Origin of the sequence: Mariniflexile fucanivorans (assembly GCF_004341235.1) — a bacterium.
Classification (GTDB): Bacteria; Bacteroidota; Bacteroidia; order Flavobacteriales; family Flavobacteriaceae; genus Mariniflexile; species Mariniflexile fucanivorans.
Genome location: NZ_SLUP01000009.1, coordinates 115,344 through 230,686, shown reverse-complemented (window position 1 = coordinate 230,686; position 115,343 = coordinate 115,344). Strand labels below are relative to the sequence as shown.

The window sequence follows — 115,343 nt, the reverse complement described above, 5'->3', positions numbered from 1 at the left end:
TTTTTTTATGTATGAATTTCCTAAATTATAAATTCCTGCAACCGTTGTGCCTTGTTCTGAAATGGCTTTTCTGTATTCTTTTTCAGCCGAAACAAAATCGTCTTCACTTATTAAATTATTAGCATCATACACATAATTATTAGCTTTTTTTGCAGCCAATAACGCTTCTTTTTCTTTGTCTTGTGAAAAAGAAAAGGTCGTGGTTAATGCTATAATGATCAATAATATATATTTCATTTTATAATGCTTTATTCAACTTATAAATTTACAAAACCTTATAATTGTGTATCGTTAAAGGTTTTATAAAATAATTTCAAATTATTTACGAATTAAGATTTTTGATTTACGCTTACTTGACACTCTTATTTAAAAATCGTAACTCGTAATTCGTACTTTATATTACAGGTTTTCATTAAATAAATTCAACTTTTTCAACCAAGCTGTTTTTCGTTCCAGTAAGAAAATATCTATTAGTAAAAAGAAAATAGCAAATGCTAAAAACCACTGAAATTGGTCTTTAAAATCGGCATATTCCTTGGTTTCAAACTCCTTTTTATCCATACCGTTTAAAATATCGCCTATTTCTTTAACCACATCGTTGGTATTTCTTCCATTCAAATAAACGCCATTAGCTTCGGCTGCAATACTTTTAAGGGTTTCTTCATCTAAACGCGTAATAACGGTTTCTCCTTGGTTATCCTTTTTGTAATTTAAAACAATCCCATTGCGCTTTTCTGGTATGGGACCGCCATTTACATCACCTACTCCAATAGTGAAAATTCGAATGCCTGCTTCATTAGCTTCTTCGGCAACGGCAGCAGCTTCTTCACTGTGGTCTTCGCCATCTGAAATAATGATGAGAATACGGTTGGTTTGTTCTTCATCATCAAAATAGGTGGTTGCTAGCTTAATGGCTTCATTTATGGCAGTTCCTTGTGAGGATAACATATCGGTATTCATACTTTGAAGGAACATTTTTGCCGAACCATAATCGGTTGTAATGGGCAGTTGCGGAAATGCTTTTCCTGCGTACGCAATAATACCCACACGGTCGCTTGCTAAATTATTGATGATTTGTGTTACTAATTGCTTTGCTTTTTCCAATCGGTTGGGAGCAATATCTTCAGCAAGCATACTTTTTGAGACATCGACTGCAAAAACAATATCTACACCTTCACGTTTTATGGTTTCTAACTTCGAGCCTATTTTTGGGTTTACTAAAGCAAGTGCTAAACATGCAAAGGCCAAACTTAACACCACTAATTTTAAAATAGATTTGAATAACGATGCATTCGGACTTAACTTTTTCAATAATGCTTTATCGGCAAATTTGCGTTGAGTGCGGTGTTTCCAAAATTGAAGCAGCAAAAAGAATAGGATTATTACTGGAATAATTCCTAATACCCAAAACCATATTTTTTCGTCTAATTGATACATAAATTTCTAAATTCCAATATTTTAAACTCCAAATTCCAAAGTTTAAATTGTTTGTCGCGGATTTGTTTAGTTGTTTATCCACGAATTCACTGATGTTTTAAATATAAGTCTCGATGGCCTTATACCTAACTAATATTTTCTAAATAAAACTCCTAAAAAGAGTGTTTCTTAATAAAAATTCTATTAAAAGAAACAAACCTGCTAATAGCACTAACGGACGGTATTTTTCTTCGTAATTATAATATTTAAACTCTTCAACATCTGTTTTTTCAAGTTTATTTATTTCATTATAAATTTCTTCAAGCTTTTTGTTATTGGTGGCCCTAAAATATTTTCCTCCTGTAACTGATGCGATTTCTTTTAACAATACTTCATCTATTTCTACTGGTACTCTAGCATATTGAAACCCGCCTGTTCTTGGGTCTAAGGCAACAGGCGAAAGCGCCATTCCATTAGTACCCAAGCCAATGGTATAGGTTTTTATACCGTATTCCATCGCTAATTCACTGGCTATTTTCGGGTCTATGAAACCGGTGTTATTAACGCCATCAGTTAATAAAATAATCACTTTACTTTTGGCTTTACTGTCTTTTAAACGGTTTACCGCCGTTGCTAAACCCATCCCGATGGCTGTCCCACCTTCAATAATGGTGTTGTATTTAATATCATTTAATGAACGTAAAACAATCGACTTATCACTGGTAACCGGTGTTCTTGTATAACTTTCGCCGGCATATTCTACCAAACCTATTCTATCATTTGGCCTACCTTTTATAAATTCTGAGGCTACATTTTTTAATGCTTCAAGTCTGTTTGGCGATAAATCTTTTGCAAGCATACTTGCTGATACATCAATTGCCATAACAATATCAATACCTCTTGTGGTTTTTGTTTTGGAAGACACATCAATAGTTTGTGGTCTTGCCAATGCTGTAATTAAAAACGCAAGTGCCAATAAACGCAAAATAAATAAGCCGTGTTTTAATTTAGGTAACACAGAATTGGTTAGTTTAAAACCTTTTAAACTAGATATTTTAAGTTCTGCTGTTTGTTTTTTATGCTTGAAAATATACCACAGAATTGCTAATGGTAACACTAAAAATGCCCAAAACCACTGCTTATTTAAAAATTCGATGCCTTCAAACATTATTCTTCTGCTTTTTTAAGTTCTACTGAATTTAAAATACGCTCTATTATTTGGTCGGCATACGCATCATCTTTTGCATAAGTCACCATCACTTGTTGCAATACATTTTCCGAAGTAAACAACAGCATCACGTAATTACATTCTTGTACTTTTTTACTTATCGCATTTTCAGCTTTAAATGAACCATAGGTTTTTATGCCTTCGGCTCCATTGGGTGTTACAAACTTTTCTCTAAACACCAAAATATCTTTAGCACCTTGCGCTTCAATGGCTTTTAAACTAATCTCGGATGTCTTCTCTAAATCGATCTTATTATCACCTAAATTTTTATAAGTTGTGGTATTGACTACAACACTAAACACATCTAATAAGGTGCCATATATAAACATGGTTTGAGACATTTGTACTTTTGCCTCTTCGGGAGTTGGTATCTCAACACGTGTTAAAACTATTGGTGTTGAAATGGTAACCGGTGGAAAACCATACTCACTGGTTACCCATTCGCCTTCTAAAAGTTCGATACTATCGTGCCCTATTAAAATGTCTTTCACATAACCAAAACCATATTTTATTGAGAACCCAACAAAGGTTGCCATGAGCAGAAACACACCTATTACAACGGTTATGATGATTTTTTTACGTTTCTTTTTGCGTTCTAACGATTCACGGTATTGTTCGTCTAAAAGCTTTTCTTCTTCTGTTGGTTCAGGAAGTGCTTGTTTAACGTTGTCTATCTCAATATCAATGGTGTTTCTATCTAATTTGGCAAGCTCGACATCTACGGCCGATTTTGCGAATTTTACTAAATCGGCACGTTTTAAAATGCTTTCTAGGTTTCTTATATCTTGTTTACTTAATTCTATTTGGTTGCCCTCTTTAAGTAAATTTAATCTAGAAATAAGTTCATCTGTTGTGCTTTCTAATGCTTTGTCGTATACTTTTTCATCTAAATATTTTCTAATGATGAAGGTTAACTCTGAGTAATATTCTTTAATAGAATCGGTATGTAAATAATGACTTTCATCTAACTTTTTTAAAGCTAATTTGGCACGATCGTAAGGTGGTAGCAAGGCTATTTCTTCCTCTTCTGTCAATGGTTTTTTTCGCCAAATAAACCAATACATTAAAAAACCGATGATGCCAATTATTAAAAGCACAATTAACAAATATTTCCACCAGTCGCTACCTTGTTTTTTAACTTCAATGATTGGCTTTATATCGTAAAGACCTTGTTTTGTGGTGTCTATTACCACATTATTAACCTCAACTTTTAAAGAATCAGTAAAAAAGGTTTTATCCCCAATTATTATTTTTTGTCTTGGAATGGTATATTTTCCAGAATCGAATTGGGTTAAACCATATTTTTTAATCAGATTGTATTTGTCGTTCTTTTTAACCGTATCAATAGCATACGATTCTATCATTTCTAAAGGTGAAAATGTTTGCCCTTCTGGGAAAACCACCAAGCTATTAGCTTTAGCTTCAACTTCTATTTTATAGGTAATTTGTTGCCCTATTTTAATTTTTGTTGAATCGATAGATGTTGAAACTTGTGAATAGGAGAGTAAAGAAAAAAGAAAAAAGAAAACAGGCAGAAGACCGAAGACTGAAGACCGAAGACTTTTCATCATGGTTTTCATATTCATAATTCGTAATTCATAATTCATAATTTGCATTATCCTCTTCTTTTAAAATAGCCTAACATTTTCTTAACGTAGCTTTCATCCACTCTGCAATCTATAGACCCTGCACCAGATTTATTGAAACTTTCTTTATAGTATTCTACTTTTTCATGGTAGAATTTACCATAATTTAAACGTACTTTTTTTGATGATGTATTTACCAACATCAATTCGCCCGTTTCTTCATCTTGCATTTGAACAAGACCTAGATTTGGAATTTCTTCCTCTCGTTTATCGTACACTCGAATACCTGTAACATCGTGTTTTCCTGAAACAATTTTCATGGTTTGATGGTAATCATCTGCAATAAAATCAGATAATACAAACACAATGGCTTTTTTCTTCATAACGTTTTGCATGAATTTTAAAGCTTCGGCTAAATTAGTTTGTTTGCTTTCTGGTTCAAATTCAATCAACTCTCGGATAATACGAAGAACATGCGAACGTCCTTTTTTTGGTGGAATATAAAGTTCAACCTTATCGGAAAACAAAATCAAACCTATTTTATCATTATTTTGTGTTGCTGAAAATGCTAAAGTCGCAGCAATTTCTGTAACTACTTCATTTTTAAATTGTTGTTCGGTACCAAACATTTCAGATCCCGACACATCAACCATAAGCATCATGGTAAGTTCGCGTTCTTCTTCAAAAACTTTTATGTAGGGTTCGTTGTAGCGTGCGGTTACATTCCAATCGATATTTCTAACATCGTCACCAAATTGGTACTGGCGTACTTCACTAAAAGTCATACCACGCCCTTTAAAGGTTGAATGGTATTCGCCCCCAAATATATGATCAGACAAACGGCGTGTCTTGATTTCTATTTTTCGTACTTTTTTTAGTAATTCTTTAGTATCCATTTATTCAGCAAACAGTTTTCAGTCGCAGTATTCAGTTATCAATAAACCGTTGAATTTAGTTTTGGGTATTCAGTTTTTAGTAAGTCACTGCAAACTGTCACTGAATACTGTAAACTTTTTAAGGCACTTCTATTTCGTTTACAATTTTGTTGATGATGTCCACAGACGTTACATTTTCAGCTTCCGCTTCGTAAGTAATTCCAATTCTGTGTCTTAACACATCGTAAACTACGGCGCGTACATCTTCTGGAATAACATATCCACGACGTTTAATAAAGGCGTAACATTTAGCAGCTGTTGCTAAATTGATACTTCCACGAGGTGATGCACCAAAAGAAATTAATGGTTTTAAATCGGCAAGTCTATACTTTTCTGGGTAACGTGTTGCGAAAATAATATCGAGAATGTATTTTTCAATTTTCTCGTCCATATACACTTCACGAACCACTTGTTGTGCTTTTAGTATCTGTGCTACTGAAATTACTGGGTTTACTTTATCCCAAGCACCTTTCATATTGGCACGCATTATTAATTGTTCCTCAGCAATTTTTGGATAATCAATGACTGTTTTCAACATAAAACGATCCACTTGTGCTTCTGGTAAAGGATACGTTCCTTCTTGTTCAACAGGGTTTTGAGTTGCCATTACCAAAAATGGTTTATCCAATTTAAAGGTTTCATCGCCAATAGTTACTTGCTTTTCTTGCATCGCCTCAAGTAATGCCGATTGCACTTTTGCTGGCGCACGGTTAATCTCATCTGCTAGTACAAAATTTGCGAAAATAGGCCCTTTTTTAATGGAAAAATCATTCACCTTCATATTGTAAATTAAGGTTCCTGTTACATCAGCAGGTAATAAATCGGGGGTAAACTGGATTCTACTAAAACTTCCATCAACCGCTTGTGCCAACGTATTAATCGCTAAAGTTTTTGCTAAACCAGGCACTCCTTCCAATAAAATATGTCCTTGTCCCAACAAACCAATAAGCAAACGCTCCACCATGTGTTTTTGCCCCACGATGACTTTGTTCATCTCTAGCATTAGTAAATCAACAAAAGCACTTTCTCTTTCAATTTTCTCGTTAATTGTTTTAATATCAATTGTACCAGTATCTTCCATCATTTTTTTGTTTTTAAAAGCCCGAATATAGTAAGCATATTTGAGGCATGCAAATTGTTAAAATTTTTCTTAGTCCGCTGTTAAAGATTGGTTAAAATAATTGGCCTATAGCGTTAATACTAGGTTAAATAAATAGGTGATTAAAAAGTATAACACTTAGTTTTATTAATTAAACCAAGTTTTAAGTATTTTTATAGATGAAATAAAAATTAATTAACATGATAAAAACGGCCTTAATAACTGGTGCAACTAGCGGTATTGGTTATGCTACCGCATGCGAGTTTGCTAAACACAATATTAATTTGGTGTTATGTGGAAGACGTTTAGAAAGACTTAAAACTACACAAGAAGCCCTTAGTAAACTAACCAATGTGCATATTTTAAATTTTGATGTAAGAGATAAAACTGAAACTTTTAAAGCCATAGATTCGTTACCTGAAGATTTTAAACAGATAGATATTTTAATAAACAACGCAGGAAATGCGCATGGGCTAGACCCAATTGATGCTGGAAATTTAGACGATTGGGATGCCATGATGGACATTAACGTAAAAGGTTTATTGTATGTAAGCAAAGCCATTATCCCACAAATGACGGCACGAAAATCGGGGCATATCATCAATATTGGTTCTTCGGCAGGAAAAGAAGTATATCCAAAAGGCAATGTGTATTGCGGAAGTAAGCATGCTGTTTTAGCTATTACTGAAGGGATGCGTATGGATTTAAATCCGTTTGGAATAAAAGTTGGTGCTGTAAACCCAGGATTGGTTGAAACCGAATTTTCAAAAGTGCGCTTTAAAGGTGCTGAAATAGCTGATACCGTTTACCAAGGTTTTAAGGCATTGCAAGCTGAAGATGTAGCTGAAGTTATTTATTTTGTGGTTTCAAGACCAGCTCACGTAAATATTGCCGATGTTTTGATGTTTTGTACAGCTCAGGCAAATTCAACTTTGGTAAACAAATCTTTTTAAATTTCTTTGCCAAAGTTAAACATTATTTATTTTTATTTTTTATTCAGGTTATATGGCGCATCATAATTCATTCGAAAGCTTAGAAGTTTATAAAGAAGCTACTATTTTTTGTGATGATATTTGGAATATCATCACAAATTCGACTCTTAATAAAGACTATAAATTAAGAGAACAAATAAATGGTTCGTCTGGTTCGGTAATGGATAATATTGCCGAAGGTTTTGGTAGAGGTGGTAACAAGGAATTTATTATGTTTTTAAGTTATTCTCGTGGATCTTGCAGTGAAAGTAAAGCTCAATTATTAAGATGTTTCAGAAGAAATCATATAGATGAAACAACCTTTAATAAACTCAATGATAAGGCGGAAAGTTTAATAAATCAATTGTCAAAATTTATAAACTATCTAAAGTTATCTGAACGCAAGGGGGGCAAAATTTGATTAATCTTGAATAAATAATAAAAAATAGATAATACCCAATGATTAACAAACGCTTACTTATAAAAAACCTATTATCGCACAACGACGAGAACAGCTTTTATGATAAAAAGCGTAAAATTGATATTAGTTTTAAAGAAGGAAAAGCGAAGTTTTTAAAACATATTTGTGCCCTTTCAAATAGCAACCCAAAAAATAATTCCTTTATTGTTATTGGGGTTGAAGATACTGACAACGATATTGTTGGTGTCGATTTTTTTGATGACAGCAAAATTCAAAACCTCATCAATGCCTATTTAACCAATCCACCTATTGTTCAATATGAAAACATCCCTTTTCCGCATTTACCAGACCATAAAGTAGTTGGTTTGGTTACCATTCGTCCCACGGGAAAAATAACCTCTTTGCGAAAAAATATTTGGAAATATTATGGAGGTTCAGTTTTTTTTAGAGATGGGAGTATGAGCATGCCCAAAGTTTTTGATATTGAAATAAAAGATGTAAACTCTAAAATTGTTGAATCTATTGAAAACAATTCGCAAAACAATATAGAGCATACCTTAAATGGCGTTTTCGATTTTATGAAAAACCGAAAAGATTACAATCCAAAATACAAGGTTTTTAAAGAGTATTTTGTGGTGTGTTGGGCGGGACAAAAAAAGGTGGTTAAAGATGAAACGTTTTTTTCTAGAGTTGATATAGAGTTGATTAATGAACAGGTTCGATTGTTTTTTTCAGCTTTAGATGAAGTAGCTATCTATATAAATGAAGATTCTTTTAAAATTATTGAATACGTTAATCTTGGATTTCAAAATTCCAATAAATACTATCAATTGGAAGAAACACTCATCAATTTTGAAAATAACGCCAATTACACCATCGAAACAAAATTATTGTTTGAAGCGCCTCAATACGACAAAAAAGTGCTTCATCATATTTACAATACCACAAATGCCCTTTTAGAAAAACTAAAAAAAGGACAAGCCTTTACAAAAGCGGAAGAATTAGATTTAAAAAACTTGCCTGTAACCTATCTTATCTGTTACCTTAATTTATTTCACGAAGCCATTGATAAATTGGAAGAAGCTAAACCTTATTTAAGAGCTTATAGTGAAGAATTGTATCACTTATATAAAGAATCGATGCGTGTTTTAAGAAAGGTAAAATACAGTTAATCGGATTTAAATTAACTTAACCTAAAATTAACTTTGGCGCTTTTTTTCTCACGAAATAAAACATATATTTGTAGTGCTATTAATCTTTATTAAGATATAACCTTGTTTCTCCCGATACAGTTTCGGCATTGAAGCAAGGTTTTTTTATTCCCTACTTTATTTTAAAAAAATCTGACATTAATACATACCTAAAGATTTTATTAAGAATTTATAATATTTAGTCTTCATTCAAGACGAAATACTTTCTTTTAAATAACTCTATACTTTTTTAAAAAACACCGAAATACAAATCTTCTATAGAGAATAAAAGGTTTGTTTTATTCTAACTTGCAAAATAATGTTACATATCTGATATCTTTTGTTACATATATAATATCAACTTCCTTAATTGCCTTATAATTTGCAACCATGTTAATATCATAATCTTTAAACCTAAAAAAACATGAAAACACTACTAAAAAATTACAAACTAATTATTGTATTACTATTAATGGTTTCATTACCTTCATGTTCAAACGATGATGATCCAGAACTTACAGTTTCCGAACTTTTAAGTAATAAATGGTTTGCAGAAACCATTGAAGATGTTTCTACTACCCCATCAACTATCGAGATATTAGATTCCTGTACTCAAAAATCGTATTATAATTTTTTAATTGATGGCACATTGCTTACTAATATTTATACACTAGATGGGGATAATAACTGTGTTGCAAGCGGGACTGATGCTTACAATTATATATTAAGTGCAGATGGCAAACAAATAGTTGCACAAGATGAAGATTCAATCGCAACCCAAATTTTAGTAATAGACGCGATTAGTACTACAAATCTAACGATTTATAATACGAGTACTCCAAATTCAAAAATTAATTTTAAAAGATAATCTATACTTTTTTAGTATGAAATTAGCCAAAAACTGTATATAGTTACAAACAATAAACGGTGTTTTGCGATGTTAAATAAAATCTAACTGTTTAAAACTTTTATTCAATATTTTTTCATCATTTACTTCCAACCATTTGTTTAAAACGGTGGCGTAAATAGTTCTAAAATCTATCTCGAATTTTAAATCGCCATTAGCATCTAAATCATTTAAACTAGCTAAATTATTGTACACACCTTGTTTCTTCAATTGGTCGCCAATAATAAATACATTATTTGCAGTTCCGTGGTCAGTTCCAACACTCGCATTTTGGTTAACACGACGCCCAAATTCCGAAAAGGTTAAAATTAAAGTGTCTTTAAACGTGTTGTTGTCTTTCAAATCTTGAACAAACGCTTCGATACTTTCAGCATATATATTTAATAAGCGCTTTTGAGTGTTTATTTGATTTGCATGCGTATCAAAACCATTTAAAGAACTATAAAACACCTTGGTTTCCAATCCAGAATTAATAAACTGCGCGGTGGTTTTTAATTGGTTGCCGAACTTATTATTTGGATATTCTTTGGTTGAAGAAACGGTTTTGCTGGTTTCATAAATGTATTTTGCTGAAGATTCTGCTTCAATCATCGATTTGTACAAATACCCTAAATTATGCTCATTCAAATGTTCATATTGATTATGAATATTTTTGAAAAACGGGTCTTTCGATAAATTATAAAAAGCTTTGGCATCTTGTGTTGCAATGGCATTTAAGTTTTCACCTTTCATGGCTAATGATAAACTTTCATCTATCTCAATAGCACTATAAGGTTGTTTTCCGTAGTTATCTAAATAGCGTCCTATCCATCCGCTTTGCGAATATTTATTGGAATCGGTTGCTGTTTGCCAAATATCCATCGACCTAAAATGTGAACGGTTTGGGTTTGGATACCCTACGTTGTTGATGATGGATAAATACCCATTATCGTACAAACGTTTTAAAGGCAACAAACTGGGATTTAACCCGATTTCATCCGTTAATTGAATCACATTATTTTTTTGAATTCCTAATGTTGGGCGTGCTTTATAATACAAATCATTTCTAAAAGGAATCACGGTATTTAATCCATCATTTCCGCCAGAAAGTTGAATAATCACCAAGCGTTTGTAGCCTAAAGTGCTACTAGCAACTTGTTCAAACGCCTTCACGAAACTAGGAACAAAAAATAAGCTACTAGCTAGCGTTGAGTTTTTTATAAAATGTCTTCTGTCCATAATTAACACATTTGATATTCGGGTAACGACATAAGTTGTACACAATATTCTTGCTTAGAAACTTTAGCTAATGAATTTAAGTACTTGCTCGCACTTTCGTTCATATGGCTTACTAACAAGTAATTTTCCATGTCACTAATAGCGACATCTTTAAATTGACTGTTGAAATAACCCCAATTGGCTGAGGTGCTGAAACGTTTACCAAACTTCTTTTTGAAAACGGCTTTTTGTAAATCGGCCGTTTTATCGGTTTCACCTTCTTTAGCTTTAGAAATGTAGGCATTATTAAGCAACAACGAAGGAAGCTTTAAGCGTAAAACAATGGTATTGCTATCTATCCAGCTTCTGCCACCTTTCCAACCGGCTACATTTGGTGGATCTAACAAGGTCTGGCCTAATAATTTTTGAAGATATAAGAGTTGTTTGGGGTTATTAAACTCTAAAGGAACCATCGTTTTAATACCTACTAAAAACTCAATGGGCGATTTTATTTTTGTGCCAATATTTTTTTCATCGTAAAACCAATCGGAAAGGAATACAAAACGCATCAGTTTTTCGATGTTATAATCGGAATGAAACACATCTACCATTTGGTTTACATGAGTTTCATCCAAAGTATCATTAACAAAATAGCGGTATATTTTTTGGCAAATATATTGGGCACATTGCTTATTTTCTAATATAATATCAATGATTTGGTCGCCATTAAAATGGCCCGTTTTACCAAAAAAAGTTTTTAAACCATCATCGTGTTGGCGTTCTCTAAATACAAAATCGCCTTTTAAATCATGACTATAACCTGTAAAAGCTCGGGCACTTTCTTTAATATCTTCCTCGGTATAATTACCAACACCTAGAGTAAATAATTCCATGAGTTCTCTGGCAAAATTCTCGTTGGGTGTTTGTTTTTTATTTTGTTTGGTGTTTAAATATTTAGTCATAGCTGCTTCCTTTGAAATGGCTATAACAAAATCTTTAAAATTACCTAAAGCATGTGTTCGTAAGGTGTTATGAAATTTTTGGGTATAAATAAAATTATTGTCTTCGCAAACAAAGTGATTTGCCCAAAACAAGGTTGTTTTTTCTCTTAATTGTTCTTCAGAATCGGTTAGTCTATCAATCCAAGCGATGTTTAATTCTCTGGTTTTTTCTCTACTTAAACTTTGAAAATCCTTGATGCTTTTTTTCATGCTTTCAGCAGAACCAGTCATTAAAGATTCCAACTCTGCTATATCAACTTGTAATGGTGTTATTTTTTTAGAAGCTTTGAAAATAGTATCAACTACCTGTTTTTTCTCTAGTTTGGAAATAGCATGAAGTTGCTGTGGTGTCATACCAAAACCAACTCGCCAATATAAATGTTGAATGTGTTTCTTGTTCATCATTTTTAATTTATTTAGAAGTTGAATACGAGCCAATATAACTCTGTAATACTTAAGACTATAAACTATTAAAAAGGTTTAAATATTGCTGTAAGAATCATAAATAAAGCATAATTTACTGTTATAATGATAAATAGCTTAGCTCATAATAAACGTTCAATTTAATGATGATAGCCTATTTGTATTCATCGATAAAAATTACACTTGCCTAAAAATTATAATAAATAGTTATTTTGTTTTGTTGTCGCTTTTTTAAAAAATGTAACTTTAAGAAAAATTTCAAATAAACCATCTAAACTTCAAATTTTGAATGTGCTTTTGTCTGCAAGTAAATATCTACAATTTATTTTTGGTAAATTTCATTCATCAAATACCTCCAACCTATGTCATTAAAAAAACTTTTCACTGTTTTAGTCTTAGTTACATTAGCCATCTCTTGTAAAGATAAAGAAGTTGAAACCGATAATTTATTCAAGTTTAGGGAATATATAAGCTATACTACGAGTGGTTTGGTTTCGGTAGCAGAACCCGTTGAAATAAGTTTAGCTAAAGAAGTTTCTGGGTGGGAAATGGGTAAAGAAATATCCGAAGCTATTGTATCCGTTACACCGCATATTGAAGGTAAATTAACCGTTGCAAACAACCATGCACTTCTTTTTATACCCGATGAGTATTTAGAACCATCAACCGAATATACGGTTACAGTAAAATTAGATGAGATTTATAAAAAAGTACCCAAAGACTTTGAAACATACACGTTTCAGTTTAAAACCATTACTCCAAATTTTAGTATTGTTACCAATAATTTACAATCGTATAGTAAAAATTGGCAATATTTAGAAGCGGTACTTCGTTCGGCAGATGTCATTTCGCTTACAGACGCCAAAAAATTAGTGGAAGCGTTTCAAGCTGATAAAAAATTATCCATTGCATTTAACGAAGCAAACGATCATTCCAGAATATTTGAGTTTAAAATTGATAGTATCCACAGAAAAATTGATGATAGTGAAGTCTTAGTAAAATGGGATGGTAGTGCCATTAAAGCAGATAACCAAGGCGAAAACAAAGTGTTTATACCGGGTATTAACAATTTCACCATTGTAAATGTGGAAGTGATCCACGCACCCGAGCAATGTTTATCCATTAACTTTTCCGATCCTTTAAAAAAACAACAAAATTTTGATGGTTTGGTAACGCTTCAAGGTGTGAAAAACCCAAAATATGTGATAGATGGGAATGTGTTAAAAATATATCCAGATAGCAGATTAACAGGTAATATACAGGTTGATATATTTCAAGGAATCGCCAATACCGATGGTTTCAAACTTAAAAAACCGTTTTCTGAGCTTATTGCTTTTGAAGAATTAAAGCCTCAGGTAAAATTACTAACGAATGGTACTATTTTGCCAAATTCACAAGAACTAAAGTTCAATTTTGAAGCGGTTAATTTAAAAGCAGTTGATGTTAGAATCATTAAAATTTTTGAAGATAATGTGCTTCAGTTTTTACAGGATAATGATTTGAATGCTGCTAATTCTTATAATGTTAGACAAGTTGGTCGCCGTATTGCAAAACAAACCATTCAACTACAATCTGAAGTAGAAAACACAGGAAAATGGAAAGCTTATAGCATTGATTTATCTAAATTTTTCAAAGCAGATCCGGGTGCTATTTACCGTGTAGAATTAAGTTTTAACAAAGACTATTCTTTATATAATTGTGATGGAAACACAACTATTTCAAACTCTGAAAACGAAGAAGAGGGTTATTATGAAGATGAATACATTGAAGAAGATTATACCGAAAGCACCACACCAGAAGATGAAGAATTGCGCGAAGAAGCCTATTGGGATAACTTAACCTATCGCTACAAAAATTACAGCTATAACTGGCGTGAAGAAAACAACCCGTGCCATGATGCGTACTACAACGAATCTAAAGTAGTATCTCAAAATTTATTAGCTTCAAATATTGGGGTTGTTGTAAAACAAGGCGCAAATAATTCATATTATTTTGCAGTTACCAACATACTAACTACCGATCCAGAGGCGAGTGCTACTGTTAAACTTTACAATTTTCAACAACAAGAAATAGCTAGCGCCGTAACTGATAATGATGGATTAATCTTGATTGATTTAAATAAAAACGCTGCATTTGCCATTGTTTCTAAAGGCAAAAATAAAACCTACATAAAACTTGCAGATGGTAACTCGCTATCGTTAAGTAAATTCGATGTTTCAGGTAACAAATTACAACGCGGACTTAAAGGCTACATTTATGGTGAACGTGGTGTTTGGCGACCTGGAGACACACTTCATTTAACGTTTATTTTAAACGATTTTGCCAACCCCTTACCAAAAGGACATCCCGTTAAAATGGAAATTACAGATCCTTATGGTAAACTAGTCTATAAAAATGTAACAAGTTACACCGTTAATAATTTCTACAAATTTACGGTTCCAACGGCTTCCGAAGATAAAACAGGAAATTACAAAGCTAAAGTGTCTCTTGGAGGCGCAACATTTTACAAAGATTTAAAAATTGAAACTGTTAAACCCAATCGCTTAAAAATAAAGATTGATTTTGAAAACGAAATTCTTACTAAAAAAGAGCCATTAAAAGGAACTTTAGATGTGAAATGGCTTCATGGTGCGCCCGGTAAAAATTTAAAAGCGGAGATAAAAGCGAAATTTAGTAGCGCTACAACATCCTTTAAAAACTACAAAGGCTACGTTTTTAATGACCCAACAAAACAATTTGAGACTGAAGAAATCACAGTATTTGAAGGCACTGTTGATGCAGATGGTTTAGCAAAAATTGATAAAAAATTAGAAATCAGCAAAAATGCTCCGGGCATGTTGAATGTTCAGTTTTTAGCCCGAGCTTTCGAAAATGGTGGTGATTTCTCTATGGATGCTTTCACTAAACAATATGCACCCTACGAATCGTTTGTTGGATTGCGTGCTCCTAAAGGCAATGATTATGGATCATTCTTTACAGATGAAAATCAAACTTTTGATGTGGTTGTGGTTAATGCCAATGGCAAACCCGTAAAACGCAATAATGTTGAGGTTAAAGTGTATAAAATTGAATGGCGCTGGTGGTGGAATTCATCTTATGATAATCTGTCTAGCTACGTATCAAGCAGCTACCATAAACCATTTTACGACACTAAAGTAAATACCGATGCTAACGGAAAAGCAAGTTTCAAATTAAATATCCCAGAAAACCAACGTGGTCGCTATTTAATACGAGTTACAGATACTGAAAGTGGTCATGCCACAGGGCAAACCGCCTATTTTTATAAAAATTGGTATGTGCCTGCAGGCGATAAAGAAGCCGCAAAAATGTTGGTTTTTTCAGCAGATAAAGAACAGTATAATGTTGGAGAAACAGCTAAAATTAAATTCAAATCGGGTAGTGAAGGTCGTGCCTTGGTAAGTGTTGAAAATGGTACTGAAGTTTTAAGTTTCAAATGGGTAAAAACCCGACAAGGTGAAACGACTGTTGAAATTCCTGTAACTTCAGAAATGGCACCAAACGTATTCATCAATATTTCATTATTACAACCACATGCCATCACAGCAAACGATTTACCCATTCGCCTATATGGCATTATTCCGCTTATGGTTGAAGACCCAAGCACCATATTACAACCTCAAATAAAAATGCCTGAAGTATTACGTCCAGAACAGGCTTTTGATGTGTATGTTTCAGAAAAAAACAAAAAAGCGATGACCTATACCGTTGCTGTGGTTGAAGAAGGTTTATTAGACTTAACACGTTTTAAAACACCAAATGCTTGGGATGAATTTTATGCACGTGAAGCTTTAGGTGTAAAAACTTGGGATGTTTTTGATGATGTTATTGGGGCATATTCTGGTAGCATAGATCAAGTATTTGCTATTGGTGGCGATGGTAGTGCTGCCGCAGGAAAAAACAAAAAAGCAAACCGTTTTAAACCTGTTGTTACTTATTTGGGGCCTTTTACATTAAAAGCAGGTGAAACAAAAAAACACAACATCAAATTACCGAATTATATTGGTGCTGTAAGAACGATGGTGATTGCTGGAAACCCAACCACCAAAGCCTATGGAAGCACCGACAAATCGGTTGAGGTTAAAAAACCATTAATGGTATTGGCAACGCTTCCGCGGAAATTAAGCCCAGGTGAAAAAGTAACACTCCCAGTGACTGTTTTTGCGATGGAAAACAAAGTGAAAAACGTAACCATTAGTCTGAAATTAAGCAATGGAATTTCCATAATTGGGGAGAAAATAAAAAATCTGTCATTTGCCAGACCTGATGAAGAAATAACCTATTTTGAATTGGATGTAAGCAAAGCAAAAGGCATCAATACGGTGGAAGTTATTGCGACTGGGAATGGTGAAAAATCCACTTACAAAGTAGAATTGGATGTGGTGAATCCTAATCCAATAACATCTAAATCGCTTGATGAAACATTAAATGCGAATGCCAACGAAACGCTTGATTTTTCAACCTTTGGAGTAACAGGAACAAATTCGGCAACCATAGAATTTTCAACTTTACCTCCAATGGATTTTACTCGCCGATTGGAATATTTAATTCAATATCCTCATGGGTGTGCAGAACAAACAACGTCTAGCGTGTTTCCGCAGTTATTTTTAAATGATATTTTCGATTTAACGTATGATAAAAAACAAGCGATTGAAAGTAATATTAAAAACGGCATTACACGTTTAGGACATTTTCAACAACCAAACGGTGGTATGAGTTATTGGATGGGTGAAACAACTGCCGATGATTGGTCTACAAGTTACATTGGTCATTTCATGCTGGAGGCCGAAAAGAAAGGCTTTGTTTTACCTTTAACTTTTAAAACGAATTGGTTGCGTTACCAAAAGCAAGCTGCTAGAGATTGGCGTCCAAGTTATAGAAGTTATAATTCCGATTTGGCACAAGCTTACAGATTATACACCTTGGCATTAGCTGGAAATGCCGATTTAGCAGCCATGAACCGATTACGTGAGTTTACCGAAATATCCAATGAAGGCAAATGGCGACTTGCAGCAGCCTATGCTTTAGCAGGACAGAAGGAAGCAAGTACTCAAATTTCGCAAAAGGCAAATATCAATTTTCAACCACAAAAATATAATTATTACTCGTATGGTTCGGTTGACAGAAATAGAGCGATGGCTTTAGAAACGATGGTGCTTACCAAAAGTTCTAAAATGCGCGAACTTGCTGAAACCATTGCAAAAGATTTATCCAGCGATAGATGGATGAGTACTCAAACCACTGCCTATAGTTTATTAGCCATGGCTAAAATGGTAAAAGCAAACGGTGGTAAAGCATTAAGCGTAAGCTATACCTTAAATGGAAAAATAGAAACGATAACGTCTAAAAGTGCTATTGCGCAACGTTCTTTAAAAATTATTGAAGGCAACAATGCGCTAACCTTCACAAATAACAAAGACAATGTGGTGTATGTACGAGTTTTAAACTCTGGCAAATTACCTTTAGGTGAAGAAATAGCCGAACAACGTGGGTTAAGTGTTTCTGTGATTTATAAGGACTTAAAAGGGAATAAGATTGATATTTCAAAATTACAGCAAGGTCAAGATTTTGTTGCTTCAGTAAGTGTAAGCAATCTTAAAGATTATGATATACAAAATGTAGCTTTAACTCAAATTTTCCCTTCAGGATGGGAAATTGTAAATACACGTTTTACAGATTTTGGCGATACTGTTACAAGTCAAGCACGATATACAGACATACGCGACGACCGTGTGAATTTCTATTTCGATTTATCACAAAAAGGAAAATATAATACTAAAACATTTAATGTAATGTTAAATGCATCCTATTTGGGAACCTATTATTTACCTGGGATTCAAGCAGAAGCGATGTATGATAACGACTTTTTAGTAAGAACAAAAGGACAATGGATAACGGTTGAAAAATAAAAATGAAAGAAGCCTTCAAACCCTATTACGCAGTTATTTTCACTTCAACCCAAAAAGAAAACATTGAAGGATATAGCGATATGGCAGAAAAAATGGAAACTTTAGCAAAACAACAAAAGGGCTATTTGGGTATGGATAGTGCCAGAAATGCTGTTGGTATTACCGCTAGTTATTGGGAAAGCTTAGAAGCCATAAAAAATTGGAAGCAACAAACGGACCATTTGGTGGCACAACAAAAAGGGCGACAGGATTGGTACAGTTGGTATAATGTGAGAATTTGTAAAGTTGAACGTGAGTATGAATTTAATAAATAAAAACAAGTAACGTCATTACGAAGGAAGCATGACTGAAGTAATCTTTAAAATTAAATATTTCACAGGTAAATAAACAGATTGCGATATCGTTTCTACTCGCAATGATATTTTAAAGTTTAGACCTCACAGGTTTTAAAACCCAGTGAGGTCTTCCAATACTATGAACAAAATAAAAGCCTACATAAAACGCAACAAAATTAAATCGACAGTAATTCTAGTTGTTTTAATTACCTATTATTTCTGTTTACCGTGGCAGCTTTTTAAAGACCCAACCGCTACCGTAATTACCAGTAAAAACAAGGAACTTTTAGGGGCTCAAATAGCAACAGACGGACAATGGCGCTTTCCGCAAAACGACAAAGTTCCTAAAAAGTTTGAAACCTGTATTATTCAATTTGAAGATGAGTATTTTTACAAACATCCGGGGTTCAATCCTATCTCTATTTTCAAAGCATTACGAGATAATCTTAAATCTGGCAATGTAAAACGTGGTGGCAGCACCTTAACACAGCAAGTAATTCGCTTATCCCGAAAAAACAAAAAACGTACGTATTTTGAAAAAGCCATTGAAATTGTACTATCTACACGATTAGAATTTAGAGCTTCAAAAAAGCGAATTTTAGCTTATTACAGTAGTAATGCCCCTTTCGGGGGAAATGTGGTTGGGTTAGATGCTGCTTCTTGGCGCTATTTTAACAGAAGTGCCAACCAACTTTCGTGGGCAGAAAGCGCCTTACTTGCTGTGTTACCAAATGCTCCTAGTTTAATTTACCCAGGGAAAAACCATGAGCAGTTGCTTAAAAAACGGAACTTACTTCTTAAAAAGCTTTTTCAAAATGGTGTGATTGATAAATTAACTTATCAATTATCAATTGCAGAAGATATTCCAGAAAAACCATATCCGTTACCTCAAATAGCACCGCATTTACTTCAAAAAGTTTCAAAAACATATAACGGAAAACACATTCAAACCACTATAGATGTGCGCTTGCAAGAACGTGTCAACTTGATTGTTCAAAGTCATTACAATCAATTAAGTCAAAATGAAATTTATAACGCCGCCGTTTTGGTTTTAGATATAAAAACCCGAAAAGTGTTAGCTTATGTTGGAAATACACCCACCGATAAAGCACACCAAAAAGATGTAGATGTTATAGATAAACCACGTAGTACGGGCAGTATTTTAAAACCATTTTTATACACAGCCATGCTTGATTCGGGCGATATTTTACAAAACACATTAGTTGCCGATGTGCCTACGCAATTTGGAAGCTACAACCCCGAAAATTATAACCAAACCTATGATGGCGCTGTTCCAGCAAGTAGAGCCTTGTCACGCTCGTTAAACGTGCCTTCGGTACGCATGCTTCAAGAATTTGGATTGGATCGATTTTACCATTATTTAAAAACACTGCGACTTAAAGATTTAAAATACGACGCCAATCATTATGGCTTATCACTTATTTTAGGAGGTGCCGAAAGCAATTTGTGGGATTTGTGCAAAAGTTACGCCGCCTTATCGTCCACCTTAAATCATTTTTCTGAAACTTCTAGTGAATATTATTCCAATGAATTTTGCGAACCTACATTTCTTGCATCGAAAACGCTTGACTTCGGAAAAAAATCGACCGAAAAAACACTTTTTGATGCCGCTTCCATCTATTTAACTTATGAAAGTTTAAAAGAAGTAAACAGACCCGAAGGCGATGAAAATTGGGAATTTTTTGATGGGTCCAAGCAAATAGCATGGAAAACAGGTACTAGTTTTGGCTTTCGAGATGCTTGGGCTATTGGAACCACCAAAGATTATGTGGTAGGTGTTTGGGTTGGAAATGCCGATGGCGAAGGTAGACCTGGTTTGGTTGGTGTGCAAGCTGCTGCCCCTATTTTGTTTGATGTTTTTAATCTATTACCTAAAACCAATTGGTTTTCAAAACCTTTTGATGAGATGCAGGAAGTAGAAATCTGCAAAAAAAGTGGATACAGAGCATCTCAAAATTGTGATGACGTTGAAACAAAATTTATTCAATTAAGTGGGTTAAAAACGAGACCATGTCCGTTTCATGTTCTAATTCATGTAGATAATACAGAAACATTGCAGGTAAATACGTCCTGTGAAAATTTGAGTAACATTCATAATAAATCATGGTTTGTGTTACCTCCGTTAATGGCATACTATTATAAAGCAAAAAATCCGTTTTACAGGCCATTGCCAAAATTTAGAAGTGATTGTTTGGGAGAGAGCATTATTACTATGGAATTTATTTATCCAGAGGAAAATAACCATATATTTTTAGCAAAAGATTTTGATGAAAAAGTAAATGATTTAATCCTTAAAATAGCCCATTCCAAACCAGAAGCTACCTTATTTTGGTATATTGATAATGCCTATATTGGAAGTACAAAAGATATTCATGAATTATCAGTCGTTCCCAGAGAAGGAGATCACCTTATAACAGTTGTTGATGAATTTGGAAATGAAGTAAAAAGAAAGTTTAGTATTTCAAAATAAAATGTAACTTTATGAAGAACAAACTATTACATTATGCCAGCGTTCCCTAAACCAAATTTTGTTTATAATTTTGATGTTAATATCGAAATTGAAAACTTAAAAAAACATAAAACTAAACGCCACATTCCAGAAAAAACAAGCGATAAGCTTTTAATTGCTACTTGGAATATTGCTAACTTAGGCTTGCAAAAACGTTGGAACGAGCATTATAAAATGTTAGCTGAAATAATTAGCTGGTTCGATATTATAGCGATTCAAGAGACAAACGACAATCTGGAAGGATTAAATAATATTGAACTTGAATTGCCAAATCATTACGATTTAATTTTTTCGGATGCAGGAGGCAATAATGAACGGTCTGCTTTTATTTTCGACAATAAAAAAATAGACAGATTACAATTAGTTGCCGAAGTAGCAATTCCTCCTAAAGATTATAAATACATAAAGCTAGATGGTGTAAAAACAAAATTTACGGGTTTTGATAGAACGCCTTATCTATGTTCCTTTCAATGGAAAAACCATAAACTTATTTTTATAAGCGTACATTCCTTTTTTGGAAGTGAAAAAAAAGCCGATGTTGAAAGGCGTTCCTTAGAAGCCTATGCTATTTCACGTTATGCAGATTTACGGAAAAATTCAAAATATGCATTCTCAAAAAACATTATTACTATGGGCGATTTCAATATTCCTAAAATTGAACAAGGCGACCAAACTTATGATGCTTTGATGCAGCGAGGCTTGAAACTTCCAGACCATTCTACACAAGTATATTCAAACATTAATGATGATAAACAATACGACCAAATAGCTTTTTTACCTTCTTTAAAATCTAAAATTACAGCTAATGGCGTTTTTGATTTTGATACCGCTATTTTTCCAGATTTATGGGAAAGTAGCGTGCCCAATTTTAAAAAATATTTGAAATATTATATGTCGGACCACAGGCCTATGTGGATACAATTGAAGTTATAAAATTAATTTCTCACATAGGTTTTCAGCATACTATGATCTGATTTAAACGTATTGATTTTTTGTGTTTTTAAAATTTCCAAATCTTTAGAAACCCATATATGATCTAAGGAAAGTAAGGGTAAATTCCAAAACCATGTTTCTCTAAAACCATTACCTTTTTCATTAAAGGCGTGGTTAAATTCAGTTTTCATTTGGTTCAAATATTTAGATTCAAAAGGCACATTAAAATCACCTAAAACAATAGTTTTTTGGTTAGTAGATATTAAACCATTCACAAAACTTAATTCCCAGTTGCGTGGCACATCGGTACTACCAGAAACATCAACAGCATAAAAGTTAATCCCTTTTGTTTTAAAATTGATAACAGATGAACTGAAATTAGATATCGTCTCATTTACAACATCTACTTCCGTTTTAGAAAAAACATATATTTCCCGTTTCAACCTATAAAAAAAATACTTAGGATATTTTAATTGAAGTTTTTCTAGGTCATTTTTTTGAGATTCCACCAAAACAAATACATCTGGCATACTTTCACTTTCATTAAAAGCTTCCTCAAAACCATTATCCCTAGATGCATTCCAAAAAACAACTTCAAAATCGTTATCTTTAATAGTTTCTGGAAGATGAATTTTAAAACTTCTACCCAACCAAATAATTAATAACGTAGCAGCTAATATTAAATGGTACTTTTTTTTTCTAAGAAAAACAGATAATAATAAAACCACCACTAATATTAACGGAAGCGGAAGCGAATAGTAAAGTAACGATTCTTTATAACCAGCCTCCTTTATTACGAAATGTAAAATTAATAAGGCTGTAATTATAACAACATTTATAATCCAATAAAGAATTTTTAAAACTTTAAGCATTATCTAAGCGGACGTCCCTTTGCTGCCCACCAAGGGCGTATTTCTATAACTAAACGCCCAGCCTTTACCATAGGGTCTGCATTTGCTAAACTATCGGCCATTTTTAGGGTTGGCACATTATAAATAGTGATACCACGAATAGTGCTATTGTCTCCAAAAGCTCCAGAAATATCCGCATATCCCAGCTCGTACATTTTGTTTAAATGTTGTAAATGTTCTTGCTGTAAAATCTCTGCTTCTTCTTCGTTTTGTGATCGAATAGACCCATTTTTTAAAAAAGCCATAAAGTATTGTTGCATTAAAATGGTGTCTTTTGTTTCTTCATCAACATAATCATAGGTTTTAAAACCTTTTGCAGCGAGTTCTTCTTTTATTTGTTTCCTTGACTTTTCAATGGGTTTTTCTATACCTTCAGAAACAATGGTGTCCTTAATTTCTTCATTGGTCACCGAGGTCTCTTTTTCTACTTTTCTACATGAAACAATTGTTAAAATTGTAAAACATATTACTATTGCTTTTTTCATTTGTTCTGTTTTTATAATGTACGTTACCATGTTTTAAATGGTTTTTTACTTAACTGCGAATTGTAATATTTTATATTGCCAGTAACTTCTTCACCTAACCAATTGGGTTTTTCAAAATTTTCATTTTCGAATCCTAATTCAACTTCAGCAATAACCAATCCTTCATTATCACCAAAAAATTCATCTACTTCAAATGTATGCTTTCCTGTTTTAACTTCATAACGGGTTTTACCAATAATTCCTGGTTCACAAAGTTTTAAAAGGGCCTCGGCTTCTTCTATCAAAATGTCTTTTTCCCATTCAAATCGCGATAAACCATCAGTAGTAGACACGCCTTTTACGGTTAAAAAACCTTTGTTTCCTTTCAGCCGAATTCTTACCGTTCGCTCCTTGTGTGTATTTAAAAACCCTTGAATAATTCTAGTACTTTTAAAAGCCTGCTCTTTGTATATGCTTGAATTTACCAAAAATTTACGTTCAATTTCTACCATTTATTATCCTAACTATTTTAACTAAATTACTTGTTGAAAGTACCACTACAAAAATGGCATTTAATGCCTAAATTTACGGTATGTTGAGCGATTTACCAATACGAAAAATTATTCATGTTGATATGGATGCATTTTATGCTTCTGTAGAGATACTGGACAACCCAGAACTTAAAGGTAAACCAGTTGCTGTTGGTGGTGGTGGTAAACGTGGTGTTATAAGTGCTGCAAGTTATGAAGCCAGAAAATTTGGTGTAAGAAGTGCCATGGCCGGAAATTTAGCCATTAAATTATGTCCTGAACTTATTTTTGTAAAACCAAATTTTGAGCGTTATACTGAAATTTCAAAAAAAATTAGAAAAATATTTTTTGATTATACCGATTTAGTGGAGCCATTATCGTTGGATGAAGCTTATTTAGATGTTACCAATAATAAAAAAGGAAACCCAAGCGCCTCATTAATTGCACAAGAAATTAGAGCGCGTATTTTTAATGAATTAGGCTTAACAGCATCAGCAGGCATTTCTATAAACAAATTTGTAGCTAAAGTTGCTAGTGATTACAATAAACCTAACGGACAAAAAACGGTGAACCCCGAAGAAGTTATTGGTTTTTTAGAAGCACTTGATATTCGAAAATTTTATGGGGTTGGTAAAGTAACTGCCGAAAAAATGTATCAATTAGGTATTTTTACTGGAAATGATTTAAAGTTAAAATCCCTTGAATATTTAGATTCACATTTTGGGAAATCTGGTAGTTATTATTATTATGTGGTAAGAGGGATCCATACTAGTGAAGTGAAACCCAACCGTATTAGGAAAAGTTTAGCTGCCGAACGTACCTTTAGCGAAAATTTATCGAGCGAAGTGTTTATGCTTGAAAAACTTGAACAGATAGCTAGTGAAGTCTCCCGTAGGTTAGCAAAAAGCAAGGTTTCTGGAAAAACAGTGACTTTAAAAATAAAATACAGCGATTTTACCTTACAGACCAGAAGCAAAACATTGCACTATTTTATTAGCGATAAAGCATTAATATTAGATACCGCAAAAGATTTGCTTTATCAAGAAAGATTAAATAACTCGGTGCGTTTATTAGGTATTAGCTTATCCAATCTAAATACTGAAACAAAAAAAGTAATTGAACAAAAAAGTGTAAGCGTTCAACTAAAGTTTGGATTTTAATTAACTGAAATTAATTCTTTTTGTCTCATTTTCCTGTTCTTTGAAAGAAATCTTAATTCAAGAAAGTGCCAAGATAAAACAGCAAAAACAAGCGTAACCAGCAATACAAAAACACTTGTTAAAACTGGATTATAAATATTAAAAAATCCATAATAAACAACTAGTTGAATTATTGGAAAATGATAAATATAAATACCATATGTGAAATCTCCATATTTACCAAAATTATTCAACCATTTAAAGCTATAAGCAAAATAAAAGACCATAAAACCATAAGCAATTGGTTTTAAATATTGAGTTTCAAACACATATTGCTCAACTAAAAACAATATTAAACAAGGTAAAATTATATAATGTTTATACTTTAATAAGAATGAGAAATTTCTATAAAACATAATTCCAACTACAAAAAAAGCTAATGCACCTGGCAATTGCTTAGCGATGCGATAATTATCTATAGAAACAAAATAATTAAAATAAGCTACAGAAATTAAATAAACGATGGCACTCAAAAAATATATATTTACTCTTTTACTCTTAACTAACCAGTAAAAAACAGGCACTAACAAATAAAAAGCCTCCTCTATTTTAATAGTCCAGAGCGCTCCATTTACTGCACAAATTAAATTAGTGGTAAAAACCCCAGGAAGACAAGGTTGCAAATAATTTTGAAATGTTAAGTTAGCTAATAGATACTTCCAAAATTCACCACTAAAAAAATACTGATTAATTGAATAAGTGGAAATTAATGAAAAAAATATTGCAGAAAGTATAATCACAAAAAAATAAGCAGGCACAATTCTTTTTATTCTTCTAAATAAATATTCTTTTATACTATTAGTGTTTTCGTAACTTTTTGCAATTAAAAACCCACTAATAACAAAAAACCCGTCTATTGCTAAACGGGTATTAAAATATATTTGGTAAGGTTGAAACAATTCAATTTCAGCTAATCCTATCATGTGGGCAATTGCTACTGTGGTAGCAAAAACAACTCTTAAAAAATCGAAATTATTGGTGTTAATTTTATTCAAAAGCCGGTTAGAGATTATCTGAAGTTAAAAACCTTAATTTGTAATCTCTCTAACACGTAACGTATTAACCATACCTTTTTCTGCAATTGGCATGGAGGCTAAACTAATTACCATATCTCCTTTAGATACATATCCATTGTCTCTTGCTAATCTATTAATATCACCTACAGTTTGATCAGTAGATACGAATTTGTCATAAAAGAATGCTTTAACTCCCCAAAGTAAACTTAATTGAGTTAAGATACGCTTGTTTGATGTAAAGACTAAAATATGACAAGAAGGTCTCCAAGCCGAAATTTGAAATGCAGTATAACCACTATTCGTTAAGGTTGAAATGGCTTTAGCATCGATTTCGTTTGCCATTATAGCCGCATGATAACAAATAGATTTTGTTATAAAACGATTGGTACGAATATGTGGTGCTAATTGAGGTACTTTAATTAATGGTGAATCTTCAACATTTTTTAAAATATTTGCCATTTGTTTTATAACCTGAACTGGATATTCACCCACAGATGTTTCCCCTGAAAGCATTACGGCATCAGCACCATCCATTACAGAGTTTGCAACGTCGTTTACTTCTGCACGGGTTGGTGTTAAACTAGTAATCATAGTTTCCATCATCTGGGTTGCAATAATTACTGGTATTCTAGCTTTTTTAGCTCTTAACACTAATTGCTTTTGGATAAGTGGCACTTCTTCAGCAGGAACTTCTACACCTAGATCGCCACGAGCCACCATTAAACCATCACAATTTGCTACAATAGCATCTATATTCGTAACAGCTTCAGGTTTTTCGATTTTTGCTATAATAGGAATTTTATGATCACTATGCTTTTCTATTAAATCGCGTAGTTGAATTAAGTCTTCTGCATGACGCACAAATGATAAAGCCATCCAATCTACATCTTGACTTATAGCGAAAATAGCATCTTCTATGTCTTTTTCGGTTAAGGCAGGTTGTGAAATGTTTGTGTTTGGTAAGTTTACTCCTTTTTTAGATTTTAATGGGCCTCCTTGAATTACTTTGGCTTTAACCTCAGTTTTTCCGTCGGTTGAAACCACTTCAAAAATTAATTTTCCATCGTCTAAAAGAATACGCTCACCTGGTTTTGCATCTTGAGGAAACCTATCGTAGGTCATGTAAACGCGGTCTTTTGTACCTTCAAATCGTTCACCTGTTGCAAATATTATTTCATCACCTGGGTTTACTTCAACTTCCTCTTTCATTACCCCAACACGAAGTTTAGGTCCTTGTAAATCGGCTAATATAGCAGCAGTAAAACCAAATTCTTCATTTAGTTCTCGTATCATTTTTATACGTTCTGCTACGTCTTTATAATCGGCGTGAGAAAAGTTAATTCTAAATACATTAGCACCTTCTTCTAGCATTCCTTTTAATACTTCTTTTGTGCTTGTAGCGGGACCTAATGTAGCTACTATCTTGGTTTTTTTTCTTAATGGCATTAGTTAAAAATTAAATTGTCTTTTGATTTTAATTGATTAATATCAATACTAAAGGCTGTTGCTACTTGTTGTATTTCTAATATTTTATTTAAAATAAGTTTTTCTTCACTTAAATTGAATTCGTTATCTATTTTTAAAAAATAGTTAACAGCCTTATGTTCTGGTACTAAATATGTTGTTTTTGTTAATTTTTCTTCTGTATTAAATAGAGAATTGAAATTATCTGGTTTATAAGTTTCCGTTTTACAAATATTGGATACTAAACTCCAAGTTGTAAGTTGTTTAGAATCTTCCCATTCAAAAATTGAATATGTGGCATTATTAAAACTAAAATCTAAATTTGATTTTCTTCGAGTAAGATTGATACTCAAATGCTTATTTAGAAGATATGCTAAACGATAATCTTCAATGGTACAATGAATTGCTATTAAAGTGCCTTCTACCTCTTCAAAAAAATCATCTAGAATAAGTTTGTGTACTGCCATAACTTATATTAAACGTTGTAAAGATAGCATTTAAAAACATTCCATTGTATAAGTTACATGAATCTTAGCATGAATAATAACTAAAACGTTATAGTTAAATGGCCCGATTAAATCGTTCTAAAGCATTTTAGACATTTTGTTTTGGAACACAAAAAAAGCACGTTTTGAAGCTTTTTCTTCAGCTTTTTTCTTTGAAGTGGCTCTTGCTTTGGAAACAACTTTATTATCTATAGATAATTTAACCGAAAAATGTCTTACTTCATCATTTCCGGTATCTTCATATACATTATACCCAAATGTTCTTTTCTCTTTTTGGCACCATTCTATCAATAAACTTTTGTAGCTTATTACTTTACCTTCTAGGGTTTCGATATCTACATAAGGTGTAATAACACGTTTGTAAATAAACTTTTCACAGTATTTATACCCTCTATCCAAAAAAATAGCGCCTACTAAAGCCTCAAATAAATTACCGTGTATGTTATCTCCAAACTGTCCGGGAGGTATTTTACTTTCTACTAAACCAATTAGGTTTAACTCCCTTCCAAGTTCATTTAAGTGCTCCCTACTTACTACTTTAGAGCGCATTTTGGTTAAATAGCCTTCATCTCCAGAAGGTACTTCGAGATATAAATGAGAAGCGATAACGGCACTTAGCATAGCATCTCCTAAAAACTCTAATCGTTCATAATTAATAGCATTTCCCTTGCTATCCTTAATGTTCATTGAGCGGTGTGTAAAGGCTTTTTTATAGAAATTAATATCTTTAGGCTTAAACCCCAGAATGTTAATTATTTCCATAAAAAAATTCCCGTTGCGTTTAAAACGGGAATTTAATATGTTACGAATGTTTTTCATTCGGGATTCAGTCTAATTTTTTGAATACTACACAAGCGTTATGTCCGCCAAATCCAAATGTATTACTCATTACTACTTTAACATCGCGCTTTTGAGCTTTGTTTAAAGTTAAATTTAATTCTGGATCAATGTTTTCGTCAACCGTTGTGTGGTTTATAGTTGGCGGAATAATACCATGTTCCATTGCCAATATAGCCGAAATAGCCTCTATAGCTCCTGCTGCACCCAATAAGTGCCCAGTCATTGATTTTGTTGAATTAATGTTTATAGCCTTCGCATGACTGCCAAAAACTTCTGAAATTGCTTTCAACTCGGCGACATCACCTAATGGTGTAGCGGTTCCATGTGTATTAATATGGTCTACATCTTCTGGTTTTAAGCCTGCATTTTCTAAACAATTTTTCATTACGGCAACAACACCTCTTCCTTCCGGATGTGGCGCTGTCATGTGGTAAGCGTCAGAAGATAAACCTCCTCCAACAAACTCAGCATAAATTTTTGCTCCTCTTGCTTTCGCATACTCGTATTCTTCTAAAACAAGTGCACCAGCACCTTCCCCAAGCACAAAACCATCTCTGGTAGCATCAAATGGTCTTGATGCTGTTTCTGGACTTTCGTTTCTAGTTGAAAGCGCATGCATTGCGTTAAAGCCTCCCATTCCAGCAATGGTTACTGCTGCTTCACTACCTCCTGTAACAATTACGTCACAATGCCCTAAACGTATAGAGTTTAGTGCATCAAACATAGCGTTTGCAGAAGACGCACAAGCAGAAACCGTTGTGTAATTTGGCCCCATAAAACCATATTTAATGGATATGTTTCCGGGCGCAATGTCTGCAATCATTTTAGGAATAAAGAACGGATTAAATCTGGGCGTTCCATCACCTTTAGCAAAGTTTAAAACTTCTTCTTGAAAGGTTTCTAAACCTCCAATACCTGCTCCCCATATAACACCTACCCGTAGTTTATTAATGGTATCTAAATCTAACTTAGCATCAGCAATTGCCTCATCGGCAGCCACCATAGCGTATTGTGTAAATTTATCCATTCTACTGGCCAGTTTTCTGTCAATAAAATCGGTAGCATTAAAGTTTTTTAATTCGCAAGCGAACTTCGTTTTAAACTTTTCGGTATCGTAATATGTTATAGGCGCAGCACCACTTTTTCCACTTATTAAGCCTTCCCAATATTCATCTTTGGTATTGCCTATAGGTGTTAAAGCCCCTAAACCCGTGACTACAACTCGCTTTAATTCCATAAATGTTTGGCTTATTTTGCAGCTTCTATATAAGAAATAGCTTGACCAACTGTTGCTATATTCTCAGCTTGATCGTCTGGAATTTGGATATCGAACTCTTTTTCGAATTCCATTATTAATTCTACAGTGTCTAAAGAGTCTGCTCCTAAATCGTTTGTGAAGCTTGCTTCAGTTACAACTTCGTTCTCATCAACTCCTAATTTGTCCACGATAATCGCTTTTACTCTTGATGCAATGTCTGACATAATATTTAATTTTAAGTTTTAATTAAGTCGCAAAAATAAAAAACTTTATTTTATAATTTGCTATTCTGTTAAAAATGTATTGGTAATTTACTAAAATTACTTTTAAGTATTTCAAATTTAACTCTTAATTGTTAATAATTATTCTTTTTTTTGTTAGAATATTTAAACATTCTTGTCTGTAAAATGAAACGTATAGTAATTTTTGCTTCCGGATCTGGAACTAATGCTGAAAATTTAATCAAGTTTTTTCACAACAGAGAAAATGCGTCTGTTATTCAGGTGCTTACTAACAATCCCCATGCCAAAGTTTTAGACCGATGCAAAACTCTTGGAGTTAGCGCATTGTCTTTCAACAAAATAGCGCTCACAAAAACAAATGATGTTCTTAATATTTTAAAAGCCTCAAAGCCCGATTTAATTGTTTTGGCTGGCTTTTTATGGAAATTTCCAGAGTTTATTCTGGATGAATTTCCTAATAAAGTTATTAATGTACACCCCGCATTATTACCAAAATTTGGCGGAAAAGGCATGTATGGCATGTACGTTCATGAAGCCGTTGTAGCCAACAAAGAACCCGAAACTGGCATAACAATACACTATGTAAATGAACATTATGATGAAGGCGCCATCATTTTTCAAGCAAAATGTAATGTAACTTCATCAGATTCTGCGGAAAATGTAGCTGCAAAAATCCACGAATTGGAGATGGAACACTTTCCTAAAGTGGTAGATGATCTGTTAAATTCCAAAAATTAAATTCCAAATTCCAAAAAAAATCCCGTATTAATCAGTAAAATCTGTGTCTAAAAAGAAAAAAAAATATTATACCGTTTGGAAAGGACACAAAACAGGTGTTTTTGAAACTTGGAACGATTGTAAAGCACAAATTACCAATTTTGAAGGTGCTCAATACAAGTCGTTTGAAAGTTTTGATGCCGCCAAAGAAGCTTCAAAAGGTAATTATTTTAATTATATAGGTAAAAAGACTGATTTTAAAAGTGAATTATCTTCCATTCAACTAAAAAAAATTGGGCAACCTAACTATAATTCCATTTCGGTTGATGCAGCTTCAAGCGGTAACCCAGGCATTATGGAATACCGTGGCGTAGATACCAAAACTAAAAAACAACTGTTCATTCAAGGCCCTTTTCCAGAAGGCACTAATAATATAGGTGAGTTTTTAGCATTGGTACATGGGTTGGCATTACTAAAAAAAAACAATAGTGACCGCATTTTATACACCGATAGCAAAACGGCTATGAGTTGGGTGAAAAAGAAAAGCTGCAACACCAAATTAGAACGTAATGAAAAGAACAAAATATTATTTGAACTGGTAGATAGAGCCGTAAATTGGCTAAAATCAAACACCTACAAAACCGTTATTGTAAAGTGGGAAACCAAAGCATGGGGAGAAATTCCTGCCGATTTTGGCAGAAAATAAGTAATTAGGAGCTTTTTATAGTCGCTACTTATTTTTAATTACACCAGGTTAAAAATTATTACATTTGTAAACCATCAACAAAGAACCTTCATAAAAATTGCATAAAAATCAACCGTCCGATATTGGTGCATTACTTTTAGACATTGGCGCTATGCTAATGAGTTCTGGAGCAAATACCAACCGCATACGCCTTACCATACAGCGAATAGGTAAAAGCTATAACTTTAAAACCGACTTTTTAATTACCCATAGAGCCATTATGCTTACGCTAAAAGACTCGAATGGCAATATGTGTTTCAATGAATTGAAACAAACCTATACGCATACACCTAATTTTAAAATAGTTAGTGGGCTAAGCAAATTAAGCTGGCAAATTGTGGAAGAAAAATTACCAGTAGAAAAAGCAAGTAAGGAACTTAAAAGATTAAAAGCACTTCCTCATTATCCGCGGTTTATAGTTTTATCGGTTGTTGCATTTGCTTGTAGTTCCTTTTGCCGTTTAAATGGTGGTAATTTTATTGAAATGCTTCTTGTTTTTATTGCCGCTTTTTCAGGTATATTTTTAAGACAAGAATTAGCTAAGAAAAAAGTAAACCCATACTTTACCATATGTATTGCTTCCTTTTCATCGGCCACCATAGCTGGAACTTTAGGCTTATTTTTGCCCTATCAACATGATAATATCATTTTCATAACTTCTATATTATATCTAATTCCGGGGATTCAATTAATTAATTCTATTACAGATATACTGGATGGAAACACTATTAATGGTTTAGTTAGGGCATCTATTGGTATTGTAGTGTCATTCGCTATTTCAATAGGACTGCTATTAGCAATTTTAATATTTAATACCAATTAAAATGGATGTGACTATCTTTATTGAAAAATGGATTTGGTTCGGCACCGCTGCTGTTGGGTTTGCCATTATATTTAATGTTCCTACCAGAACACTTATCCCCACATTTTTAATGGCTTCTATAGGTGGTGTGGCAAAGTTGCTGTTCTTACCTTATACAGGCATCGTATTTAGCACTTTAATTGGCTGTATGGTCATTGGGCTCCTTAGTATTTTTGCTGCACATTTTAAGCATTCACCTCCTTTTATTTTCGCCATTCCTGCTGTTATTCCCATGGTTCCGGGTTCATTTGCCTATTACACTATGAAAGGTTTTATTAAACTCGCTTACAATACTAATCCAGATGATTTTGTACCCATATTATATGATACCGTTACTAATGGAAGCAAAACCTTATTTGTGCTAATGGCAATCACACTTGGTGTTTATGCACCCATGTTATTAACCAGAAAAGAGTCGGCAAAACAAATTAAAATTCCTTTACTAAAGAAAGCTAAGAAATAAAAGTACTGTATAAATCGAATACTAAATAGCTTCCAATTTTAAAGTTTAATAGTATATTTGCACAAAAATATCACAAAACTTTCATGAGCAAATTAGTAATTGTTGGCACCGTAGCTTTTGATGCTATTGAAACGCCTTTCGGTAAAACCGATAAAATTCTTGGTGGTGCTGCAACATTTATTGGTTTAGCAGCTTCACATTTTAATATTGATGCGGCAGCAGTTTCTGTTGTTGGAGGCGATTTTCCTCAAAAATATTTAGATCTTCTATCTAATAAAAATATAGACATTTCAGGTATTGAAATTGTTAAGGAAGGAAAAACATTCTTTTGGAGTGGTCGTTATCATAACGATATGAATTCAAGAGACACATTGGTTACCGAGTTAAACACACTTGCAGATTTTAAGCCCGTAGTTCCTGAAAATTATCGTGATGCTGAAATAGTTATGTTAGGAAATCTACATCCTATCGTCCAATCTAGTGTATTAGACCAAATGGTTAATAAACCGAAACTGGTTATTTTAGACACTATGAATTTTTGGATGGATAGCGCCCTTGAAGATTTACACAACGTTATGAAACGCGTAGACGTTATTACCATAAACGATGAAGAAGCACGACAACTTACCGGAGAATACTCTTTGGTTGTAGCTGCTAGAAAAATTCATACTATGGGACCTAAATATGTAGTGATTAAAAAAGGAGAACACGGTGCTTTATTATTTCATAATGATAATGTGTTTTACGCACCAGCTCTACCACTAGAAGAAGTGTTCGATCCAACAGGTGCTGGAGATACCTTTGCTGGTGGATTTGCTGGCTACATAGCTAAAACAGGCGACACCTCTTTTGAAAACATGAAAAATGCTGTAGTTTTCGGATCAACATTAGCCTCGTTTTCTGTTGAAAAATTTGGAACTGAACGCATGGAGAATTTAGAAAGTGAAGAAGTACATAATCGATTGTTGCAATTTAAACAATTAACGCAATTTGATATAAAATTATCATAAACCAACGCGCTCAAAATAGAGCGCGTTTTTAATTTAAATACTAATTTTTCATTTCAGCAAAATCAAAAATTCTTGAATTCAACGAAATGAAATATAATTAATGAGTAAAGCGAAAATCTTTAAAAATGAGTGATTCAATAAAACACGAATGTGGCATAGCTGTTTTAAGACTTTTAAAACCGTTAGAATTTTATAAAGAAAAATATGGCACTGCTTTTTATGGGGTAAATAAAATGTACCTTATGATGGAAAAACAGCACAACCGCGGGCAAGACGGTGCTGGTTTTGCAAGCATTAAGCTAGACACAAAACCAGGTGAACGCTATATTAGCCGAGTGCGATCCATCGCGCAACAACCCATTCAAGATATATTTGCTCAAATAAACGACCGTGTTAATAAAGAGTTTTTAGCCCATCCAGAATATACCGATGATGTTGCTTTACAAAAAAAACACATTCCCTATATAGGCGAGGTGTTTTTAGGCCATGTGCGTTATGGTACTTTCGGAAAAAACAGTGTAGAAAGTGTACATCCATTTTTAAGACAAAATAACTGGATGCACCGTAATTTAATAATGGCTGGAAACTTTAACATGACCAATGTTAAAGAATTATTCGCCAACCTTATTAGGCTTGGTCAGCATCCAAAAGAGTATACCGATACCATTACTATTATGGAAAAAATTGGTCACTTTTTAGATGATGCCGTTAGTAAAATATACAAACAGGTAAAAAAAGAAGGTTTTAATAAACATGAAGCGTCTCCATTAATAGCCGAACGATTAAACGTTGCAAAAATTTTAAGAAAAGCAGCTAAAAATTGGGATGGTGGTTATGCGATGGCAGGATTGATTGGACATGGTGATTCGTTTGTGTTAAGAGACCCAGCAGGAATTAGACCAACTTATTATTATATGGATGATGAAGTTGTGGTGATAGCTTCAGAACGACCTGTTATTCAAACCGTATTTAATGTAAAATTTGAAGACGTTAAAGAATTAGAACCAGGACATGCCATTATTACTAAAAAATCTGGGAAGGTTATTATCAAAAAAATATTAGAGCCTTTAGAGCGCAAATCGTGTTCGTTTGAGCGTATTTACTTTTCTCGTGGAAGTGATGCTGAAATTTATCAAGAACGAAAAATGCTTGGTAAATTATTGATGCCAAAGGTTTTGGAGGCAATTGATAACGATACAAAAAATACCGTGTTTTCTTATATTCCAAATACTGCAGAAACATCTTTTTTCGGAATGATTGAAACAGCTGAAGCATCTCTAAACAAAAAGAAAACAGCCGCTATTCTAACAGGACAACGTTCTATTTCAGCAGAAAAAGTAACCGAAGTTTTATCGGAACGTATTAGGGTAGAAAAAATAGCGATTAAAGATGTTAAACTAAGAACTTTTATTACTGAAGATAGTAGTAGAGACGATTTAGTTGCGCACGTTTACGACGTTACATATGGCGTTATAAAACCAACCGATAATTTGGTAATTATTGACGATAGTATTGTAAGAGGTACTACTTTAAAAAAGAGTATTTTAAAAATACTAGACCGTTTAAACCCTAAGAAAATTGTTGTAGTCTCATCGGCACCACAAATACGCTATCCGGATTGTTATGGGATTGATATGGCAAATCTTGAAAGCTTAGTTGCTTTTAAAGCAGCACTAGAGCTATTAAAAGAAGCTGGCAAATACCATATTGTAGAAGATGTTTACAATAAATGTATAGATCAAACGGAATTGGAAGATGTTCATGTACAAAACTTTGTAAAAGAAATTTACGATCCATTTACAGACGAACAAATTTCTGATAAAATAGCTGAAATTTTAAGTCCTGATGATATTAAGTCTGAAGTTAAAATCATTTTTCAGTCGGTTGAAAATTTACATAAAGCATGTCCAGAGCATTTAGGCGACTGGTACTTTACAGGAAACTATCCTACAGATGGCGGTAACCGTGTTGTAAACCGTGCCTTTATTAACTTTTACGAAGGCAACAAAGAACGTGCTTATTAATTTATTATATAATCATTTTATAGCCCTAAGCTATAATAAAAACGCATTTAAACAGATAAAATAGCAGTTTATCTAAAAAATATCAAGGTTGTCTAAAATACATCTAAATTAGAATCACCATAACATAAGTAGGTTAAGTTCATGGTAGATTTGGGGCAAAAAAAGGTGAACATCTGTTCGCCTTTTTTTATGCTTTTTAATTTGTACAAAAACTACAAATAAATTTAATAAAATCGCTTAAGCCAATATATTAGCCGTTTAACTAAAATATTTTTCCATACGCTTAAGCCATGATACATTTGCTTCACCATAACATAAGTAGGTTAAGTTCATGGTAGATTTGGGGCAAAAAGGTGAACTCTCGTTCACCTTTTTCATTTTATAAACTTTCGTAAAAATGACGTCTCGCCTTTACAACTAATAGCTTTTATTTCTTCTGATGGTTACAATTTCAAATTAAGCTAAAAATTCGCTGTTGAGTATCATGGGTATTACTAACCCAACTACAATAGCAGAAATAACCATAATCCAATCGCGTTTGTTAAACCTAAAGATGGTTTGCATAATGTAACCCAATAGTAAAACGGCAAACACAATAATTATTTGAGCAAGTTCTATGCCTAAAGCAAATTCTAGTAATAGCACTATTTTGTTGTCGTTATCACTTAACAACATTTTAAATTCGCGAGCAAATCCCAAACCATGTATTAAACCGAAAAATAGGGTTGATAAAAATAGTACGCCTACCTTTTCCTTTTGGGCACCTTTGCCTGATGTGAATACATTAAATAACGCTACAATTAATATGGTTATTGGAATTAGAAATTCTACCATGGTTGCCTTAACACTAATAATGTTGTAGACAGCTAAAATTAGGGACAACGTGTGTCCTAAAGTGAACATGGTGATTAATAAAAAAACACGTTTCCAGTCTTTAAATAAATATGGAACGGTTAAAACTATAAGAAATAATACGTGATCGTAGGCTTTTACATCAAGTACGTGATTGATGCCATATTGAACGTTGAACCAAAAATTATCGAACATAACATTATTAGTATTTAGGGAAAAATCAAAGATACAATTATTTAGATTTGTTTAATGATGCTTATATTTTTTATTGAGCTGAAAAAGCATTTCTTCAGTAATGTCTTTAAGATTAAATTGATGCTTCCATTTCCAATCTTGTCTGGCATAGGAATCGTTGATGTTTTTTGGCCAACTATTTGCAATGTCCTGTCTATAATCGGGGTTATAGGTAATTGTAAATTCGGGCATTTGTTGTTTTATAGATTCTGCAACTTCTTTAGGTGTAAAACTAATAGCAGCCAAATTGTAAGACGACCTTATTTTTACAGCTTCTTTTTTGGCGGTCATAATATCAACGGTTGCTTTTATGGCATCGTCCATAAACATCATGGGTAATTCGGTATCTTCCTTTAAAAAACAATCGTAAAAACCATCGGTTATGGCTTTATGGTAAATTTCTACAGCATAATCGGTAGTGCCGCCACCAGGTAATGTTTTCCAACTAATAATACCTGGGTAACGTAAACTTCGCACATCTACTCCATATTTATTATGGTAATATTCACACCAGCGCTCGCCAACTTGTTTGGTAATACCATAAACGGTAGAAGGCTCCATAATAGTATATTGTGGCGTGTATTCTTTGGGTGTTGTGCTACCAAATACGGCAATACTTGACGGCCAAAATACTTTTTTTATAAATTTTGCACGGGCTAGATTTAGTATATGAAATAGCGATTCCATATTTAAATCCCAAGCCTTCATAGGATATTTTTCACCGCTGGCACTTAAAATAGCAGCCATTAAATAAACGGTATCAATTTTATATTTTTCAATGCATACTTTAATGCTTGCGTAGTTTTGTGCATCAACAATTTCGAAAATACCCGAATTAACAATATCTAAATTACTGTAACTTATATCGCTTGCTATTACATTTTCGGCACCATATAATTCTCTCAGTTTAATTGTTAACTCAGATCCTATTTGCCCACATGCACCAATTATTAATATTTTAGACTTCATTAAAAGCTGTAATTATAAAGATTTATCAAAAATAATAAGTTTTTATTGATAATATCATATTTTTAAAATGAAATATTACGAATGCGATTGCAAAGTATATGATGGAATAAGAAACGAATCTTATATCTTTGCTTTTTATATGATATCTTTTATTATGAAAATGAAGTTTTTAAGTGTTTTATGTATTTTGATTATTACCATTTCTTGTAAAAAAAATCAAGAGCAAAGTGATGTGGATATTAATATAAGCGCAGACAGTCTAGAGGTTAAACAAAAAGACGTTTCAAAAATTAAATACACCGATTATATTTTAGATAGTAGAGCAGAAAATGCCATTATCCATTGGGAATCCTATAAAAAACTGGAAGACGTTGTTAGTAGTGTAAAAAAAGCCGATTTAAGCTTCTTTTATAAAAACAACAAAGAAGTTAAAGAATTATTGGTGAACTTGAAACAAAATATACCACTTGAGGTAAACAGCCCATCAATTTTATCAAGAATTTCAGCTTTAGAAACCAAACTTTTAAAATTGGAAAGTTTAGCGAATTTATCAACTACCAGTAAAGCAGAACTGCTTGCCAACATACAAGATTTTTTGGTGGCGTTTTCTAATTTAAACTTGCAAATGAATAAGAAAATTGAAAACGATAATATTATTATTGAAAAGCCTTAAAAGATAATGGTTCAATAAAAAAAAAAGAGGCTGTCTGAAAAGTTAAAATTAATCGTCATTACGAACGCAGTGAAGTAATCTGTTTGTTGATTATTAACAACTTACAGATTGCTTCGTTCCTAGCAATGACGGAAAACTACACTTTTCAAACAGCTGTTTTTTTATGTTTAGTTCTAATTATTTTTTTGGCTGCGCTTCTTGAGCTTGCAATACTTGTTTTTGTCTTAATAATTCGGTTTTTGTTAACTGAATTAAATTGAAATTTGGTGATGCTTTTAAAGTGGCATCCAAAATATCTACCGCTTTATCAATATTTGCTTTTGTGTCTTTGTTGTATGTAGATAAAGCACTTAAATACATAAATGCCGATTTTAGCGATACTTCATATGGGTTCTGTGTTTCGTAAAAAGCTTTTTTCATATCGTCTTTTGCATTTGCCAATCCATAAGCAATGTGTTTATCTGCTTCGGTTAACTTTTGTGTTTGTAAACAAAGTTCTGCCAATTCATACGCAATTAACGCATTAGGATTTCTTTTAAACATTTCTTCAAATTGTGCAATGGCCAATTCTGGTTGTTTTACAGCCTTTAATGAAACGGCTTTTACTTCCACGGCAATATCCGAATCATCAACCATACGCTCATATCCAATAGTATTTAAAGCTTGAATATATTTATCTTCACTCATATAAATATAAGCCAACGTATCCATTCTGGCCGGTGAAGGTGATAGCACGTTTAAATGCGTCATAGCATTAATAATGCCTTGTACATCGCCTTGTTGTTTCATTTGCTTATAATAAGCTTCGTAATGTTTCATTAAATCCACATTACTTTGTGCGCTCATAACAAAGCTACTTACCAATAATACCAATACAATTAATCTTTTCATTTGTCAAAAATATTTTAAAGCGATAAAACTATAAAAAATTAGCATTGAAACACTTAAAAGAATACTAATTATTTCTTATTCGTAATTAAAACCTATTTTTATTTAAGCATAAACTAGGTGATTTATGCTGAATGAAATATACATTATTAGGAAAGTTTAAAAATAATAAGTACATTAGGTTTATTAAAAAATTAAAATATGGGAATTAAAAGTTTTTTAGGATCTAGAAAAAATCAGCAAAAAAGCAACGCAGATTTGCCAATTAAGGTTAGTGATTACATGTCTAAAAACCTAATAACATTTAAATCTGAAGACCACATGGATAGCGTTATTGATTCTTTGATAAAGCACAGAATTTCTGGTGGTCCAGTAGTAAATGACAATCACGAATTAATTGGAATTATTTCTGAGGGTGATTGTATCAAGCAAATAAGTGAAAGTAGATACCATAATTTACCCATGGAAAATAATACGGTTGGTAAATGTATGATCACAACTGTAGATACTATTGATGGTAATATGGATATTTTTGATGCTGCCGTCAAGTTTTTAGAATCGAAACACAGGCGTTTTCCTATTGTTGAAAACGGTAAGTTGATAGGGCAAATAAGCCAAAAAGATATTTTAAAAGCTGCCATGAACCTAAAAGGTCATACTTGGTAGGCCGTTTTTAACTTTCTCTTTTTACCAACGCATAATATTCATCTTCTAAAGGCAAATAGCCTTGGTCGTAAACAAAATAATATATAGTGCCTGCCTTAGTCGTGTAAGTACTTGTAAAAAAATTAAAATCGAAACCATGTTGAATAAGTTTTGTTCTCGTGGTTTTTGTTTTTTGTTCAGGGTTTAAGGTTTCTAAAATGCGCCAATTTTTTCTTAGGCGATTATTTATATTTCTAATTAGGTTTTTTGAATCTTTATTTATGGTATTGTTATACGCATTTCGGCAATAATCACTACAAAATTTTTTGTCGCTTCTACCTATTATTTTCTCATTACATTCTAAACAAGTTTTAGCCATAATTGTTTTTTTATAAAGATACATTTTTTTTGTTTTTCAATGTAAAAATACAATCTTATTATTTATAGGTATTTAAAGAGATATAAACGACTACAATTATTTACAAACGAACACAAATGTTTACTAACCGATTATAATTTTTTATCCGTCGCATCTTTGCCATGTCGAAACATAAGAACTCGATAGTATTAACTGTTTAACGATAAAATTTAAAATTATGAACACACTTAGAAACAAAGTACAGTTGATTGGTAACTTAGGAAACGATCCGGAAATCATCAATTTAGAATCTGGTAAAACATTAGCGAAATTTAATATTGCTACTAATGAAAGCTATACCAATACGAAAGGTGAAAAAATCACAGATACACAATGGCATAATGTGGTTGCGTGGGGAAAAACAGCCCAAATAATTGAAAAATATGTAACTAAAGGTAAAGAAGTTGCCATTGAAGGAAAGCTAACATCGCGCAGTTATGATGATAAAGATGGTAATAAGCGCTATATAACCGAAGTGGTTTGCAGTGAATTGCTTATGCTTGGGAAATAATACCTTTTTTTGCCCTTAAAATGGTTGCAAATAGGCTCTTTTTATAAAAGGGCCTATTTATTTTCCACATTATCAATATTATAATAACCGCCTTTATTTTCGGTGCGTTCTAAAGATTGCGTTATGATTAAATGCGATACGTTTACCATATTACGCAACTCGCAAAGTGATGTAGATATTTTAGATTCTTTATAAAGCTCTTCAACTTCGTTATGAATTAATTCTAAATGTTTAATAGCGCGTTTTAAACGTTTATTGCTTCTTACAATACCAACATAATCACGCATTAAAGCTTGCATTTGTTTTAAATTATGCTGTATTAAAATGTGCTCTTTCGGTATGGTGGTGCCTTCATCATTCCAATCTGGTATTTCAACATTAGCAGGCTTATGGTTGTTTTCGCTGTGGTATTTAAAAATATTATGGGCATACACCAAAGCTTCCAATAATGAATTAGAGGCAAGTCTATTGGCACCATGTAATCCAGTGCGTGTACATTCACCACATGAAAACAAATTATCGATACTTGTTTTACCTTTTTTGTTCACTTTTATACCGCCACATAAATAATGAGATGCGGGTACTACAGGTATCCAATCGGTATCTATTTTAATGTGATGTTCCAAACATTTGTTATATATATTCGGGAAATGCTTTTTAAAGGCATCCATATCCAAATGGGTGCAATCTAGATAAACATGAGGTTCGCCTGATTTTTTTAATTCATTATCTATACTTTGCGATACAATATCTCTGGAGGCTAGTTCTGCACGTTCATCATAATCTAACATAAATCGATGGCCCGATTTATTTCTTAAATAAGCTCCAAATCCTCGTACAGCTTCCGATATTAAAAAAGATGATTCTCCCTTAAGATCATATAAGGCGGTAGGATGAAATTGTACAAATTCCATGTCTTTAATTTTTGCCTTGGCTCTGTAAGCCATAGCAATACCATCACCGGTAGCAATTATAGGGTTGGTTGTATGCCCATATACACAACCAATACCACCAGATGCCAAAAGTGTACTATCTGCTTTAATGGTGAAAATTTGGTCTGTTTGTTGGTCGAAAACATACGCACCATAGCAGGTTATTTTTTCTGACTTATCATCAATGATATGATGATTTGTTACTAAATCAATCGCAAAATGATGTGGTAAAATACTAATATTTGGCAGTTGATGTGCACGTTTAAGTAAGGCACGTTCTATTTCATAACCCGTGATGTCTTTATGATGTACAACTCTATATTCTGAATGGCCTCCTTCTTTTCCTAAATCGAACTCACCACTAGCATCCAAATCAAAATTAGCGCCCCAAAGCAGGAGTTCTTGAAGTCGTTTAGGTCCTTCTGTTATAACCATTTTAACCACTTCTTTATCGCATAAACCATCACCAGCAATAAGAGTGTCTTTAATATGTTTTTTAAAAGAATCTTTTTCAGCATCTAAAACAACCGCAACGCCACCTTGTGCATACTTGGTGTTGGATTCGTCTTCACTAGCTTTGGTTACAATAATAACATTTTTGTCAGGAAATTTTTCAGCTATTTTAACCGAGAAGGTTAATCCAGCAATTCCTGAACCAATGACTAAATAATTTGCTTCAATCATTTTTTATTTTGATAATTCTAGCATGCGTTCAATAGGTAATAAAGCACGTTTGCGTATGTGTTCTGGCACTTCTATTTGAGGTGATTCGTTTAATAAACAATCGTATAATTTTTGCAGTGTGTTCATTTTCATAAAATGACATTCACTACAAGCACAGGTATTATCTTCAACTGCTGGAGCTGGAATTAATTCTGTGTTAGGCATTTCCTGCTGCATCTTGTGTAAAATACCTGCTTCAGTTGCTACAATAAATTTTTCTTCAGGATGTGCTTTTACAAAATTTATCATTCCAGAAGTAGAACCAATGTATGTAGCCGTATTTAAAATATGCTCTTCCGATTCCGGATGCGCAATAATTTTATGATCTGGATATTTTTTATGAAGTGCTATTAATTTATCGATAGAAAATGCTTCGTGGACGATACAACTACCATCCCAAAGCAATAAATCCCTACCTGTTTGTTTGCTAACATAATGCCCTAAGTTTTTATCTGGAGCAAAAATAATAGGAGTGTCTTTTGGTACCGATTCTACTATTTTCACAGCGTTTGATGACGTACAAACAATATCGGTTAATGCCTTAATTTCAGCAGAACAATTCACGTAAGTTATTACCACATGGTCTGGATGTGCTTTGGTGAATTTTTCAAAAGCTTCCGGCGGGCAAGAATCGGCTAATGAACAACCTGCTTTTAAATCTGGCAACACTACTTTTTTGGTTGGATTTAAAATTTTAGCAGTTTCTGCCATAAAATGTACACCTGCAAATACAATAATATCAGCATCGGTTTCGGCTGCTTTTTGCGATAATTGTAAACTATCACCAACATAATCGGCAATATCTTGTATTTCTGCAACTTGGTAATAATGCGCTAATATAACCGCATTTTTTTCTTCTTTAAGCCGTTTTATTTCTTTTACTAAATCCATGAATTCTATAAATCTTCAACATTTTACACAAGAAAAGTTTCTTATGCGGTTCAATTGTTTTACAAATATCTTAATTATAATCTTATTGAACTGAGATTAATAGAAAAAATGAACAAGAATTAAACGCGACTTTGTCTTTTTATTAAATTTTTAAATTCTTTTTAATCAAAGGCTTGTTTATTTAATAAAACGAAAAGCAACCTTAATAGAATATTAAACAGCTGTTTGGATTTTTAAATTTTGAGTTGAAATATCTTCAATTTCCAAACCTATTAAGCTTAATGTTTTTTCGCCGTTTTCCAATGCTTTAAGTACTTCTTCTTTAATATCTTGAAAAGGGTTTTTTAATTCGCTAAACAAGGTTTTGTAATAAGAAATGCCTTCTTTTAAATTATTGGTAAAAGTTAATAAGTACTTTTCTTCTTTATTAGTCATGGTAGCTTTTACTTCATCTATTTTATTTCTTAAATAAGTGATGTAAATAGTAAGTTCTTTTACGAATAAATTTGGACGATCGGTTCTTGAAATCATGTTATCCCTACCGTAAATATGGTCGGTCATATTCTTTAAAGTCATTATTTTTGAATAATATGCCATATTTGGACCTGGACAAATTGAAACACCTTCACGTTCCACTTTAGTATCTAAGTTATAAGCCAACAACGCCGAAGTACCTAAACCAACACAAGTACAAGATTTTTCGGTTATTTTATTAAACGCTTTTTGATAGTCTTTCAAAGGTAAACCTGCAGCGTCTAATTCTTTTATTTTTAAATGTTGATATTCTCTTGATGCGGTACAAAGGCCAGATTCTTTAAACTCTTTGTTTAAGGCAACGAATTTTTTAGGACAGGCACTTCCTGGTCTGCCTTTGTTGATTAAGGCTTCTTTTTCTAAATCTTTAGTATTCGATCTTAGGTTATTAAATGGTACGCCTAATGGAGAAATATCGCTTAAATACAAGTCATCTTCTTTGGCAAGCATCAATTTGTTCATGGTATTTTCATCAACCGTTGTTGCTTCTGGCACTAATAAAAAGGGCGTTCCCCAGCCAACAGCATCCAATTGGTATTCATTAAGAAGAAACTCATGTTCATCATAAGTTCCAACACCACCTTGAGCAGAAATTTTTATTTCTAACGGTTTTTTTGAAACGGTACGACCTTGATTTTCCAATTCCTGATTCACCATGGCTTCAATAGAAGCTCGTAATTCTTCTCTTTTTTCTTTAAATTCGGCTAAAACTGGGCCTAGTAAATAACCATCGGTAGCAAACGCATGCCCACCACAATTAAGTCCAGATTCTATACGGTATTCAGATACCCATAAACCTTTTTTTGCCAAAAATTTACCTTGAATCAAAGCCGATCTATAATCACTCACTTTTAAAATGATTTTCTTTTCAAACTCACCAGATTCATTTGGATAAAAATCATCAAACTGGCTCATATAGGCATACAAACGCGGATTCATTCCTGCCGATAATACCATAGAAGATTTCAACTTACTATTGGCAAACCCTCTTAAAGCAGCGTGCGCATCGTTATATTCAACAGGTAATTTTTCGTTTTTAATATAATTGTCTTTGTCAACTTTAGTCATTATGTTAACGTCAATACTCCCTTTTGTTAGGTTTTGTGACGCCCAGTTTTTTAACTCGGCAATATTAAATCCGTTTTCTGTTAGCTTATTAAACTCTTGTTTAATTGCCGAACTTGAAGGAAGCATATTTATGTATGCTTTTAGTTCTTCACCTTTTTCTGAAACACCATTTTTTAAATCTTCAAATTTTTTATCAACCAAATCGCTCATCATATTTAAGTATGAAGTGATGCGTTTTGCTCTAAAATCATCAATTTTATCGGTTATTTCGGTATAAGGAATTTCGAATTTTTCGCTATACATTTTTCTTAATTTCTCAAGTAAGATGTCGTCTACCAAAGAAATTACAGAATCAATACCATATTGTGCCACCTTTAATGGCGAATCTATTGTAAATCCAATACCCATAACTGGGATGTGGAATGAATGTGCTTTTTTCATGTGTTTTTATTTTAGAACAAACGTATATACTGGTTTTTAATATCCTACAACATTAATACGCTTATTTTTGTTGTTATTTTAAACAGATTAAAAGTGGCAAATGTATAGATTGATAACAGTTGAAAATATGACATTTGTCATACTTCAAGCGGTCCACAAGCCGAAAAGAAGTGATTTTAAACTGGTTGCAAATATTTAGCTACAACTTATTATTGTTAAGATTGTTGTTAAGTTGTGAATTTATTTAATTATTCTCAATTTGTATTTGATAAACTAAAAAATTCCATAAAATTTCAGCAAGACACCTTTCTTTAATTAAACCTTCCTTACATTTATGCTTAATTTTCAATAGAACTACCATATGTCTGTAGAACCAAAATTAACACGATTTAAACAAAATGTACTGGCAAAATACCAAATATACAATAGTATATTTATGACGTTGCCTTTTGATTCCATTACAAAAACAGGGGTACTTTTACCGTTGTTTCATGAAACTTGTAAAAAGGGGTTTGCAAACGGCGATGACCCAACAACCATAGTCGATCTTTTTTTTAAAAAATACCAAGCAAGACGCGACGCACAAAGTCAAATTAATTTACTTTTCAGGTTTATTCAATATATAGAACGCCAAGTGGTTTTATTTGATGCTGTTGAAGATGCCGCTTTCCCTATTGTTAACAATATGGAGGGGATAGGTACCTTAAGAAACCTTAAAGAATCGGCTGTTTCAAATAACAGTCTTGAGGAATTGCAAAGTTATCTCGAAGAGTTTAAGGTTCGTATCGTTTTAACGGCGCACCCTACCCAATTTTATCCTGGATCTGTTTTAGGAATTATTACCGATTTAACACAAGCTATAAAAGACAACAACCTTTCAAACATCCACAATTTATTTGGGCAATTAGGAAAAACACCTTTTATTAAACACGAAAAACCAACGCCTTATGATGAGGCAAAAAGTTTAATCTGGTATTTAGAAAACGTATTTTATGAGTCTTTTGGAGAAATTTATAATTACATCCAACAAAATATTTATGACGATTCTAAGAAGCATAACGAAATTATTAATATTGGGTTTTGGCCAGGTGGTGACCGCGATGGAAATCCATTTGTAAAACCAGACACTACCATTCGTGTAGCAAAAAAACTTAGACAAGCTGCTTTAAAAAAATATTATGGCGATTTAAAAAACTTAAGACGTAAACTTACCTTTAGAGGTGTTGAAGAGCGTATAGTTCGTTTAGAAACTATTTTGTACAAAAACAGCATCAATTTAGATTACTCGAAAGCTATTTCTGCAAAAGAACTTCTTACTGAATTATTAAGCATTAGAAATTTAATTGTTAAAGATTTCCAATCACTTTATGTTAATGAAATAAATAGTTTAATAAATAGAATTCATTTATTTGGCTATCATTTTGCAACTTTAGATATAAGACAAGATAGCCGAATTCACCATTCAGTTTTCACAACGGTTATAGACCATATTATTAGTACAGGAAACCCATCGTTCCCGAAAAACTATCACGATTTAACCGAAGCGGAACAAATTAAAATCCTTTCGGAAGTTAAAAATGTGTCTGTAGATGTAAATGTTTTTGAAGATGAAATGGTTTCCAACACTTTAAAAACTATTGAAGCTATAAAAACCATACAAGAAACTAACGGCGAGCGTGCTGCTAATAGATATATTATTAGTAACAACCAAACAGCTTTAAACATGATGCAACTTTTCGCCATGCTTAAAATTGTAGCTTTTAAAGATAGTTTACCTGTTGATGTGGTGCCACTTTTTGAAACTATTCCCGATTTAGAAAATGCACCAGCAGTTATGGAGCAGCTTTATAAAAACCCAGCTTATATGGAGCATTTAAAAAGCCGTGGAAACAAACAAACCATTATGCTAGGTTTCTCTGACGGAACTAAAGATGGTGGTTACTTAATGGCAAACTGGGGTATTTATACCGCTAAAGAAATGCTTACTGAAATGTCTAGAAAATATGGTATTACTGCTATATTTTTTGATGGACGTGGTGGACCACCAGCACGTGGAGGTGGAAAGACACATCAATTTTACGCTTCTTTAGGCCCAAATATTGAAGATAAAGAAGTTCAACTTACTATTCAAGGACAAACGATTAGTTCAAACTTCGGAACTTTAGATTCATCGCAATACAACTTAGAACAATTAATAAGTTCTGGTATGTTTAACCGATTGGGAAGTAATAAACACGACATGTCTGATGATGATAGAGTGGTTATGAACGAATTGGCTACAACCAGTTACCAAGCCTATAAAGATTTTAAAAATCATGCTATGTTCATCCCCTATTTAGAACGCATGAGTACTTTAAAATACTATGCGAAAACTAATATTGGAAGCAGACCGTCAAAAAGAGGTAGTTCAGATAAATTAGTGTTTTCAGATTTAAGAGCCATTCCTTTTGTAGGTTCTTGGAGCCAGTTAAAACAAAATGTACCCGGATTTTTTGGTGTAGGTGCTGCCCTAAAAAAATATGAAGATAGCGGTGAGTTTTATAAAGTAGAACAACTATACAAGAATTCTAAATTCTTTAAGACGTTGTTAGAAAACAGTATGATGGCATTGTCTAAATCCTTTTTCGATTTAACAAAATACATGGCTAAAGATGCCGAGTTTGGCGATTTTTGGACTATTATTTACAATGAATATGTTACAACAAAAACCCTTTTATTAAAACTTACAGGCTACCAAGAATTGATGGAAAATGAACCTTCCGGAAAAGCTTCGATTGAAGTGAGAGAATCTATAGTGTTGCCGTTGCTAACGATACAGCAATACGCCCTTAAAAAGATTCAAGAACTTGAAAAAGACCCTGTTAACAACGAAGAAAAAATAAAGATATTTGAAAAAATAGTAACACGTTCTTTATTTGGAAATATTAACGCCAGTAGAAACTCGGCGTAAGTTTAAAATAGAATTTTTATAAAAAAAAGGCTGTCGTGATTTTTTTCAGACAGCCTTTTTTATGTTTAATTTGAAAGCTAGTTACCTTAAAGTGTTACCGCCTTTTTCTCCAGTTCGTATTCTGTAAGTTTCGTTTATATCTGACACCGTGATTTTTCCATCGCCAACCTCGCCAGTTGCAGCCGATTTTAAAATAGCCTGAATAGTTATTTCTTCAAAATCATCGTTCACGATAATAGATAATTGCCTACGTTGAATATCGCTAGTACTATACGAAATACCTCTGTAAACATGTCCTTGTTTTTCATTTCCAATACCGGTTACATCCCAATAAGTGAAAAAATTTACACCTATTTCATGTAAAGCATCTTTTACTGCACTGTATTTAGATTTTCTAATGATGGCTTCAATTTTCTTCATAATAACTCCATTTAATAGTTTTTATCAAAATTAAATAAAATATTGTCAGTATTTCAAGACTTGTTCAATTTTATAATACAAAAAAAGAGATGCTTTACATGGTAGTAAAACATCTCTTTTTCAATGTTATATAATTAGTTTATATGTTAATGCTCATTCAACCTGAAATCAGGATAAGCATCCATACCATGTTCATGTGCATCTAATCCTTCTAATTCTTCTTTTTCAGGAACACGTATTCCCATTGTTTTCTTAAGCGTAAATATGATAATAAATGATGTCGCTAAACAGAAAACAGCATAACAAGCAACACCTATTAATTGGGTTAAGAAACTATGTTCTGGATTTGTAGAAAATATACCTACGGCTAAAGTCCCCCAAATACCACATACCAAGTGAACTGCAATAGCTCCAACTGGGTCGTCTAATTTTAATTTGTTATCAATAAAACTTACCGCTAATACAATTAAAGTACCCGCCACTGCACCAATAATAATGGCACTTGTTGGACTAACAACATCGGCCCCTGCGGTAATACCAACTAAACCACCTAATATACCATTTAAGAACATGGTTAAATCTAAGTTTTTATACATAACTGTTGAAACTAACATAGCTACTACACCACCAGCTGCGGCGGCTAAACAAGTTGTTACAAGTGTTAAAGATGTTAATCCTGGATCTGCTGAAAGTACAGAACCTCCATTAAAACCGAACCATCCTAACCAAAGGATTAATACGCCGGCTGTTGCCAAAGGAATGTTATGTCCAGGAATAGCTTGTGCTTTTCCGTTTTTAAATTTACCTATACGTGGGCCTAATAAACAAACAGCTACAACGGCTGCCCAACCACCTACAGAATGTACTAGTGTAGAACCTGCAAAGTCATAAAAACCCATTTGGTCTAAAAATCCACCACCCCATTTCCAAGATCCAGCGATTGGATAAACCAACCCTACATATAATACTGTAAAAATCATGAATGGTACAATTTTAACACGCTCTGCAACTGCTCCAGAAACAATAGTGGCAGCAGTAGCTGCGAACATACCCTGGAATAAGAAATCTGTCCAGTACGTGTAGCCTTGATTATAAGTTAAATCTAAAGCACCTTCAGCAGTTAATGGTGAATCTAAACCAAATCCTGCAAATCCTAAAAAGCCGTTAAATTCCCCTGGATACATTAAATTAAAGCCTACGAAGCAGTAAAGAAGCAACCCAATGGTAATGATAAAAATATTTTTAAATAATATGTTTATCGTATTTTTTTGTCTTGTTAACCCTATTTCTAGAAGTGAAAATCCAAGGTGCATAAAAAACACTAGTGCCGTACAGATCATCATCCATACATTATTTGTAGTAAGTAATTCCATAATTTTATTTTATTGTTTTGTTTAGATGGTTATTATTTTAAAGTATCTCCGCCTTTTTCTCCGGTTCTTATTCTATAGCACTCATTTATATCAGATACAAAAATTTTACCATCGCCTACTTCACCAGTACCGGCAGACTTAAGAATGGCTTGTACCGTTACTTCTTCAAAATCATCATTTACAACAATTGCTATATGTCTGCGTTGAATATCACTTGTACTATAAGAAACACCTCTATATACATGTCCTTCTTTCTCGTTTCCAATACCAGTTACATCCCAGTAAGAGAAAAAGTTCACTCCAACTTCATGTAAAGCCTCTTTAACGACACGATATTTAGATTTTCTAATAATTGCTTCAATTTTCTTCATTTGTAATAAAAATTTTAAAATTCAAAAAACCAAAAATATAAAATTTATTCAAAGTCGGCAAAATACTAGGGGTGTACGTTATGAAAAATAACAAAATAACAAAAGTACCCCCAAAATATTAGGGATACTTTTAAAAAAAACATTTTATTTATAAAATATGATATTGTTAATGTTCGTTTAATCTGAAATCTGGATACGCTTCCATACCATGTTCGTGGATATCAAGACCTTCTACTTCTTCTTTTTCAGAAACTCTTAAGCCCATAGTTTTCTTAAGAATGAATAAAACGACGAATGAAGTAGCTATAGCCCAAGCTCCTATTCCAAAAACACCAGCTGCTTGCGCGCCTAATTGCCCAAATCCACCTCCGTAGAATAATCCACCATCAGTTGCAAATAAACCAACACATAATGTACCAACAGCACCACAAACTCCGTGAACCGAAACCGCGCCTACAGGGTCATCCACTTTTAATTTTTTGTCTATAAATTCAATAGAAAGCACAACCAATATTCCACAAATAATACCTATTGCCATGGCTCCAAAATTATCTACAACGGCACAACCAGCGGTTACACCTACCAATCCTGCAAGCACCCCATTTAATGTCATGGATGCATCTGGTTTCCCATATTTTATCCATGTAAAAAACATAGCGGCAAGTCCGCCTGCTGCTGCTGCTAAATTGGTTGTAATGATAACATTTGATACTGCGGTTACATTTTCGCCAGAAATCGCTAACTGAGAACCACCATTAAATCCATACCAACCTAACCACAGGATAAACACACCTAATGCGCCCAGTAATATACTGTGTCCTGGTATGGCATTAGATTTTCCATTGGTGTATTTTCCAATTCTAGGGCCTACCATAATAGCTGCCACCAAGGCTGCCCAACCACCTACGGAATGCACGACGCTCGAACCTGCAAAATCAATAAACCCTAAATCGGTTAACCAACCATCACCTTGCCATACCCAATGTCCTGAGACTGGATATATAAGTACGGTCATAGTCAATGAAAACACTAAATATGTTGTGAATTTGGTTCTTTCTGCAATGGCGCCAGATACTATTGTTGCAGCAGTTGCACAGAAAACGGTTTGAAAAAACAAATTATGCATTTCCCCTGCTTCGTTATAAAATAATGAAGGGGTTCCTATAAAACTACTTATATCATCACCGTACATAAGTGCATACCCTATTAACCAAAACCCAACCGACCCGATGCAGAAGTCCATTAAATTTTTCATGATGATGTTTATAGTATTCTTGGATCTGGTAAATCCAGTTTCTACTAGTGTGAAGCCTGCTTGCATAAAGAAAACCAATGCGCCTGCAATTAGTATCCACATAATGTCAAGTACTCCATTAATTTCGGCTATATTTTTTACTATATCTTCCATAATTAAATTATTTAAATTGATTATTGCAATGGGTTATCTTAAGGTTTCTCCACCTTTTTCCCCAGTTCTAATTCTGTAACATTCTGTAATATCTGATACTGTAATTTTACCATCACCAACTTCACCTGTTGCTGCAGACTTAAGGATGGCTTTTATGGTTATTTCTTCAAAATCATCATTAACAACAATAGCCAAGTGCCTACGCTGAATATCACTGGTGCTATAAGAAACGCCACGGTAAACATGCCCTTCTTTTTCGTTTCCTATACCAGTAACATCCCAGTAAGAGAAAAAATTTACCCCAACTTCATGCAATGCCTCTTTCACCACACGAAACTTGGATTTTCTAATAATCGCTTCGATTTTTTTCATAATAAGTATATATTTATTTAATAGTTATATTCAAATTCAATAACTCTTTAAAAAGCTTTTTTTAAATAATTTTAGTTTTATGAACCCAAAAAAGCCTTATTAAAATTAATAAGGCTTTTTTCGATTTTTATTTAAAATTATGAGCTAGTCTATTTCTCTTTGTCTTTTACCATGATAAGCTAAGGAACCATGCTCAGATATATCAAGACCTGCAATTTCTTCAGCTTCAGACACTCTTAGTCCTATTGCTTTTTTCAAAATAAGCAAGAAAATATATGACAATCCTATGGACCATACTGCATAAGCCAAAACACCTATAGCTTGAGCACCTAATTGAGCGGCACCACCACCATTAAATAAGCCTATACCAGTATCGCCATCTACACCCCAAAGCCCTATAACTAAAGTTCCCCAAGCACCGGCAACACCATGTACAGATATAGCACCTACAGCATCATCAATTTTCAAAGTTCTTTCAACAAAACCAATAGAGAAAACAACGAGCAATCCTCCAATTAATCCAGCTAGTATTGCACCACCTTCGGTCATGTTTCCGCAACCAGCAGTAATACTTACAAGACCAGCTAGCGCACCGTTTAACGTCATTGCTAAATTTGGTTTTCCATTTTTGAACCAAGTGAACAGTAAGGCAGCAATAGCACCAGCAGAAGCCGCCAAATTGGTTACAAGCACTACTTGTGAAGCAGCAGTAGCATCATCGCCACCCCAAGCTAATTGAGAACCACCGTTAAAACCGAACCATCCCAACCAAAGGATGAATACACCTAAAGTTGCATACATTTGATTGTGACCGTGCATTTCAACTGGTTTTCCGTTTAAGAATTTACCAATTCTAGGACCAACCATCCAAGCAGCAACTAAAGCTGCCCATCCACCAACAGAGTGCACAATGGATGATCCAGCAAAATCAATAAATTCAGCAGGCATAATACCATCAGTATTATTTAACCAACCACCATTCCATTCCCATCCACCAGCAATTGGGTAGATAAGAGCCGTCATGATGATACTAAAAATAGCATATGTTGTATATTTAGTTCTTCCTGCAATAGCTCCAGATACTATAGTAGCGGCAGTAGCGGCAAATACAGTTTGGAAAAATAAATCGGCTGCACCTTGAGAGAAGGTAAAACCTCCCCAATGGAAGAAACCTCCTGAAGCATCTGCTCCATACATTAAAGAATACCCAACAAACCAGAAGGCTAATGAGCCCACTGCAATGTCTAGGAAATTTTTCATGGCGATGTTAACAGCGTTTTTTGAATCGGTCATTCCAGATTCAACTAAGAAAAATCCTGCTTGCATAAAGAATACTAAAATACCGGATATAAGCATCCATAGCATTCCCATATCACCTTTAACAGATTCGGCTAGTACTTCAACAGCTGTGGCATCTTGAATTATTAGGGGCATGTTAAATATTGACATAGTAAAAAGTTTTTAAGGGTTAGTTAGAGAGAATAAAGCAAAACAATTTTATTTTGAATTGCTTTATTTTCCATGTTTGTTTGTTGTGTATTTATTCCATTATTAGAAAGTAAGAATTGCAGCTAAAGTAAATGCAGCTAAGCTATCTGTAGGAAGTCCATCATTATCTATTACATTACTACCATCTGGATAAAAAATACCTCCATCGGCATTCGATAAAGCATCTAATCTGATCTCTGGCTTAATTATTAAGTTATCTATAGTATAACTTCCAGTTAAAGTTGTAGCGAAAACACTTGGGTAATCATCTCCATCTCCATGAAGAGAGAAATACTCACCTCTTAATCCAATACTGAAAGCATCAGAGGTCGCTAGCTGTGGATATAAAGCCGCACCGTAAAAACCTTGACCATCATTATCATTATAAGCAGCATTAATACCTAAGAAGAAGCTATCAGTCATATCAAACCCCCCTGTATAGTCGATTTCAAACCCTAAACCATCGTTATTACCACTATCATAATAAAGATTTAAAAACTGTCCTTTATAACCTAATTGAGCTCCTAAAGCATATTCTCCACTTGAAGATGTGTCATTAGTGTCCCACGGGTTAGTTATTGCTAACATTAAGCTAAAATCTTCAGATAAAGCAAAATCAGCTTTTAAACCAACATGAGAGAAAGGTCCGCTTGAAAATAAATAAGAAGTACTATAGTTAAAATTTGCTGCAGGAGAAATAACCTCATATCCTAAGAACGTGTTAAATCTACCAAAAGTTAATTTTGTTCCTTCTGAAACATTCCAGTAAACATAAGCCTGATTAACAATACCATTAACTATATCAGAGTTAAAAGTAGCACCAGCTCCTCTTGCTCCAGTTACTAAATCAAGTACAGCACCTACATTTTCTCCTTCATAACTAGCTATAATGTTTCCCATACCTACAGAAAAACCTGATTGTCCTGCAAAAGCAGTTCCGAATGAAGGGGCTTGATCATCAGGAGCGGTTAAATAAGTTTGATAATAAGCGTCAACTGACCCACTAATGGTGAATTTTTTCGAATCCTCTTCTTGTGCAAATACTACAGCAGCCATAAAAAGCATTGAAAGGGTTATTAATTTTTTCATAATGTTTAAATTTTAAGTTATTAATTTTTTATTGGTTAATGTTCCTTAAGAATGGCTCAAAACTATATTAAAAAAACATAACCCCATCAAAAAATAGGGGTATTTGATATATTTTTGTGAATATTTCAATTTTAACCCTATTTTTTATAGGGTGTCTTGTGTTTTTTTTAAATTTTTGGTTTTTTGGTAAACTGTTCAATTGAAGTATTGTCAGTATTTTCTAATTTTTAATAGCTTTATTAACATAAATATGAGAATTCCTTAACATAATTTCAGTATTTCTTAATTATACTATAATAATAGGTGTTGAATATTTGTTAAAAAATGTCATTATTATTGATATATCATTATTTTAAGTTAAACTTCGCTTCTAAAATCGAAATAATGAATTCCCCTCTATTGTTATTCAAAAACAAGGTCATATCTTAGCGTTTCAACTCAAGTTTTAAACCAATATTTGTTGATTATGCTGAAGAAACAAGGAATGTATTTACCTGAATTCGAACACGAAAATTGTGGTGCAGGTTTTATTTGTAATCTAAAAGGAGAGAAAACAAATCAAATTATTCACGATGCGTTAGAAATTCTAGTGAAGTTAGAGCACCGAGGCGGTGTAAGTGCTGATGGAAAAACCGGTGATGGGGCTGGTTTGTTAATTGATATTCCTCACGATTATTTTAAACGTGTTTGTAATTTTAGTATTCCTGCCCAAAGAGAATATGCGGTGGGCATGGTGTTTTTGCCTAAAGTGCCTAATCAATATCAATTCTGTAAAGATACTTTTGAAAAGGAAATAAAAGAACAAGGACTTGCTATTTTAGGATGGAGACATGTACCTGTAGATTCTTCTCAATTAGGGGAAATCGCCTTGGCATCGGAACCTAAAATAGAGCAAATATTTATTGGAAAAACGGAAGATATAACAGAAGCTGTTTTTAAAGCAAAATTATTTGCTGCTCGTAAAATAACAGAACATGCTATTAGAAAATCTAAAATTTCTGAAAGCGGCTACTTTTACGTGCCAAGTTTGTCAACAACAACCCTTATATACAAAGGTATTATCATGCCTGAAGATATTGGGCCTTATTATACCGATTTACAACAAATTGACTTAGTAACGCGTTTGGCGTTAGTACACCAGCGTTTCTCTACCAACACGATGCCTACTTGGGAACTGGCACAACCGTTCCGCTTTATGTGTCAAAATGGTGAAATCAATACCCTTCGTGGCAACGTAAGTAGAATGCGTGTACGCGAAGAGATCATGAAAAGCGACGTTTTTGGCCCGCAAATTGAAAAATTATTCCCAATTATTTTACCTGGAAAATCAGATTCTGCTTCTATGGATATGGTGGTTGAGTTGTTAACACACACCGACAGATCGTTACCGGAAATCATGATGATGATGATTCCTGAAGCATGGGAAAAGCATAAAACCATGTCTGAAGAGCGTAAAGCATTCTACGAATACAACGCTTGTATTATGGAAGCTTGGGATGGACCTGCATCTGTGCCTTTCACAGATGGTGATTATATTGGTGCTTTATTAGATAGAAACGGACTAAGACCTTCAAGATATACTATTACCAAAAGTGGTAAATTAATTATGGCTTCGGAAATTGGTGTCGTAGATATTGCGCCTGAAGATGTAGAAAGACATGGTAGATTGGAACCAGGAAAAATGTTCTTGGTAGATATGAACAAGGGTCGTATTATTGAAGATGAAGAAATAAAAAGTAAAATTGTTTCTGAAAGACCATATAAAAAATGGTTGGACCAAACACGTTTACATTTAAAAGATGTCCCTTATACCAACGAAACTTGCCCTATAGAAACCATTGATGTTAAAACGAGACAACGTTTATTTAACTATACATTTGAAGATATTCAAGAAGTAATTACGCCTATGGCGGTTTCTGGCAAAGAAGCCTTAGGCTCTATGGGTACTGATACGCCTTTAGCGGTATTATCAGATAGACCACAATTAATTTCTAACTACTTCAAACAATTATTCGCACAGGTTACCAATCCACCTTTAGATGGTATCCGCGAAGAAATTGTAACAGATATTAGTTTAAATCTAGGTAAAGACAGAAATATTTTCAGCATTACTAAAAGACAATGTAGAAAATTAAGAATACAAAACCCTGTAATTTCTAATGCCGATCTAGAAAAAATTAGAACTATTACCATCGAAAGTTTTAAAGCAGAAACTATTCATATTTTATACCCGAAAGCTCAAGGTCTTAACGGTTTAGAAGATGCTTTGGAAGATATCATTATTCAAGTATCTAAAGCAATAGATAATGGTGTAAATATCATTATCTTATCAGATAGAGGTGTAAATAAAGATTTCGCACCTATTCCAGCACTGTTAGCATGTTCTTATGTAAACCATCAAATGAACCGCTTACGTAAACGTTCATACTTCGATATTATTATTGAATCTGCAGAACCACGTGAGCCACATCATTTTGCTACCTTATTTGGTTATGGTGCGAGTGCCATCAACCCTTATATGGTGAACGAAATAATTAGAGCCCAAGTAAAAGAAGGCTTTATTACGGGGATGGACGAGCAAAAGGCCGTTAATAATTTCAATAAAGCTATTGGTTCGGGCATATTAAAAGTGATGAATAAAATTGGAATCTCAACGCTACATTCATACAGAGGTTCTCAAATTTTCGAAATCGTTGGTTTTAATTCTGCTTTTGTTGAAAAATACTTCCCATATACAGCTTCAAGAATTGAAGGTATTGGTTTGTATGAAATTGAAAAAGAAATTACCGAGCGTTACAAATACGCATACCCAGATAATTTAATCGATAAACGTTTAGGATTAAATATTGGAGGCGATTACAGATGGAGACGTAATGGTGAACGCCACATGTTTAACCCAACAACTGTTTCAAAATTACAACAAGCAGTTCGATTAAGTGACCAAGCGAGTTACGATGTGTATGCAAAAGCCATCAACGAACAGTCTGAAAATTTAATGACCATCCGTGGTTTATTTGAATTTGATAAATTAGACCCAATTCCTTTAGAAGAAGTTGAACCTTGGACCGAAATCGTGAAACGTTTCAAAACAGGAGCGATGTCTTATGGATCTATTTCTAGAGAAGCGCATGAAAACTTAGCGATTGCTATGAACCGTATTGGAGGTAAATCTAACTCTGGTGAAGGTGGTGAAGATAGAAAACGTTTCCACCCAGATTTAAATGGCGATAGCAGAAACTCGGCTATTAAGCAAGTAGCTTCTGGTCGTTTTGGTGTTACATCACATTACTTAACCAATGCTAGGGAAATACAAATAAAAATGGCTCAGGGAGCTAAGCCTGGTGAAGGTGGACAATTACCTGGTGAAAAAGTATTACCATGGATTGCTGCGGCACGTAACTCAACCCCATTTGTTGGTTTAATTTCACCGCCGCCGCATCACGATATTTATTCTATTGAAGATTTAGCTCAATTGATTTTCGACTTAAAAAATGCCAATCGCGAAGCAAGAATAAACGTAAAACTTGTATCTGAAGTTGGTGTAGGTACTATTGCTGCGGGTGTAGCAAAAGCCAAAGCCGATGTGGTATTAATAGCAGGATATGATGGTGGAACCGGGGCTTCTCCATTAACATCATTAAAACACGCTGGTTTACCTTGGGAACTTGGTTTAGCCGAAGCACAACAAACCTTGGTTTTAAATAACTTAAGAAGTAGAATTGTTGTAGAGTGTGATGGCCAATTAAAAACGGGTCGCGATGTTGCCATTGCAGCCTTATTAGGTGCAGAAGAATTTGGTTTTGCAACCGCTCCTTTAGTAGCTTCTGGTTGTATCATGATGCGTAAGTGTCACTTAAATACGTGTCCAGTAGGTATCGCAACTCAAGATAAAGAGTTACGTAAAAACTTCAAAGGAACTCCAGAACACGTTATTAATTTCTTCTACTACATTGCTGAGGAATTAAGAGGTATTATGGCACAATTAGGGTTTAGAACTTTGGCAGAAATGGTTGGTCAAACCCATAAAATTAATGCAAACAAAGCTATAAAACATTATAAAGCAAAAGGTTTAGATCTATCGGCTATTTTACACCGTCCAGAAGCCTATAAGCTTATGACTGTTAAAAACACCGAAAAACAAGATCATAATTTAGATGACGTTCTTGATTTTAAAATCTTAAAAGATTCTCACAGAGCTTTATATAGAAAAGAAAAAATGACTTTAGATTACCCAATACACAATACAGATCGTACGGTGGGTGCTATAGTTAGTAACGAAATTTCAAAAATATATGGTCATTTAGGGTTGCCTGAAGATACTTTAAATATAAACTTCACAGGATCTGCTGGTCAAAGTTTTGGAGCTTTTGGAGCCAATGGTTTAACATTCATTTTGGAAGGAAACACGAATGATTATTTAGGTAAAGGATTGTCTGGGGCCAAATTAATCGTCAAAAAACCGGCTAAAGCTACTTTTATTGCAGAGAACAACATTATTGTTGGTAATGTTTGTTTATTCGGTGCTGTTCAAGGTGAAGCCTATATAAACGGAATTGCTGGTGAACGTTTTGCTGTTAGAAACTCTGGTGCCATTGCAGTGGTTGAAGGGCTTGGAGATCATGGTTGTGAATACATGACTGGTGGAAAAGTAGTGGTTCTTGGTAAAACAGGAAGAAATTTTGCAGCAGGTATGAGCGGTGGTATTGCATACGTTTACGATCCCGAAAATAAATTTAAAAACGGATTGTGTAATACAGAATCTATAGAATTTGAAGATATTTTAAATGAAGATGCTCAAGATTTGAAATCATTAATTGAAAAACAGGTTCTATACACCAATAGTAACCGAGGTAAAGAATTATTAGAAAACTGGGAAACTAGTTTAAAAAACTTTGTAAAAGTGATGCCTACCGAATACAAAAAAGCATTAATACGCTTAGAAACTGAAGTACAACAGGTAGAAGAACTAACAATAGCATAATGTCATGGGAAAAGTAACAGGATTTAAAGAATTTGAAAGACAAGATGAAAGTAATGCGCCCGTACCAGAGCGTGTAAAAAATTATAAAGAATTTACTATTCCTTTAAGTGAAGCTGAAATCACTAAACAAGGATCGCGTTGTATGGATTGCGGAATTCCATTTTGCCACAGTGGTTGCCCACTTGGCAACTTAATTCCAGATTTCAACCACATGGTTCATCAAGGCGAATGGCACAAAGCCTCATGGTTATTGCACGCTACCAACAATTTTCCAGAGTTTACAGGTCGTTTATGTCCTGCTCCCTGCGAAAAGTCTTGTGTATTAGGTATTATTGAAGACCCCGTTTCTATTGAAAACATCGAAAAACAAATTGTTGAACGTGCCTTTAAAGAAGGTTGGATAAAACCACAACCACCAAAAGTAAGAACTGGTAAAACAACAGCAGTTGTTGGTTCTGGTCCTGCTGGTTTAGCCGCTGCTCAGCAATTAAATAGAGCTGGCCATACGGTAACTGTTTTTGAGAGAGATGATGAAGTTGGAGGTTTACTGCGTTATGGTATTCCTAATTTCAAAATGGAAAAAGGAATTATAGACCGTAGGGTTGCCATATTAGAAGCTGAAGGCATTACATTTAAAACCAATGTAAACGTTGGCGTAAATTATGATGTTAAAGACCTTAAAAAGTTTGATGCTGTCGTGCTTTGTGGTGGCGCTACTTTAAGAAGAAGTTTACCAACGCCCGGTGCCGATGCCGATGGTGTTGTCCAAGCTATGGATTTTTTAACCCAACAAACTAAAGTGCTATTTGGCAAAGAAGTTAAAGACCAAGTTTTAGCAACCGATAAGCACGTTATTGTTATTGGTGGTGGAGATACCGGATCGGATTGTGTTGGAACATCAAACCGTCAAGGAGCAAAATCTGTAGTGAATTTTGAAATTATGCCGAAACCTCCAGGACACCGTTCACCTACTACCCCTTGGCCTTTTTGGCCATTACAGTTAAAAACATCGTCATCTCATGAAGAGGGCGTGGAACGTAACTGGTTAATTAACACAAAGGAATTTGTTAAGGACGCTAACGGTAAGTTAACAGCTTTAAAAACTATAAATGTTGAATGGAAAATGGTTCCTGGTGAGCGCCCTCAGTTAATTGAGGTTGCAGGTACAGAAAAAACATGGCCATGCGATTTAGCTTTATTGGCTCTTGGTTTTACAGGTCCAGAAAGCACCATTGCAGATAAATTAGGTATTGAAAAAGATGCTCGTTCTAACTATAAAGCTGAATATGGCAAATACCAAACCAATATTCCTAACATATTTGCAGCTGGCGATATGCGCAGAGGGCAATCATTAATTGTTTGGGCAATTTCTGAAGGTCGTGAAGCTGCTCGTCAAGTGGATATTTATTTAATGGGCAAATCAGATTTGCCTACTAAAAGCGAAATTGACGATTTAGTGGCATTATAAAACTAATTCATATTTTTATGAAAATCCCTTTATTAATAGTAGTAAAGGGATTTTTTATGCCATATCCGTAAGTAATAACCTTTGAAATTATTCAAATCTCAAAACCGTTAAGTTTTAAATCATTTTAAAATTTATTTAACATTTTAAAAAGTGTTAAGTATTATATTTGCGTTCAAAATAATTTTTATTTGATGATTAAAAAAACAATAGCAATTTTTTTTATAACATTATTTATGGCTCTTATAGTAGCGCCATCAGTAATTGTTATATTAGATGATGCTATTGATACTTCTGTGTTTTATTCTTTAGCAGAAGAAGAGGAAAACAGCCATGTAAAAAAGTTGGTATCTCCATTTTCATTACAAAACAATGATGTTTTAACTAATTTTAAATTGAAAGATTATCGATTTTTTGGTTATCAATTTAAAAAATACCCTAAACCTCATCTCAATTTAATTTCCCCTCCTCCAGAGCACATCATATTATAATCTCGGTTTTTTAGACTTTTATAAAAGTCAATTAATTACGTTTAATAACTTTTGGTTTTATAATCAAGAGTGAAATAATATTATAATATGTTTAAATCTATTAAAAACGACTTGCCTGCAAGTATCGTTGTATTTTTTGTTGCTTTACCTCTGTGTTTGGGTATTGCTTTAGCTAGTGGCGCGCCTCTGTTTTCAGGTTTAATTGCTGGTATTGTTGGAGGCATTGTAGTTGGAGGCTTAAGTGGCTCTAAAGTGGGAGTAAGTGGTCCAGCCGCAGGTTTAGCAGCTATTGTTTTAACTGCTATCGGCTCTTTAGGCGGTTATGAGAATTTCCTTGTCGCCGTTGTATTAGGTGGAATTATCCAAGTAATTTTTGGAATATTAAAAGCAGGTGTCATTGGGTATTATTTCCCTTCCTCTGTGATAAAAGGGATGTTAACAGGTATTGGAATCATCATCATTTTAAAACAGATTCCAAACTTTTTTGGTTATGATGAAGAATCTGCTTGGGATCTTGAGTTTTTTGAGATTGATGGAGGTAATACTTTTTCAGAATTATTCAGAATGTTAAGTAATATTCAACCAGGTGCTTTATTAATTGGGGTTATAAGTTTATTAATCTTGATATTTTGGGATAAAGTATTAAGTAAAAAAGCTAAGATTTTCGAAATAATTCCAGGACCATTTGTTGTAGTTGTTTTAGGTATTATTTTCTTCTCGGTAACTCAAGGTCATGAACTATTTTCAATAGGAACTCAACATATGGTAAGTGTGCCTATCCCTGAAGATGTAACATCTTTCTTAGGACAATTTAGTTTTCCAAACTTTGCAATTATCTTAAACCACGATGTGTGGATTGTAGCATTTACTATTGCATTAGTAGCCAGTTTAGAAACATTATTATCTGTCGAAGCTTCTGATAAAATTGACCCAGATAAAAATGTAACTCCAACAAATAGAGAGCTATTAGCACAAGGAGCTGGAAATATTGTTTCTGGTTTAATAGGTGGTTTGCCTATAACACAAGTAATTGTTAGAAGTTCAGCCAATGTACAATCTGGCGCAAAAAGTAAATTATCAACCATATTACATGGGTTCTTGTTATTAATTTCGGTTGTTTTAATACCTACCTTACTTAACAAAATTCCATTATCGGTATTAGCCGCTGTATTATTAATTGTTGGATTTAAATTAGCAAAACCATCTTTATTCAAAAAAATGTACAAGTTGGGGTGGAAACAATGGGTGCCATTTATAGCGACTGTTGTAGGTATCGTTTTTACCGATTTACTAGTTGGAATTGGTTTAGGACTTCTGGTTGGAATTGTGGTTATATTATTAAAAAGTTACCAAAATTCACATTTCCTTCATATTGAAGATAAAAGTAATGGAAAACATAAAATAAAAATGACACTTGCCGAGGAGGTAACCTTCTTCAACAAGGGAGCTATTCTTAAAGAACTGGATAGTTTACCAAGAGATACTTATTTAGAACTCGACCTAATTAAAACCAGATATTTAGACCATGATATTATAGAGATTCTTGAAGATTTTCTATTTAAAGCCAAAGAAAGAAACATTGATATTAATCTTGTTTCAAAACGTGGTGTTGTAGAAAACCCATCAAGTTTTATCAAGTTCTTTAATGAAAGACCAAAATCTAATTTAAGCTTAAGTTAATCATCATGAAAAAAAATAAATATAAAATATTGATACTTGCCGATTTAAAAAAATCGACAAGCTCCACGCTGCAAAGTACCGTTAGTCTGGCAAAAATGATTGATGCTGAGGTAGACTTTTTTTATGTAAAAAGTGCTTCAGATGTAGTTGAAAGAGAAAATCAATTATCTGCCATGCGTGCCATTAACCACGACTACACAGCGACTGATAAGAAGATAAAAAAGATAGTAAAAACTATTGCAGATGAACATCAAATAAACATAAACTATTCGTTTGTGTTTGGTAATGTTAAACATGAAATAGCGAGTTACATTGAACAAAAGCAACCAGATATTATTGTTTTAGGAAAGAAAAAAAACAATCTTATAAGTTTGGGTGGCGATAAAATTATTCAGTTTGTATTAAAACAATTTGATGGCACTATTCTAATTGCAGATGCCAACAACACATTAGAACCTAATGAAAAATTATCGTTAGGTGTATTAAATAGCATAGAGCCCCTATTTAATAGCAGTTTAGCTGAAGATTTGTTTGCCCATATGCAAGAGCCTATAAAATCATTTAAAATAGTTGAAAAATCGAAGACTTCAGAAGAAACTAATCTTTCTGCAAACAGCAATACTATAGAGTATGTGTTTGAAGAAAATGACAATACGATTAGCAATCTTTCAAATTACCTAACTAAAAATAACATTAACTTGTTGTGTGTGAATAGGCATGAAGATCCTTCAAAAAGCAAATCAAAAACAGCAACACAAAACATGAAGTTAATTGTAAATAATCTTCATGTTTCGCTCTTATTAACGGGCAAAAGAAATTATTCATTATAACACTAGTATTTACAATATAAACAAATTAAAACAATAAGATATTATGAAAGCACACACAAGAGAAACGCAAGCAACCATGACGCCTCAAAAGTCTTTGCAATTTTTAAAGGAAGGAAATTTAAGGTTTCAAAACAATTTAAAAGCAAACCGTAACTATTTAGAACAAGTAAACGATACCAGCGAGGGGCAATTTCCATTTGCTACCATTTTAAGCTGTATAGATTCTAGAGTTTCGGCCGAATTAATTTTCGATCAAGGTTTAGGTGATGTATTTAGTGTTCGTATCGCAGGAAACTTTATTAATGAAGATATTTTAGGCAGCATGGAATTCGCATCTAAAATAGCCGGGACAAAATTACTAGTGGTACTAGGCCATACAAGTTGTGGTGCCATTAAAGGGGCATGCGACGATGCCAAACTTGGCAATTTAACTAATATGCTGGGTAAAATTAAGCCAGCTGTAGAGGCTGTAGAAGAACCTGCCGATAAAAGCTTAAGAAATTCTAAAAACCTAGAGTTTGTTGATAGTGTGGCTGAGAAAAACGTATTAATGGCCATAGAAAACATACGAAAACAAAGCCCTGTTTTAAAAGAAATGGAAGATAATAATGAGATAGACATTGTTGGTGCTATGTATGATATTAATACAGGTGAAGTGGTGTTTTTTGAATAAAATAGAAAATATTATGAAGAAGAGGATAAGTATGGTGGCACTAACAATAGCGTTAGTGCTGCCTAACTTTATAAATGCCCAAGACAGTAATTTTGGTAATTGGCTAATTTATATTGGAAACAAAAAAATAAATTCAAAGTGGAACATTCATAACGAAGTCCAATACCGAAACTATAATGCCGTTGGCGATTTAGAACAATTACTTATTAGAACAGGTTTAGGTTACACTTTTAATGAAGGTAAAAACAATGTTTTATTAGGATATGGCTATATCCTGTCTGAAAATTATATAGGGGAAACCGACGAAAAAGCAAGCGTAAATGAACACCGAATTTTTCAACAATTTACATCAAAAAAAAATATAGGAAGTGTTACATTAAACCATCGCTACCGTTTTGAGCAACGTTTTGTTGAAGACGATTTTAAAATGCGTTTTCGTTATTTTTTAGGACTGAACATTCCTTTTGCAGAAACAAGCAACTATTATGTTTCGGCTTATAACGAAATCTTTTTAAATACTGAAAGTGCCATTTTTGATAGAAATCGAGTGTTTGGAGGCATTGGTTATAACTTAAATAAAAACGTAAAATTGGAAGCAGGCTACATGAACCAGTTTTTTGAAAATTCTGGTAGAGATCAATTTAATATAATCGCTTTTGTAACCTTTTAAATAGAGTTATTCAAAAAAAGAGACGAATACTTTTTTAAATATTGCTCTATTTCTTGATTTTAAATAATTAACTTCGAAACTTAAACATACTGTTAAAAACAGTATCACCCTTTAGGGTGATAACCGCCAACTAGTCTTGACAACTTGTTAAGATAACCAATAAATAAAACAATAAATATTATATCATGAAAAATCTATTTTCAAATATTAAAGGTGATGCTTTCGGCGGCATTACTGCGGGTATCGTAGCATTGCCATTAGCACTAGCTTTTGGTGTGTCCTCTGGTTTAGGGCCTAGTGCAGGACTTTACGGTGCTATATTTTTAAGTTTTTTTGCAGCACTTTTTGGAGGAACCAATACGCAAATTTCAGGACCCACCGCACCAATGACGGCAGTAAGTATGGTGGTAATTGCTGGTATTATTGCTGTAAACGATGGCGATGTTGAAAAAGCATTACCTGCCATACTTCTTGTGTTTTTATTAGCTGGTTTTATGCAAGTTGGATTAGGTGTCCTGGGGCTTGGTAAATACATAAAATACATTCCCTACCCCGTGGTTTCTGGTTTTATGACGGCCATTGGTGTTATTATTTTAGTCACACAAGTTTTACCTTCTATAGGTTATTACCCAAAAGAAGACATTGAGTTTGTAAACCAATTTAGACCACAAGCCGAAGAATTAATTTTAGAAAACATATTAAAAGAAGAAGCAGGTGAAGGCATTTTAGTTTTAGAAAATTTTAAAGAAACCGTAGAGAGGGCCCAATTTATTAATGAAGATGATATTTTAAAAGAATCGAAAACACTCGCAAAAAATGAAGCTTCTGGGGTTTTAGGAACCTTAAAAGTATTGCCTAGAGCTATTCAAAGTATTAATTGGTTAGAGTTAATTTTAGCACTTTCAACCATATTTATCATTTATGGTTTTAAACGAATCACTACCAAAATACCAAGTACTTTGGTGGCTTTGGTGGTCGTTTCTGGTGCGGCCATAGCTTTTGGATTAAATTACAGACCTATTGAAGAAATTCCGAGTGGTATTCCCATGCCACATTTAGAAATTTTCACAAGTTTTAGTATCGCAACTATTACACCTTATGTTTTTACAGCTTTAACTTTAGCCCTGTTGGGTGCCATCGATTCCTTATTAACAAGTGTTGTGGCCGATAATATGACTAAAACTAAGCACAAACCAAATAAGGAACTAATTGGTCAAGGTATTGGTAATAGCATAGGTGCTATATTTGGTGGTCTGCCAGGAGCTGGAGCCACCATAAGAACGGTTGTAAATATTAATTCTGGAGGTAAAACAAAACTTTCTGGAATGATAGCAGGTATTATGCTCCTTATTATTTTATTAGGACTTGGCCCTATTGCTTCACAAATTCCAGCGGCTGTACTTGCCGGTATTTTAATTACTGTGGGAATAGGCGTAATGGATTATAAAGGACTTAAAGCCATACCAAGTTTACCAAGAGACGCAAAAATAGGTCCTTTTAAAGTAAGTTCCGAAGTGATCATTATGTTTGTCGTATTATTACTTTCTTCATTATGGAATTTAGTTTATGCCGTAGGTATTGGGCTTGTAATTGCTTCTTTAATGTTTATGAAAAAAATAGGCGATTTAACTGCTGAACGTTCTGACGTTAAATCTTTAAAAGAAGAAGTTTGGAAGGATGAATTGGATTTCCCTACAGATTTAAAAGAAAAGGTATTTATCAAACATATTAAAGGCCCTCTGTTTTTTGGTTCAACAAGCGAGTTTCAAAGCTTGTCGGCTCAAGTGCCAAGTACAGCATCAATGGTTATTATTCGTTTAGATCGTATGCAATATATGGATCAGTCAGGGTTATATGCCATGGAAGATGTGCTACAGGAATTGAACAAAAACAACATCACCGCTTACTTTGTCGATTTGTTAGATCAACCAAAATACATGATGGAACGTATTGACATTATTCCAGATTTAATGCCTAGAGAACATATTTTCGAAACCTTTAACGATTGTATTAAATATATTAAACCTAAAATATAGTTTAAAAACAAAAAACGCGAACTTTTATCAGTTCGCGTTTTTTGTTTTTAAAGGTCTTTATTTATTTTGCGGCTCTCATAAATTCCTCACACTTTTCAACCATATTTTTGCTGCCACAAACAAAAGGAACGCGTTCATGCAGTTCGGTTGGTTTTATATCCATTATCCTGCAAAAACCATCGCTTGCTTTTCCGTTAGCCTGTTCTGCTAAAAAAGCCATAGGGTTACATTCGTATAGCAAACGTAATTTTCCGTTAGGGTTTTTTGAACTTTGTGGATACATATAAATACCGCCTTTAATCATATTTCTATGAAAATCGGATACTAAAGAACCAATGTATCTTGAAGTATAAGGTCTCTCATCTTCGTCTTTTTGGCAATATTTAATATAATCTTTTATTCCTTGTGGAAACTGAAGGTAATTACCTTCGTTTACGGAATAAATATTACCATCTTCTGGAAACTGCATATCTGGATGCGACAAATAAAACGAACCTATAGCAGGATTTAATGTAAAGCCATTTACGCCAGCACCAGTAGTATAAACCAACATGGTTGATGTACCATATACAATATATCCAGCAGCTACTTGTTGGCTACCTTTTTGTAAAAAATCTTCAGATGTTACAGGCGTTCCAACAGGTGTAACACGTCTATAAATTGAAAAAATAGTACCTACAGATACATTTACATCAATATTTGAAGATCCATCAAGTGGGTCAATTAAAACGATATACTTATTCTGATGGTTTTCATCTTGACTATTGATTGATATAAAATCATCTTCTTCTTCACTTGCAATACCACAAACAATATTACGTTTTGTAAGTGTTTGAATAAATTTTTCGTTGGCGTAAACATCCAATTTTTGTTGGTCTTCCCCTTGAATATTGGTATCGCCTGCAGCACCAATAATATCTACCAAACCAGCTTTGTTAACTTCGTGGTTCACTATTTTGGCTGCTAATCTAATGGAATTAAGTAAACTTGATAATTCGCCGGAAGAATATTTAAATGCGGCTTGGTTTTCAATAATAAATTCTCCTAAGGTTTGCTTTTTGTGAGCCATAAATTAGATTTTTGTGCTACAAATATCAATTATTTTTTAATGAACTACAACGTTTTCGCCTAAGATTAATCTTTTATTTGTTCAACTTTAAGTTATCTTTGAAATAATTTAAAAATATTATGAGTTTCACAATAAGAAAGGCAAAAAAAGAAGATATGCCACAAGTGCTTTTGTTAATAAATCAGTTAGCACAGTTTGAAAATGAACCTGACGCTGTTGAAGTTACCCTAAAAGATTTAGAAAATGATGGCTTTAGCGAAACGCCTGCATTTATATGTTTTGTTGCAGAAATAAATAACAAAGTAGAAGGAACTGCCATAGTTTTTCACCGTTTCTCGACCTGGAAAGGCAAAATTTTACACCTTGAAGATTTAATAGTTAATGAATCGATGCGTGGTGCCGGTTTAGGAACTGCCCTTTTAGATGAAGTTATTAAATATGGGCATCAATTAGGGGTTAAGCGAATTAATTGGGAAGTTTTAAATTGGAACAAACCAGCCATAACTTTATACGAGAAAAAAGGCGCACGTGTTTTACAAGATTGGAATGTAGTTCATTTAAGCGAACAAGGCATAAAAGATTATATAGCAAACTTATAGTATGCAAGTATTTAAATTTGGTGGCGCATCGGTTAAAGATGCTAATGGCGTTAAGAATATTGCTTCTTTATTACAAAAAGTGGGTTATAAAAACACTTTAATTGTTGTTTCTGCTATGGGGAAAACAACCAATGCATTAGAACTTGTAATTAAAAATTATTTTGAAAATAAAACCGAATTACAAAGTGCTTTGCAAGAAGTTAAAAAATACCATAATGAAATTTTATTAGATTTATTTGCTAATGAAAACCATCAAGTTTTTAAAAAAGTAACAGGATTTTTTAATGAACTTAACCAGTTTTTAGAAACTAACAAATCACCCGATTATAATTTTGTTTACGACCAAATTATTGGCTATGGCGAATTAATTTCAACGCTTATTGTTAGTGAATGTTTAAATGCTATTGGATTAAAAAACAACTGGATAGATGTTCGCGAACACATTAAAACCGATAGTTATTACAGAAGAGCCAATGTTAATTGGGAAGAAACTCAACAATTAATTACAACAAATTTCAATAAATCTATTTTAAATATTACCCAAGGCTTTTTAGGAAGTGATGCCAATAATTTCACAACTACATTGGGTAGAGAAGGGAGCGATTATACCGCTGCTATTTTCGCATATTGCTTAAACGCCGATAATGTAACCATTTGGAAAGACGTTCCGGGTGTTTTAAATGCCGACCCACGTTATTTTGAAAACGCCCAATTGTTAAACCAAATAAGCTACCGCGAAGCTATTGAGTTAGCATTTTATGGTGCTTCGGTTATTCACCCCAAAACCTTACAACCTTTACAAGGTAAAGAAATTCCACTATATGTAAAATCGTTTTTAAACCCAGAAGCTCCAGGAACCAGAATTGGCAAAAATATTACTTTAGATCCCATGGTGCCTTGTTTCATTGTGAAGAAAAACCAAGTTCTAATATCATTATCATCGTTGGATTTTTCATATATAGTGGAAGAAAATATTAGTGAAATTTTTAATTTACTACATTTATATAAAATGAAGGTAGATGTAATTCAAAATTCGGCCATTAGTTTTTCGGTATGTGTGGATAATATTTATAATAATCTGGACAAATTATTACATCATTTAAAAGCAAAATTTAAAGTAACTTGTCACGAAAACGTATCACTTTATACGATTCGTCATTACACACAAGGTGCAATTAACCAAATTGAAGAAGGTAAAACCGTGTTATTAAAACAATTAACGCAAGAAACTGTTCAAGTAGTAAGTAAATAAACAATTTAGTACATTTACAGTCATGACCAAACAACAAGATTCAGGATTAGTATCAGCTAAAGAAGTGGCTAAAGCAATAAGCGTAGATAACTATGGCTTTATAGGCACGTTTATTGGATGGTTACTTATGAAGGTGCTTAAAATTTCAACACTTAATAGAATATACAACCGAAATAAGCACCTTAACGATCTCCCTTTTTTAGATGCTATTTTAGATGATTTTCAAATTAAATTCGAAATTCCAGAAGAAGATTTAAAACGCCTCCCAAAAGACGGAGCTTACATTACGGTGTCCAATCATCCGCTTGGTGGAATAGATGGTATCTTACTTTTAAAATTAATGCTTGAACAGCGCACCGATTTTAAAATAATAGCCAACTTTTTATTGCATCGTATCGAGCCCATGAAGCCTTATATTATGCCGGTAAATCCTTTTGAGGATAGAAAAGATGCAAAATCGAGTCTATCAGGTTTTAAAAATTCCATACTACATTTGCGCAATGGGCATCCCCTAGGGCTCTTTCCTGCTGGAGAAGTTTCAACCTATCGTGATGGTAAATTAGTAGTAGATCGCCCTTGGGAAGAAGCTGCCATGAAATTAGTTAAAAAAGCCGAAGTGCCGGTAGTTCCTATTTATTTCCATGCAAAAAACAGTAGATTGTTTTACAAGCTTTCAAAAATTAGCGATACGTTTAGAACGGCCAAATTACCCTCTGAATTGCTAACCCAAAAACGCCGTACCATAAAAGTGCGTATAGGAAGACCTATTTCGGTTGAAGACCAAAAAGAATATACAACCCTTGAAGAATTCTCAGAATTTTTAAGACGAAAAACCTATATGCTTTCCAATTCTTTTGAAGACAAGCCGAAGATATTAGATAATATTCAATCTACTTTAAAAACACCAAAATCGCCTAAACGCATTGTAACTCCAGTTGATAATGCATTAATGATAACTGAGGTAGAAGCCCTACGTAAAGACGATTCTAGATTATTGCAAAGTAAAAACTATGAAGTGTTTTTGGCAGAAGCTTCTAAAATCCCTCATATTCTGCGAGAAATTGGGCGTTTACGCGAAATCACTTTTAGAGAAGTAGGCGAAGGCACCAATGAAGCTATCGATTTAGATGCTTTTGATAATTACTACCATCACATGTTTTTATGGGATAACGAGAAAAATGTACTTGCGGGTGCATACAGAATGGGCTTAGGCTCTAAAATTTTCGAACAGTATGGTATAGATGGTTTTTATTTACAAGACCTTTTTAGGTTTGAACCCGAGTTACATAAAATGATGAGCCAATCTATAGAAATGGGGCGCGCTTTCATTATTAAAGAATACCAGCAAAAACCAATGCCTTTATTTTTACTTTGGAAAGGCATTGTGCATACTACATTGCGTTACCCAGAACATAAATTTTTAATTGGAGGTGTAAGTATTAGTAACCAGTTTTCAAACTTCTCAAAATCGTTGATGATTGAGTTTATGAAATCGCATTACTACGACCCATACATTGCACAATATGTGCATCCAAAAAAAGAGTTTAAAGTAAAATTGAAAGATGCTGATAAAGATTTTGTTTTTGATGAAACTGAAGCTGATTTAATTAAGTTTGATAAAATTATTGATGAAATAGAACCAGGAGCGTTACGCCTTCCTGTACTGCTTAAAAAATATATAAAACAGAATGCGCGTTTGGTGGCTTTTAATGTAGATCCGCTATTTAACAATTCGGTTGATGGTTTGATGTACATAAAAATTGCCGACTTGCCCGAAAGCACCGTAAAACCAGTTATGGAAGAGTTCCAAGCAGAATTGGAACGTAAATTTATGGAGAATAATGAGGAATAACTTTCATTCGAAATTATAACAAAAACAAAAAGCTATTCTATATTGTAGAATAGCTTTTTGTTTTAAATGAGTTGATTACCCTAAAAAGAGCCATTAACACTTGTTTGGTATTAAAAAAATTAAAACCAAGGTTTTTTACCTACTTGGTAGGTTTTGTAAAATTCCTCGTCAGATTTAGTTAAGTATATGATACCTTCTATTAAACCAACTACACCCACAAGTGAAGCGGCAATTCCACAAGTGATAGCTCCTAGAATGATAGTAACAACTAACATAATAATACCTTCTTTTTGATATCCTAAGATAAATTTATGAACTCCAAAAGCACCAAGTAAAATAGCTAAAATACCAGCTAATATTTTTTTGTTTTCGCCAGCAGCAATTTCATTAGCTCCTTGAGTAAATTCTCTTGCAGATTCTTTAGCGCCATCTACGGCGTCGTTTAAGTTTTTTTTGTCAGACATATTATTGGTTTATGGTTTAGATGTTAAATGTAATAAAAAAATGAATTGGTTGTGTAAAACATCTGTTATCTAAACAACATAATGATGCCACCCAAGGCAGTTACTATAAGTACAAAACGCCTGTAATTAACGTTGGATATGAGCTTTACAATATATGCTCCTAAGAAAAAACCTAAAATAACCATAGGTATTAATACAGAATTTAAAACCAAAGTTTCAAAGCTAACAGTTTCCCAAATAAATATATGAAAGGGTAATTTAAACACATTTATTATAAAGAATAACCATGCCGCCGTACCTATAAATTCGTTTTTGGGCATACGCATGGCAAGAAAATAGATATCGGAAACAGGTCCAGCCAAATTACCAACCATGGTAGTAAAACCGGCAAGAAATCCAGCAGAATTAGAAAACCATTTACTAGTGGGTATGGTGGCAGATTTCCTGTTTTCCATATAAAACATAATAAATACCGACCCAATGATAATAATCGCCATGATGCGCTTAAAAAGCGCTTCAGAAATATCGTTACCCACCCAAACGCCTACTAAAACCCCAATGACCATAGCTGGCAACAGTTTTTTTATGTAATGCCATTGTGCATGTTTGTTATAATAAATGACGGCAAAAATATCGGCAAAAATTAATAGAGGTAAGAGTATGCCTGTAGATGTTTTTTCACCAAAAACAAAAGCCAGAATCACGACAATAATAATCCCAATACCTTTAATACCAGATTTTGACAAGCCCAATAAAAATACTGCAAAACAAATAGCGGTCCATTGCAATACGGTTAAGTGAAAGGATTGTAGAATTTCGAAATAATTCAATTAAAGTGTGGGTTGTAGGTTATTTGGTAAAAATAGAATTTATTTTTTAAAAGCTTGTTCATAAATTGAAATCCATCCAGCAACCGTCATTTTTGAAGCCAATTCTCCAATAAGTTCATACGGAATATCGTCAATATATTTAAACCTGATGCAACTTTTGCCCATATCCAATTTTCGTTTGCAATGTTTTGGATATTCTGTTACAAACCAATCATACAATTCTTTTTTAGCATAAACGCCCATATGATATACATTTATAGAATTTTTTTGTGAAGCAAAACTCAAAAAAGGCAATGGTAATTCTGGTGTGCAATGGTAGCCATCGGGATATATAGAATGCGGCACCACATAACCAATCATACCATAACTAATCGTTTCTTCAAACCCTTTTGGGAGGTTTTTTTTGATGATTGCCCTCAATTTCTTTACAGGTTCCTGTCGGTCTTCTGGAAGTTGACTGATGTAATCTTCAGGTGTATTGGCTTGGTACTGCATCTTTTTAGCTTTAGAATTCTAAAATTAATAAAAATTTGCAACTATTATATCTTAAATTTATTGAATGAATTTCCGCAACCTTTTTGTTGTTTTTGCATCTACAATTAAAGACTATAAACTTTATACCATGAAATTATCAAATACACTTTCCATTTTTGTTACAATAAGTGTTATTATATTTCAATCTTGTAGCACATCTGATGCAGACACTCCTTCTTTAGAGCCTTTTGAATCTATCACTAAGTCAAGCCAAATAGTTACAGCAAACAATGATTTTGCTTTTTCTTTGTTCAAGGAAATTGCACAAACTGAAACTGAAACTAATTATATGGTTTCACCAGTGAGTGCTTCATTAGCTTTAGGTATGGTTTATAACGGGGCAAGTGGAGAAACCCAAACAGCATTTGCAAATGTGTTTCATTATGGCGATGCTACTTTAGATGAAACAAACCTGGTAAACCAAAATATTATTACCAACCTAACACAAACCGCTTCTGGAACAACCTTCGAAATTGATAATTCGCTTTGGGTAAAAAATACATTTCCTGTAAAAGAAACGTTTTTGGAAGCTAACAAAACATACTACTTAGCCGAAGTACAAAACAAAGATTTTAGTAATCCTGAAACCTTAGGAGCCATAAACAATTGGGTGTCGAATAAAACCTATGGAAAAATTCCTAAAATTTTAAATGAAATTGACCCTAACGCAGTACTTTATGCCATTAATGCCCTTTATTTTAAAAGTGATTGGAAATTTAGTTTTGATGTAAAAGACACCAAGTCTTTACCTTTTAAGTTGAGTGATGGTTCTTCAAAAAATGTAGATATGATGAGCATGGAACAAGATTTAAAATACTACTCCAACAACGTGTTTTCTTCGGTTCAACTTCCCTACAAAAATGATAAATATACCATGACTTTGATGCTTCCAAATACTAATAAAACAGAAGGTGACATTATAGCAATGATGAGTAATGAAAATTGGACCACTTGGGAAAACAACTATAATTTGCAAAGTATAAAAATTACCATGCCCAAGTTTACATTCTCCTATGAGAAATTATTTAATGATGCTTTAGCTAACTTAGGGCTTGGTATTGCCTTTAGTGATCGTGCTGATTTTAGTGGCATGAGCGATTTGCCTACAAAAATCTCATTTGTTTTACAAAAAACTTTTATAGATGTTAACGAAAAAGGAACGGAAGCTGCTGCGGTAACAGTGGTTGGAATTGAACTTACTTCTGCTGGTGGACCCAAACAGTTTGTTTTAGACAAGCCTTTTGTATTTACAATAACCGAAAAAGAAACAGGCTCTATTTGTTTTATGGGTAAAGTAGGCTCTCCAGAGTACAAGAAATAAACCAGCAATATTGAAGTTAAGTTAACAAAATTTTGCTTTAATTTTATCTACAATGGTTTGTGCTAGTTTTTCTTTACTTTCAATAGTCCAACCTGCAACATGTGGAGTTAGCAATACGTTTTCAGCAGCTATTAAATATTGAAATGGTTCGGGCATGGTAGAAGTGAACATATCTTCAAACGAAGCTTTTTCGTATTCTAAAACATCTAAACCTGCTCCAAGTATTTTACCAGTTTTTAATGCCGAAACCAAATCTTTAGTCACAACACTTTTGCCACGTGCAGTATTAATAAACCAAAATGGGTTTTTAAATTGATTGATAAACTCTGAATTAATCATGTTTGACGTTAAAGGCGTTTGTGGCGTGTGTAAACTTACAACCTCTACTTGTTCTTGAAATTCTTTTAGCGACACTTGTTTGGCGTTGGCATCACCAACATGTTCTTTAATATCGTAACACAAAACCTCAACATCAAAACCTCTTAGTTTTTTAGCAAAGGCTTTACCCATGTTACCGTAACCAATAAGTCCAACGGTTCTGCCATCGAGTTCAATACCTCGGTTGGCTTCGCGTTGCCATTTACCTATTCTAACTTCACGATCTGCTTTATTTAGTTTGTTGAATAAGGAAAGTAGCATACCAAGGGCATGTTCACCAACCGCATTTCGGTTGCCTTCGGGTGCAGCAATTAATTCTATGTCTTTAGAAATGGCATAATCGCAATCTATATTTTCCAAGCCTGCCCCTACACGACCTATAAATTTCAGGTTGGTGGCAGCATCTAAAAATTGTTTGTCTATGGAAAAACGACTTCTTAAAATAATACCGTCATAATTTTTGATTTTGGCTTCGATTTCTTGTTTTGAAGATGAATAATCTTCGCAATTGGTAAAGCCTAAATCGTTTAATTGATTAATTAATAATTCGTGATTGGTATCTAGGTGAAGTATTTTCATGGACAATTATTAGACTACAAATTTATGAAGTTTTAAACAAACAATACTGAAAAATGAGATTGAACTAATTTTTTCTGGTAGGTTATCTTATTGGTAACGCTTCGACTTTACTCCAAAAAACAACTTAAAACTCGATACCTTTTATCTTTTTATAATTTAAAATGGCTTTGCTGTCTGATAGCAATGATACATAATAACATACACTTGAAAGCCTAGTATATAAACTATCGGCATCTGTTTTAATGGTTTTTGGTAAGCCTTTTAAAATGAGTTTATCGTAATTGGAAGCGGTATTGTTGTAACAATTGTTCACAGCTTTTGTGTAGGTGTTTAGTAGGGTGTTTATAACGCCATAACCAGCAATTTCTTTATCGACCACTTCGGTGGATTGGTAGATATTCTCTACGCTTATTTTAATGATGTCTTTTATTTGAGCGTCGTATTTACTTTTGTCCAACAAAGCACAATCGAAATCACCACTTAAAATAGCATGTTCGTTTTCCATGAAAATATCGACAGCTTCGTTTATAAGATTTCCAATGGCGAGGGCACGTAAATAGCCAATACGGTCTTCTTTGGCTGAAAGGGCATAATAATTTTCTGGACGAATATTGCTTCTTATTATTTTGGATAGATATTCCAGAGCAAATTCTTCTTGTATTAAACCTAAATTGATACCGTCTTCAAAATCGATGATGGTGTAACAAATATCATCGGCAGCTTCTACTAAAAAAGCGAGCGGATGGCGTGCATAGCTCATATGTTTATCGCTACGTTTTAATAAACCAAGTTCGTTGGCAATATCAACATACGCCTCTTTTTCACTTTGGAAAAATCCGTATTTTTTATCGGCTATATGATTGGTTGGTTTTTTTGGTAACGATTCTTTTGGGTATTTTGTAAAAGCACCTAGGGTGGCATAGCAGAGACGTAAACCTCCTATTCTACCCGCTCTTGTTTCGGTTAAAATTTTAAAGCCGTTGGCGTTGCCTTCAAAATCGCATAAATCTTGATACTCTTTTTCGGTTAATTGGTTTTTATATTGAAGTCCTTCACCAGTTTTAAAAAATTCGCCCATGGCTTTTTCACCAGAATGCCCAAAAGGCGGATTTCCAATATCATGCGCCAATGCAGCAGCAGCAACAATAGCACCAAAATCGTTGGCTTGATAGCCGTGTACGTTTTGCAAATGTGGATGTTTTTCCAATAATTTTTTTCCAACCAAGCGCCCTAAAGAACGCCCAACCACACTTACTTCCAAACTGTGGGTTAAACGGGTGTGGACAAAATCGGTTTCCGAAAGAGGAATCACTTGGGTTTTATCTTGTAAACTTCTGAATTCTGATGAAAAAATAACACGATCGTAATCGACTTCAAACCCCAAACGGGTCTCGTCTTGTTCTTTTCGTATGCGTTTATTGGTGTCGCCAAAGCGTTTTAAAGATAATAATTGTTCCCAGTTCATCATAAAAATTTAAGCGTTGGCAAGATAATAAAGAATTTCTTTAAATATAATGTATTCTTTTAAAGGAAAATTAAATGACCAATGCTTAGGCTAAATATTTATACTATGTCACACTGAGCTTGTCGAAGTGCTTCTTATAAAAAGTCTTCGACAAGCTCAGACTGACATTTTAGAATTAATTGGCCAACGTTCTACTTAAAGTAAAATATTTTCCACAAAAAAAATTTGGTAACATTACGGTAACATTAAAATGACCGTTGTTTAATGTTTACATAACACACTACTTAGATAGATTCGCTTTTTTTGCAGTGTAATTTAATCGCCATATGAAACATTTAATCTATATAGTACTTTTTCTTTTCTCAGCTTTTTCTTTTGGACAAAACACAGGCATTATAGTCGGAAAAGTACTTGATAGTGAATTAAATAACGCCCCGTTAGTACTTGCTAATGTTTCTATTAAGGGAACTTCTATTGATTTAAATACCGATTTAAGTGGTTTTTTTATCATTGAAAACTTAGAACCAGGTGATTACACCTTAGTTTGTGGTTTTGCTGGTTATGAAACTCAAGAAATTAAGGTGCATGTAGATGCTTTACAACCTGCTGAAGTAAAATTATCTTTAACTGCAAGTACCATTTCGTTTGGAGATTTGGCATCACTTACTAGTGTGGCTCAAAACGATAACACCACTTTTATTGCTGCAAAGTAATTATCCTGAATCAACAATTTCTCTTCAGTCTTGACAAATCAATGATTTTACTTTAACTAGTATCTTCATTTCACTTATCTACTTTTTTTCTAAAAACTTGAATCAACCTCTTGTATTCAATGTTAATTTAATGTTTCTAACAGCTATTCAAACACCTTATCTCATAACATTATAGTAACTGTTTTTTGAAACACTTTTAACCTTCACATAACCTCGACTTTACATGGTTACAGTTTCTTTGTGACAGTTTAAAAAACTAATAAAAACGAAAACTTTTAAATTCAAAAACAATGAAAAAATTAAATTATTTATTAATATCTATTTTCTCTTTAGGTCTTGCAACTGGCTGCTCTAGTGATGATCCTGCTATAATTGATAGTGGTGAAGGTGAAAGCGGAACAACTATTACAAAAGCTGGTTTAATTACTACTAATGAAACTTGGACAGCTGATAACATATATGTTTTATCTGGAAAAGTGGTTGTAAATGAAGGTGTAACACTTACTATTAACCCAGGAACCATTATTAAAGGTAAAGAAGGTCAAGGTTCATTAGCTTCTGCTTTAGTGGTTGATCAAGGTGGTATATTATTAGCTCAAGGAACTGCTGATATGCCTATTATTTTTACTTCAGAATTAGATAATATTGCTGTAGGTGAAAAAAAAGGGTCTAATTTAACTACTGCCAACGTAGGTTTATGGGGTGGTTTAATTGTTTTAGGAAAAGCGCCTATATCAGTTAGTGGTGATTTAGAAACTAAGCAAATTGAAGGTATTCCTGCAACAGATTCTTTCGGACAATACGGTGGAACTGTAAGTGATGATTATTCTGGAAAATTAGAATACATCTCAATCAGACATGGTGGTATCACTATTGGTGCTGATAATGAAATTAACGGTTTAACACTTGGCGGTGTAGGTTCACAAACACTTGTGAATCAAATTGAAATTGTTGCAAACCAAGATGATGCTATTGAAATATTTGGAGGTTCTGTAAATGTTTCTAATATAATTACTTACGCTCAAGGAGATGATGCTATAGATCTTGATGAAGCTTGGTCTGGAACTTTAGATAACGCATTGGTTATTATGGGTGCCGATTCTGATTCTGCTTTTGAGTTAGATGGTCCTGCTGGTTCTGCTGCAACAGAAGCTGGTTATACTATTAATAATGTAACATTAAAAGGTGCTGGAACAGCAAGCAAATATGCCGATTTAAGAGACGGTTTAATTGCTAATATGAATAATATTTTAGCTTATGGATTTGGTGCTGACTCTGTTGTTAAAGTAAATGGTGCTGACTCTGTTGCTGAATTAGCTGCTGATAGAATCACATTTTCAAAATGGGAAATTGTATTACCATCTGGTGTTGTCTTATCAAGTGTAATAACTGGTGCTAATGCAGGTGATGAAACAAAATTCACTAACAATGCTACTGCTATTACTGCTGCTAGTGCAGCAACTGTAGGAGCTAACACTTCTGGATTTAGCTGGACTTTTGCTAAATCTGCAAACGCTTTTTAATCTGAAAAAAATGCTATTAAATAAAATGTCCACTCGCAATATAAAGCAGTGGGCATTTTATTCATTTATAAATATTTTATAAAAAACTAATTCTAAACATGTTAAACAAAGCATTTCTAATTATTGTCTGTTTATTTTCTTTGCAAGTATTGCAAGCCCAAACTGGCAAAATTTCTGGCAAAATTATCGATAATGAATTTAATGATGTACTAGCTTTTGCCAACGTACTAGTAAAGGGAACAATAAAAGGAACCACCTCAGATTTTGATGGAAACTATACCTTAGAGCTTGATCCTGGAACTTACACTATTATATTTTCGTTTATTGGTTACGACTCGAAACAACTAACAGAGGTTAAAGTTGAAAAAGGAAAAGTTGTCGATTTAAATGTTTCATTAAGTCCGTCATCAGCGTTGTTAAGTGAAGTTGTAATCACAACATCAGCTAGAAGAAATACAGAACAATCTGTATTGAACTTACAAAAAAATTCTGCAACACTTATGGATGGATTATCCATTGAAAGCATTAAGAAAACTGGAGCTAGTAGCATAGCATCGGCTATAAAAAGTGTTCCTGGTGTTTCTGTTCAAGAAGGTAAATTTGTATTTGTTCGGGGTTTAGGTGATCGTTACACAAAATCTATTTTAAATGGCATGGATATTCCAGGTTTAGACCCTGATAAAAACACCATTCAAATGGATATTTTTCCAACCAATATCCTTGAAAATATCATCATTGTAAAATCTGCATCTGCTGAATTACCAGCCGATTTTACCGGAGGCGTTGTAGATATCATAACTAAAGATTTCCCTTCAAAAAAACAAATGCAATTTTCTGTGTCAGGTAGTTTTAACCCAACTATGCACTTTAAAGATAATTACGTAAATTATAAAGGAAGTAATACCGATTTTTTAGGTTTTGATGATGGAACCAGAGCACTTCCAATTAATAAATTACAAAATATTCCTAATCCTGCTGCAACAAACAATAGTTCTTTGGAGCCAATAACCCGTGCTTTTAACCCGCAACTAGCTACTAGCACAACTACAAGTTCTCCTGATTTTAGTTTCGGTTTTAGCTACGGAAATCAATTTGAAGTGGGAGATAACAAGTTAGGTGTTATTGCCTCGCTTGATTATAAAAACACCACTACGTTTTATGAAGGTTTTGAAAATGGCATTTACCAAAAACCCGAAGAGCGCGACTCATACAACTTACGTTTTGATAGACGCCAGCAAGGTGATTTAGGAAGTAACAATGTATTAGCCTCTATTTTAACAGGATTAACATACAAAACTCAAAAATCAAAATACAAATTAAATTTACTGCACATTCAAAATGGTGAAAGTCGTGCGGCTTTATTTGATCAAAGAACAGAAATTTCTAACGCCATAAACGTGGTTAAAGACAACTTGGAATATACCGAGCGTTCTATATCGAACATATTGCTTTCTGGTTACCATACAAGTGAAGATGCTTCATTTACTACAGAATGGAATTTATCGCCATCACTATCTAGGGTTTATGATAAAGATGTTAGATTAACCACTTTTATTGAAGATGATTTTGGTGGTTACACCATTAGTTCTGATGCTGGTTTTCCATCACGCGTTTGGAGGGATTTAGAAGAAATTAATGCCGTTGGAAAATTAGATTTCACAAAGAAATACAACTTATTCAATAAAAAAGCATCATTAAAATTTGGTGGTTTATATAGCTATAAGCAACGTGAATATTCAATTTACAACTACGATGTAGGTTTTATAAACATAAGCCCAACAGTTTTTAACGGCGATCCAGATGCCATTTTATCTAGCGATAATGTTTGGACGCGCTCCAGTAATAGTGGTTCTTACATTCGTGGTAATTTTGAACCAGCAAACTCGTTTGATGCTAATCAAAATACAGCATCAGGTTATATTTCAAATGAATTTAAAATTGGTGATAAATTAAGAACCATTTTAGGTCTAAGAGCTGAATATTTTGCTTCATATTTTACAGGACAAAACAATACGGGAAGCGCTATTTTTAATAACACACAACTTCTTGATGAATTGGATTTTTTCCCATCAGCAAATTTAATTTATGCCTTTAATGAAAAAATAAATTTTAGAGGATCTTATTCTAAAACCACTGCAAGACCAAGTTTTAAAGAAAAATCGTTAGTACAAATTACCGATTTATTAACAGGTACTATTTTCCTTGGAAACATCGATTTAAAACCATCCTATATAGACAACTTTGATTTTAGATTGGAAGTTTTTGGTGATGAATCTGAAATGTTTGCCATCAGTAGTTTTTACAAAAAGTTTGTAGATCCTATTGAGTTAGTTGCCTACTCTGTAATTGCTCCAAACCAATTCACCCCAAGAAATTCACCTTCAGCTAAGGTTCTTGGTTTAGAATTTGAAGCTAGAAAGCATTTTGGATTTATATCTGAAGGACTTAAAAATTTAAAATTGAATTTGAATATTTCAATTATTGAATCTGAAATTGAAATGGCTAAAGGAGCTGGTGAAGAATATGAATCTAGACAAGCTTTTGCTAGAGATAATGAAACTATCAAAGAAACTAGAGCTTTACAAGGACAATCCCCATTTTTAATTAATACGGGCTTAAGTTATGAAAACCCAACAACGGGTTTTGAATCTGCCATCTCCTTTAATGTACAAGGCAAAACACTAGAAGTAGTAGGGTTTGGTCAAAATCCAGATGTATTTGTGCAACCGTTTAATAGCTTAAATTTAAATGTATCAAAAACCATTGGTAAAGAAAAAAACTCAACTATTAGTTTAAAAATCGATAATATTCTAGATGAGAAAAGACAAAGTTTATATGAATCATTTGGTGCAGAAAAAGTACCATTTTCATTAAGACAACCAGGTACTGCTTTCTCTTTGGGTTATAGTATGAGTTTTTAGTTAAACTAAAATTTACAGCATAAAAAAATGGGTTTCAATTAAAAATTGAAACCCATTTTTATTTACCCTAGTAAGTAAAAACTATAAATTATTTTTAATTTCAGTTTCACTTAAACTAGCAATAACGTTTTCTTTATAATCTACTTCTTTTATGGTTTCATTAGTGTAATAAAACCATTTGCCGACTTTTTTACCATTATCATAATTTCCCGAAACTGTTTTTTTGCCTGCTGTATCAAAACTTAACCACTCACCTTGTAATTTACCATCTGTTGTGTAAGTTCCTGTTTGGCTTACAGCACCATTGTCATGATAATAAACAACTTCAATTAAATTAGTGTCTTTGTTAAGTTTTAAATCTCTCTTTTGTTGTCCAAAAGAAACCACAGTAATTAAAAAGGCAAAAATAAATACTAACTTCTTCATAATTATGGGGGTTTTAACATTATACATCAAAGATACGGATTTGGTAACTTTAAAACAACACTTACTTAACACTGGCTTAACATTGAAAATACATTATATTGATATTCAATACATTAACAACTAATAATAATTGAAAACTTAACATTGGAATTAATAATTATTTAATATTTACATTACAATTACCTTAATTAAAACAATGATATTCGTAAAGTCTTAAGACACAACAATTAGTTTTTCATATAATCTATTAGTTTTTGTCGACTACATTATCATGATTTCTAATGAGCTGCCTTTGGCCGAGGCAGCTTTTTTTTTGCGTTAAATTTAATCATTAGGTAACATTCAATTAACATTCTTTTTGGTTCTTTGCGGTGACAAAAACTAAAAATGATTAATGAAATTTAAAATCTCACTGGTTGCATTATTATTTTATGCAACTACTTCACTAAGTGCGCAAGATATTAAAGGTTCAAAATTTGGTAAAGGGCTATTAAATATTGTAGGACAAGATAGTTCTTGGACTATGAAAGTAGGTTTAAGAATTGAACTTTTAGGAATGTCCACTTGGGAAGAAGGCCAAAGCAATCAAACAAGTTTTTTAGTTAGAAGATCTAGGTTAAAATTTGATGGATATGCCTATAGTCCGAAATTAGAATACAAAATTGAACTTGGTTTATCAAATAGAGACCAATCTGGAGCTTCAGAATTTACTAGCAATGCACCCAGATATATCTTAGATGCACAACTTAAATGGAATTTTTATAAAAATTTTGAAATTTGGTTCGGTCAAGGAAAATTACCAGGAAACAGAGAACGTGTAATATCTTCGGGCAATTTGCAACAAGTTGATCGGTCGTTACTAAACAGCCTATTTACCATTGATAGGGATTTTGGATTTCAGCTAAGGCATCACTTTAATGTTTCAGACCAATTTGTAATTAAAGAAATTTTCTCCTTATCTCAAGGAGAAGGGAGAAATGTTACCACTGGAAATTTAGGTGGACATCAGTACACCAGTCGTTTAGAATTGCTTCCTTTAGGAAATTTTGACAGCGAAGGCGATTATTCTGGAGCCGATTTAAAAAGAGAACAAACTCCTAAATTAGCTTTCGGTGTTAGTTACGACCATAACAATAATGCAGTTAAAACCAGAAGTAACCAAGGGTCTTACATGTTAACGGATACTGGTTATTACGAAACAAATATTAATACACTTTTTATAGATGCCATGTTTAAGTACAATGGCTTTTCTCTAATGGCAGAATATGCCGATAGAAGCGCTAAAGATCCATTTGCAAAAAACTCTGACGGCTCACTTACTGGTGATGAAGTACAGGTTGGCAAAGGTATAAACCTGCAAACAGGATATTTATTTAAAAATAACCTAGAAATATCTGGTCGTTATACACATACAGAATTAGATAAAACCATTACAGGAAAAGAACCAGAAAGCCAATATACACTGGGTGTATCAAAATATATCGTGGGACATAAATTAAAGGTTCAAACCGATATTAGCCACTTGGAAGTTATAAATGGCAATAATGAACTCATGTACAGATTACAATTTGAATTACACTTCTAAAAAACATAACAATTACGTAACTTAGTATCTTAAAATACATAAGATATTTGCAAACTTATTTTTATTTATAATTATGGATAATATTTACTTTTTAATGATTATTGCCCTTGCGGTATTAGCAATTGCCGACTTAGTTGTAGGGGTTAGTAACGACGCTGTTAACTTCTTAAATTCAGCTATTGGTTCTAAGGCTATTTCATTTAATACCATTATGATTGTCGCAGGTTTTGGTATTGCCATAGGCGCTCTATTTTCCAGTGGTATGATGGAAGTTGCTCGAAATGGTATTTTTAACCCCGGCGAATTTATGTTTAGTGAAATCATGATTATTTTCATGGCGGTTATGATAACCGATATTTTGCTACTAGATTTTTTCAATACGTTTGGTATGCCAACTTCTACAACGGTTTCCATTGTTTTTGAATTACTTGGTGCATCTGTCGCTATCGCACTTATAAAAATTGGTCATGATGGTGGTAGTTTTGGTGATGTAGTTAACTATATTAACACCTCTAAAGCCACTGAAATTGTTTCTAGCATACTACTCTCTGTAGCACTTTCCTTTTCTTTAGGTGCTCTTGTGCAATGGGTCTCAAGACTTTTACTTTCTTATGATTTTGAAAAGAAAGCAAAATGGGTAGGAGCTTTGTTTGGAGGCATAGCTATTACATCACTTGTTTATTTCATATTCATGAAAGGTATCGGAGGTACCGATTTTGCCAAACAAACACATGACTTTACTAACGGAGAAACCATTAAAGACTTTTTAAAACACCAAGCATTAACCATTTTAGCTTTTAGTTTTGTGCTTTGGTTTTTGGTATCATATGCATTAATGCAATTTGCTAAAGTCAATATTTATAAATTAATAATACTTATCGGTACATTCTCATTAGCGTTAGCTTTCGCAGGAAACGACTTGGTTAATTTTATAGGACCATCAATAGGAGCGTATCAATCGTACTTAGATTTTATGAATCCTGAAGTTAACACTTTAGGGCTAGCTGCAAATGAGTTTTCTATGCATAGTTTGGGGGCAAAAGCATCTACACCTACAGCCTTATTACTTATAGCTGGTTTAATTATGGTTTTAACACTTTGGTTCTCTGCAAAAGCTAAAAATGTGGTAAAAACATCTTTAGATTTATCGAGTCAAGAAGAAACAAAAGAACGTTTTCAACCAAATTTTTTATCTCGTGGGTTTGTTCGGTTTGCTATATTATCATCTCAAATGACATCATATTTATTACCAAATTCTTGGCAAGCTAAAATTGACAAACAGTTTGAAAAACCTGTTATTGAATTAAAAAAGGACAAAACATACGAACTACCTGCTTTCGATTTAGTTAGGGCAGCTGTAAACCTTATGGTTGCTGCTGTTTTAATTTCAATTGCAACTTCAATGAAATTACCTTTATCCACAACCTATGTCACCTTTATGGTTGCCATGGGAACATCATTGGCAGATAGAGCTTGGGGCGCAGAAAGTGCCGTATATAGAGTTGCTGGTGTTTTAAATGTTATTGGAGGCTGGTTTTTTACCGCGTTCAGTGCTTTTACCGCAGCAGCATTAGTAGCTTTCTTACTAAACCTGAACGTTACGGTTATGTTTCCTATCTTATTAGTAACAGCATTTGCTTTAATAATAAAAAGTTCAATTTCTTATAATAAAAAATCAAAAGAAGTTAAAGCTGAAGATAGCTTAACAAAGGCTGAAAGTAGTTCCATTCAAGGTGTTATTCACGAAAGCGCAAAAAATATCACCAATGTTGTTAAGCGTGGCAATAAAATTTATACCAATGCTATAAATGGTTTAGCAAAACAAGATTTAACACTATTAAAAAAGAATAAAAAACAAATTGTCAAACTATCGGATGAAGTTGATGAATTGCGAGATAACATCTTCTATTTCATTAAAAATTTAGATGAATCGAGTCTTGGGGCGAGTAATTTTTACATCCATGTTTTAGGCTATCTTCAAGATATGACCCAATCTTTAGAATATATTACGAAGGTAAGTTACAAACACGTACACAACAATCATAAAAAACTTAAATTCAACCAAATAAAAGAATTAAAGGAAGTCGATGAACGTTTTGAAACCTTCTTCAACAATACCCAAAAAGCATTTGATTCTAGATCATTTGAAGAAATTGGTATTATTTTAGGCAGAAAGCAAGAAATTTTAGGATTGGTAACTTCTAAAATCCAAAAACAAGTAGAACGTACACGTACCGAAGAATCGAGTCCTAAAAACACAACATTATATTTCAGTTTACTGTTAGAAACTAAAGATCTATTAAATGCGACCATGAATCTTCTAGAAGAATATCATAAAGCACACGATAGCTCGGTAAAACCCGCTACAGTGATGGTAAATACACCAAAATCAACAAAACCATTAGATTCTACAGGACCCGAAGAATCGAAAGAGTCTTAAAATATAAAATTAAAACTGTTGAAAACCACAAAGCCATCTTAGTTTAAGATGGCTTTGTGGTTTCTCTAAATTATTTACTTTTGTATAAATTTAAATAAAAATAAAATGATTTCAGCAAACGAGTATTTTGATAGTAATGTAAAATCTTTAGGCTATACAACGGCTACAGGTAATTCTACTTTAGGTGTTATGAACCCTGGAGAGTATGAATTTGGGACTTCTAAACATGAAACCATGCGTGTTATTGAAGGTGAAATGACTGTTAAATTACCTGGTAACTCGGAGTGGGTTACCTATAAGGCTGGTGAAGCTTATGAAATAGATGCCAACAAAAAATTTCAAGTTAAAGTATCTACACAAACATCTTATTTATGTCAATATAAATAACAGTGTTGACACTTCTGCATAAAAAGAGGCTGTCTGAAAAGTGTAATTCTGTGTCATATTGAGCCTGTCGAAATATTTTGACTTACTGATAATCAATATCAGTTTCGACAAGCTCAACCTTACAAAGTAAATACAATACACTTTTCAGATAGCCTCTTTTATTTAGGTATTTTAAACGAATACCTTAAGACCCACACATAAGGCAATCATCCCCCTCACCAGCTTTAGCTTGCGCTATTAATGCTTTCATTTCATCAGCACTCATAGGCTCAACTTCAACAGCTTGTTGTTTCTTAGCGAATTTTGCGGCATTTGCTTCTGCAATATGTTTTTTCTGTTCTTGTTCTATATCTTGATTTACGATAGTTTCTTCGGCTATTGGTTCTTCTTTTTTAGAAGTTTGTAGCGTGAATTTAATAGCATCAACCGCACTCTTGGTACGTAAGTAATACATACCAGTTTTTAAGCCGCTTTTCCAAGCGTAAAAGTGCATAGAGGTTAATTTGGCCATGGTAGCACCTTCCATAAACAGGTTAAGCGATTGTGACTGATCGATAAAATACCCACGTTGGCGAGACATATCGATAATATCTTTCATACTTAATTCCCAAACGGTTTTGTAAAGTTCTTTTATATCTTGTGGAATGATATCAATGCCTTGAACCGAGCCATTAGCTCTCATAATGTCTTGTTTTAAGCTATCGTTCCATAAGCCTAATTCCACTAAATCTTCTAATAAGTGTTTGTTTACCACAATAAACTCACCCGATAATACACGGCGTGTGTAAATATTTGATGTATAAGGTTCAAAACATTCATTATTTCCTAAAATTTGAGAGGTTGAAGCTGTTGGCATTGGTGCTACTAAAAGTGAATTACGCACCCCGTGTTTTAATACTTGTTTACGCAGCTTATCCCATTCCCACATACCGCTTAAGTCTTCATCTTTCAAATTCCAAAGATTGTGTTGAAATTGACCTTTGCTTATTGGAGAACCTTCGTATGATTGGTATGGTCCATCTGCCTTAGCTTCTTCCATACTGGCAGTAACTGCAGCAAAATAAAGCGTTTCAAAAATATCTTGATTTAACTTTTTGGCTTCCTCACTTGTAAAAGGCATGCGTAATTGGATAAAGGTATCTGCCAACCCTTGCACTCCTAATCCAATAGGACGATGACGCATATTTGAGTTTTCGGCTTCTATTACTGGGTAGTAATTTCTATCAATAACTCGGTTTAAGTTTTTTGTAACACGTTTTGTAATACGGAATAATTCTTTATGGTCGAACTCTCCATTTTTAACAAACATAGGTAATGCTATGGATGCTAAATTACAAACAGCAACCTCATCTGGGGAGGTGTACTCCATAATTTCTGTACATAAATTTGAAGAACGGATGGTTCCTAAATTTTGTTGGTTCGATTTGCGGTTTGCAGCATCTTTATACAACATGTATGGTGTACCCGTTTCAATTTGAGATTCTAATATTTTCTCCCAAAGTTCTCGTGCTTTAATGGTTTTTCTACCTTTTCCTTCTGCTTCATATTTTAAATATAAAGCTTCAAAAGCGTCGCTGTGTACCTCATCCATTCCTGGACATTCGTTGGGGCACATTAAAGTCCACTTTCCGTCTTCTTCAACACGTTTCATGAATAAATCTGAAATCCACATCGCATAAAATAAATCGCGTGCACGCATTTCTTCTTTACCATGGTTCTTTTTCAAATCTAAGAAGTCCATAATATCGGCATGCCATGTTTCAATATACATCGCAAAACTTCCTTTACGTTTTCCACCACCTTGATCCACATAACGTGCTGTGTCGTTAAAAACTTTTAGCATTGGTACAATTCCGTTTGAGGTACCATTGGTGCCTGCAATATAACTTCCTGTTGCACGAATGTTGTGTATAGCCAAACCAATACCCCCTGCAGATTGCGAAATTTTAGCGGTTTGTTTTAATGTATCGTAAATGCCATCTATACTATCTTCTTTCATAGTTAATAGAAAACAAGACGACATTTGTGGTTTTGGTGTACCTGAATTGAAAAGTGTTGGTGTAGCGTGCGTAAAAAACTTTTTAGACATCAACTCGTAAGTTTCAATAACCGATTCCATATCGTTTAAATGAATACCTACAGCTACACGCATTAACATGTGTTGCGGACGTTCAGCAATAACTCCGTTCAACTTTAAAAGATATGAACGTTCTAAGGTTTTAAAACCAAAATAATCGTAGCCAAAATCGCGGTTATAGATGATAGTAGAATCTAAAACATCTTTATTTTTCATGATAACCTCGTAAACGTCATCGGCTAAAAGCGGTGCATCTTTACCTGTTCTTGGGTTCACGTATGTGTAAAGGTCGTGCATAACCTCACTGAATGTCTTTTTTGTGTTTTTATGTAAGTTAGAAACAGAAATTCTGGCGGCTAAACGGGCATAATCTGGATGTGCCGTTGTCATGGTTGCAGCAATTTCAGCAGCTAAATTATCAAGTTCGCTAGTTGTTACACCATCGTATAAACCTTCAATAACACGCATGGTTACCTTTAACGGATCTACTAATTCATTTAATCCGTAACACAATTTACGCACTCTTGCAGTGATTTTATCGAACATGATTTGTTCTTTTCTGCCGTCTCTTTTTATTACATACATATTTTACACTTTTTTTAAGTTTTCCTGATACACCTTCAGAAAAACGGTTCATATATTATTCCAAATACTATCTAATTAATAAATTAGGATTAGTGCTTAGGGGTTCAGCTGGATTAATAAAAATTGGTTTATTTCTCATTTTACTGAAACCAGTTCAGTGAAAGGGCATGAGAACAACACCCTTATAAATTATAGAAAGTTTTACTTTTGATTGATTTTAATGATTAAAAATCGGCATCGAAAGTAAATTTATCTTTGTCTTCTTCTTTGTTAAGAACACCTGCTTTTTGATATTCAGACACACGTTTTTCAAAGAAATTGGTTTTTCCTTGTAACGAAATCATATCCATAAAATCAAATGGATTGGATGTGTTGTATACTTTTTCGCAATCCAATTCACTTAATAATCTGTCGGTTACAAACTCTAAATATTGTGACATTAATTTAGCATTCATACCAATTAAACTCGCTGGCAATGACTCCGTAATAAACTCACGTTCAATATTTAACGCATCTACCAAAATTTCTTTAATTCTAGCTTTTGGCACTTTATTTACTAAATGTTTATTGTGTAAATGCACTGCAAAATCGGCATGCACCCCTTCATCACGAGATATTAATTCGTTTGAAAATGTTAATCCTGGCATCAAGCCTCTTTTCTTCAACCAGAAAATAGAACAAAATGCACCCGAAAAGAAAATACCTTCAACCGCTGCAAATGCAATTAAACGCTCTGCAAAACTTGGAGATTCAATCCATTTTAGTGCCCAATCTGCTTTTTTCTTAATGGCAGGAAAATTGTCAATGGCATTGAACAATAAGTCTTTTTCTTTTTCGTCTTTTACATACGTATCAATTAAAAGCGAATAGGTTTCACTGTGGATGTTTTCCATCATGATTTGAAACCCGTAGAAAAATTTCGCTTCACTATACTGTACTTCGTTTACAAAGTTTTCAGCTAAATTTTCATTAACAATACCATCACTAGCTGCAAAAAATGCTAAAATGTGTTTTATGAAATAACGCTCGTCATCATTTAATTTATTTTTCCAGTCTGTAAGATCTTGATGTAAATCAATTTCTTCTGCGGTCCAAAAGCTAGCCTCCGATTTTTTATACCATTCCCAAATATCATGATGTTGAATAGGAAAAATAACAAAACGATCTTTGTTTTCTTGTAAAATGGGTTCGATAGACTGAGACATTGTTGTTCTTATTTTTAATTTAAGTTAGACGAAAAAAATTGTCAATTCGGGAACAACAAAGATTCAAAAATGATGTTAAAAATGAAAGGTTTAGTTATAAACATTGTCAAGAAGTTTTTAACAATTACCAAAAACACTTAGTATGAGAAGTTTACAAATTAAAAAGATTAATAAATTGATTTACAATTATTTAACTTTTTTCAAAAATTGAAAAGTTTACAGAAAAAATATAGATTTTTAATTTTAAAACCCTTATTTTATAGGTGTTTTAGACGTTAATTTTTTGTTATTACAACTTGTTAGCAACCTTTTCTAATTCGGCATACCAGTCGGCTCCAAACTTTCGAATCAACGCTTCTTTTACAAATTTATAAACGGGAATTTGTAATTCTTTCCCCAATGTGCAGGCATCGTCGCAAATTTCCCATTTATGATAATTGACCGCGGAAAATTCGGAATAATCTTGCACTCTTACAGGATACAAATGGCATGAAACTGGTTTTTTCCAAGAAATTTCACCTTGGTTATAGGCTTCTTCAATAGCACAAAGTGCTACTTTTTTTTCATCAAAAATAACATAAGCACAATCGGCACCATTAATTAAAGGTGTTTCTAAATCGCCATCTTCAGAGGTTATATACACTCCTTGAGATTCAATCGCTTTAATGCCTTCTTTTCGCAAAAAAGGTTTCACTTTCGGATAAATTTCTTTTAAAATATCAGCTTCCTCTTTTTCTAAAGGGGCACCGGCATCTCCATCTATACAACAAGCGCCTTTACATGCCGATAAATTGCACATAAAATCCTTTTCAATAATATCTTCTGAAACGATGGTTTTGCCTAATTGAAACATATTTTTAAATATCTTATGAAGGGCAAAAATAACTAAACTTTAGCTTTTTATGCTATATATATTGTATCCAATCTTATACTTTTGCAACAAAATATTAAAAGCACACGCATGCAACTTAATTTTAAAGAAATATTTACTGCTTTTATGGTATTATTTGCCGTAGTTGATATTGTTGGCAATATTCCTATCATAATTGATTTACGAAAAAAAGTAGGAAATATTAACAGTAGGAAAGCTGCTATTATTTCGGGAGTTATCATGATATCTTTTTTATTTTTAGGAAATAGCATTTTAAAACTTATTGGTATTGACGTAAACTCTTTTGCGGTAGCAGGATCGTTTATTTTGTTTTTTATTGCTTTAGAAATGATTTTAGGCATTACGCTATATAAACATGAAGAATATACATCGGATACAGCTTCGGTATTTCCGTTAGCTTTTCCGCTTATTGCAGGCCCAGGAAGTTTAACAACCTTACTTTCGTTAAGAGCCGAATTCAAAATAGAAAACATTATAATTGCCATTATATTGAACGTTATTGTTATTTTTATTGTTTTGAAAACATCTAAAACCATTGAACGTTTTTTAGGGCAAAACGGTATTAGCATTGTTAGAAAAGTGTTTGGCGTAGTGTTATTAGCCATTGCTGTGAAACTGTTCGCCCACAATATTAAAGCCTTATTTGAAATTATTTAACCCTTTATAGATGAAAATTATAACTATCATAATTAGTGTACTTGCCTTAGCACTTATTGTTTTTAACTTTACAAAAGTAAATTTTGAAGCACCTTTTGAAGGCGAAAGTATTATTGCTTTAATCACTATTTTAGCAGGACTTTGTGCTATTGCATTAATGACTATCCTTAGAATTTCTAAACGCATCGAAGAAAAAGTAAAAGGACGCCGTTAATGTTTGATGCCTTAATAATAGGTGGTGGTGCCGCAGGTTTACAATGTGCTTTAGTTTTAGGATCTGCCCATGGTAAGCCTTTTGCTGAAAACAAACGCATTGGCATTATTGTGCATCAAAAAACCTCACATTTACAAACCGCTTTATTTAATAATGTACTAGGTTTGGCACCACGAACAACGGGTGCGTCTATTTTAGAAAGTGGTAAAGCGCAATTAAAAGCTTTATACCCACATGTTGAACAGATTGATAACGAAAAGGTTTTAGATATTTTAAAACATAAAGATGGTTTTACTATTGAAACGAACAAACTTATTTATAAAACCAAAATAGCGGTTGTTGCTGTTGGTTATACCAATTTAATGACTATTAAAGGTTTAGAGAAATTCATTGAGCCTCACCCTAGATCAAACATTGAAAAAGACCGTATTTGGTTAAAAAACACAGACCATTTAATTGAAGAAAACCTGTATGTAGCAGGTTCTTTAGCAGGTTGGCGTAGTCAATTTGCTATTTGCGCCGGTAGTGGTGCACAAGTAGCGACTGATATTTTAACCCTTTGGAATGATGGGAAACATGTGAAGGTGCATGATAAGATTGGTTGAAAAAGTTTCAAAGCTGCAAAGACACAAAGTGGCAAAGGAAACTATCTATTTTGGCTAAAAATGTTTGGAAATGTCTTTACTTCCATGAAGTACCCTGACAATTCTAAGATGTTTTTCTTGAATTCTGTAAAAAACAGTATGCTCTTGTTCTGAAATACTATACAAACCTATTTTTATTTCATCTCGAACTCTACCAATTCCAGGATTTATAACTAAATTATTAATATCGTTTCCAATTATGGAAGATAACTAACTACAAGAGTCGCAAACAGTTTTTATTGTTTGTCAGATACCTTTTTATAAATATAACTACATCCTTCTGTACAAATTACACTAGTTGGGATCATAATTAAATTATATGATTCGTATGTTATTTTATATGTTATATATCCTTCAGTATTTTCAATTCCAGTTGTAAATCCTTTACAATTATACTTTAATCTTAATTCATCGGATTCAATTGAGAAATTACCTCCTGAACATTTAGAATATTTAGTTGAAGTAAAAGTTCCGTTTTTGGAAAATTTAAATTCTTCTCCATTGTCTATTGTAACCAAATATTGCGGGCCTCCAACACTAATGTACTATTCAACTAATTTCCAATTTCCTATTATTGGGTTATCATTATCCAATTCTATATTGGCACTATTACTATCACATCCTAATAATATAAATGTAAATAAAAATGCTATTCCAAATTTTTTTATGTTTATCATTTGTTTTTATTTATAGATGTTGACTTTTACAAATGGTTGCGTAAAATTTTGGGTAATAGTTAATTAAAACAAAAAATCTGTTTATAATTTGAAATAGTAATTGATATTTATTTGCCGTTAAGAATTTGAGAAATGCAATAAAAACAAAAGTCGTCAAATTTCAAAGTGATATAAATAAAGAGTAAAAATATTATTTTTTTCCCTTACTCAACTCAATAACCTCTTCAATCATAAGATCATGCTGATTAAATACTTCTTCAAACGCACCTAAGCCATAAAGCTGATCGGCCAATGTTGCTTTTAAATATTGCTTTACCTCTTCGTGGTAAGCCACAAAAGTTAATTGAGACTCGTTTCTTTTGTTTAAATACTCTTGAAATTCATAAACCATAGCTTCACTAACTTCAAACTTATCAATGAAGTCCTGTCGTGAAATACCTTGATATATTTTTCTGTTTTTCTCTAGAGTTTCAAAAATAAAATACCCAATAAAACCTCGTCGCTGTAAAATGGATAATGTTTCGTTTTGCATACCGCTATCAATGGGCACGAATAAGTCTGGAATAATACCGCCTCCGCCATATACAATTTTCCCTTTTGGGGTTTTATATTTTAAAGAATCGGCTACTTGAATTTTCTCTGGATCTAAAAGCTCTCCGCTCTCAATTCTCTCAAAATACTCATCGTAATAATCTTTATTTCCTTTGCTGTATGGTCGTTGTATGGAACGTCCTGTTGGAGTATAATAACGTGATACTGTTAAACGAACCGCGCTACCATCACCTAAATCCATTTCGCGTTGCACTAACCCTTTTCCGTAGGAACGACGTCCAACAATAATTCCTTTGTCGTTGTCTTGTAATGCACCTGCAACAATTTCACTTGCCGATGCTGAGTTTTCATTTATCAAAACGTAAAGCTTGCCTTTTTCAAAATCGCCTTTATCGGTCGCAAAGCTTTTTTCAATACTACCACGTTTGTTTTTTGTAAATAATATTAACTTATCTTCTTCTAAAAACTCATCTACAATTTCTTCGGCAATGCCTAGAAAACCACCGGGGTTATCACGCAAATCGAGTGTTAATTCTGTAGCGCCTAAATCCAATAATTTATCTAAACCTGTTTTAAACTCTTTATAAGTGCTTTCAGCAAATCGGTTAATTTTTATATAGCCTAATTTATTGGTAAGCATATAAGCCGCATCCACACTTTTTATAGGAATGTGGGAACGTTTTACTGTAAAATTCAGCAATTTTGGTTCTCCTTTTCTAAATACTTTTAAGTGGACTTTACTGTTTAATGGACCTTTAAGTTTTTTAACTAATTCGCCATCTTTCAATTTATTGCCAAAAAGCGTGTCGCCATCTGCCATAACAATCCGGTCGCCTCCTTTTATACCTGCTTTATCACTTGGGCCACCAACTATCGCTCTAATAACCGCAATGGAATCGCGATACGGATAAAAACTAACGCCAATACCCACAAAATCGCCTTTCATATTTTCGGCAACACTTTCCATGTCTTCTTTAGGAATGTACACCGAATGCGGATCTAAGTTTTCTAAAATACCATTTACTGTAACATCTACGATGCTGTCTGTATTCACATCGTCAACATAATCGTAATCAATGTAATCTATAAGTCTGTTAAGCTTATCCTTTTTGCTGTTTTTTGAAAATAATTTATCGGGGACATCGCTAAAATTTAGCTTGCCTCCAATAAAAATACCCGCAGCAATGGCGACGCCTATTATTAATGGTAAATATTTTTTTTTGTATGGCATTAGGCTTCTAATTCTTCAATTTGTTTTAACTCGATTCCTGCTTTTTCCAAAAATTTCAATCCAGAATCATCTTTGTAAGCCTCATGAAATACCACTTTTACAATACCTGCTTGATGGATGAGCTTACTACATTCTTTACATGGTGACATGGTAATATAAAGCGTTGCACCTTTACAGGATTGTGTTGATGCCGCCACTTTTAAAATAGCATTTGCCTCGGCGTGTAGTACATACCATTTGGTATACCCTTCATCATCTTCACAAAAATTTTCAAACCCCGATGGTGTACCGTTGTATCCATCTGATATAATCATTCTATCTTTTACAATAAGTGCTCCTACTTGACGGCGTTTACAATAGGATAGTTTTCCCCATTCTTGTGCTATTCTTAAGTAGGCTTTATCGTATTTAAGCTGTTTTTTTTCTGGCATTCATTTTTTAATTGAGGCGCTAAGATAATCAACGCGAAATACTATAACGAATATACTTGGTTCGTATTTTAATTACAACGCAAGTTCGTTAAAGTTTTATGAAACTTTGTAAATAACAACAGGTTTTATTTGAAAACGGGTTTGCGTTAGGGATAGCAGTGTAAATCCTTTTTAAAATTTGACAGCACTAATTATTGTGAAGAACTAGAATTCTGCAGTTTGCTTCGTCGTTTAATCCTCGCAATGACTTTTAAAAAGATTGTAACGTATAGCCCGACCCGATAGGGTAACGCCCACAATAAAATATTACTTCTGCAAGTTCTTAATCCAACTTATCAGTCAATTTTTTAAATGTTTTTTTAGGGTCTTTTCCTTCGTACAAAATATCGTAAACGGCGTTTATAATAGGTAATTTGGTTTTGCTTTTGTTTTTTTCGTTAAGTAAGTGGGCACTTTTGGTGGCGTAATAGCCTTCGGCAACCATACTCATTTCCATTTGTGCGGATTTTACAGTGTAACCTTTTCCAATCATGTTTCCAAACATCCGGTTTCGTGAAAAAACGGAATACCCCGTTACCAATAAATCGCCCAAATATGCCGAATTATTAATGTTACGTTTCATTTTGTGCATTTTCTTAATAAAACGTTTCATTTCGCGAATAGAATTACTCATAAGTACACTTTGGAAATTATCGCCATACCCCAAACCGTGCGCAATACCAGCAGCAATAGCATAAATATTCTTTAGCATTACGGCATATTCAACACCAATAATATCATCACTTATTTTTGTTTTTATATAATCGCTAGATAAAGCATCGGCAATAGTTTGTGCTTTTTTAGCATCTGAACATGAAATAGTTAAATACGATAAACGCTCTAAAGCTACTTCTTCCGAATGACAAGGGCCTGCAATAACGGCAATATCTTCATAAGGCGTTTTGTAGTTTTCATGAAAATGTTCGCCAACCAACAAACCTGTTTCTGGAATGATCCCTTTTACTGCTGAAACTATTATTTTATTAGAAATATCAGCTGTCATTTTTTGTAGTTCTGCGTGAATAAATGCCGACGGAATAACGAAAATAAGCACATCGGCATATTCAGCCATCTCATTTATATCGTTGCTAAGTTTTAATTGGTCTATATGAAATTCAACCGAACTTAAATAATTTGGGTTGTGGTATTCCCTTAATAAATGTTCTTTGGTATAAACGCTGCGCATGTACCAACCAACTTCATCTAAATTTTCGCAAAGCATTTTTACAATGGCCGTTGCCCAACTTCCTGCACCAAAAACCGCGTATTTTAAAGGTTTGTTCATATATAGTTTCGTTGTTTAATATTTCAAAAATACATAAAATATTTATCTGTGTCGAGAAACGGACGGATATAAAAGAAACAAGAATATAGAAGTTAGAATAAAGACCGAAGACCGATGTTTGATAACGGAAATACAACACTGAGACTGTTACCGTAAACTGCGACTAAAAATTTTTGGCACGCGTTTTGAAAACCTTTAAAGTATAAACCCAAAAATGTTTGATTATGAAGACTATAAAATTACTTTTAACATTTGCCTTAACAGCAACCTTATTTACTTCGTGTTACACAGAAGTTGTTATAGACGATTACGATAATACCCCACAAATATCTTTAAACCAATTATTAGGTTCCTATGAATTGTGGTATGTAGATATTAATGCCACCAAAGGCTATGGCGAAACCCCATTTTTACAGAAAGCTTTTACCATGTCGTTTAAAAATGGTAGTGTTTACGCAAACAATAATATTGTTGGTTTAGGAAGTACAGGTAACGGTTTTGGAATAAAAGTTGGAACCTATGATGCTTATGATATGATTTTAGATGTATACCATGTAATTGATGGCTTTGAAACCTATGATATTTATCAAATTGATAATAATACGATTGAACTTTACAACCCTAATAATGATACCTCGTACTTTTTAGACGGTTACCAACGAAGCAATTTCGATTACGACTTTGTGTTTTACGATAACATTCATTATTTCTTGCAAGAATACAATGGTTGGGAAAAAGTATATACCAGTAATTACGGTGCCATCAATGAGTTCGATAACGAAAACTATTTACAGTTTTTAGCTGGCGGAAATGACTCAGAGTTTAAAAGTTCACAAGATGGAAACGGAAAAAATATCAATAATGTATATTGGGATTATACAGGATTATATGGTGTTGGAAATGTAACAGGAAACAACAAGCTTAAAACTTTAACATTAGATTATGATTACTTCGACAATGAATATTTCGAATTGAGCGTTATAAATGATGGAAAGATAGAATTGTATCACCCAGCATCGGGAACAGCTTATGAGTTTGTAGGCAAAGGATACATACAATTTATGAAAACAACAGATACAAAAGGAAAAACTGCAACTACGGAAAAATTGCGTAAGTACAGAAAAGATAAAGTAGAAAACCCAAGAGAAAGCACAAGGGTTTTATAAAAGTTTGGTTGGTTATTTAGTTTAGAAACCGTTTAAAGATTTATTCTTTAGGCGGTTTCTTTTTTTTAGGGGATTAACTAACTTTTTAAGGCGAACTATAATGTTTTTTATAAGAATATCATTCGAATTATTGAAATTATAATGCCTATAAACCCGCCCACAACGGCACCATTTAATCGAATATATTGCAAATCATTACCTACCTTTTCTTCAATTTGATTAACTAATTCAAAATCATTTAATTTAGTCAAGCTTAACCTGACCATTTCTCCAATTTCATGATGATATTTAGTAACTAATTCTTCAATAGTAGATTTAAGCCATGTATCAATTTTTAGTTGTGAAGCTTTATCTGTTTCCAACTCATTTAAAAGCTTATTAACATTTTCGCTAAGGAAATTTATAAAGGGTGTATCATCCTTTTCTAATTGTGCTTTAATTGAAATTTTAAAATTATTCAGGATCACTTGAATCATGCTATTTGCATCCGTATTATCTATTAACTTGTCTTGTAAATCTTTAATTATCTTGGTTGATTCTTCATTGCCTTCTATAAGGTTGTTGGCAAAATCAAGAATGCTTTTATCAAACTTAACACGAATAGCATGATTGGGATTGCCTTTGGCTTCCTTTATAAAATCATCGATGGAGCTTATAAGTTTATCTAAAATAGACGGACTATCAATAGCGCCTACACCTTTAGCAATTCCTATAAATATTTTTTTAAAAAAACCTTCTTGTTTGTAGTCTTGTACTTGATTTTCAATTGAAGTTAATAAAAGTTCCCGAGTAGTTTCATCATTAATGCTCTTTTCAGCAGCATCTAAAATGATATCCCACAATTTATTGTGATCTCCTTTTTCTATTGATTTTTTTAGCCATTCGCCTAAGGGTGTTGCCAAATCAACGCCTTTAATTTGCTCTTTTAATAAAGATTGGAGCATTTTAGCAACCTCAGGATCATCAATATTTGATGTTAAACGGTTAATGATTTCTTTTAGAAAACCAATAAGTTTTTTAGCGTTCTCGGGTGTTTTTAAAGTTTTTACTACACCTTCGATGATAGGTACATTCGATAATTTCTCATTAATTATTTCAGGAGACAACCACTTATTAGTCACTAAATCTACAACGCCTTCAGTTAATTTTTGTCTATTTCTTACTATAATATTGGTGTGTTTTCTAATAATTGGAATAGGAATTTCATAAAAAAGAGCACGTACAGCAAACCAATCGGCAAAACCACCTATAGTTGCAGCCTCAAACCCAGCCAATAAAATATGCCAATATGAATTGACTAGAAAACCTATAGAAATAAGGATTTGAACCACTATTAACCCCACAATTGAAATTAACAATGATGTTGTTCCAATATAGTTTTTATTATTTTTCATTGGTAAGCTTATAACTTATTTAAAAATTTAAGTTAAACATTTTATATAAAAATAAAGTGCTTTTTACTGGAGAAAAATTAATCTCATCCCAATATATCCAACTGTTTTATGGAAGCATGGGGTTTTTGTTTTAATCTGTTTTTTAAATAACATCGCCGTTTATCTACTTTTGAAATTCTAAAGTTTATTAGAACAGTCTAAAATATGATATAAATTAAAGAGAAAATGGAAATAAATAGCCATAAACTCAATGCCAACACAAGTGGTTTTAGTCCAGTAGATTTAATATCTTCTATTGAAATTACGGAACCAACTAAAAATAGAGTTAATATTAATAATCTTTTAGCAATTACCACAATAATATTCGTAGCAGCTTCTGGTACAATATGGTAACTGTTTAGAATTATGGCAATTATAAATAGAATAATAAAATATGGAATTCTAATTTTTTCTCCTTTTGTTTTAAAAATAAACATCGAAAAAATGGATAAAGGTATAACCCATAAGGTTCTTGAAAGCTTTACCGTAGTTGCGATACGCAATGCTTCATCTCCATAGCCTACGGCGGCACCAACAACCGAACTTGTATCGTGTATGGCTACGGCACACCATAGGCCAAATTGTTCCTGCGTTAAATGGAATAAGTGACCCACAACTGGAAACAAAAACAGAGCAACGGAATTTAATAAAAAAACAACTCCTAAAGCAATACTAATGTTTTTACCATTAGCTTTTATTACAGGTGATATTGCTGCAATGGCACTACCACCACAAATAGCAGTTCCAGAGGCTATTAAATGTCCTAATTTTAAATCTGTTTTTAATAATTTAGTTAGAAAAAAGCCTAAACTGATTGTTAATATTATAGAATAAACGGTTAAAACAAACCCTTCTTTACTTGTTTCAATAGTCTCTTTAATAAACATTCCAAAACCAAGCCCTATTACAGAAATTTTCAAAAGATAATTAATCACTTTATGATTATAAGCTTTAAAAGGGTTTTTAAAAATAAGAGTAAAAAGAAAACCAAGAATTAATGCAGTTGGACTATTAATTAATCCCGTTAAAGCAATAATTCCTATAACTAAATAAACTGCTTTTATAATCACATCTTTCATATCGATTTATATTTAACCGATACAAATGTAGATTTATAACATAACCTTTAAGCAAAGTAATTTACTATGTAGAATAACTAAAAGTTATAGTTAGATTTAATAAACTGTTCAAAATAACTCATTACATTTGATTGATAACCTGTTCTTGATACAAAGTAAAACCATCTTTCAATAGCAAATTCCTTAATATCAATTATCTTTAATTTGTTGTTAATTAAATCTTCTGAGATGGCATGAATTGATATAAATGCATAATTATCAGAATAATACAAGTAGTTTTTAATAGCTTCTGTACTATTTAGGGTGACCACATTATTAAGTCTTTTTATACTGAAATCATGTAGTACATCGTAAATAATATCCCTCGTTCCCGAACCCATCTCTCGACCAATAATGGGTAGTTCTTGCAATATTTCTTTGGAAATAACACCATTTTTGAAACTGTTGTTTTTTGCATTTGTTACAAGTACAATTTCATCTTTAATAAATTTTTTGAATTGTAATTTAGGATGTGTATTTTTTCCTTCTGTAATACCAAAATCTAAGGTTTGATTTAGGATGAGCTCTTCAATATCTTCAGAATTTTTACTGATTATCTCAAAATATGTTTTTGGAAATTGAATTCTAAATTTCGCAACCACTTTCGGAATAATATTGTTAGCGATTGTAGTGCTCACACCAAAATTTATTAAATCTGGAACCATTGTTTTTTGATGTAAAAACTGGTTCTCCATTTCTGTATGAATATCTAATATTCTATTGGTATAAATTAAAAAAGACTTCCCTTCATTGGTCAGCTCAATGGAGTTTCTTTTTCTTGAAAAGAGTGTTATTTTATAAGTTTCTTCTAAATTCTTAATGGTTTTAGATACAGCAGGTTGTGAAATATACAATTGTTCTGCAGCTTTTGTAAAACTTAAATGATTGGCAACAACTTTAAAAATATGCAATTTGGTTTTCATTAGCTTATATACTCAAACTAAGGTAGTAGATTTTTTCACCAAATCAGGTATTAGTTACCTATAAAAATTCATTTCATCCAAATACGCCCAAACGTGTTCTGGCAACATCGGTTTTATGTTTTTACCAGCTTTTATAGCGTTTCGGATAAAAGTAGAAGAGAGTTCCATAATGGGTGCATCAACAGAATGAATTTTTGGGTGTCCTTCAAACTGAGTTTCGGTTTTTTCATCAGAAACCCGTGGGTATACATAAATATGATGGTTTTCTAAAATAACCTCGTAATTTTTCCACTTGTGAAAACTCTTTAAATTGTCTTCACCCATAATTAAAGAAAACTCGTAATTGGGATATTTTTCCTGTAAATAAACTAAGGTATTTATGGTGTAATTGGGTTGCGGCAAGTTAAATTCTATATCGCAAGGTTTTAGTTTGGTATAATCTTTAGTAGCGCGGTACACCATTTCCAAACGCTGAAAATTATCCAGCAAACTGCTTTTCTTTTTAAACGGGTTGTGTGGTGTTACTACAAACCAAACTTCATTTAAATCGCTGTATTCCGCAATGTAGTTGGCAATAACCAAATGCCCAATATGTATGGGGTTGAAAGAGCCAAAATACAATCCGATTTTCATGTGATTGGTTTAAGAATTAACAAAATCACTCACCAATTTTTCAGTTTCAGCAAGTGCTTTTTCCAAATCGTCGTTCACTACAATAACATCAAAAAGTGGTGCGGTTGCTAATTCAGCCGATGCTTTGGCAACACGCATATTTATTTTGTCTTCCGTTTCCGTTTTACGGTTTTTAAGTCTGATTTTCAACTCATCAATACTTGGCGGCTTCACAAAAATAGCCAAGGTTTCTTCAGGAAATTTACGCTTAATACGAAGTCCCCCAGACACATCAATATCAAAAATTACATTTTTGCCCATGGCCCAAATGCGTTCCACTTCGGTTTTTAGAGTGCCGTAAAAATTATCACGATATACTTCCTCCCATTCTAAAAAGGAATCATTTTTAATGTTGTTTTTAAACGCTTCCAACGATAAAAAATAATAATCCTTACCATCTACTTCGGTTCCGCGTTTTTCTCTGGAAGTTGCCGAAATAGAGAACTCTAAGTTTAAATCCTTTAAGCCTAATAGATGCCTAACAATAGTTGTTTTTCCCGATCCTGATGGCGCAGAAAATACAATAAGCTTTCCTTTTGTTGTGGTGTTTTGTTTTGTCACGAATACTTTATTTATGGCTGTAAACTAAACTATATGCTTTAGGCAAAGCAGCGTTTGACATAAAGCGTATTGCTTATAATACGTTCAATAATTGTTCTTTAATTTTTTCCAATTCATCCTTCATCTGCACTACTAGCTGTTGCATAGGTGCATAATTACTTTTTGAACCGATGGTGTTTATTTCGCGTCCCATTTCTTGACTAATAAACCCTAGTTTTTTTCCGTTGGAATCTTTGGAATTTGTACATTCAATAAAATAATTCAAATGGTTTTTTAAACGCACTTTTTCTTCTGTAATATCAAACTTTTCAATGTAATATACCAGTTCCTGTTCAAAACGGTTTTCGTCGTATTTCTCTTTTAATTCCTCAACGCCTTTTAATAAGCGTTCACGAACCCCTTCAATACGTTCAGGATCTATAGCAATCACTTGGTCTAATAAATTATCTATAATAGACACACGTTTATTAAAATCTTGTTCTAATACTTTCCCCTCATCTAAACGGTGGCTATTTAAATCTTTAATCGCGTTATCAATTTCATAAGCAATCAATTCCCATTCATTTTCGTCAATTTCTTCACGTACTGTGTTCAAGGCATCTGGAAAACGTACCGCCATTTTTAATAATTCAATAGCATCGCCATCAACTACTTGTCGTAATTGCTCTATATATTGTTTAACAACGGGGGTGTTAATTTGTGTTGAAGTATCTTCCGCAGTCGCTTCCACATAAATAGAAAAGTCTATTTTACCGCGTTCCAAATTATCTGCTAGCAGTTTTCTAATTGCCAATTCCTTCTCTCTGTAGATAGAAGGCATTCTCGCATTTAAATCTAAACTTTTGCTGTTTAACGATTTTAACTCTATCGTTACTTTTTTGGTGGGTAATTGCAAAACAGATTTTCCATAACCTGTCATTGAATATATCATAAACGTATGTATTAAGTTCTGCAAAGGTAATTAAAACTTAAGGTATAAGAAACACATTATAATGTGTAACACAGAATTCACTATTTTAAAGTTTAAAAATGATGAACAAAAAAACGCAACCACCTTATTATAAGGTGATTACGTTTTTAGTACTCAAGGCGGAACTAACCAAAATATGAAATTCCCTTATTTTAAAGGGGTTTCAGAGGGTAAAAATTTTACTGACACCGAATTAGCCCCTTTTTAACATTATTTTAACCTTTCAAGTATCCTTTGATGTTATTTAACGGGATTTGGTAGTTGGTAAGGTGTTATGGTATTAATACAAAAATCCAAATAGCCAAAGTGGTAGTTTAGTTATGGGGAATTCAACATCATCTGCAACCACAAAACCGTTTTTTACAGAATCAATCTGTTTGCTAGTTTTATCTTTACCTCCAACTTCAAAAGTAAACGTATTATCAACTAAAAAGTCTCCTTGTTTTGGGTAAGCAATTTTATGCCTTACTGAAACTTGGGAAATAAAATAAGTTTCTCTTAAATTCCCCACATTTGGGCTTGATGTTGAAAATGCATAGGCGAGATTTGGGTTGTCCAAATACACTTTTTCGGGCTTTTGAAGTGTTGCCAAACTAATTCCAGATGCATACAATAATTTTATCAACTGGGCTTGCTCTAAAAAATGAAGGTAGGCTACCACTGAATTTCTATGGATATCACTTTTTTTTGCAATATTGGTGATATTGGGCTGAAAGGGTACATTAGCGGCAACCACGTTAAGTAATTGCAACATTTTTTTTGCATTACGCACATCGAAACCCTTTAGTTCTGCCATATCGTATTCCACAATTAAGCGCACCAGTTGTTGTAACCGTGTGGCGTAACCTTGTTTATCTTCTATGGAAAATGGATAATAACCGTATTGCAAATAATCTTCAAAATACTCTAATGGTCTAAAATCCGCAGGAAACATTTCGGCCCATTTACGGTCTTTGGAAAGTATGTCTTCCAAAGTAATAGGTTCAAAATTATACAAATCATTAAACGCCAAATATTCACGGTATGAAAGTCCCGGTAAGGTGTACATTAACATCCGTCTGCTTAAATCGCCTTCTTCTCTAGAAATATCGATTATGGACGACCCCGTGAACACTATTTTTAAGTCAGGATAAAAATCATACAGGTTTTTTATATGAATAGACCAATTTTCGTATTTGTGTACCTCATCCAAAAAAAGATATTGCCCGCCTTTTTTAAAAAATGTTTCGGCAGTTTCTACCAATGAATGTGTTGTGAAATAAAAATCGTCTAAAGACCAATAGGTTCCTTGGGTTGGTAACAACTTTAATTCTTTTAGTTTTTGTAACAAAAGGGTCGTTTTCCCAGTACCTCTAGCACCTTTTATACCTATTAATCTGTTGTTCCAGTTAATTTCATTGTATAAATACCGCTTTTTTTCGGTACTTATTCGCTGTACCAATGCTACCGATTTTTCTAGTAATTGCTCCATGTTGCATATTTATATGTGCAATATAGGTTATTTTTTGCATTTTTAGGTGTGCGATTCTTGAAAAATCTATATATGCTCTATAGAATGTCTTTTTTAAAGGTAACCAATATACAAAGTGGAAGAGAATCTATCAACGAAAAACTTTAGAAAATAATAATAACTCAAATGTATTAAAGTCTTTCGAGGCATCTGTATTTAAAAAATCCAAGCTGAATTATAAAAAACCCACAAATTAAACCTAATTAGAATTAATCACTGGCAGTCTTATTAGTTGAATAGCAAGATGACCAATGCCTAAAGTAAACCGATTTTTACCTTCCAACAGTATTTATTGTTTCTTGTCAAGCTGTTTTTATAAAAAAATGATAATGATGCTTTGCATAAGGTTGTCAATTTTTGATTAACTATTCTTTAAATTTGAAGCTCTTTTAACTTTTCTGGGTTATTAGCTTTAAGCTTTCTCAGTTTTTGTAATTTCCATTTAACAGCAGGAAATCTTTCAAAATCATAAATACTTCAATCCAGTGTCAAGTTGTTAAAACTCAATAAAACCTCTTTATCCTTAGCAATTAAGTTTTGACATATTGCATCAAAGTAATTGTATTCTGATATTCCCAAAATCTTCATATTTAAAAGGTTTTGTGCTCCTTCTTTCAAACTATTGCGATGAAACTTGTTATTGATTAATTAAATGTGGCTGCAACATTTCATTTAACTGCCAATTGCTAATTAAAAGTCAACGCACAAACCCATTTTAAGGATTCTTTATATATTGAGAGGTTCATGCAACAAAAATCTTAATGGTTGCTGTATTTGTTTTATACAAAATGTTTGGTTTTAGGTAATTTTACCTATACGCTTTGGGCACTCAATTAATTTGCTTTTAAAGCATACTCTTTTAATAAACAAAACCAATTACATTTATGAAAATTACTTTTAATGCCAACTATCACGTATCTATTTTTCTAATATGTACTTTTTTCAGTCAAATAGTATTGTACGGACAACAAGATGTTCAAACTTTAAATAGTATTAATAAAACACAACATTCAATATCTGAAGATACTGAGGAAAAAATTGAAGATATACTTAAAAAATTAACTTTAGAAGAAAAAGTAGCCATGTGCCATGCACAATCTAAATTTAGTACGAAAGGTGTTGAAAGATTAGGGATTCCAGAAATTTGGATGAGTGATGGTCCTCATGGGGTAAGAGCAGAAATTAGTTGGGACGATTGGTCTGAAGCAGGTTGGACAAACGACTCCATTACGGCTTTTCCTGCTTTAACTTGTTTGGCTGCATCTTTTAATCCAGAGCTTTCTAGTCAATTTGGTTTCGCTTTAGGCGAGGAAGCAAGATATCGTAAAAAGGATGTGTTGTTAGGTCCAGGTGTAAATATATATAGAACACCACTTAACGGAAGGAATTTTGAATATATGGGTGAAGACCCTTTTTTAGCATCAACCATGGTTGTGCCATATATTAAAGGGGTTCAAGAAAATGGAGTTGCTGCATGTGTTAAACACTACGCATTAAATAACCAAGAGCATAATAGATTCACCATTAATGTTGAAGCTAGCGATAGGGCATTACATGAAATTTACTTACCTGCATTCAAAGCTGCAGTTAAGGATGCTGGAGTATGGTCTATTATGGGTGCTTATAATAAATTTAGAGGACAGCAAACTACACATCATGAGTTGCTCAATAAAATTTTGAAGACAGATTGGGAATTTGATGGCGTAGTAATTAGTGATTGGAATTCAACGCATGATACCATGGAAGCCGCCTTTAATGGCTTGGACATGGAAATGGGAACTGGTACTGATGGTCTTGGTGCAAATATTGCAAATCATTACGATTATTACTTTTTAGCCAATCCATTTCTAAAGAAATTAAAAAGCGGAGAAATCCCAGGATCTGTTGTGGATGATAAAGTTAAAAGAATTTTAAGGTTAATGTACCGAACGAACCTAAGCGCTAATAGACCATTGGGTAAAGCCAATAATGTAGAACATCATGAGGTTGCTAGAAAAGTTGCAACAGAAGGTATCGTATTATTAAAAAATGAAGATAATTTTTTCCCAATAGAAGACAAAAAAGGACTAATAATAGCCGTAATTGGAGAAAACGCTACGCGTTCTATGACTAAAGGTGGTGGTTCGTCAGAGCTTAAACCTAAATTCGAAATTTCTCCTATAGAAGGCATTAAGGCTCGATTTAAAAATGCTACAATATTACATACTATGGGTTACGAATCTGGTGCTTTCAATTATGATAAAGTTTTACCCCCAACCATGAACCAAGATTCTTTAAGACTAGCTGCTGTGGAAACTGCAAAAAAAGCAGATATTGTTTTATTTGTAGGTGGATTAAATAAAAATCATTGGCAAGATTGTGAAAGTGATGACAGACAGCAATTTGGGTTGCCTTTTGGTCAAGAAGAATTGTTAAATGCCATTTATGAAGTAAATAAAAATATTGGATTCATTCTAATAAGTGGAAACGCAGTAGAAATGCCATGGTTAGATAAAGTAAATGCGTTAGTTGAAACTTGGTATTTAGGAAGTATGGCAGGACATAGTATTGCTGATGTAATTAGTGGAGATGTAAATCCTTCAGGTAAACTACCATTTACTTTTCCAGCTAAATTGGAAGATAATTCAGCCCATTCCTTTGGTGAAATATCTTATCCTGGAGTAGATATGACACAACATTATAAAGATGATATATTGGTTGGCTATAGATGGCATGATACAAAAAAAATAATACCACTATATGCTTTTGGTTATGGACTTTCTTATACGTCTTTTAGTTTATCTGAAATTAAGACAGATAAAAAAGAATATACTCAAAAGGACTCTATAAATGTTTCTTGTTTAGTAACAAATACAGGGGCTAAAGAAGGCGCAGAGGTTGTTCAAGTATATATTGGAAAACCAAAATCAAAGGTGAAGCGCGCTTTAAAAGAACTTAAAGGTTATCAGAAAACAAATTTAAAATCTGGAGAAGACTCAATAGTAACTATTAAAATCCCCGTAAACTCTTTAGCGTTTTACGATGAAACTATTTCTGATTGGAACTTAGAAAAAGGTGATTATATAGTTTATGTTGGAAACGCTTCAGATAACATTTCTAAAATGATTACAATAACCGTTAAATAAGGTTTTGAAGTCTTAAAAAACTTATCAGTCTTTTTTTTAAGTTTTTAATTAGAGAATTGATAGAATTTCGTTTGTTGTTTTGTCTTTATAACTGTTTTTTATACTGTACTTAATTTTTTAAGAATTGAAGATAATCATCATTCTTTGCAATAAGTGGGTCTAAATTTCCGTCGTCATAATCATCAACTAAAACCTGATTGATGCTTGAAAATTGAACTTCAATGGGTAGTAACCTGCTTTTCCATAAAAAAGGATCTAATGAACTACCTCAACCCAAGGACATGAACATGAGGTTTCTAAAAAGAAAATCTCTTGTTATTTCGACGCAAAGCGTCGGGGAATTAAACCCAATAAGTTCCTGCATACTCAGGAATATGATTAAACCATCGTTATTAATACCTCTTCAGTAAAAACACCTCCCTTATGTACAAATACAGGAATAGTTAAAATAATTATAGCATCGTTTTCAATTAAAATATTCTTGAAATCAATTCCTGTAGAAATAGCATCTAAATATTTTATCCTTAGCAATAGTATCAGTTTTATTACAACTAGATAAAATGGCTAAAACTATTGTAAAAGTGAAGTATTTTTTAAGCAACACAACATGCGTAAGTTATTGATTCATTTTTTGATTGTCCGTAAAGTATCTTAACTCTGAAAATTGTCCCATTACAATAATATTTTTATAGCATCGGAAAAATAAATATTTGTTTTTAACCTGCGTAAATCTGCGGGGTAAATCTGCAATACACCTTTTTTTATTTCCCGCTGGTTGCGCAGATGTGCGCAGATTTTTTTTATGACAAAAAACGGATATACAATTCTTTTTTTAGGTTAAAATATCATTGTTCCTTAAACAAAAAAACAACGTGTTTTACCACGTTGTTTTAACAATAAACTAAACTAACTCAATAAAACTAAACTAATTTTTAATTAATATCCAGGATTTTGATCAGCTAGAGTTAATTCTGAATTTTTATCTATTTCTGTAATTGGAATAGGGAATAAATCATTTTTAGATGTATATCCTGTTCCAGCTAATTCGGTTGAAGCCTTACCCCAACGCACTAAATCCCAAAAACGTTGACCTTCATGCGCAAACTCTAAGAATTTTTCGTTTACTATGGCGTCAAATAAAGCCGTGCCCGCTAGTGTATCAGAAACATCAGCTAAACCAGCTCTGTTTCTTACTTTATTTAATTCAATTCTTGCCTTATCATCCTGCCCTTCTGCGTTATAAGCTTCAGCAGCTAATAATAATACTTCAGCATATCTAAACACTCTCCAGTTAGTACTATAATTAAGCTCTTTTACACCATCAGCAGATGTATCTGAATTTTTTGTGATATATTTAGTTCTAATTGCACCTTGGTAGTCTTCAATGACGCCTCCCGTTGCTTTAGAAGGGTCTACAGCGCCACCAGCTGCAATTAATTCCGCTTCAGTCATTACTGTTGCTGCTTTTCTATTAACATCGCCAGCGGCATCAAAAGCATTTACTAACTTACTTGTTGGGAGGTTAAAGCCCCAGCCATTTAAGAACCCAGTTCCGGTAAGATCAAAAATACCATCACCACGAGGTCCCATTAATTGTATGTGTGTGTTACTCTCGTTTCTACCTCCCCAAGCAAAGTTACCCCAATCTCTAGCAGAAGTTGAAATATAGCCTATTTCAAATAATGATTCAATACCAAATTCATGATTAACACTCCATACGTCTGCTGGATTAGTTTCTAAATCGTGTGCTGGATTAGAAATGACACTTTCGAAATAAGGAATGGCTTCTAAATTTTTCCCTTGAAATACTAAAACTTTACCCATTAATGCTTGTGCAGTTCCTTTAGAGACTCTAAAGTTATCTGTTATAGCAGATTTATCTGCCAATCCATCAATAGCATCGGTTAAATCGCTTTCTATTTGTACATATATATCGGCTCTAGAGGTTTTAGCAATACCAAAATCTGTAGCTACTGCTGGCACTGTTAACCTTAAAGGAACATCACCAAACATAGTGGTAAGTTCGAAATAGCACCAAGCTCTCAAAAATTTAGCTTCGGCTAAGGCCGATTGCTTATTGCTAAGATCACTATCTTTTATGTTTTCTATAACCAAATTTGATAATGCAATGGTTCTGTAAAATAAATTCCAAACACTAGTAATTGAAGCATTAGAAGAAGATACATTAGCATAGTCATCTATCTCATGTAATTGTGATTGATCATTAGGACCACTTCCTCCGGCACCAGCATCATCTCCTGGAAGTAACTTTACAAAAAAGACACTACTCCAGTCTAGAGTATAATTAAATTGCATTAAATCGTAGATACCAATTATGGCAGTTTCTACATTGGCTTCTTCAAGAAAGTAAGTGTCTAATGCTTCTACATTAGGCTTAGGATTAGTAGTAAATTCATCGTCGCAAGCATATATGCCAAGAAACGAAACAGCTATAAGTGTTAAAAATATTTTTTTCATAATTTATTTTTTTTTGTTAAAATTCTACTGACAATCCAAATAATGCTTTAGCAGCTGTTGGGTAAAACCCTCTGTCTACACCTATTGATTTGAAGTCAAAGTTTCCAATTTCTGGATCAAGACCACTATACTTCGTGAATGTGAAATAGTCATCTAAAGACACATAAAGTCTAAGATTATCTAATTTTAATTTATTAGCCAAATTTTGTGGTAATGTATACCCAAGTTGTATTTGTTTAATTCTCATATAAGATCCATCTTCAACAACTAAATCTGTATCATATGCGCTTATTGCATTGGCTGCAGAAGGAAAGCTTGCATTGTCTCCAGCTTGTTGCCATCTATTGGTATAAAAATGTACAGGTTTATTTGTTATTGGACGTGAAGGTTGATAGAATGTTGCCATAATATCATTACCTATAGTACCTTGAAATTGTAAATTAAAATCGAACGCTTTGTAACCTAAAGCTATATTACCACCAAACAACATATCTGGGTGTGGAGATCCTATCATGGTTTTATCGGCACTGGTAATACCACTAACACCATCGGTATCTACTTTAATTATTTCTCCTGTTGCTGGATCTATACCATTGGTTTTATAACCGTAAAAATACCAAGAAGGAAGCCCTTGGGAAAACCTAGTAACACCATCTGGGTTTTGAGGGGCACTTGCACCCACTAAAGAGGTGCCTTCCGGTACAAAAAGTATTTCTTTTACTTCATTCTTTAAAGTAGATAAATTAGCACTAAAGTTATAAGATAAACCGCCTGTAGTTGTATCGCCATAGCCAAGTTCAAACTCAAAACCTTTATTTTCAATGGTTCCTGAATTAAACTCGTTAGAAACAAATCCCGCAGATCCTGGCGTAATTAATGAACCATCTGAAACTATAGCATCTCTCGTCGTTTTTGTGTAATAATCTATAGAGAATCTTAATTTACTGTTTAACGCTCTTAAATCCATCCCTAAATCTAGTTGCTCTGATGTTTCCCAAACTAAATCAGGATTAGCATAAGCTGTAATTTGAGCCCCCGTAACCCCTTCATAAACAATTTCTTGACCATTTAAAAACGAGGTAACATAAGTTTTATCAGAATTTCCACTTAAGTTCGATTTACTACCATTTTGACCCCAACTTCCTCTAAATTTTAGATAATCAATTTTAGAATCTTGCTTCCAAAAATCTTCTTTAGATAAAACCCAACCTAATGAAACAGCAGGAAAAGTCCCTGTTTTATTTGCTGACGGGAACTTATCAGAAGTATCAGATCTTAAAGAACCTTCAAATAAATATTTACCATCATAATCATAAGATAATCTTCCGAATAGAGACACCATATTATCTGCCGTTGGGTCTACCAGATCAATTTGTTGGTTAAAAGCTGCTAAATCAAAATCGAAACCTGTAAAATCTTCAATAGCTATGGATCCACTTCTTTTTATTATTGTAGAACCATCGGTGTCTTCAGCGGAATAACCTCCTAATAATGCGAAATTATGCTTACCAATAGTCTTATCATAATTTACAAAATTCTCCCATAACCATCTTCTACTTTTTCTATAATTTTGAGACCCCGTATAGGTTGTATTAGCAGCTTCAGAAGATACATAATATGGGTTTATCATGTTTTTTTCATCTGTTTTACCGCTTTCTCTACCATATCTAGTAGTAATATATAACCCTTCAATAACTTTTAGTTTTAAATATGCTGAAAAAATAGATTGATTTTCATCATATGTTGTCTTGTTCATTACATTTGCGAAAGCTACAGGATTTACAAATTCGCCTGTTGAATAGGTTGGGTAACCATAAACGTTACCATTACCATCTCTTAATAAGGGAATGGTTGTAAAAGTACCATCGCCATTATCAATTATTTGATTGTTAAGAACACTTTGTGGAACATCACTTTCATTTGCATATGTTACTGGAGTTAATGGATCCAGTGCTATCGCATTTTGAATAACACCTCTTGTGTCGCTGTTTTCTTGAATTCCTAATCTATCAGAAAGCGAGTAAGTAGCGTTATAACCTACTTCTATAAAATCTGTTATTTCGCTTTTTAAATTAATCCTGAAGGTTTTTCGCTTAAAAGAAGAATTCTCTTTACCAACAATACCATCTTGTTT

98 protein-coding genes (2 of these 98 cut by a window edge) are annotated in these 115,343 nt (G+C 33.2%); 42 read left to right on the top strand and 56 right to left on the bottom strand.

The window, feature by feature from the left end; all coding sequences use genetic code 11:
• From EV196_RS17520 to EV196_RS17495, 6 genes are all read right to left on the bottom strand, one after another.
• Nucleotides 1–237 carry the 5' end (the start) of a tetratricopeptide repeat protein gene (locus EV196_RS17520; RefSeq protein WP_132219072.1) on the bottom strand. 588 nt of this gene lie to the left of the window's left edge, so the window shows 237 of its 825 coding nt (coding positions 1–237); its start codon is at nt 235–237; its stop codon lies beyond the left edge, outside the window.
• A gap of 162 nt (nt 238–399) precedes the next feature.
• The gene (locus EV196_RS17515; RefSeq protein WP_132219071.1) at nt 400–1,437 is read right to left on the bottom strand and encodes a VWA domain-containing protein; all 1,038 of its coding nucleotides are present in this window, start codon (nt 1,435–1,437) and stop codon (nt 400–402) included.
• Nucleotides 1,438–1,576: 139 nt separating this feature from the next.
• A complete protein-coding gene (locus EV196_RS17510) occupies nt 1,577–2,584 on the bottom strand; it encodes a vWA domain-containing protein (protein WP_132219070.1) in 1,008 nt (335 codons plus the stop codon).
• Nucleotides 2,584–4,230 carry a BatD family protein gene (locus EV196_RS17505; protein ID WP_394343250.1) on the bottom strand — a complete coding sequence of 549 codons (1,647 nt, stop codon included), beginning with the start codon at nt 4,228–4,230 and terminating at the stop codon, nt 2,584–2,586. Before EV196_RS17505 ends, EV196_RS17510 begins: the two co-directional genes overlap by 1 nt.
• A 29-nt stretch (nt 4,231–4,259) precedes the next feature.
• Complete coding sequence (locus tag EV196_RS17500) at nt 4,260–5,126, bottom strand: DUF58 domain-containing protein (RefSeq protein WP_132219069.1); 867 nt, start codon at nt 5,124–5,126, stop codon at nt 4,260–4,262.
• A 118-nt stretch (nt 5,127–5,244) separates the two neighbouring features.
• Nucleotides 5,245–6,246, bottom strand: coding sequence for an AAA family ATPase (locus tag EV196_RS17495; RefSeq protein ID WP_132219109.1), 1,002 nt, complete (start codon nt 6,244–6,246; stop codon nt 5,245–5,247).
• 218 nt (nt 6,247–6,464) lie between these two features.
• Here EV196_RS17495 and EV196_RS17490 point away from each other — a divergent pair, with 218 nt between their 5' ends.
• The 4 genes from EV196_RS17490 to EV196_RS17475 all read left to right on the top strand — a co-directional run bounded on the left by EV196_RS17490 (nt 6,465) and on the right by EV196_RS17475 (nt 9,714).
• Nucleotides 6,465–7,217 carry an SDR family NAD(P)-dependent oxidoreductase gene (locus EV196_RS17490; RefSeq protein WP_132219068.1) on the top strand — a complete coding sequence of 251 codons (753 nt, stop codon included), beginning with the start codon at nt 6,465–6,467 and terminating at the stop codon, nt 7,215–7,217.
• 52 nt (nt 7,218–7,269) lie between these two features.
• Nucleotides 7,270–7,656 (top strand): four helix bundle protein, encoded by a 387-nt coding sequence (locus tag EV196_RS17485; RefSeq protein ID WP_132219067.1) that lies wholly within the window; start codon nt 7,270–7,272, stop codon nt 7,654–7,656.
• Nucleotides 7,657–7,694: 38 nt separating this feature from the next.
• Nucleotides 7,695–8,828, top strand: coding sequence for an ATP-binding protein (locus tag EV196_RS17480; protein WP_132219066.1), 1,134 nt, complete (start codon nt 7,695–7,697; stop codon nt 8,826–8,828).
• A gap of 442 nt (nt 8,829–9,270) precedes the next feature.
• Nucleotides 9,271–9,714 carry a hypothetical protein gene (locus tag EV196_RS17475; RefSeq protein ID WP_132219065.1) on the top strand — a complete coding sequence of 148 codons (444 nt, stop codon included), beginning with the start codon at nt 9,271–9,273 and terminating at the stop codon, nt 9,712–9,714.
• Nucleotides 9,715–9,786: 72 nt separating this feature from the next.
• Here the strand turns inward: EV196_RS17475 and EV196_RS17470 are convergent, their stop codons facing one another.
• Nucleotides 9,787–10,971, bottom strand: coding sequence for a DUF1501 domain-containing protein (locus EV196_RS17470; RefSeq protein ID WP_132219064.1), 1,185 nt, complete (start codon nt 10,969–10,971; stop codon nt 9,787–9,789).
• A gap of 2 nt (nt 10,972–10,973) precedes the next feature.
• Nucleotides 10,974–12,356 carry a DUF1800 domain-containing protein gene (locus tag EV196_RS17465; protein ID WP_243652269.1) on the bottom strand — a complete coding sequence of 461 codons (1,383 nt, stop codon included), beginning with the start codon at nt 12,354–12,356 and terminating at the stop codon, nt 10,974–10,976.
• Nucleotides 12,357–12,736: 380 nt separating this feature from the next.
• Here EV196_RS17465 and EV196_RS17460 point away from each other — a divergent pair, with 380 nt between their 5' ends.
• The 4 genes from EV196_RS17460 (at nt 12,737) to EV196_RS17445 (ending at nt 22,099) form a co-directional block, all read left to right on the top strand.
• Nucleotides 12,737–18,301, top strand: coding sequence for an alpha-2-macroglobulin family protein (locus EV196_RS17460; RefSeq protein WP_132219063.1), 5,565 nt, complete (start codon nt 12,737–12,739; stop codon nt 18,299–18,301).
• Nucleotides 18,302–18,303: 2 nt separating this feature from the next.
• A complete protein-coding gene (locus EV196_RS17455) occupies nt 18,304–18,615 on the top strand; it encodes an antibiotic biosynthesis monooxygenase family protein (protein WP_132219062.1) in 312 nt (103 codons plus the stop codon).
• Nucleotides 18,616–18,775: 160 nt separating this feature from the next.
• Nucleotides 18,776–21,127: a penicillin-binding protein 1C gene (gene pbpC / locus EV196_RS17450; RefSeq protein WP_132219061.1), complete on the top strand. Its 2,352-nt coding sequence runs from the start codon at nt 18,776–18,778 to the stop codon at nt 21,125–21,127.
• A gap of 33 nt (nt 21,128–21,160) precedes the next feature.
• The gene (locus EV196_RS17445) at nt 21,161–22,099 is read left to right on the top strand and encodes an endonuclease/exonuclease/phosphatase family protein (RefSeq protein WP_132219060.1); all 939 of its coding nucleotides are present in this window, start codon (nt 21,161–21,163) and stop codon (nt 22,097–22,099) included.
• 2 nt (nt 22,100–22,101) lie between these two features.
• Here the strand turns inward: EV196_RS17445 and EV196_RS17440 are convergent, their stop codons facing one another.
• Genes EV196_RS17440 through EV196_RS17430 form a run of 3 tightly spaced genes read right to left on the bottom strand, consistent with a single transcriptional unit; the run spans nt 22,102 to nt 23,986 of the window.
• A complete protein-coding gene (locus tag EV196_RS17440; RefSeq protein WP_132219059.1) occupies nt 22,102–22,971 on the bottom strand; it encodes an endonuclease/exonuclease/phosphatase family protein in 870 nt (289 codons plus the stop codon).
• The gene (locus EV196_RS17435) at nt 22,971–23,495 is read right to left on the bottom strand and encodes a YciI family protein (RefSeq protein WP_132219058.1); all 525 of its coding nucleotides are present in this window, start codon (nt 23,493–23,495) and stop codon (nt 22,971–22,973) included. Before EV196_RS17435 ends, EV196_RS17440 begins: the two co-directional genes overlap by 1 nt.
• A gap of 23 nt (nt 23,496–23,518) precedes the next feature.
• A complete protein-coding gene (locus EV196_RS17430; protein ID WP_132219057.1) occupies nt 23,519–23,986 on the bottom strand; it encodes a CYTH domain-containing protein in 468 nt (155 codons plus the stop codon).
• 80 nt (nt 23,987–24,066) lie between these two features.
• Here EV196_RS17430 and dinB point away from each other — a divergent pair, with 80 nt between their 5' ends.
• A complete protein-coding gene (gene dinB / locus EV196_RS17425; RefSeq protein ID WP_132219056.1) occupies nt 24,067–25,164 on the top strand; it encodes a DNA polymerase IV in 1,098 nt (365 codons plus the stop codon).
• On the opposite strand, the gene EV196_RS17420 is transcribed toward dinB, so the two are convergent.
• From EV196_RS17420 to EV196_RS17395, 6 genes are all read right to left on the bottom strand, one after another.
• Nucleotides 25,161–26,198, bottom strand: coding sequence for an acyltransferase family protein (locus EV196_RS17420; protein WP_165876192.1), 1,038 nt, complete (start codon nt 26,196–26,198; stop codon nt 25,161–25,163). The genes dinB and EV196_RS17420 overlap by 4 nt on opposite strands.
• Nucleotides 26,199–26,231: 33 nt before the next feature.
• Nucleotides 26,232–27,665: a pyruvate kinase gene (gene pyk / locus EV196_RS17415; RefSeq protein WP_132219054.1), complete on the bottom strand. Its 1,434-nt coding sequence runs from the start codon at nt 27,663–27,665 to the stop codon at nt 26,232–26,234.
• Nucleotides 27,665–28,150 (bottom strand): IPExxxVDY family protein, encoded by a 486-nt coding sequence (locus EV196_RS17410; RefSeq protein WP_132219053.1) that lies wholly within the window; start codon nt 28,148–28,150, stop codon nt 27,665–27,667. The genes pyk and EV196_RS17410 overlap by 1 nt, the downstream gene beginning before the upstream one ends.
• A gap of 117 nt (nt 28,151–28,267) precedes the next feature.
• On the bottom strand, nt 28,268–29,008 hold the full coding sequence (gene rnc / locus EV196_RS17405; RefSeq protein WP_132219052.1) for a ribonuclease III: 741 nt from the start codon (nt 29,006–29,008) through the stop codon (nt 28,268–28,270).
• A gap of 7 nt (nt 29,009–29,015) precedes the next feature.
• Complete coding sequence (gene fabF, locus EV196_RS17400; protein ID WP_132219051.1) at nt 29,016–30,266, bottom strand: beta-ketoacyl-ACP synthase II; 1,251 nt, start codon at nt 30,264–30,266, stop codon at nt 29,016–29,018.
• Nucleotides 30,267–30,277: 11 nt separating this feature from the next.
• Nucleotides 30,278–30,511, bottom strand: a complete 234-nt coding sequence (locus EV196_RS17395) for an acyl carrier protein (RefSeq protein ID WP_007647141.1) — start codon at nt 30,509–30,511, stop codon at nt 30,278–30,280.
• 183 nt (nt 30,512–30,694) lie between these two features.
• On the opposite strand from EV196_RS17395, the gene purN reads away from it, so the two are divergent.
• The 6 genes from purN to EV196_RS17365 all read left to right on the top strand — a co-directional run bounded on the left by purN (nt 30,695) and on the right by EV196_RS17365 (nt 36,350).
• Nucleotides 30,695–31,267 carry a phosphoribosylglycinamide formyltransferase gene (gene purN / locus EV196_RS17390; protein WP_132219050.1) on the top strand — a complete coding sequence of 191 codons (573 nt, stop codon included), beginning with the start codon at nt 30,695–30,697 and terminating at the stop codon, nt 31,265–31,267.
• A gap of 43 nt (nt 31,268–31,310) precedes the next feature.
• Nucleotides 31,311–31,952 carry a ribonuclease H1 domain-containing protein gene (locus tag EV196_RS17385; protein ID WP_132219049.1) on the top strand — a complete coding sequence of 214 codons (642 nt, stop codon included), beginning with the start codon at nt 31,311–31,313 and terminating at the stop codon, nt 31,950–31,952.
• A 97-nt stretch (nt 31,953–32,049) separates the two neighbouring features.
• Complete coding sequence (locus tag EV196_RS17380) at nt 32,050–32,814, top strand: threonine/serine exporter family protein (RefSeq protein WP_132219048.1); 765 nt, start codon at nt 32,050–32,052, stop codon at nt 32,812–32,814.
• 1 nt (nt 32,815) lies between these two features.
• A complete protein-coding gene (locus tag EV196_RS17375; RefSeq protein WP_132219047.1) occupies nt 32,816–33,316 on the top strand; it encodes a threonine/serine exporter family protein in 501 nt (166 codons plus the stop codon).
• 83 nt (nt 33,317–33,399) lie between these two features.
• A complete protein-coding gene (locus EV196_RS17370) occupies nt 33,400–34,326 on the top strand; it encodes a PfkB family carbohydrate kinase (protein WP_132219046.1) in 927 nt (308 codons plus the stop codon).
• Nucleotides 34,327–34,451: 125 nt separating this feature from the next.
• Nucleotides 34,452–36,350 carry an amidophosphoribosyltransferase gene (locus EV196_RS17365; RefSeq protein ID WP_132219045.1) on the top strand — a complete coding sequence of 633 codons (1,899 nt, stop codon included), beginning with the start codon at nt 34,452–34,454 and terminating at the stop codon, nt 36,348–36,350.
• 456 nt (nt 36,351–36,806) lie between these two features.
• On the opposite strand, the gene EV196_RS17360 is transcribed toward EV196_RS17365, so the two are convergent.
• Nucleotides 36,807–37,397, bottom strand: a complete 591-nt coding sequence (locus EV196_RS17360) for a HupE/UreJ family protein (protein WP_132219044.1) — start codon at nt 37,395–37,397, stop codon at nt 36,807–36,809.
• Nucleotides 37,398–37,448: 51 nt separating this feature from the next.
• Nucleotides 37,449–38,405, bottom strand: a complete 957-nt coding sequence (locus EV196_RS17355; RefSeq protein ID WP_132219043.1) for an NAD-dependent epimerase/dehydratase family protein — start codon at nt 38,403–38,405, stop codon at nt 37,449–37,451.
• Nucleotides 38,406–38,472: 67 nt separating this feature from the next.
• On the opposite strand from EV196_RS17355, the gene EV196_RS17350 reads away from it, so the two are divergent.
• Nucleotides 38,473–39,078 (top strand): hypothetical protein, encoded by a 606-nt coding sequence (locus EV196_RS17350; RefSeq protein ID WP_132219042.1) that lies wholly within the window; start codon nt 38,473–38,475, stop codon nt 39,076–39,078.
• A gap of 177 nt (nt 39,079–39,255) precedes the next feature.
• Here EV196_RS17350 and EV196_RS17345 read toward each other — a convergent pair whose 3' ends face one another.
• Nucleotides 39,256–39,969: a hypothetical protein gene (locus tag EV196_RS17345; protein WP_132219041.1), complete on the bottom strand. Its 714-nt coding sequence runs from the start codon at nt 39,967–39,969 to the stop codon at nt 39,256–39,258.
• Between the two features lie 198 nt (nt 39,970–40,167).
• Here EV196_RS17345 and EV196_RS17340 point away from each other — a divergent pair, with 198 nt between their 5' ends.
• Nucleotides 40,168–40,632: a CBS domain-containing protein gene (locus EV196_RS17340; protein WP_132219040.1), complete on the top strand. Its 465-nt coding sequence runs from the start codon at nt 40,168–40,170 to the stop codon at nt 40,630–40,632.
• A 7-nt stretch (nt 40,633–40,639) separates the two neighbouring features.
• On the opposite strand, the gene EV196_RS17335 is transcribed toward EV196_RS17340, so the two are convergent.
• Nucleotides 40,640–40,990 (bottom strand): hypothetical protein, encoded by a 351-nt coding sequence (locus EV196_RS17335; RefSeq protein ID WP_132219039.1) that lies wholly within the window; start codon nt 40,988–40,990, stop codon nt 40,640–40,642.
• A 217-nt stretch (nt 40,991–41,207) separates the two neighbouring features.
• On the opposite strand from EV196_RS17335, the gene EV196_RS17330 reads away from it, so the two are divergent.
• Nucleotides 41,208–41,540 carry a single-stranded DNA-binding protein gene (locus EV196_RS17330; RefSeq protein ID WP_132219038.1) on the top strand — a complete coding sequence of 111 codons (333 nt, stop codon included), beginning with the start codon at nt 41,208–41,210 and terminating at the stop codon, nt 41,538–41,540.
• A 53-nt stretch (nt 41,541–41,593) separates the two neighbouring features.
• Here the strand turns inward: EV196_RS17330 and nadB are convergent, their stop codons facing one another.
• From nadB to EV196_RS17315, 3 genes are all read right to left on the bottom strand, one after another.
• A complete protein-coding gene (gene nadB / locus EV196_RS17325; RefSeq protein WP_165876191.1) occupies nt 41,594–43,156 on the bottom strand; it encodes an L-aspartate oxidase in 1,563 nt (520 codons plus the stop codon).
• A gap of 3 nt (nt 43,157–43,159) precedes the next feature.
• A complete protein-coding gene (gene nadA / locus EV196_RS17320) occupies nt 43,160–44,086 on the bottom strand; it encodes a quinolinate synthase NadA (RefSeq protein ID WP_132219037.1) in 927 nt (308 codons plus the stop codon).
• Between the two features lie 213 nt (nt 44,087–44,299).
• Complete coding sequence (locus tag EV196_RS17315; protein WP_132219036.1) at nt 44,300–46,129, bottom strand: hypothetical protein; 1,830 nt, start codon at nt 46,127–46,129, stop codon at nt 44,300–44,302.
• Nucleotides 46,130–46,490: 361 nt separating this feature from the next.
• On the opposite strand from EV196_RS17315, the gene EV196_RS17310 reads away from it, so the two are divergent.
• Nucleotides 46,491–49,079 carry a phosphoenolpyruvate carboxylase gene (locus tag EV196_RS17310; RefSeq protein ID WP_132219035.1) on the top strand — a complete coding sequence of 863 codons (2,589 nt, stop codon included), beginning with the start codon at nt 46,491–46,493 and terminating at the stop codon, nt 49,077–49,079.
• Between the two features lie 81 nt (nt 49,080–49,160).
• Here EV196_RS17310 and EV196_RS17305 read toward each other — a convergent pair whose 3' ends face one another.
• From EV196_RS17305 to EV196_RS17275, 7 genes are all read right to left on the bottom strand, one after another.
• Nucleotides 49,161–49,499, bottom strand: a complete 339-nt coding sequence (locus EV196_RS17305; protein ID WP_132219034.1) for a P-II family nitrogen regulator — start codon at nt 49,497–49,499, stop codon at nt 49,161–49,163.
• Between the two features lie 146 nt (nt 49,500–49,645).
• Nucleotides 49,646–50,872: an ammonium transporter gene (locus tag EV196_RS17300; RefSeq protein ID WP_132219033.1), complete on the bottom strand. Its 1,227-nt coding sequence runs from the start codon at nt 50,870–50,872 to the stop codon at nt 49,646–49,648.
• Nucleotides 50,873–50,904: 32 nt separating this feature from the next.
• The gene (locus EV196_RS17295) at nt 50,905–51,243 is read right to left on the bottom strand and encodes a P-II family nitrogen regulator (protein ID WP_132219032.1); all 339 of its coding nucleotides are present in this window, start codon (nt 51,241–51,243) and stop codon (nt 50,905–50,907) included.
• Nucleotides 51,244–51,409: 166 nt separating this feature from the next.
• Nucleotides 51,410–52,651: an ammonium transporter gene (locus EV196_RS17290; RefSeq protein WP_132219031.1), complete on the bottom strand. Its 1,242-nt coding sequence runs from the start codon at nt 52,649–52,651 to the stop codon at nt 51,410–51,412.
• A 33-nt stretch (nt 52,652–52,684) separates the two neighbouring features.
• Nucleotides 52,685–53,023 (bottom strand): P-II family nitrogen regulator, encoded by a 339-nt coding sequence (locus tag EV196_RS17285; RefSeq protein WP_132219030.1) that lies wholly within the window; start codon nt 53,021–53,023, stop codon nt 52,685–52,687.
• 144 nt (nt 53,024–53,167) lie between these two features.
• The gene (locus EV196_RS17280; RefSeq protein WP_207902872.1) at nt 53,168–54,472 is read right to left on the bottom strand and encodes an ammonium transporter; all 1,305 of its coding nucleotides are present in this window, start codon (nt 54,470–54,472) and stop codon (nt 53,168–53,170) included.
• 102 nt (nt 54,473–54,574) lie between these two features.
• Nucleotides 54,575–55,600, bottom strand: a complete 1,026-nt coding sequence (locus EV196_RS17275) for an outer membrane beta-barrel protein (protein ID WP_132219029.1) — start codon at nt 55,598–55,600, stop codon at nt 54,575–54,577.
• A 466-nt stretch (nt 55,601–56,066) separates the two neighbouring features.
• Between EV196_RS17275 and gltB the strand changes: the two genes are divergently transcribed.
• The 8 genes from gltB (at nt 56,067) to EV196_RS17235 (ending at nt 68,426) form a co-directional block, all read left to right on the top strand.
• Nucleotides 56,067–60,581: a glutamate synthase large subunit gene (gene gltB / locus EV196_RS17270; RefSeq protein WP_243652268.1), complete on the top strand. Its 4,515-nt coding sequence runs from the start codon at nt 56,067–56,069 to the stop codon at nt 60,579–60,581.
• Nucleotides 60,582–60,585: 4 nt separating this feature from the next.
• On the top strand, nt 60,586–62,049 hold the full coding sequence (locus EV196_RS17265; RefSeq protein WP_132219028.1) for a glutamate synthase subunit beta: 1,464 nt from the start codon (nt 60,586–60,588) through the stop codon (nt 62,047–62,049).
• A 233-nt stretch (nt 62,050–62,282) separates the two neighbouring features.
• Nucleotides 62,283–62,537: a hypothetical protein gene (locus tag EV196_RS17260; protein ID WP_243652267.1), complete on the top strand. Its 255-nt coding sequence runs from the start codon at nt 62,283–62,285 to the stop codon at nt 62,535–62,537.
• A gap of 87 nt (nt 62,538–62,624) precedes the next feature.
• On the top strand, nt 62,625–64,217 hold the full coding sequence (locus tag EV196_RS17255) for a SulP family inorganic anion transporter (RefSeq protein WP_132219026.1): 1,593 nt from the start codon (nt 62,625–62,627) through the stop codon (nt 64,215–64,217).
• A gap of 5 nt (nt 64,218–64,222) precedes the next feature.
• Entirely contained in the window at nt 64,223–65,047 is an 825-nt protein-coding gene (locus EV196_RS17250; protein ID WP_132219025.1) for a universal stress protein, read from the top strand.
• A 43-nt stretch (nt 65,048–65,090) separates the two neighbouring features.
• Nucleotides 65,091–65,720 carry a carbonic anhydrase family protein gene (locus EV196_RS17245; protein WP_132219024.1) on the top strand — a complete coding sequence of 210 codons (630 nt, stop codon included), beginning with the start codon at nt 65,091–65,093 and terminating at the stop codon, nt 65,718–65,720.
• A 13-nt stretch (nt 65,721–65,733) separates the two neighbouring features.
• Nucleotides 65,734–66,390, top strand: a complete 657-nt coding sequence (locus tag EV196_RS17240; protein WP_243652266.1) for a DUF2490 domain-containing protein — start codon at nt 65,734–65,736, stop codon at nt 66,388–66,390.
• A 185-nt stretch (nt 66,391–66,575) separates the two neighbouring features.
• On the top strand, nt 66,576–68,426 hold the full coding sequence (locus EV196_RS17235) for a SulP family inorganic anion transporter (RefSeq protein ID WP_132219023.1): 1,851 nt from the start codon (nt 66,576–66,578) through the stop codon (nt 68,424–68,426).
• Between the two features lie 61 nt (nt 68,427–68,487).
• On the opposite strand, the gene fbp is transcribed toward EV196_RS17235, so the two are convergent.
• Nucleotides 68,488–69,495, bottom strand: coding sequence for a class 1 fructose-bisphosphatase (fbp, locus tag EV196_RS17230; RefSeq protein WP_132219022.1), 1,008 nt, complete (start codon nt 69,493–69,495; stop codon nt 68,488–68,490).
• A 119-nt stretch (nt 69,496–69,614) separates the two neighbouring features.
• Between fbp and EV196_RS17225 the strand changes: the two genes are divergently transcribed.
• From EV196_RS17225 to EV196_RS17215, 3 genes are read left to right on the top strand one after another with little or no spacing between them, the layout of a single operon-like run.
• Entirely contained in the window at nt 69,615–70,094 is a 480-nt protein-coding gene (locus tag EV196_RS17225; RefSeq protein WP_132219021.1) for a GNAT family N-acetyltransferase, read from the top strand.
• Between the two features lies 1 nt (nt 70,095).
• Nucleotides 70,096–71,346 (top strand): aspartate kinase, encoded by a 1,251-nt coding sequence (locus EV196_RS17220; RefSeq protein ID WP_132219020.1) that lies wholly within the window; start codon nt 70,096–70,098, stop codon nt 71,344–71,346.
• Nucleotides 71,347–71,368: 22 nt separating this feature from the next.
• On the top strand, nt 71,369–73,198 hold the full coding sequence (locus EV196_RS17215) for a GNAT family N-acyltransferase (RefSeq protein WP_132219019.1): 1,830 nt from the start codon (nt 71,369–71,371) through the stop codon (nt 73,196–73,198).
• A gap of 119 nt (nt 73,199–73,317) precedes the next feature.
• Here the strand turns inward: EV196_RS17215 and EV196_RS17210 are convergent, their stop codons facing one another.
• From EV196_RS17210 to EV196_RS17200, 3 genes are all read right to left on the bottom strand, one after another.
• Entirely contained in the window at nt 73,318–73,662 is a 345-nt protein-coding gene (locus EV196_RS17210; RefSeq protein ID WP_132219018.1) for a TM2 domain-containing protein, read from the bottom strand.
• Nucleotides 73,663–73,727: 65 nt separating this feature from the next.
• Nucleotides 73,728–74,492: a sulfite exporter TauE/SafE family protein gene (locus EV196_RS17205; RefSeq protein ID WP_132219017.1), complete on the bottom strand. Its 765-nt coding sequence runs from the start codon at nt 74,490–74,492 to the stop codon at nt 73,728–73,730.
• Nucleotides 74,493–74,531: 39 nt separating this feature from the next.
• Entirely contained in the window at nt 74,532–74,987 is a 456-nt protein-coding gene (locus EV196_RS17200) for a DUF1801 domain-containing protein (RefSeq protein WP_132219016.1), read from the bottom strand.
• 64 nt (nt 74,988–75,051) lie between these two features.
• Between EV196_RS17200 and EV196_RS17195 the strand changes: the two genes are divergently transcribed.
• Nucleotides 75,052–76,347: a serpin family protein gene (locus tag EV196_RS17195; RefSeq protein ID WP_132219015.1), complete on the top strand. Its 1,296-nt coding sequence runs from the start codon at nt 75,052–75,054 to the stop codon at nt 76,345–76,347.
• Nucleotides 76,348–76,368: 21 nt separating this feature from the next.
• Here the strand turns inward: EV196_RS17195 and EV196_RS17190 are convergent, their stop codons facing one another.
• Nucleotides 76,369–77,304, bottom strand: a complete 936-nt coding sequence (locus EV196_RS17190; protein WP_132219014.1) for a 2-hydroxyacid dehydrogenase — start codon at nt 77,302–77,304, stop codon at nt 76,369–76,371.
• A gap of 124 nt (nt 77,305–77,428) precedes the next feature.
• Nucleotides 77,429–78,769, bottom strand: a complete 1,341-nt coding sequence (dgt, locus tag EV196_RS17185; RefSeq protein ID WP_132219103.1) for a dGTP triphosphohydrolase — start codon at nt 78,767–78,769, stop codon at nt 77,429–77,431.
• 326 nt (nt 78,770–79,095) lie between these two features.
• On the opposite strand from dgt, the gene EV196_RS17180 reads away from it, so the two are divergent.
• The 3 genes from EV196_RS17180 to EV196_RS17170 all read left to right on the top strand — a co-directional run bounded on the left by EV196_RS17180 (nt 79,096) and on the right by EV196_RS17170 (nt 83,926).
• Entirely contained in the window at nt 79,096–79,482 is a 387-nt protein-coding gene (locus tag EV196_RS17180) for a carboxypeptidase-like regulatory domain-containing protein (RefSeq protein WP_132219013.1), read from the top strand.
• A 290-nt stretch (nt 79,483–79,772) separates the two neighbouring features.
• A complete protein-coding gene (locus EV196_RS17175; RefSeq protein ID WP_132219012.1) occupies nt 79,773–81,005 on the top strand; it encodes a hypothetical protein in 1,233 nt (410 codons plus the stop codon).
• Nucleotides 81,006–81,103: 98 nt separating this feature from the next.
• Complete coding sequence (locus EV196_RS17170; protein WP_132219011.1) at nt 81,104–83,926, top strand: TonB-dependent receptor; 2,823 nt, start codon at nt 81,104–81,106, stop codon at nt 83,924–83,926.
• Between the two features lie 81 nt (nt 83,927–84,007).
• Here EV196_RS17170 and EV196_RS17165 read toward each other — a convergent pair whose 3' ends face one another.
• Nucleotides 84,008–84,352 carry a toxin-antitoxin system YwqK family antitoxin gene (locus EV196_RS17165; protein WP_132219010.1) on the bottom strand — a complete coding sequence of 115 codons (345 nt, stop codon included), beginning with the start codon at nt 84,350–84,352 and terminating at the stop codon, nt 84,008–84,010.
• A 394-nt stretch (nt 84,353–84,746) separates the two neighbouring features.
• Here EV196_RS17165 and EV196_RS17160 point away from each other — a divergent pair, with 394 nt between their 5' ends.
• From EV196_RS17160 to ppnP, 3 genes are all read left to right on the top strand, one after another.
• Entirely contained in the window at nt 84,747–85,937 is a 1,191-nt protein-coding gene (locus EV196_RS17160; RefSeq protein ID WP_132219009.1) for a porin, read from the top strand.
• Between the two features lie 73 nt (nt 85,938–86,010).
• Nucleotides 86,011–88,377, top strand: coding sequence for an inorganic phosphate transporter (locus tag EV196_RS17155; protein WP_132219008.1), 2,367 nt, complete (start codon nt 86,011–86,013; stop codon nt 88,375–88,377).
• A gap of 105 nt (nt 88,378–88,482) precedes the next feature.
• Nucleotides 88,483–88,764 carry a pyrimidine/purine nucleoside phosphorylase gene (ppnP, locus tag EV196_RS17150; RefSeq protein WP_132219007.1) on the top strand — a complete coding sequence of 94 codons (282 nt, stop codon included), beginning with the start codon at nt 88,483–88,485 and terminating at the stop codon, nt 88,762–88,764.
• A 184-nt stretch (nt 88,765–88,948) separates the two neighbouring features.
• Here the strand turns inward: ppnP and EV196_RS17145 are convergent, their stop codons facing one another.
• The 3 genes from EV196_RS17145 to EV196_RS17135 all read right to left on the bottom strand — a co-directional run bounded on the left by EV196_RS17145 (nt 88,949) and on the right by EV196_RS17135 (nt 93,484).
• Nucleotides 88,949–91,426, bottom strand: coding sequence for a ribonucleoside-diphosphate reductase subunit alpha (locus tag EV196_RS17145; RefSeq protein WP_132219006.1), 2,478 nt, complete (start codon nt 91,424–91,426; stop codon nt 88,949–88,951).
• 224 nt (nt 91,427–91,650) lie between these two features.
• Nucleotides 91,651–92,631, bottom strand: coding sequence for a ribonucleotide-diphosphate reductase subunit beta (locus EV196_RS17140; RefSeq protein ID WP_132219005.1), 981 nt, complete (start codon nt 92,629–92,631; stop codon nt 91,651–91,653).
• A gap of 289 nt (nt 92,632–92,920) precedes the next feature.
• Nucleotides 92,921–93,484, bottom strand: a complete 564-nt coding sequence (locus EV196_RS17135) for a DUF3109 family protein (protein ID WP_132219004.1) — start codon at nt 93,482–93,484, stop codon at nt 92,921–92,923.
• A 108-nt stretch (nt 93,485–93,592) separates the two neighbouring features.
• Between EV196_RS17135 and EV196_RS17130 the strand changes: the two genes are divergently transcribed.
• From EV196_RS17130 to EV196_RS17120, 3 genes are read left to right on the top strand one after another with little or no spacing between them, the layout of a single operon-like run.
• Nucleotides 93,593–94,180 (top strand): MarC family protein, encoded by a 588-nt coding sequence (locus tag EV196_RS17130; RefSeq protein WP_132219003.1) that lies wholly within the window; start codon nt 93,593–93,595, stop codon nt 94,178–94,180.
• Between the two features lie 10 nt (nt 94,181–94,190).
• Nucleotides 94,191–94,394, top strand: a complete 204-nt coding sequence (locus EV196_RS17125) for a hypothetical protein (RefSeq protein ID WP_132219002.1) — start codon at nt 94,191–94,193, stop codon at nt 94,392–94,394.
• Nucleotides 94,394–94,999, top strand: a complete 606-nt coding sequence (locus EV196_RS17120) for an FAD-dependent oxidoreductase (protein WP_132219001.1) — start codon at nt 94,394–94,396, stop codon at nt 94,997–94,999. Before EV196_RS17125 ends, EV196_RS17120 begins: the two co-directional genes overlap by 1 nt.
• Before the next feature lie 54 nt (nt 95,000–95,053).
• Here the strand turns inward: EV196_RS17120 and EV196_RS17115 are convergent, their stop codons facing one another.
• The 5 genes from EV196_RS17115 to EV196_RS17100 all read right to left on the bottom strand — a co-directional run bounded on the left by EV196_RS17115 (nt 95,054) and on the right by EV196_RS17100 (nt 99,253).
• Nucleotides 95,054–95,224: a type II toxin-antitoxin system RelE/ParE family toxin gene (locus tag EV196_RS17115; RefSeq protein ID WP_262711349.1), complete on the bottom strand. Its 171-nt coding sequence runs from the start codon at nt 95,222–95,224 to the stop codon at nt 95,054–95,056.
• A gap of 359 nt (nt 95,225–95,583) precedes the next feature.
• Nucleotides 95,584–95,715, bottom strand: a complete 132-nt coding sequence (locus EV196_RS20265) for a hypothetical protein (RefSeq protein ID WP_262711348.1) — start codon at nt 95,713–95,715, stop codon at nt 95,584–95,586.
• 190 nt (nt 95,716–95,905) lie between these two features.
• Nucleotides 95,906–97,498, bottom strand: a complete 1,593-nt coding sequence (locus EV196_RS17110; RefSeq protein WP_132219000.1) for a S41 family peptidase — start codon at nt 97,496–97,498, stop codon at nt 95,906–95,908.
• Nucleotides 97,498–97,929, bottom strand: coding sequence for a deoxycytidylate deaminase (locus EV196_RS17105; protein ID WP_132218999.1), 432 nt, complete (start codon nt 97,927–97,929; stop codon nt 97,498–97,500). The genes EV196_RS17110 and EV196_RS17105 overlap by 1 nt, the downstream gene beginning before the upstream one ends.
• 322 nt (nt 97,930–98,251) lie before the next feature.
• Nucleotides 98,252–99,253, bottom strand: a complete 1,002-nt coding sequence (locus EV196_RS17100; RefSeq protein WP_132218998.1) for an NAD(P)H-dependent glycerol-3-phosphate dehydrogenase — start codon at nt 99,251–99,253, stop codon at nt 98,252–98,254.
• Nucleotides 99,254–99,477: 224 nt separating this feature from the next.
• Here EV196_RS17100 and EV196_RS17095 point away from each other — a divergent pair, with 224 nt between their 5' ends.
• On the top strand, nt 99,478–100,419 hold the full coding sequence (locus EV196_RS17095; RefSeq protein ID WP_132218997.1) for a nicotinic acid mononucleotide adenyltransferase: 942 nt from the start codon (nt 99,478–99,480) through the stop codon (nt 100,417–100,419).
• Nucleotides 100,420–100,526: 107 nt separating this feature from the next.
• On the opposite strand, the gene EV196_RS17090 is transcribed toward EV196_RS17095, so the two are convergent.
• From EV196_RS17090 to EV196_RS17060, 7 genes are all read right to left on the bottom strand, one after another.
• Nucleotides 100,527–101,813 carry a DUF445 domain-containing protein gene (locus EV196_RS17090; protein WP_132218996.1) on the bottom strand — a complete coding sequence of 429 codons (1,287 nt, stop codon included), beginning with the start codon at nt 101,811–101,813 and terminating at the stop codon, nt 100,527–100,529.
• Nucleotides 101,814–102,010: 197 nt separating this feature from the next.
• Nucleotides 102,011–102,931, bottom strand: coding sequence for a YeiH family protein (locus tag EV196_RS17085; RefSeq protein WP_132218995.1), 921 nt, complete (start codon nt 102,929–102,931; stop codon nt 102,011–102,013).
• A gap of 77 nt (nt 102,932–103,008) precedes the next feature.
• Nucleotides 103,009–103,893, bottom strand: coding sequence for a LysR family transcriptional regulator (locus tag EV196_RS17080; RefSeq protein WP_132218994.1), 885 nt, complete (start codon nt 103,891–103,893; stop codon nt 103,009–103,011).
• A gap of 54 nt (nt 103,894–103,947) precedes the next feature.
• Nucleotides 103,948–104,526: a nicotinate (nicotinamide) nucleotide adenylyltransferase gene (gene nadD / locus EV196_RS17075; RefSeq protein ID WP_132218993.1), complete on the bottom strand. Its 579-nt coding sequence runs from the start codon at nt 104,524–104,526 to the stop codon at nt 103,948–103,950.
• Nucleotides 104,527–104,535: 9 nt separating this feature from the next.
• On the bottom strand, nt 104,536–105,126 hold the full coding sequence (gene gmk, locus EV196_RS17070) for a guanylate kinase (RefSeq protein WP_132218992.1): 591 nt from the start codon (nt 105,124–105,126) through the stop codon (nt 104,536–104,538).
• Nucleotides 105,127–105,199: 73 nt separating this feature from the next.
• Nucleotides 105,200–106,057, bottom strand: coding sequence for a YicC/YloC family endoribonuclease (locus EV196_RS17065; RefSeq protein ID WP_132218991.1), 858 nt, complete (start codon nt 106,055–106,057; stop codon nt 105,200–105,202).
• 319 nt (nt 106,058–106,376) lie between these two features.
• A complete protein-coding gene (locus tag EV196_RS17060; RefSeq protein WP_132218990.1) occupies nt 106,377–107,567 on the bottom strand; it encodes an ATP-binding protein in 1,191 nt (396 codons plus the stop codon).
• Between the two features lie 923 nt (nt 107,568–108,490).
• Here EV196_RS17060 and EV196_RS17055 point away from each other — a divergent pair.
• Nucleotides 108,491–110,731 (top strand): beta-glucosidase family protein, encoded by a 2,241-nt coding sequence (locus EV196_RS17055; RefSeq protein ID WP_132218989.1) that lies wholly within the window; start codon nt 108,491–108,493, stop codon nt 110,729–110,731.
• A 378-nt stretch (nt 110,732–111,109) separates the two neighbouring features.
• On the opposite strand, the gene EV196_RS19950 is transcribed toward EV196_RS17055, so the two are convergent.
• The 3 genes from EV196_RS19950 to EV196_RS17045 form a co-directional block, all read right to left on the bottom strand.
• Nucleotides 111,110–111,262 carry a hypothetical protein gene (locus EV196_RS19950; RefSeq protein ID WP_165876190.1) on the bottom strand — a complete coding sequence of 51 codons (153 nt, stop codon included), beginning with the start codon at nt 111,260–111,262 and terminating at the stop codon, nt 111,110–111,112.
• Nucleotides 111,263–111,667: 405 nt separating this feature from the next.
• A complete protein-coding gene (locus tag EV196_RS17050; protein WP_132218988.1) occupies nt 111,668–113,209 on the bottom strand; it encodes a RagB/SusD family nutrient uptake outer membrane protein in 1,542 nt (513 codons plus the stop codon).
• A gap of 16 nt (nt 113,210–113,225) precedes the next feature.
• Nucleotides 113,226–115,343: the 3' portion of a SusC/RagA family TonB-linked outer membrane protein gene (locus tag EV196_RS17045; protein ID WP_132218987.1), read on the bottom strand. Its footprint extends 936 nt past the window's final position; only the last 2,118 of its 3,054 coding nucleotides appear in the window; the start codon falls outside the window, past its right edge; the stop codon is at nt 113,226–113,228.

What these genes read in the sequence shown, in the direction of transcription:
- EV196_RS17410 (WP_132219053.1), bottom strand. Translation starts at nt 28,150, where the DNA reads ATGGCAGTACACAAACTTATTCTAGATGATTTTTTTGAAGAGGTAGAA.
- EV196_RS17105 (WP_132218999.1), bottom strand. Translation starts at nt 97,929, where the DNA reads ATGCCAGAAAAAAAACAGCTTAAATACGATAAAGCCTACTTAAGAATA.
- EV196_RS17250 (WP_132219025.1), top strand. Translation starts at nt 64,223, where the DNA reads ATGAAAAAAAATAAATATAAAATATTGATACTTGCCGATTTAAAAAAA.
- EV196_RS17485 (WP_132219067.1), top strand. Translation starts at nt 7,270, where the DNA reads ATGGCGCATCATAATTCATTCGAAAGCTTAGAAGTTTATAAAGAAGCT.
- EV196_RS17475 (WP_132219065.1), top strand. Translation starts at nt 9,271, where the DNA reads ATGAAAACACTACTAAAAAATTACAAACTAATTATTGTATTACTATTA.
- EV196_RS17305 (WP_132219034.1), bottom strand. Translation starts at nt 49,499, where the DNA reads ATGAAGAAAATTGAAGCCATCATTAGAAAATCTAAATACAGTGCAGTA.
- EV196_RS17440 (WP_132219059.1), bottom strand. Translation starts at nt 22,971, where the DNA reads ATGCTTAAAGTTTTAAAAATTCTTTATTGGATTATAAATGTTGTTATA.
- EV196_RS17365 (WP_132219045.1), top strand. Translation starts at nt 34,452, where the DNA reads ATGAGTGATTCAATAAAACACGAATGTGGCATAGCTGTTTTAAGACTT.
- EV196_RS17255 (WP_132219026.1), top strand. Translation starts at nt 62,625, where the DNA reads ATGTTTAAATCTATTAAAAACGACTTGCCTGCAAGTATCGTTGTATTT.
- EV196_RS17190 (WP_132219014.1), bottom strand. Translation starts at nt 77,304, where the DNA reads ATGAAAATACTTCACCTAGATACCAATCACGAATTATTAATTAATCAA.
- EV196_RS17210 (WP_132219018.1), bottom strand. Translation starts at nt 73,662, where the DNA reads ATGTCTGACAAAAAAAACTTAAACGACGCCGTAGATGGCGCTAAAGAA.
- EV196_RS17290 (WP_132219031.1), bottom strand. Translation starts at nt 52,651, where the DNA reads ATGGAAGATATAGTAAAAAATATAGCCGAAATTAATGGAGTACTTGAC.
- EV196_RS17470 (WP_132219064.1), bottom strand. Translation starts at nt 10,971, where the DNA reads ATGGACAGAAGACATTTTATAAAAAACTCAACGCTAGCTAGTAGCTTA.
- EV196_RS17065 (WP_132218991.1), bottom strand. Translation starts at nt 106,057, where the DNA reads ATGATATATTCAATGACAGGTTATGGAAAATCTGTTTTGCAATTACCC.
- EV196_RS17125 (WP_132219002.1), top strand. Translation starts at nt 94,191, where the DNA reads ATGAAAATTATAACTATCATAATTAGTGTACTTGCCTTAGCACTTATT.
- EV196_RS17500 (WP_132219069.1), bottom strand. Translation starts at nt 5,126, where the DNA reads ATGGATACTAAAGAATTACTAAAAAAAGTACGAAAAATAGAAATCAAG.
- EV196_RS17335 (WP_132219039.1), bottom strand. Translation starts at nt 40,990, where the DNA reads ATGGCTAAAACTTGTTTAGAATGTAATGAGAAAATAATAGGTAGAAGC.
- EV196_RS17130 (WP_132219003.1), top strand. Translation starts at nt 93,593, where the DNA reads ATGCAACTTAATTTTAAAGAAATATTTACTGCTTTTATGGTATTATTT.
- EV196_RS17155 (WP_132219008.1), top strand. Translation starts at nt 86,011, where the DNA reads ATGGATAATATTTACTTTTTAATGATTATTGCCCTTGCGGTATTAGCA.
- EV196_RS20265 (WP_262711348.1), bottom strand. Translation starts at nt 95,715, where the DNA reads ATGATAAACATAAAAAAATTTGGAATAGCATTTTTATTTACATTTATA.
- EV196_RS17285 (WP_132219030.1), bottom strand. Translation starts at nt 53,023, where the DNA reads ATGAAAAAAATCGAAGCGATTATTAGAAAATCCAAGTTTCGTGTGGTG.
- rnc (WP_132219052.1), bottom strand. Translation starts at nt 29,008, where the DNA reads ATGAAAAACATTCGTAACATATTAAATTCCCGTTTTAAACGCAACGGG.
- nadD (WP_132218993.1), bottom strand. Translation starts at nt 104,526, where the DNA reads ATGAAAATCGGATTGTATTTTGGCTCTTTCAACCCCATACATATTGGG.
- ppnP (WP_132219007.1), top strand. Translation starts at nt 88,483, where the DNA reads ATGATTTCAGCAAACGAGTATTTTGATAGTAATGTAAAATCTTTAGGC.
- fbp (WP_132219022.1), bottom strand. Translation starts at nt 69,495, where the DNA reads ATGGCTCACAAAAAGCAAACCTTAGGAGAATTTATTATTGAAAACCAA.
- EV196_RS17275 (WP_132219029.1), bottom strand. Translation starts at nt 55,600, where the DNA reads ATGAAAAAATTAATAACCCTTTCAATGCTTTTTATGGCTGCTGTAGTA.
- nadB (WP_165876191.1), bottom strand. Translation starts at nt 43,156, where the DNA reads ATGATTGAAGCAAATTATTTAGTCATTGGTTCAGGAATTGCTGGATTA.
- EV196_RS17055 (WP_132218989.1), top strand. Translation starts at nt 108,491, where the DNA reads ATGAAAATTACTTTTAATGCCAACTATCACGTATCTATTTTTCTAATA.
- EV196_RS17515 (WP_132219071.1), bottom strand. Translation starts at nt 1,437, where the DNA reads ATGTATCAATTAGACGAAAAAATATGGTTTTGGGTATTAGGAATTATT.
- EV196_RS17095 (WP_132218997.1), top strand. Translation starts at nt 99,478, where the DNA reads ATGAAGACTATAAAATTACTTTTAACATTTGCCTTAACAGCAACCTTA.
- EV196_RS17090 (WP_132218996.1), bottom strand. Translation starts at nt 101,813, where the DNA reads ATGAAAAATAATAAAAACTATATTGGAACAACATCATTGTTAATTTCA.
- pyk (WP_132219054.1), bottom strand. Translation starts at nt 27,665, where the DNA reads ATGCCATTAAGAAAAAAAACCAAGATAGTAGCTACATTAGGTCCCGCT.
- EV196_RS17100 (WP_132218998.1), bottom strand. Translation starts at nt 99,253, where the DNA reads ATGAACAAACCTTTAAAATACGCGGTTTTTGGTGCAGGAAGTTGGGCA.
- EV196_RS17260 (WP_243652267.1), top strand. Translation starts at nt 62,283, where the DNA reads ATGGCTCTTATAGTAGCGCCATCAGTAATTGTTATATTAGATGATGCT.
- purN (WP_132219050.1), top strand. Translation starts at nt 30,695, where the DNA reads ATGAAACGTATAGTAATTTTTGCTTCCGGATCTGGAACTAATGCTGAA.
- EV196_RS17220 (WP_132219020.1), top strand. Translation starts at nt 70,096, where the DNA reads ATGCAAGTATTTAAATTTGGTGGCGCATCGGTTAAAGATGCTAATGGC.
- EV196_RS17225 (WP_132219021.1), top strand. Translation starts at nt 69,615, where the DNA reads ATGAGTTTCACAATAAGAAAGGCAAAAAAAGAAGATATGCCACAAGTG.
- nadA (WP_132219037.1), bottom strand. Translation starts at nt 44,086, where the DNA reads ATGGATTTAGTAAAAGAAATAAAACGGCTTAAAGAAGAAAAAAATGCG.
- EV196_RS17235 (WP_132219023.1), top strand. Translation starts at nt 66,576, where the DNA reads ATGAAAAATCTATTTTCAAATATTAAAGGTGATGCTTTCGGCGGCATT.
- EV196_RS17145 (WP_132219006.1), bottom strand. Translation starts at nt 91,426, where the DNA reads ATGTATGTAATAAAAAGAGACGGCAGAAAAGAACAAATCATGTTCGAT.
- EV196_RS17350 (WP_132219042.1), top strand. Translation starts at nt 38,473, where the DNA reads ATGAAATATTACGAATGCGATTGCAAAGTATATGATGGAATAAGAAAC.
- EV196_RS17360 (WP_132219044.1), bottom strand. Translation starts at nt 37,397, where the DNA reads ATGTTCGATAATTTTTGGTTCAACGTTCAATATGGCATCAATCACGTA.
- fabF (WP_132219051.1), bottom strand. Translation starts at nt 30,266, where the DNA reads ATGGAATTAAAGCGAGTTGTAGTCACGGGTTTAGGGGCTTTAACACCT.
- EV196_RS17340 (WP_132219040.1), top strand. Translation starts at nt 40,168, where the DNA reads ATGGGAATTAAAAGTTTTTTAGGATCTAGAAAAAATCAGCAAAAAAGC.
- EV196_RS17050 (WP_132218988.1), bottom strand. Translation starts at nt 113,209, where the DNA reads ATGAAAAAAATATTTTTAACACTTATAGCTGTTTCGTTTCTTGGCATA.
- EV196_RS17495 (WP_132219109.1), bottom strand. Translation starts at nt 6,246, where the DNA reads ATGGAAGATACTGGTACAATTGATATTAAAACAATTAACGAGAAAATT.
- EV196_RS17465 (WP_243652269.1), bottom strand. Translation starts at nt 12,356, where the DNA reads ATGATGAACAAGAAACACATTCAACATTTATATTGGCGAGTTGGTTTT.
- EV196_RS17330 (WP_132219038.1), top strand. Translation starts at nt 41,208, where the DNA reads ATGAACACACTTAGAAACAAAGTACAGTTGATTGGTAACTTAGGAAAC.
- EV196_RS17480 (WP_132219066.1), top strand. Translation starts at nt 7,695, where the DNA reads ATGATTAACAAACGCTTACTTATAAAAAACCTATTATCGCACAACGAC.
- EV196_RS17140 (WP_132219005.1), bottom strand. Translation starts at nt 92,631, where the DNA reads ATGTCTCAGTCTATCGAACCCATTTTACAAGAAAACAAAGATCGTTTT.
- gltB (WP_243652268.1), top strand. Translation starts at nt 56,067, where the DNA reads ATGCTGAAGAAACAAGGAATGTATTTACCTGAATTCGAACACGAAAAT.
- EV196_RS17435 (WP_132219058.1), bottom strand. Translation starts at nt 23,495, where the DNA reads ATGAAAAAAGCAATAGTAATATGTTTTACAATTTTAACAATTGTTTCA.
- EV196_RS17280 (WP_207902872.1), bottom strand. Translation starts at nt 54,472, where the DNA reads ATGTCAATATTTAACATGCCCCTAATAATTCAAGATGCCACAGCTGTT.
- EV196_RS17460 (WP_132219063.1), top strand. Translation starts at nt 12,737, where the DNA reads ATGTCATTAAAAAAACTTTTCACTGTTTTAGTCTTAGTTACATTAGCC.
- EV196_RS17395 (WP_007647141.1), bottom strand. Translation starts at nt 30,511, where the DNA reads ATGTCAGACATTGCATCAAGAGTAAAAGCGATTATCGTGGACAAATTA.
- EV196_RS17200 (WP_132219016.1), bottom strand. Translation starts at nt 74,987, where the DNA reads ATGCAGTACCAAGCCAATACACCTGAAGATTACATCAGTCAACTTCCA.
- EV196_RS17310 (WP_132219035.1), top strand. Translation starts at nt 46,491, where the DNA reads ATGTCTGTAGAACCAAAATTAACACGATTTAAACAAAATGTACTGGCA.
- EV196_RS17295 (WP_132219032.1), bottom strand. Translation starts at nt 51,243, where the DNA reads ATGAAGAAAATTGAAGCAATTATTAGAAAATCTAAATATCGTGTCGTT.
- dgt (WP_132219103.1), bottom strand. Translation starts at nt 78,769, where the DNA reads ATGAACTGGGAACAATTATTATCTTTAAAACGCTTTGGCGACACCAAT.
- EV196_RS17060 (WP_132218990.1), bottom strand. Translation starts at nt 107,567, where the DNA reads ATGGAGCAATTACTAGAAAAATCGGTAGCATTGGTACAGCGAATAAGT.
- EV196_RS17085 (WP_132218995.1), bottom strand. Translation starts at nt 102,931, where the DNA reads ATGAAAGATGTGATTATAAAAGCAGTTTATTTAGTTATAGGAATTATT.
- EV196_RS17455 (WP_132219062.1), top strand. Translation starts at nt 18,304, where the DNA reads ATGAAAGAAGCCTTCAAACCCTATTACGCAGTTATTTTCACTTCAACC.
- EV196_RS17120 (WP_132219001.1), top strand. Translation starts at nt 94,394, where the DNA reads ATGTTTGATGCCTTAATAATAGGTGGTGGTGCCGCAGGTTTACAATGT.
- EV196_RS17510 (WP_132219070.1), bottom strand. Translation starts at nt 2,584, where the DNA reads ATGTTTGAAGGCATCGAATTTTTAAATAAGCAGTGGTTTTGGGCATTT.
- EV196_RS17445 (WP_132219060.1), top strand. Translation starts at nt 21,161, where the DNA reads ATGCCAGCGTTCCCTAAACCAAATTTTGTTTATAATTTTGATGTTAAT.
- EV196_RS17430 (WP_132219057.1), bottom strand. Translation starts at nt 23,986, where the DNA reads ATGGTAGAAATTGAACGTAAATTTTTGGTAAATTCAAGCATATACAAA.
- pbpC (WP_132219061.1), top strand. Translation starts at nt 18,776, where the DNA reads ATGAACAAAATAAAAGCCTACATAAAACGCAACAAAATTAAATCGACA.
- EV196_RS17315 (WP_132219036.1), bottom strand. Translation starts at nt 46,129, where the DNA reads ATGAAAAAAGCACATTCATTCCACATCCCAGTTATGGGTATTGGATTT.
- dinB (WP_132219056.1), top strand. Translation starts at nt 24,067, where the DNA reads ATGTTGAGCGATTTACCAATACGAAAAATTATTCATGTTGATATGGAT.
- EV196_RS17240 (WP_243652266.1), top strand. Translation starts at nt 65,734, where the DNA reads ATGAAGAAGAGGATAAGTATGGTGGCACTAACAATAGCGTTAGTGCTG.
- EV196_RS17490 (WP_132219068.1), top strand. Translation starts at nt 6,465, where the DNA reads ATGATAAAAACGGCCTTAATAACTGGTGCAACTAGCGGTATTGGTTAT.
- EV196_RS17265 (WP_132219028.1), top strand. Translation starts at nt 60,586, where the DNA reads ATGGGAAAAGTAACAGGATTTAAAGAATTTGAAAGACAAGATGAAAGT.
- EV196_RS17170 (WP_132219011.1), top strand. Translation starts at nt 81,104, where the DNA reads ATGTTAAACAAAGCATTTCTAATTATTGTCTGTTTATTTTCTTTGCAA.
- EV196_RS17215 (WP_132219019.1), top strand. Translation starts at nt 71,369, where the DNA reads ATGACCAAACAACAAGATTCAGGATTAGTATCAGCTAAAGAAGTGGCT.
- EV196_RS17375 (WP_132219047.1), top strand. Translation starts at nt 32,816, where the DNA reads ATGGATGTGACTATCTTTATTGAAAAATGGATTTGGTTCGGCACCGCT.
- EV196_RS17160 (WP_132219009.1), top strand. Translation starts at nt 84,747, where the DNA reads ATGAAATTTAAAATCTCACTGGTTGCATTATTATTTTATGCAACTACT.
- EV196_RS17110 (WP_132219000.1), bottom strand. Translation starts at nt 97,498, where the DNA reads ATGCCATACAAAAAAAAATATTTACCATTAATAATAGGCGTCGCCATT.
- EV196_RS17180 (WP_132219013.1), top strand. Translation starts at nt 79,096, where the DNA reads ATGAAACATTTAATCTATATAGTACTTTTTCTTTTCTCAGCTTTTTCT.
- EV196_RS17175 (WP_132219012.1), top strand. Translation starts at nt 79,773, where the DNA reads ATGAAAAAATTAAATTATTTATTAATATCTATTTTCTCTTTAGGTCTT.
- EV196_RS17080 (WP_132218994.1), bottom strand. Translation starts at nt 103,893, where the DNA reads ATGAAAACCAAATTGCATATTTTTAAAGTTGTTGCCAATCATTTAAGT.
- EV196_RS17300 (WP_132219033.1), bottom strand. Translation starts at nt 50,872, where the DNA reads ATGGAATTACTTACTACAAATAATGTATGGATGATGATCTGTACGGCA.
- EV196_RS17370 (WP_132219046.1), top strand. Translation starts at nt 33,400, where the DNA reads ATGAGCAAATTAGTAATTGTTGGCACCGTAGCTTTTGATGCTATTGAA.
- EV196_RS17195 (WP_132219015.1), top strand. Translation starts at nt 75,052, where the DNA reads ATGAATTTCCGCAACCTTTTTGTTGTTTTTGCATCTACAATTAAAGAC.
- EV196_RS17165 (WP_132219010.1), bottom strand. Translation starts at nt 84,352, where the DNA reads ATGAAGAAGTTAGTATTTATTTTTGCCTTTTTAATTACTGTGGTTTCT.
- EV196_RS17345 (WP_132219041.1), bottom strand. Translation starts at nt 39,969, where the DNA reads ATGAAAAGATTAATTGTATTGGTATTATTGGTAAGTAGCTTTGTTATG.
- EV196_RS17135 (WP_132219004.1), bottom strand. Translation starts at nt 93,484, where the DNA reads ATGTTTCAATTAGGCAAAACCATCGTTTCAGAAGATATTATTGAAAAG.
- EV196_RS17505 (WP_394343250.1), bottom strand. Translation starts at nt 4,230, where the DNA reads ATGAATATGAAAACCATGATGAAAAGTCTTCGGTCTTCAGTCTTCGGT.
- EV196_RS17355 (WP_132219043.1), bottom strand. Translation starts at nt 38,405, where the DNA reads ATGAAGTCTAAAATATTAATAATTGGTGCATGTGGGCAAATAGGATCT.
- EV196_RS17245 (WP_132219024.1), top strand. Translation starts at nt 65,091, where the DNA reads ATGAAAGCACACACAAGAGAAACGCAAGCAACCATGACGCCTCAAAAG.